We start from the raw sequence: 114,608 nt of genomic DNA on the forward strand, positions 1-114,608 counted from the left end.
AACGGACGAATGCGCCAAACAGCATCCCGTCCAGCTTGATGTCATCGACGTAGTTGCCCTTGCCTTGGGTAAAGCGCACATCCTCGACGCGCTTTCGGGCGCAGCCCATCCCTTTGAGATTGGCGGCGCGTTCTTCGGGGGTCATGGTTTGATCGTTCATTCCGCGGCCTCCGTCTGAGCGTTCAGCATTTCAGCCGAGGCCGAGATCGCCTTGACGATATTCTGATACCCGGTGCATCGACACAGGTTGCCCGCCATACCAAAGCGGATTTCTTCCTCGGTCGGGTTCGGATTTTCCTGCAGCAGGCGATGCGCCCGGGTGATCATCCCCGGCGTGCAGAAACCGCACTGCAGCCCGTGATGTTCGCGGAACATTTCCTGCAGAACACCAAGGCTACCATCGTCATTAGTGAGGCCCTCGACGGTAGTGATATCGGCGCCGTTCACCTGCGCCACAAATGTGGTGCAGGATTTGACGGACTTGCCATCGATATCCACGGTGCAGGCGCCGCAATGACTAGTCTCGCACCCGATATGAGGACCGGTGATTTTCAGATCTTCCCGCAGGAAGTGGATCAGCAGCGTGCGCGGCTCGGCCAGACCTTCGACCTGCTTGCCGTTCACGGTGAGTTTGACGTGCATTTTCGACATAAGTGTTCCTCCCTCAGCCCGCGCGGCTTTGCGCACGGTCGATGGCGCGGCGCAGCATCACGGCGGCCACGTGTTTCTTGAATTCGATGGGGCCGCGATTGTCAGCCACTGGATCAATCGCTTCGAGCATTGCTGCGACGCAGCCGTCGAAGTCGCCGCCGGCCAACGCTGAACTGGCCGTCTCAGACCAGATGGGCGTATCCGCCAGATTGGTCATAGCGACCGAGGCTTGACCGTTGCCAACCATCACCGCAGCCGCAGCGGTCGCGTAATCGCCGATCTTGCGCTTTTGCTTTTCATAAGCCTGTCCGACGCCCACCCCCGGTACCGGGATCGAAATCCGGGTCAGGATTTCCTCATCCTCGCGTGCAGTAAAATACGCGGCCTCATAGAAATCCCGTGCCGCCACACTGCGGGTGCCGTCAGGGCCCGATAGTTCAAACGAGGCGTTCAGGCACTGCATCAGGCCCGGCATGTCGTTGCCCGGATCACCGTTGGCGACGTTGCCGCCAACGGTACCCATATAACGCACCTGAGGATCAGCGATCTGCAACGCGGCCTCGCGGATCAAGGGAACGGCCGATGCCAGACCGTCATGCGTGATCAACTCATGCTGAGTGACCATCGCGCCCAGCGAGACGGTATCAGCCCCGATCTCGATGCCTTTCAGTTCATCAATGGCCTGCAGATCAACCAGATGGCCCATTTCGGCCATGCGAAGCTTCATCATCGGGATCAGGCTGTGGCCGCCTGCGATCACACGCGCCTCATCTCCGTGTTCCTGTAAGATGCCAATGGCCGAGGCGATGTCGCCTGGCCGGTGATACTCAAAACCGGCTGGTATCATGTTTTTCCTCCCTGGGTCCGAGCGGTATGCCTTGGGGGACCTGCGGGGAAGGAAAGAACACTGGGGGCAGCCATTCCAGCGGGTGGAAACGGGGCGCGCAGCTTGTTTCACGAAACGCGAATTAGCTGCACGAGTTGCGACTAAAGGCCCAGCGCCTCGCGAATGTCCGTCAGGCGGGATCGGCTGACCGGAACCTTGGCCAACGCGTCAACCCCGTCGAAGTAGCAGGTGCCGTTGTCCTTGTGCCTCTCAAAGCTTGAGACATGTTCGGGATTGACAAGATAGCTACGATGCGCCCGCAGGAAACCATCTGGTTTTAGCCGGCTTTCGGCCTCGGTAATCGACCAGGGGCAGAAAAGCTTATCGGCATCCATATACAGCACGGTGTAATGCCCCTCGGCCCGGATTGCGGCTATTTTTCCGGGTTGGGCAAAGAAGGTTTGGCCGTCCCGCTCGTACGGAACACCTGCACGCGGTACGACCGGCGCCGGTTCCGGTTCGGGTTCCACAGAAGGCGCAGCGCCGGTGGCCGTCTCGGGGCCGACAAACGAAATGCCGGTCAGCAGAAAGGCACCACAAATCAGAAACACCGAAACAGTCACACCCATCGCCAGGACCTGATTGTTCAGGGCCGGTCCGGCTCCGCCTGCGTTGTCCGTCGCGACAAAGTCGGTCAGGCCGGTTGCCACGAAGTGCATCGTGAATACAGCCAGGCCAAAACAGGCCGTGCCCAGCAGGATATTGCGCTGGGTTCGATTGTCGTACGCAACCCAAATGGCGGCAACGGAGAGCACAACCGACGCAAGCGTTGCAATTGCCACATCCCAAGCATTGTAGACTGGGCGGCAAAGCTGCATCCCTGACATGCCCACGTAATGCATTACCACAATTCCAAGGCCGACGATGACACCGGCGCCGATCATTGTTTGCACTGTCCGGGGACGGAAATGCAAAAGCAGCAGGGCCAGACCGACCATCAGAATTGCCACCAAAGCTGAAATCAATGTGATCAGCGCGTCGTAATAAAACAGAATTGGCAGTTGCAAACCCAGCATTGCGACGAAATGCATGGACCAGATGCCGCCACCCAGTATGATCGCAGCCAGAGCGACGATGAACTTGCGTCTTTGGTCGTTCAGCTTTGAGGCTCCATGCGTCAGATAGAGCCCGGTAAAACCGGCCATCAATGCCACGGCAAGCGATGCCGCCACAAGCCAGCCGTTATGCAAATAGTCCAACATGTAGGTACATGCGCCCTCCCTGGCGCGGGGACGACGTTAACAAACCTGTTTTATTGGCACAATCGGCTCGTATGATCCATCAGTTAAATCTTTTTGGACACTGTGACTAAGACGGAATTCAACGAAAACGTTCTGTTTCGTGCTGGCCGGTTACTTCGACGTTTGGCGACCGCCATTAATGGCACCTCACATTTCCAGAACTTCACAACCAAAGCACCATATCAAATCTAAAGTCACTGGAGATCACTGTCTTTTCCAAAGCAACCAACCGAGGCCCGCAGAACGTATCGATTGACACAGATCAATGCACTTGCAACCTTCATATAGTGAAATGCGAATATTAATCATGATCTACGTTCACTGACCTGTCCCCAAGCAAACATGACAGTGAGCGGAATTTGAATAGCGTGCACGTTCCACACGGGGGCTCGGCAGGAGTGGTGGCGAGCCCCCTCTTTGTTCACAGGCCGCCAAAGAGCCTGAACGTTGAGACGCAAGGAATACGGCGCGAATTTGATCGCACGACCTGGCCGCACTGCCAAATGCGGACAGTGGCAACAACGACACCGCTGGCGACGTGCCAGCAAGACATTCGGTATAAACTCTGATGAGCACCGTTGAACCAGCAGAACAGAAACTCAAACGCGCCCTTACAGCACCGTTGCTGACGCTTTATGGCCTGGGCGTAACGGTCGGAGCAGGAATTTATGTTCTCGTCGGCGCGACGGCGGACATAGCCGGCCCGTATGCCGCGTTTTCGTTTGTCGTGGCTGCACTCGTCGTCTCACTGACCGCACTTTCATATGCAGAACTCGCAACACGTTTTCCGGTCAGCGCGGGCGAGGCAGCCTATGTCGAAGCGGGATTTCAGAAAAACTGGATGGCAATGCTGGTCGGTCTGGCGGTTGCGGCCTCGGGCGTTATCTCGGCCTCTGCCGTCGCGATAGGCGCAGCCTCCTATCTTCACGCATTAACGGGTCTGGCAATACCATTTCTGACTGTCAGCGTTGTGTTGATTATGGGGCTTATTGCCCTGTGGGGGATCACGGAATCGGTACTGGTTGCTGCGGCCATCACGATCATCGAGATTGCAGGGCTTCTATTTGTGATCGGCTGGGGCATGTCGGTTCAGGACCCGCAGGGATATAATGTCAGCTCCACGCTCCCTCCACTTGAGATTGAAGCGTGGCGAGGCATCTTCGCTGCATCGCTTCTCGCGTTTTTTGCATTTGTTGGTTTTGAGGACATGGCAAATGTCGCCGAAGAAGTCATTGACCCTGTTCGCACCATCCCGAAAGCAATCTTGCTGACGCTCATACTGGCGACAGTATTGTATCTTGGGACATCGCTGACGGTGCTGCTGGTTGTCCCGATCGATGTTTTATCAGCGTCTGCTGCGCCGCTCGCACTAGTTTTTGCTAATGCCCCCGAGGTGATCAAACAGGGATTTTCTGCAGTTGCGATCGTGGCGACGGTTAATGGTGTCCTGATCCAGATGATCATGGCATCGCGGGTGATCTATGGGCTGGCTGACAGGGACCACCTGCCAAAAGCCCTGGCCATTGTGCCTAAAGCAACCCAGACGCCTGTGGTTGCCACACTGCTCGTTGTCGCAACAATCCTTCTTCTGACCCAAACCGTACCGATTGGGATCTTGGCGGAGCGTACATCACAGATTGTTCTGGGGGTCTTTGTCCTCGTCAATATCTCGCTGATCCTTCTGAAGGTGAAACCGAACGGGTCTGAAGAACACTTCCGGGTGCCTCTTTTCGTTCCGATCCTTGGCGTGATCACCAGTGCATTGCTTTTCGGAGCTGGATTTCTCTAACTAAATGCAAAGGCAAACGGGCCATCAGCAATTCCAGGTTGGCATATGACCACTGACCGATCTTCGACAGGAACGCGGCTTTCAGATTGGTGGCACAGAACCTTTGTGGATCTGGCTCAGCAGTTGCAATGGTCCTATCTGCCGCCTTTGATGGTCTACTTCGCGGCTGGCGTCTCCGGTTTGACCTCGGTTGTCGGTGCTTTTTTTCTGAAGGATTACCTCGATTTATCAGCGTCTTTTGTCGCAGGTCTGGCATTTTGGGCCGGTCTTCCCTGGATTCTCAAAATGCCGCTGGGCCACATCGTGGATCTGTTCTGGCGCTGGAAATCCCTGTTGATCCTGTTTGGCGCGTCCCTGATTACCCTGTCCCTGCTCACAATGTACGGGCTTGTGACCGCGCCTGTTCGGATGGCCGGCGTGATGCCTCTGGAAGACTGGTATGTTGTCGCCCTGCTTCTGGCGCCTTCCGGCTATGCCATTCAGGATGTCGTCGCCGACGCCATGACGGTCGAGGCCGTTCCCAAGGTCGATCAGGACGGCCTTGCGTTTACGCCTGAAGAAACCCGCGCCCAGCACACGACAATGCAGACCTTGGGCAGAGTTTCGATCATCTCAGGGTTTGCAGCGGTTGCGGCCGTCAACATCTGGATATTCTCAGGAACGGAAGATCTGCAAAAGTCTGACCGGCTTGCTCTCTACGGCCAGGTTTACCTGATTGCGTTGATCATCCCTGTGCTGTCCGTCAGCGGTGTGGTGCTGCACTCACTGATACAACGTCAGCGGCTTCGTCAGGGTCACCCACTGCATACCCCGGATGAGGTGACCGAGGTCAAATGGTCCATATTGCTGGGTGGCCTCGCGTTTGTTGTGTTCAGCATTGTGTTGGGAACCGCGGAATTCGAGTTCGCACAAGAGGTGGTCTTTGCCGTGTCCCTCACGGTGATCCTGTACCTCATGTCCCGTCTTCTGAAAGAACTGGAACCCGCCCAGGCGAAAGCCCTGGTCGGTACGGCAATAATCATTTTCGTGTTCCGTGCAGTTCCGCTGCCGGGGCCGGGACTGACGTGGTTTGAAATTGACGAATTGGGGTTCGACGAGCAGTTTTTGGCAATCCTGGCTCTGCTGACGTCCTTGCTGGCATTACTTGGATTGATCGTCCTGCGGCCATTCATGGCCAAACGCTCAATCGCCCACGTGGTGGTGGTGCTTACGATCGCAGCTGGTCTGCTCTCTCTTCCAAACCTTGCCCTTTACTACGGCGTTCATGAATGGACGGCAGCGCACACAGGCGGAGTCGTCGACGCCAGGTTCATTGCCATTCTCGACACAGCTGTTGAATCGCCTCTTGGGCAAATTGCCATGGTCCCGTTGCTGGCCTGGATCGCACGCAACGCCCCGGTCCAACTGAAAGCGACCTTTTTTGCGGTGATGGCATCGTTCACCAACATGGCGTTGTCGGCGGCCAGTCTCGGAACAAAATACCTGAACCAAACATTCGTCGTTACACGCGCGGTGACCAATCCGGAAACGGGTGTCGTTACCTCGACTGCCGACTACAGCCAACTCGGGTATCTGCTGATTGCAGCCGCCGCCATCACTGTCACGGTCCCGCTGGCGGCGGTTTTCCTTGTACAGAAGTCCCGCTTCCGAACAAGCGACTGACTACAGGCCTTCTGCCTCGCTCAACAGTTCTTTGAGGTGCGCAACCGGAACGCCAATGTTGGAGCCACCAAACTCAGGCAGGATCGCGGCGTTGATGGCGACTACCTCGCCTCGCCGGTTCAAGGCGGGTCCTCCGCTTCCGCCGGTTGTGGTTTCGGCGTCGTAAACTATGGAACCCGGGCTTGCTCTGGCAACGATCCCCCGGCTGGCCAGCGGATGAATCTTGCTTTGCTCGGACAATCGGGACGCTACGGACCAGAAATTGACCGAACCTTCCTTCTCCAGCGTTTGAAGAAAGCCCGGCCCCGCCTGCGCAATCAGCGCCTTCAGGCCTGTCGGGTATCCCAACAGGTAGACTTCTTCGCCAGCGTTTGGCGGTTCATCCGCCAATGGCACGCCCAGCCCCTGAACCCGATCAGGAGCTACTGACAAAAGCGCGACATCGGCCGTTTCGCTGAACTTCTCCAACTTGGCCTCAATCGGATCCGGTTGACCTGGCAAATAGGCCAGCAGCCTCAGCATTTCCGCTTCCAACCCCGCACTTTTCAAAGCGTCCACCCGATCGCGGGACGTCCACGGCAAGGCAACATGGCGATTGGTGGCCATAAGCGGAACACCTTCCAGCAGAAAACCGGTTCCCGTGAACTGGAATTCAGCTGGTTCGCCCGTGCCGTCCGGTTCGATCCAGGGCTGCCCAAACGGGGTTTTCAGGTTTTCTCCGTCCGGCCCCAACATGTGCCGCAAGAGCTTCCCGCTTTCCAGATGACGCAACCCGTAGGCACCCTGAATGAATGCGACAGACTTAGATGAGGCGGTAATTACCCGTGTCGACGCGCCTGCTCGCTGTTCAAGGGTTCCGAGACGCTGCTCGGTCGACGTGACTTGGTTTTCAAAGGCATCCCGCAACGTGGCCAGGTCATCCGGGGTCAGCGCATCTTCACGTGTCTGTGCAAGCATCACCGCAACCGCTTCGATCTTGCGGGATTCCTGTTGGATACTGTCCGCCAACCTTTGATCGTTTTGATAAAGCAGAAACACAAGGCCCGCGATCAGAAGAAGTGCGGCGACGACCGTGATCCTGAACAGAACTGTCGTCTGAGACGCTAGCCGACGACTGCTGTCGCGCAGCGCGCCGGACATCCTTTTGGCAAACGGCCGCCGGCTTGTTCGGGCGTAAGCGTAGGCGTCACTTAGGATTTCTTCGACCGTATGACGCGCCGGGTAGGTTTTGCTACATAACCTGTACCGGGACATTGGGCCCTTTTCGCCGAACTCGATCATGTCGCCGTGCCCGAGACTCGCGGACGATATTTTGCGCCCATTCACCCAGACATTACGCCCAGACGACGCAGTTATTGAATAGACACCGTCCGCCCACTGAAGAGTAGCGATATCGTTGTCGTGCGGAGGCATGTCGTCTTTGGGGCGAAGACTCAACGCCCGGCTTTCACCAACCGAAACAGTAAGGGCATTGTCGGCCAGCCAGCTCACGTTCCCGCGCGACGGTCCGGTCAAATTTTCAAGGAGGGCACGCACGCCCCCCTCGTCGGGGCACGGCGATGAGCTTGTGTCAGCCGCGTCTGAGTTCCGCATTTTAGCCCCCTTTTCAAAGGCCACGCAGAGGTACTTTAGCACACGGCTGTACAAAACCTATTGCTTCGTTTTGGGTGCTAGGAAGGATTGGGTTTCTCTGTCAGTTTAGCATCAAATCCGTGCCAGCAGGTTCACCAAACCGCACACTCCTTGGATTGGAAATCAAAGAAGGCCGACCGATGATCGGCCTTCAGTTTCAAGCCCAAGCCGAAATGCCACCTATTTGGATGAAACCTTGATCTTGCGGCTGGGATCCCGAGGTTCGGTTTTCGGCATGTTGATGCTCAAAACACCCTTGTCGAAGGTGGCCGAAATACTCTCGACATCAACAGTGTCCGGCAGCGTCATTGCCCGTGAAAAGCTGCCATAGCTTCTTTCGCTGACACGCAGGTCGCCCGTCTCATCATGTGTGATCTTCTTCTGGCCTCGCAGGGTGAGGCGGCGATCCTTGATTTCGATTTCAACATCGTCCTCTTCCAGACCGGGCAATTCCGCCGTCAGAACGATTGCCGTATCCGTCTCCTGAACATCAATGGCCGGGGAAATTGCGCCGGACATATCAAGAGATGGCAGACCCGTGCGCTGCGCAGCCGTTTCCAGCGGTAAAAACGGAGAGCCGCCTCCTAAGAACCGCGACATCAGGGTTTCCATTTCACGTCGAAAGTTGTCGGAGAGCGGATGCGTTCCGGTGAAAAGTTGCGGGGACTTTTTGTCTTCAAGCATTTCTGAACCTCCTCCTTTTGTCCGGCTATACGGACGCCGCATTATCGCAGAAACCCCGGTCAAGGACCTTGATCTTGCGCAAGGGAATGCTCGCATCTTTTTCCCGCCTGGCCGTTCGGACCGGCCAGTCTTCTGCCACCATTTCGGAACATGACAGCACTCCAACAGGCATAGCCTTCCGGACGGGAAAACACCCGATCACAGGAAGCTTGATCGCCAACCGGGGCTCGCCTAGCCTAGCCCCTTAAGACAGCGGGAATGGCCCAACTCTGGCGCAGTGGAGCAAAACCATATGAAATGGCCCTATCTGGCGCTGATCTATGTTCTGCTGATCTTGGCGCCGTTGGGCTTTTCCTGGTCACTTGGCTGGCCACCGCGATCTTTTCACCAAGAACTCGCATCCGGGCTGGGAATGATTGGATTTTCGATCATTCTGGTAGAGTTCCTGCTCTCCGGGCGCTTCAGGTTCATTTCGTCCGGTGTGGGCATGGATGTGACCATGCGCATGCATCAGCTGATGGCGCGCGCGGCACTCGTTTTTGCGTTGATACACCCGCTACTTTACCAGGGCACGCCTTCTGGCGGACACCGCCCGTGGGACGTATCGCGCCAACTGACGATTACGACAGACTTTCCGGCGCTGGCCTCGGGCGTCGCTGCCTATTTCCTAGTCGTCGTTCTGGTCGCCTCGGCGGTCGCCCGAAAAAGCCTTGAATACAAATATGAAACATGGCGTCTCTTGCACGGTCTCGGTGCTCTGGCATTGGCCGGTTTGCTACTTCATCACACAATCCATGCAGGTCGCTACGGTGGGCATCCGTCACTCACATTTCTGTGGTTCACAATGACCGGCATTGCCGTTGGTACTCTGCTTTATGTCTATCTTGTCCGCCCCTTGTTTAAGATGCGGAAACCGTGGCGTGTTTCCTCGGTCACTCGTCTGACATCGAAGCAATGGGAATTGCGCCTCAAACCGGTCGGTCACCAGGGCCTCAGCTTTGAAGCGGGCCAGTTTGCCTGGCTCAATGTGGGGCACAACGTCTTTTCACAGCGTGAAAATCCGTTTTCGATTAGCTCGGCACCGGGTGAAGGTCCTGAAGTTTCATTCGTGATAAAAGAGCTTGGGGATTTCACAGGCAGTCTCGGGCAGATCGCGCCGGATACGCTGGCCTATCTCGATGGCCCCCACGGGAACCTTTCGGTCGGCAAATGCGCTGAACAAGGCATTGTTCTGATCGCAGGTGGTGTCGGCGTCGCCCCATTGCTCAGCATACTGCGCCAAATTCGCCTGAGCGCAGAGCAACGCGATATCAAGTTCATCTATGGAAACCGGATCGAGGAGCAGATTGTTTATCGGGAAGAACTGACCAGGGACGATACTGTATTTGTTCTATCCGAGCCCCCGAAAAACTGGAGCGGTGAAACAGGTTGGATCGACGGCGCCCTCTTGGACCGAACGCTTTCTTCAGAACATTATGACAACTGGCTTTTCGTACTCTGCGGCCCCACTGCCATGATGGACACTGTCGAAGATCACCTTGTTGCCCGGGGAACACCTTCGCATCGGGTTCTGTCTGAAAGGTTTGACTATGATTGATCCGTTTAGAAACCTGTCCGCGCGCCGACGGGTCAAACTGGCAGCGTGGTCCGTCAATGTTACTGTTTGCGTCGCAACCTTGTTATTTGCCCTGAGATAGCGTGGACGTCCACTGGGTAGTGTAGAGAAGACCGGCCATCACAGCAGAAATTCTTCCCCGCGTAAGGCGTCGTCATGCAAATTTCAGAAACACGTTCAATGTATTGGAATCGCCAGCCTCAACTTGCGCCTTTGATTAAGATCAAGGGCGAACTCACGCCAATTCATAATACTTGAAACGCTTCTCAGACCGATTTGTGGGAGGATCGGAATGACAGTACTTATCGTCTTTGCCACTGTTGAGGGCCAGACGGCCAAAATTGCGCATTTTATCAGCAATGTCGCGAAGAAATCCGGCTTTGACACAAGACTGATCAATACCGATCAACTTCCCGGTCAGGTAAAACTGGACGATGTGGATCGGGTTGTTCTGTTGGCTCCTGTTCACGAACGTCGACACCCTGCCTCATTCGAAGCTTTCATCGCGTCGTTTAAAGACGAGTTGGTGAAACGAAAAACACTCGTGCTTTCTGTGGGTCTAAAAGCGGCCTTTGCATCGGGGCGCGAGGAAGCCCGCGACTATCTCACTGAGATGTTGTTGCGAACGAGTTTCGAACCAGATGCGTCAGCATTGGTCGCAGGCGCGGTGAGACCCGACAGCTACGGATATTTTGAGAAAGAGATCGTTAAACACGTCGTCTTGTTGGGTCGGAAAATCGATCCGAGAGATGGCGTGCGGGAATTCACAGACTGGGACGAACTCACGTCGATTGTGAAGGGTTTTCTGGAAGGAAACTACCGGACAATATCAGACAATTCCTAACTCAATACACTGAACCCATTCTTTCATAGTGTTTGGACCTGACCGTCGAACCCAGCCAAACACTGGACGTCCACTTGCGTCAGTCAGTGCGCAAATAGAACCGGAAGACCGGTTTGTTCCAGCATGGCCCTTGTAGTTCCACCAAAAATCGACTCGCGCAAGTATGAGTGCCCGTAAGCGCCCATAACAATAAGGTCAGAGCCGGCCTCCTTAGCACGTTCCTGTATGCACTGTTCGATCGGCAGACCGCCGCTCGGGAAATGCGCTACGGTCACGCTACAGCCGTGGTGTCTGAGCCATGCAGCGATGTCCGTACCGGGGTCCTGACTTTCCGGGTCATGTGCTAACGGCGGATCGAAACAACCAATCACAACTTCCTTGGCTTCCAGAAAATAGGGTAAAGCCAAATGGGCCGCTCTGGATGCAGCAAGACTATCGTTCCACGCCAGAAATATGCGCTCGCGTTGGGTATATGGGTCTCCGTTGATCATCATGGCGACTGGCGAATGAAACAAGACGCCATGGCAAACCTCGTGAAACACTTCGGGGTCATTGCGCAGTTCCGGGTCCAGGTATGCGACATCACAGCAGTACGATTGGCGCGCCGCCAGAGTCTTAAAGTCCGCACCGGAACCCATGAAAACCGTGACGCTCGCCGATGCGCCCGAGCGCGCAAGCAGTGCTTCAACTTCACGCGCACGGGACTTTAAGGTCGCCTTTTTCTCTTCCAATTGATCCAACCAGTTTGCGGGCAAACCCGCCTCGACGAATTTGCTGGATCCGTACTTCAAGTAAGGCAGGTTCGGTAGCGCCGCGATCAGAAGGCAAGTCAAATGGCCGCGCTGACGTTGGGCAGCATCGGCGCATTCAAGTATCGATACATCGCTAGTATCCGCGCCAATGAAATACGTCGAAGTTCTGCGTTGCATTCCGGATCTCCCTCCAGGATGTCACTGCGGGCAGGAAACTCGTCGAGCGCACAAATCTAACAAAAGCAGCCACTTAGATGACGTTTGTTCTTCCTACTTCGGCAACATGAAGAACTCTTCCATTACGATCTTGCCTTCTGCCACCGAATAGACGGCGATCTCGCGCAGCGTCATACGTTTTCCTGTGGCCTTCTGGGTTACTTCGGCACTAAATCGCACTGCAAAGCGGTTGGGTGGATGCACATAGGGTCCGTCTACATCGAGTTCGTGGAATTCATGCGTTGCCAGCCAATCCTCTCTCTTTCCCCTGATGGCGTCCCGGCCCTTTGTGATACGAAACTGCCGAACCGGCGGCACAACCGCCTCAATCGACTGGGCGTTTTCGGCGTACATTTCGTCAACGCTTATAAGCCCCCTGCGATCACGCATGGCCTGAACGAATGCTCTTCCAATTTGGACTAAGTCTTCCATGGGAACCCCCTTTGTTATCGCCGATTGTATCACTTCTGACCCTTGCCAATATTGACAAAGATCAATGAGGTCAGAGACCCGGCTCGCCAGCATTTCCTGCGGTCGGCTTTTATGAAAGGGGCAAGGCACACCCAGCTATTTCGTGATTTTCAGCTGCGGTTCATCGATCCAGATAGTGGTTTCAAACTGGATTCATGCAAATACCGCGTTTCCATTTTTTTATTTTATTAACAGGATCTTGTACGCAAAACAGAACGCAGACTAGACCGGGCCAAAGTTCGTCCAGGCCAATTGTAAAATCATTGAGTGAGGCTACGAAAGACCCCGACCCTTCTAAGAAAAATCATGACGAGACCGTCACATAAACCCTAGTGCCGCCTACGCACGCTTGTAGGACGATCAGGAAGGGCGAGACGGCTATCGTTACGTTGCTTTTTGGAAACCACATTTCCCTTTGAGATCACCACCAACCGGTCAGGTCTCAGGCGGACAGCTTCAATGGGGTCCCCGGCGTCCAGAACCAAAAGCGAGGCCATGGCGCCCTCGTAAAGGCCATAGTCTTCAAGTCCGAGGATTGCAGCATTTTCAACCGTGACCATGTCAAAACACCGCCTCATATCTTCTGGAGACGACATCTGAGCGACGTGCAACCCCATGAAAGCAACGTCAAGCATGTCTGCGGTTCCCAGCGAATACCAGGGGTCGCGCACACAATCCTGCCCCCAGCCAACTCGGATACCTTCAGCCTGCATTTCCTTCACCCGGGTCAGCCCGCGCCGTTTCGGGAAAGTGTCATGCCGACCCTGAAGCATAATGTTGATCAGTGGGTTCGGAATGGCGCTGATTTCGGCCTCGGCGATCAGAGGAAGCAGCTTTGAGACATAGTAGTTGTCCATGGAATGCATTGAGGTCAGGTGAGACCCTGCCACCCGCCCCTGCAATCCCAGTCGCGTCGTTTCATAGGCCAATGTTTCGATATGCCGAGAATGAGGATCGTCGGTTTCGTCACAATGCATGTCGACCGGAAGGCCCCGTTCAGCGGCGATTTCGCACAAGATGCGGACCGAGGCAGCGCCATCCGCCATGGTCCTCTCAAAATGTGGGATACCGCCGACGACATCGACACCCATGTCGAGCGCCCGCAATGTATTGGCATGGGCAGTGGGGTCACGCAGCAGACCGTCTTGCGGAAAGGCGACAAGCTGAAGATCCAGGTAAGGCCGAACGACTTCGCGCACATGCAACATCGCCTCGACGCCCTTCAGGCTGTCATCGCAGGTGTCCACATGGCTCCGGATCGCAAGCAGGCCCATAGAGACCGCCCAGTCGCAGTATGAAAGCGCACGGTCGACCATTTCATCGACCGTTGTCACCTGCTTGAGTTCGCCCCAAAGGCCGATCCCCTCCAGCAGCGTACCCGACGCGTTTATCCGAGGGATGCCATAGCTAAGCGTTGCATCCAAATGAAAATGGGGGTCAACAAAGGGCGGCGAAACCAGGTCGCCGGTCGCGTCGATGACCGTACCAGCCTCGGCACCGTCCAACTGCCCCATTGCCGTGATACGGTCGCCTGTTATTCCGATATCGGCGACGTTTCCGTCGGGCAGGTTCCCGCCCTTCACAAGAATATCGAAGCTTGCCATCAGCGTTCTCCGCGGTTGTAGGGTATCATCAGCGCCGCTGGCACTTCGGCACGACGCGACATCAGGATCAATGCCAGGATCGACAGGATGTAAGGGATCATCAAGAAGATCTGGTAGGGAACGAGGGCCCCCAGCCCCGTCTGCTGCAGGCGGATTTGCAGGGCATCGAAGGCAGCGAAAAGTAGCGCACCCAACAAAGCCTTGCCTGGCCGCCAAGCGCCGAAAACCACCAACGCGATACAGATCCAGCCGCGCCCGTTGACCATCTCGAAGAAAAAGCTGTCAAAGGCCGACATGGTGAGGAACGCGCCCCCGACAGCCATCAGACCAGACCCGATGATGACCGCCCCCATTCTAAGCGCGGTAACGGAAAGGCCCTGAGCCTCTACAGCAGACGGGTTTTCTCCGGCTGCCCGAAGGGCCAGTCCCAGCGGCGTCCGGTACAGTACGAAGGCAGTTACGCCAACGATCACAAAGGCCAGATAGGTTAACGGGGTTTGGTTGAACAGCGCCTGCCCCAGAACGGGTATCTTCGACAGTATCGGAACCTCAAGTGGTTGAAAGGGTTTGATCCGCGGGGGGCTTGAGACTTCCGGCAGGGCCAGACGGTACGCATAATAAGCGGCTGATGTCGCCAGAAGCGTGATCCCAAGCCCCACGACATGCTGCGACAGCCCAAACGGTACCGTGAGCGTCGCATGCAAAAGCCCGAAAAGCATACCTGCCAGCATCGCAATGAAAACACCGGCCCACAGTCCGGTGCCGGCATAGACCGCCATCCAACCGGCAAAGGCGCCGGCCACCATGATCCCTTCGATCCCAAGGTTCAGAACCCCCGCGCGTTCGCAGATCAACTCTCCCATCGTCGCAAAGATCAACGGAGAAGCAATGCGCACAGCAGCTGCCCAAAAACTGGCAGAGAGGAGGATTTCGAAGATCTCCATCAGCCCCTCACGATCCTGAACCGCGTCAGCAAGATGGCGAGGACCATGAACAAAAGTGCGGTCGCCAATAGAAGGTCTGCGATATAGGTGGGAACGCTCGCGGCGCGGCTCATACCGTCGGCACCGACGAATACGCCCGCTACGAAAATCGCCGAAAGAACGACGCCAAGAGGGTGAAGTAGCGCAAGCATGGCGACGACAATGCCTGTGTAGCCAAAGCCCGGACTCAGATCCAGCGTAAGGGACCCCTTGAGCCCCGCGACTTCCGAAAAACCTGCCAGAGCCGCAAGCCCGCCCGAAAGAAACGCGGTTTTCAAGAGCACAAGATTTACAGGGATACCCGCAAAACGGGCAGCCGTCGGGTTCTGACCCACAGCCCGGATTTCGTAGCCAAGCGTGGTCCGGGTCTCAATCACCCAGACGACCACGGCACAGATCAGTGCCAGCGCAAAGCCCCAGTGCAGACGAAGCCCTTCGACAATTCGAGGAAGGCGCGCTTCTGCATCCAGCCTGGGCGATTTCGGCCACCCCATCCCCATGGGATCCTTGAGCGGTCCCTCCAGCAGAAGCGAGATGAAAAGAAGCACGATGAAGTTGAGCAGCAATGTCGTCACCACTTCATCAACGCCGAAACGCGTCTTGAGAATGACCGGGCCCAGCAGCATCAGCGCCCCTCCCAGCATCGAGGCGAGACCGACCAGTATCAGTGGTTGCGGCCCCGGCAGGCCCAACGCCGACGTCCCGAAGAGGACTGTCACAAGCGCGCCAATGTAAAGCTGTGCTTCCGCCCCGATGTTCCACAGCTTTGCGCGGAAGGCGACGGCTACCGCCAGACCTGTGAAGATCAAAGGTGTTGCCCGGTTCAGGGTCTCAAGCGCGGCGAACTTCGAACCTGCGGCTCCTTTCAGTATCAGTCCCAACGTGGCGAAAGGATTGGCCCCTGCAAGTAGAACGAGAAACGATACCATAACGATCGAAAGCCCCAATGCCACCGCTGGAAATCCCACGGATCGGGCGAGGGACGGGTTGGAAATCGGTTCAAGCCGCACGTTCAAACCCCTCCCCGGCCATCCACCGCCCAAGCTCGGCGGGGGTTATCGTTCCACGGGGGAACACAGGCGAGAGCCGGCCGTCGGACATCACCCGGATCACGTCCGCAAGCCCCATGATTTCGTCCAAGTCTTCCGATATCAGCAGGATCGCCGCGCCCGCATCTCTGGCTGCTATCAGACGCTCCTGAACGTAGGTTACGGCCCCAATATCAAGCCCTCTCACGGGCTGGTTGGCGAGGATGATTTCCGGATCGGATTCAAGAACCCGCCCGAGGATGAGTTTCTGCATATTGCCGCCCGAAAGCAGACGAATTCGCGTATCCGGACCGGGACAACGCACATCGTATCGCGCGATCACCTTCTGCGCGAAGGCTTGTGCCGCAGCCCAGCGCATCCAACCTGCTCGGCTGATCCCCGGATTCCTGTAGCTTTCGAGGATGGCATTTTCGGTCAACGAGAAATCTGCAATGCTGCCGGTGCTGTGGCGATCCTCGGGAATGCGCCCGATCCGGGCCGCAAGGGACGCGCGAGGTGACCAGGGTGGCGCCTTTTCCTGACCAAGCCACATCTCTCCGCTTTCTGGCCTGGCCTCGCCCGACAGCAAATCGGCCAGTGCGCCCTGCCCGTTTCCGGACACACCGGCAAGGCCCATTATTTGGCCTGCACGCAGATCCAGATCGATGTTTCGAAGGCCGGTTCGGTGCCCAGGCGGATGCGCAGAGACACCGCGCAAGCTTAGGAGAACGGCACCAGGCTTGGCCTCGGATGGAACGGGTTGGGTAATCTCTTCCCCGACCATAAGCTCAGCAAGGGCATGAGGTGTCGTTTCGTCTGTACGCGTTTCCCCGACCAGCTTGCCATGGCGCAGCACAAGAACCCGGTCCGAGATTTCCATAACCTCGTGCAGCTTATGGGAAATAAAGATGACGGAAAGGCCCTGATCGACGGCGCGGCGCAGCGTCTCGAACAGAGCGTCAGCTTCCTGTGGTGTCAGCACCGCCGTCGGCTCATCCAAAATCAAGATGCGGGCATCGCGATACAGTGCCTTCAGGATTTCCACGCGCTGCCGCTCGCCGACCGACAACTGCCCTGTCCTGGCCGATGGGTCGACGGCCAGCCCGAATTCTTCGGCCAGTTTCATCACGCGTGACTGCGCCTTCTGGCGGCCACGACCAATGGACCAAAGGGAAGAAGTGCCCAGAAGGATGTTTTCGAGAACAGTAAGGTTATTGGCAAGCGTGAAATGCTGGTGCACCATGCCGACACCGGCCCGCAGCGCTGCACCGGTTGTACCGGCAGGCAAGACTTGACCAAACACCTCTACGGTTCCTTCGTCCGCAGTGTAGTGCCCGAACAGGATGTTCATGAGCGTCGTCTTGCCAGCGCCGTTCTCACCAAGAAGCGCGATGACCTCGCCCCGGTGAAGCGTCACGTCAACCGAGTCATTGGCCGTTAAATTGCCAAATCGCTTGGTGATGCCATTGAGGCGCAGGACAACCTCCTGCGCCGAACTATCGTTGGACATCAGGAGGACACAGGCTCTGAATCGTCCACTTCCACAACATAAGTACCCGCCCGAATTGCAGCCTCTCGTTCAGCAACAAGCGCCATCGTATCGGCAGGCACCTTGCCTTCGAATGTGCCCAGAGGCGCGAGCGAGCAGCCGCCTTCCTTCATGTAGGAATAAAGCCCGTAATTGGCCGCCGTAAAGCTGCCGTCGGCGACCGCCGCAAGAGCCGCTTGCATCGTAGGCTCAAAATGCCAGAGCGCCGAGGCAACCACCGTATCCGGATAGTCCGCCTGAGTGTCGATGACATTGCCGATTGCCAGAACGCCGCGCTCCTGCGCCGCGTCGGAAACGCCGAAGCGTTCGGCATACATCACGTCTGCACCGTTTTCGATCATCGCAAAAGCCGTCTCTTTCGCTTTGGGCGGATCGAACCACGAGCCAATGAACGAAACCTGGAAGGTCGCGTCGGGTTTCATTTCGCGCACGCCAGCCATGAACGCGTGCATGAGCCGGTTGACCTCTGGTATCGGGAAACCGCCAACCATTCCGATATTGCCCGACTCGCTCATGGCGCCGGCGATGATACCAGTAAGATAGGCAGCGTCCTGAATATAGTTGTCGAAAACGGCCAGATTGGGATGGGCCGGATCTTCAAGGAAAGACGAACCCAACAGGAACGCGGTATCGGGGTAATCCAGAACCACTTCCCGTGCTTCTGCCTCGACCCCGAAAATCTCGCCCACGATCAGCTTGGCGCCGCCTTCGGCGTATTCCCGCATGACCCGGGTATAGTCGGTATTGGCCGTGTTCTCGGTGAAGGCATAAGTTATCTGGCCCGCATCTTTCGCCGCTTCCGCCGCAATGTGGATGCGGCTGACCCATTGCTGTTCAACTGGAACGGTGTAAATGCCCGCAACGCTCAAAGGCTCTTGCGCAATGAGGCGTTTGGGAAATGTCGCGAGGCTGGCTGCGGCGCTCGCGCCCAAAAGCAGGCTCCGACGATCAATTCCAGAGTAAAGCAGTTCGGCGCGTTTCATGACATATTCCCCCTATCGACTTTGTTGTCAGCCGACAGTAGCAAGAACGTCGTGTAACGCAAAGAAAACGTGCCGAATAATGGGCGGACGAACTCGGCACTGGTCTTGAATCAAGCAAATGCGCTGGGTTTGATCATTGAACGAGGTGGTCAAAGACACCCGCCCTCCGCAGATCAAGGCCTTCAGAAAAGGCCCTGCTGACTATCCGTCTTTTTCGTAGACAATGAATGGCGTTCGTTTTGCCACTTTGTCGTATAGCATTCGGCCCTTGTAGTTGAACTCCTGAGTGGTCCAGTAAGTGGTTGGAACACCATGTTGCTTTGCGGTTTGAAAAACGGCTTCGATCAGAGCGCGACCGACACCCTTTCCACGGACCTCGGGGTCTGCAAACAGATCCATCAGATAGCAGGTATCCTCGAACGACCACATAAACCTGTGAAACAGGTAGTGTGCCAATCCAACCGGTTGTCCGTCCAGTTCAGCAATGAGGCAGCTGTATTCACCTGCATCTTTTGACAACAGCCTGCTGAAAGAGACCTCGTAGACTTCTTCCGGGACCGAGGTCTCGTAGAACTCCAGATAGGCAGTCCACAAGCGGCGCCACTCTTCCTTGTCTTTCGACTCAAGCGGGCGGATAACCAGACCATCTGGCATGACAGATTTCTCCTGCATTCTAAGGTGTTTATCGAGGTGACCGCACCGAGCGGTCAAATGAGTTGTTGCCCGACATCGACACGATCGTGTTTGAGCGGGACGTCCACATCCACGGAACTATCCAATTCCTGGGCGTATCTATGCCCGGCATAGACTGCCGCCGCGATAATCGCGGGCGCATCGCAATCGCCAATGCGGCAGAGGCTGAATGGCAATTCCGCAGTTTTTGTCCGACTGCTCAATTCCCGATACAAGCCGTCATTTGGTTTCCGGGCTGTCACCATCACAATGTTGGCAACGGGCAAGGTCTTACCTGATCCGCCGTAGAGACAATCCAAATGCGCCATTTCGCCATCGAACTGACTGAGGGTCTTTGACGGCATGATCTCGATCCCCAGGCGAAGCAAATGCGTTCGGATCCGCCAACGCTCGGACGTTTTTCCAGCCCAATCAGCCACACTGTCGGACGGTGTGACAAACGTTACGGCGTGACCTCGCGCCCTAATTTTCTCGGCAATGATGCTGGCCATGTAGTAGCCATCACTGTCAAAAACGAGAGTTGGCCCGTCGGGAAACTTTCCATCCATGATGTCATCGGGGGTGTATACGCGGTTCAAGGCGGCTCCTTCCGCGACCGGGACGAAACGTTCCTCATCATGGTAATCATTTCGCCAGGTCGCGCCCGTGGCGATTGCAACGTGGTCAGTCTCAACCGCGAAGATATCGTCAGCCGTCAGCGGGCTTTCCAGGTAAATTTCAACATTGGGCATTTCGATCAATTGCTGCTCGCGATAGTCCCTGACGCGAATGTACTCGCTCATGCCCGGAAGTGCCGCTTCGCGCACAACCCGACCGCCTATTTCACGAGAAGCCTCTGCCAGCAGGACATCATACCCACGCGCCCCAAGCGCCCGCGCGGCTTCAAGCCCGGCAGCCCCTGCCCCGACAATCAGAACGCGTGCATCTGAAGCTTTCTTTCGAATGATTTCGGGATGCCAGTCCTTGCGCCATTCCTCTCCCATTGTCGGGTTTTGCGTGCACCGAATTGGCACGCCAATCGTGTCGCTGGCATAGCAGACATTGCACCCGATGCATTCGCGGATCGCAGACAGGCGTCCTTCTTCGATTTTCCTGGGAAGGTAAGGATCAGCGATTGACGGGCGCGCGGCACCGATAAAATCCGTAATTCCGCGCCTGACCTGCGAGACCATTGTATCGGGTGACGTGAAGCGACCCACAGTCACGACGGGCTTATCCGTCACGGACTTGACCCAATGCATGTAGGGTTCAAGAGCTGCCTCTTTGGTAAAACGGGAAACGCCCATCTCGACCGAGTAATCTGCGATGTTGATATCCCACAAATCCGGAAGATCAGACAGCATCTCGAACATCTCGCGACGCTCACCATAGATGGGCTGGCCATCCTCGCCGATCTCTTCGTCTGCCGAGAAACGGACCGCCACGGCGCACCGGTCCCCAACGGCGTCCTTGGTTTCCTGAATCAGTTCACGGGTCAGGCGCACCCTGTTTTCCAGGCTGCCGCCATACTCGTCGCTGCGCGTGTTCACGTGCGGATGTAGAAAGTTCGAGATAAGGTATCCGTGCGTCGCGTAAACATAGACAATGTCAAAGCCCGCGTCTCGCGCCCGCAAGGCGGCCTTGCGGTGCCACCGGCGCAAATCCCGGATGTCCTGCTTGTCCATTGCACGGGTTTGATAGGGATGCCCTTTAACGTTGGGCAGGCTGTCGACGTCCATGCTCGGCAACCGGGAAAACAGGTTGTTCGAGTTGGCGCCTCCGTACCATAGCTCAGCACCCGCAAGGCTGCCATATTCGTGCACCGCGTCCGTCATCAAAGCGTGCGCCCGAACATCGCTGTCATCCCAAAGGGACGCATAGGGATGGGGCAGGTCGTCAGATGATGGATGGATCGAGTTGTATTCCGTACATATGACCCCCCATCCACCTTGCGCTTTCACCTTGCGCATGGCCGCAAGGGTACGGGGGTATTGCCAGCCCATGCCTGTGCAGTGCGGAACCTGATAGAACCGGTTTGGCGCAGTGACTGGTCCGATTTGTATTGATTCGAAAAGGATGTCGTAGCGAGGATCCCTGCTCATTCGTTTGCCTTTTGTTTGCTGCGCTGTGCGCAAGCCCGTCTTGTTTGTAAAACCGGAAATTTGACCCGCACTGTCTCAACTGTCGCACTTGAACTCTGGCATTCGAAAATGATCCGGGTAGACCTTGGACAGGAAGGCGACGATGTGATCCCGGGCTTCGGTACGTCGAAAGTTCTCCGGGTAGGTCAAAAGCTCCAACCAGATTCCGTCGTACAGAGCCTCCAGGATATTGGCGACTTGCCTTGGCGGCATGTCGTCATACCCGCCATCCTCAGCAATTTCCGAACACAAGCGCAGCGCGATTCTGTAACGCTCCAGATCGATGTCATTGATCAGCTTGCGGTAAACTTTGCGCCGCCCCGCCTCTCCAAAAAACGCAAACCAGACGGCCAGTTTCTTCGGCGAGCAAATCCGCGGGTGAAAATGCGCATCGACGATGGCCAACAGCTTTTCGGGCGCCGACAAACCTGCATTGTCAAAAGCGTCCAACCACTGTTCATGGTGTTCCTTTGCAAGAAACAACAGCGTTTCTTCCAGCAAGTTCTGTTTGCTCTTGAAGTGGAAGTTGACGATGCCCAGCGACAAGCCGGCTATCTCGGTCACGGTGGACATGGTTGTTCCACCAATTCCGTTTTGTGCGATCGAGTCGATTGTGGCGTTGATCAGCTGTTGGCGCCGCACCTCCTTGGACTCGGTACGCCGGCGCCCTGTCGGTTTTGTGTTATCGCCTGGCGTCTGACCCACTCGCACACCTCCCATCTTCTCAGGTACTTCAATCTTGCCCGCGCTCACTGCCAAGCCGTACCGGCGAGAGGCTGATTGACATTCGCAAAGTTTATGCCATTGATTGAATAATCATTCAATGACGAAGATAAATGATGTGAAAACAATACGAATGTTCGCAACCATGGATCTAGAGCTCCGACCAAAAGGTGAAAACCGGGTTGTGCACCATAGAAATGACACTGCGATGCAATTCTCCCAGTGGCTCAATGCGATCCTCGATGGCGGACCAAGCCGCGTCGGCCTGCATTTGATCCCTGAACTCGATCACAGCCATAAGCGAATGGTCACGTTGTTCGTCAGTATCGTAACCGCTTGCTGGAATGCGTTTACACAAAGGCGTCCCGTTCGTTGCCAGACCCGTCGTGACCAAATGTCCGACAAACGCGTTCCAAGCCTGTTCGAACGCGTCGAGGTCGACGGCCGGTTTCAGTTCGAATTGGTTCAAAAGTCTCGGCATTCTTCACATACTGTCCGGAAAGGCGTCACCAGCCAAACCTATGCAATCCCCCCCGCAAGGCAAGCGCGCGAGGCCAATAAATGATCCGCAACGAAAACCCCGTTATTGCAAACAGCCTGTGGTCAGCAACGGCAGCCTATTCAACCGAATACCCGCAACTCACTGGCGAGCGACAATCAGACGTGACAGTGATTGGTGCCGGATTCACTGGCCTTTCGGCAGCGCTTCACCTGGCTGAGGAAGGCATCAAAGTTGTTCTGATCGACGCCCAACACCCGGGCTGGGGCGCGTCTGGGCGCAACGGTGGGCAGATCAATGTAGGCCTCAAGGACGGGCCAACCGGCATCAAGGCAAAGTTTGGAGATTTCTGGGGAAACAGAATGATCCGAATGGCCGGTGACGCGGCCGATCTTGTTTTCGATTTGATCGCTCGGCACGGTATTATGTGCGATGCAAACCGCCCGGGATGGCTGCGCGCGGCGCATACGACCAAAACACTCAACGAATTGCACAAACTTGCTGAGGATTGGGACAATCACGGCGGCGGCATGGTTCAGCTTGATCAAGGCGAAATGCAGCGTCTGACCGGGACAGAAGCCTATCTGGGTGGAGTTCTGGACCGACGCAGCGGAGTTTTGCACCCACTGAACTATGCACTTGGACTGGCCGAAGCAGCCCGTCGCATTGGCGTGGAAATCTTCGGAGAAACGCCCGCCAACCGGCTCTCGTCAGAGGGCAGCCGCTTTCGGGTTGAGACACCTAACGGAGCTGTCTTTTCGGACAAGGTCCTTATTTGCACAAACGCCTATTCTGGTGATCTGCATCCGCGCCTGGCGCAATCCGTCCTGCCCGTTCGGTCAGTTCAGGTGGCGACGGCGCCATTGTCCGACAATATCCGCCAAACAATTCTGCCAGAAGGCAACGCCTTGTCCGACGCAAGACGCCTTCTTTTGTACTTCAGGCAAGATGCAGGCGGCCGGTTCCTGATGGGCGGTCGCGGCACCTACTATGACAATTCCACCATCAAACAAATTGAGCGACTGAAACGCATTTCCGTTGAACTTTTCCCCCAATTGTCCGGAGTTCAGTGGGAATATGAGTGGGGCGGGTATGTGGCGCTGACGAGGGATCACTATCCCCACCTGCATGAACTCACCCCGGGCGTAATGACAGGTCTGGGTTACAACGGTCGCGGCGTTGCCATCGCCACCGCAATGGGGCGGGTCCTGGCCCGGTGGGCGGCCGGGATCAAAGTCGATGAGCTTGAGTTTCCGGTTACCCCCCTCAAACCTCTACCTTTTTCGTTTGCCCGAGAGACCCTTGTCGAAGCAGAAATCCTGCGCCTGAAACTCCTGGACAAGTTGGGTCTTTGAGACAGAAAACCGCGCTGGTTAACGGTTTTTGGAGAAGAAGCGATAGGTCAATGCGATCGCGGCCAGTGAGAGGCCCGTGCCGTACCCAATCCAAACACCGTTGGGTCCGAACCCGAGCCAAAAGCCCAATCCATATCCAAGCGGCAAAGCAACGATCCAATAGGCAATCAGGGTAATGGCAACCGGAACATGATTGTCCATCATGCCCCGAAATGCGCCCAGCATTGTCCCCTGAACGCCATCTGCGATCTGCATTGCGGCGATCACAAGGAACATCGAAATCGCGAGAGAAACGACATTCGGATCATCTGACAAGCTGTTCGCCAGAGGAATACGGCCAACCAAAATACCCAGGATAACGACTGTCATCCAACTCACAACGACCAGAAGCGACGCTAATACAATTGGCTTCAGCCTGTCCTTATCACCGGCACCGATTGCCTGAGCCACGCGTATTGAGATTGCAATCGAAACGCCCAACGGCACCATGTAAATAACGTCGCTGACCGCAGAAACGATTTGATGTGCTGCAAGCGCGGCGGCGCTGAACCACCCAAGCATCAGGCCTGCTACGGCGTAAGCGGCCCCCTCCCCCAGGTAACCGACGGAGATGACGATCCCTTCTTTGATCTGCGCCTTGAACTCAGACCAGTCAAAACCTTCGGTCCTCAGAAGGTCCCATTTCCGTTTCCTTGCGCCCAAAATCACAAATGCCGCAATCAAAGGCACCGTCTGAGACAACAGACTTGCGATCCCTGCCCCAACAAGACCCAGACCAGGCCAGCCAGCAACACCGTGGATCAACACATAATTCGAAGGAATGTTGAAACCGACCGCAAGAAACGCAAGCCCAACGCCAATCCAAGGTTGGTTCATGGCGTCAAACAGAGCTTTTAACGCGTAGAAGACAGTGAATGGAACCAAAAGAAGGCTCATCGCGTTCCAGTAGCCGCCAAGCAAGCCTACGACTTCCGGGGGCTGTCCGATCCAGGAAAGAGCCGGTTTCAGGCAGATCATTACGCTCGCACCGACAACCCCGACGAGCAGAGAAACCAAAAGCCCGGCAGTTGTGGCCGAAGCAAGCCCTTCCTCGCTGGACTTGCCGAAGGCTTCCGCCATTCGCACGCCAATTGCGGACACAAAGCCATAAAGCGCAGAGTAAAAGATGATCAGTACCGAGGCCGTGATCGACACTGCTGCCAGGGGAAGCGTTCCTAATGGGGCCACCATCACGGTATCCACAACGCCGATCAAAGCAGCGGCAGCAAGGGAAATGACAATTGGCAAGGCAAGTCGCGCAAGATCACGCGCTTCTTGCACAATCGCAGCCCTGGGCGGCAGCGCCTGTTGTGAGATCCGCACTCGCGTCATGACATCGGGGCCTCTCAGCCGAAAGTGGCTATGGCGTTTCAGTCAGCAGGCCCGGAACCAGGCGCACGAGGCATCCCCACGCAGCTTGTTCCGCTTGCCCTCGGCTCAGGTTTTCCGGCGCAAGATGCAGGCGCTGCCAATAACCATCCGTCAACGTCTCCATCCATTCCGTCATTTGATCCGGAGAGGCAACATCATCCTCGGCCAACAATTCTTGCCAGATCGCATACAAAGTTTCGCGCCGCCGCGCTTCAAAGTGTTCCGCAACCTCATCATAGTGCTGCTGAAACCTGAGTTCCCCCCAAAACGCATACCATAAAGGCAGGACGTTCGGACCACATGCATCAGGGTGGAAGTCCGCTTTGATTAGTGCCCTTATCTTTTCCGCTGGCTTATCCCCTGCCTGTTCCAAAGAGGCCGTCCAGTGCTCCTCATAGCGTCGGTACAAGTCGCGAAGCGCTTCGGTCAGAAGGCCTCCCTTTGATTTGAAATAAAAGGCTGCAACGCCCTGAGACAGCTCGGCTTCGGACGCGACCGTCGCAAGTGTCGTTTTCGCCAATCCATGCGCCAGTATGGAACGGCACGCCGCGTCCAGCAGCTGCCTGCGGCGGCGATCTGCGTTTTCCTTCCGCTCTTTGCGGGGACGTTTCCGCTCTGCGTCGACCAATTGCCGCTCCTCCTAGAATTACCGCCATCTACAGTGCGCGAAAAACACGCGTCAATGGTCTAAAATTTATTTGAGCGCTCAAATAAACTTTACGGAATCATGTCCGGTCTGTAAACGGAGAGGAAAGGGATGAAAAATTTGACGACTGAGAACAGATACGACGTGATTGTGGCCGGTGCCGGTCATAACGGATTGACAGCGGCCGCTTATTTGTCCCGTGCGGGCATGCGTGTTTTGGTCGTCGAAAAAAATGACTGGATTGGTGGCGCAGCAGTCAGCCGTTCGCTGCACGAAGGCTGGACTTACTCGAACTGCTCTTATGTCTGCTCTCTTTTGCGGCGCGAAATCGCCAGAGACCTCGAACTCCCGAAATACGGGCTTCAGGTTATCCCCTACGAAGGTGGTGCGAGCTTCACACGCGACGGAGATTACTTCGCCTATTACTCCGATCACAACGCCCTGAAGCGCGAGATGGCGCGCCATTCTGCACGTGATGCAGACGCCTATCGTCGCTATTCGCAATCCATTATGCGCCAATGCCGTTTTATCCGCCCGTTTTTGCTTCGAGACGCACCGGACCCTGCTTCGCTCCGCCCACGTGACCTGGGTGAAATGGCGTACCTAGTCAAAAAGGCCCACGGACTGGGAAGTCGCGAACTTGGAGAAATGCTGAAATTCTGGACGATGTCCATTGGCGACTTTCTGGATGAGCATTTCGAAAACGACCTGATTAAGGCACATTTGGCTGGATCGGGTATTATCGGCACTGGTCTTGGGGTGTATTCGCCCGGAACCGCCTATGTTCTGCTGCACCACTACATGGGCGATATCGATGGTGGCATCGGAGCCTGGGGTTTCGCCCGCGGCGGCATGGGCGCGATTTCAAATGCCATTGCGGCCTCTTTCAAAGATCACGGCGGTACGATCCATACGGGTGCAGGGGTTGAGAGAATCCTGAGCAAAGATGGACGCGTGGAAGGCGTGGCGCTTGAAGACGGCAAGGTTTTCCATGCCCCAGTCGTCGCATCCAACATGGATATCAAGCGCACCATTTTACACCACGTTGATGCCGCCGATCTGCCGGATGACTTCTCCAAAGCGGTGCGGAACTTCAAAATTCGCGGGTCTTCGGCGAAACTCAACATCGCGCTTGATCGCTTTCCAAATTTCCCTGCTGCACCCGAGAACACCAGTTTCCTAAGGGGCGATTTGCATGTGTCGCAGAGCCTCTTTGAACTTGAGAAAGCTTATGATGATTGGAAGGTAGGCCGCTGGTCCGATAAGCCCTATATAGACATGCTGATCCCCAGCCAGATCGACCCAACGATGGCTCCGACAGGTGCGCATATGATGACGGTGTTTGTTCAGTACGCCCCATATGATCTGGAAGTCGGCGGCGTCCGGTCGGCTGAAAACTGGGACGACCTGCAGCGCAAGGCAATGGCTGAAACTGTGCTGGACCAGATGGCTGTGGCTTGCCCTGACATTCGCGAGCGCGTTGTGCACATGGAAGTCCGTTCGCCGCTGGAAATTGAACGCGAGGTCGGTCTGACCGAAGGCAACATTTTCCAAGGCGAACTGACCTTTGACCAGCTTTTCTTCAATCGCCCGGTCCCGGGGTGGTCGCAGTACAGCCTACCAATCAAGGGGCTGTATCTGTGCGGTTCCTCCGCACATCCGGGCGGTGGAGTTATGGGCGCGCCCGGCGCCAACGCGGCCCGCGCAATCCTGAGGAACGAAACACGGCATGGCCGAATGAAGGGGTATGCCGCATGAACCATTTTGATGCAATTGTCGTGGGTGGCGGCGTCAACGGGTTGATTGCCGGAACACTTCTCGGTCGGCGCGGAAAGAATGTCTGTATCGTTGAAAAATCTGACAGTTTTGGCGGAATGGCGTCCCATTCCGTGGACGGGGGGCCAACACTGGCCCACGCGCTTTACAATCTCAGCCCGCACGCCCTGAGTGACATCGGTTTGGACCTGCAACACCCTGTTTTGGCCGGGAAACCGAATTCCACGGTCTCATTGGCTGAAGATGGTCGGCACATCGTCTTCAGTGACGAAGGCGTCTGCTGGAGTGACGGGACAGCGCACCCGGACTCCAATGCCTGGTCCGAATTGACGCGGCAGTTGATTACGTATGGCGGCTTGTTGCGCCAACTTGCCGAAGCCCCACCACCCGGCGGTCACAAAGCTGTGCTTTCGCGGGGCGGGTTGGCTGAGGTTCTGCGCCTGGCAAAACTGGGCATCGGACTGAAAAAGCTGGGTAAATCGGATATGCGGCGTTTCCTGCAGGTCGTTCTGTCCAATGTCTACGACATTGTCCTTGATGACTTGCCGGACGGACCGGTGGCTGGGGTGCTTGCTGCTGATGCAATCTGGGGGGCAGCCGCCGGTCCAAGATCTCCGGGAACCGTGTTCAACTTGATCTACCGGATGGGTCACGGGGGCACCATCACACAACCTGCGGGCGGAATGCCTGCGCTGACAGATTTAATCGTTGAAGCAGCGCAAAAGGCGGGATGCGTACTGATGCCGGGAACCGAGGTTTCCCGCGTTCTTGTGGACAAGGATGCCGTCTCTGGCGTCATAACCACTGGTGGGCAAACTTTGACCGCACCTCTCGTGCTGAGCAACCTCGCACCTAAACCAACAAGCCGTATGACCGGGCCATCTGTTTTCGACATCGAAACGATGCGGCGCATTCGCAACATCCGGGCCCGGGGAACTGCGGCCAAGGTCAACCTAAAACTAAAGGACAACACGCCCCTGCCCGGCTTGCCTGAGGGGTTGGAAAATAGCCGTCTGATCTATGCCCCCTCTGCAGAGTACGTAGAAGCTGCGTTCAATGCAGCCAAGTACCGACAAATGTCCAAGGCCCCGGTGGTCGAAGCCTTCAAGATGCAGACAGCCGATGGATCAGGCTGGTTGTCGACCATAGTGCAATACGCGCCATCCGACCTTGAAGGCGGCTGGACTGAAGCCGCGAAAGATCAGCTTGCGCAAATCACCGTAGATACACTGGGCCGCGCCCTGCCCGGCCTGAAGGATCACATCGCAGGCAGACAAGTCATAACACCGGATCAAATCGAAAGCGCAACCGGAGCACCCGGGGGCCACTGGCACCATGCGGAAATGTCCCTGGACCAGCTTCTGACACTTCGTCCCGCAAACGGAATGTGCCGCTATTCCATGGGTCCCAAGGGGCTGTACCTGTGCGGCGCTGGAACCCACCCCGGAGGCGATGTCATGGGCCTCGCCGGTCGCAATGCGGCCCTGGCGGCGCTGGAGGAGCAGCCATGAGCATCTTCACCGACCCGAAACTTGGCTTAATCCCCGCCGCCTTTCACAAGAAGCTCGAAGAGCAGAATCGCGCAAAAAGCTGGTATGACTGGGCGGGTTACGCTGCCCCCGGAGTTCTCGACAGTGTCGAGTTCGAGTATTTCGCGCTGCGCAATCAGGCCTCTGTGTTCGATATCTCACCGATGCACAAATACAGGCTGACAGGTCCTGACACGACCGCAATGCTCAATCGCCTGGTCACGCGTGATGTCCGCAAGATCGCAGCGGGCCGCGTTGGATACGCAACCTGGTGCGATGAAGAGGGCATGGTCATCGATGACGGGACTCTTTTCCATCTCGGCGACAACGATTGGCGCTTGTGCTGTCAGGAACCGATGCTGACGTGGTTGCTGGACGCGGCATGGGGTTTCGATGTTGCGGTTCGGGATGAAACTCACAGCGTTGCCGGCCTTTCGTTGCAAGGTCCGACATCCTATGCGGTGTTGGAGGCTGCGGGACTAGATGTTGGCGCGCTGAAACCATTCGATCTGGTCCAGATCGAACCTGACCTCATGATTTCACGGACGGGCTTTACCGGTGACCTCGGCTATGAGCTTTGGTGCGACTGGGACAAGGCTGAAGATCTCTGGGACAGAATTTGGAAAGGTGGCTTGCATCAGGGACTGCGCGCCATTGGGTACGAAGCTGTCAATATCGCACGCATCGAGGCGGGATTTCTGACCGCGGGGGTGGACTTTCAGCCCGTTCATGCGACCGAGCGGTTGCACCGGGGCCAAACGCCATTCGAACTCGGCCTGGGACGGCTGGTCGACTTCGAGAAAGACCACTTCAATGGTCGCCGTGCGTTGCTGTCGAAACGCGATGCTCCCAGAAGCCTCCTCATGCGTTTCGATGTCGAAGGCTTCAAACCCTCGGAAGGGTCTTTGATCTACAACCGACGCAAAAAAGAGGTTGGGCATGTGACCTCCGGAATTTGGTCCCCGACCGCCAAACGTAACATCGCGCTGGCGCATGTTCGTATGCCGGATGCACGCCGGTCATCCAGTTTGATGGCGGAAATCTACACCCTGCAAGAAGGCAAATGGGATACCAGAATGGCGCGTCTCACCCCCGTCACCAAAGCCTTTTTCGCACCGCCGCGCGCTCGTGCGACGCCGCCCGCCCGCACCTGAAGGAGAAGCAGACGTGAACAACCTAGGCAACACTCCGACCGATGGCGATCTTGTCACCTGGGATCGCGACCATCATCTACACCCTTGGGCCGGGACCGAAGGCTTTGGTTCCGATGAGTACATGCGGGTCAACACAGCGGATGGTATCTACCTTTGGGATGCTGCCGGAAAGCGCTATATCGATGGCCCGGGCGGTATGTGGTGCACACAGATCGGTTACGGCCGCCGGGAGATGGCCGACGCCATTTCGCAGCAAGTCATGACGATGCCCTACGCATCGCCATGGTCATTTACGACTGAGCCCGCGGCCGTTTTGGCCCGTATGATCGCAGAACGCACTCCAGGCGACCTGAATACAGTGCACTTTACAACCGGCGGGTCCACGGCCGTCGATACCGCACTTAGAACCGCGCTTTTCATGAACAAGCGGCTTGGCAGGCCAGAAAAGAAAATCGTGATCGGCCGGGAGAAAGGCTATCACGGGTCGACTTTTCTGGCTGCAACGGTCACCGGGAAAGAACGCTTCGAAACAAGCTTTGAAAAGGCGCAGGATTTGGTGCGTTTCCTACCCGACGTGAACCCTTATCACCGGCCCGAGGGAATGAGTGTCGATGCCTGGTGCGACGCCAAGGTCGCCGACCTTGAAAACCTGATTGCCGAGGTAGGTGCCGACCGTATTGCCGCATTTATCGCCGAACCGATCCTGTGTTCTGGCGGCGTGATTGTGCCGCCTCCGGGCTACCACAAGCGCACACTCGAAGTATGCCGTGCAAACGACATTCTGTACATCTCGGATGAGGTCGTAACCGGCTTTGGCAGGCTGGGCCATTGGTTCGCATCAGAAGACGTTTTTGGCATCGTTCCAGACATAATAACCTGCGCAAAAGGCCTGACCTCCGGGTATCTGCCACTTGGCGCTTGCATCATCTCGGACGCAGTAATGCAACGCATCTCTGACGCTCCGGGCGGCGATGTTTTCTACAATGGCTATACCTATTCAGGGCACCCGGTGAGCTGTGTTGCAGCAATCAAAAACATCGAGATCATGGAGCGGGAGGATATTCTTGGGCACGTTCAACGCGTAACACCGCAATTTCAAGAACGCCTGCGCCAGATCAAGGAAAAGTTCCCGATCGTCGGGGACGTGCGCGGCGAGGGCCTTCTGGGATGTATCGAATGCCGCCCCGGGCTGAAGGTCGAAAGCTATGAAGCACATGTCAAGTTTGGGCAGAAACTGGACGACGCGTGCGAAGAGTTGGGTTTGCTATTGCGACCATTCGGAAACATGGCCGTGTTCTCTCCTCCTCTGATCATCACCCCTTCCCAGATCGACGACATGTTCGACATCATGGAGGCAGGAATGGCGCGGGTCAGCAAGGACTACGGAGAATAGCGGCGACGTAGCCACGACTTGGCGCCAGCCAGATCATGTTGGCTTTCGGCCTCGGATGTGATGCGGGCAGTGCTCTCCGGATTTCAGCACAGGCTGCATCGCGTGCCAGATCTCGATCTGGTGTTCGATAAACTCAGCACCATGCCGGGCTTCCCAGCCAGCGCGGTTCGGCCCGGTCAAATCCGCAAGTTCCCCAGCAGAAACTTCCGCATACCAGGGATTGCGGTTGACCAATTCCACGCCTTCGAAGCCGGCCGCCTCCATTGCGACGCGATACTTGGAAGGTGACGCCATTTGAAACTCCAAAGCTTCCATCTTCACATAATGCGCCATCTCAGGTGACATGTCCCCGTCATGATTGGTCAGCCAGTCAGAAGCGGCAAACCGACCACCCGGCTTCAACACCCGAAAGGCCTCGGCAGCCATCGCGGCTTTGTCGGGAATGTGGATGATCGAGTCTTTTGAGAACACGACGTCAAAAGTACCATCTTCGAAAGGCATTGGGCCCGGAGTGACCTGAAGGATTTCCACCCTTTCTTCCAACCCGGCCCGCTTCACTCGCTCTCTCGCCGCCGCGCAGACGGGAGCCTCCACATCAATGCCTGTCACTTTCCCCGCACCGAACTTCTGCGCCATCAGCACTGCAATTGCCCCTGATCCACACCCAATATCAAGGATATGCTTGCCTTTGAGATCGATCCCCTCAACAACCCGAGCAACTTCCTCGGGGCCTCCTGGCGAAAGGAACCCCTCCCCCCAAAGCTCTTCCAGGAAGTTGATCACCTGACGGTCGTAAAGGATATCGTCTGACATAAGCTTCCCCCGCATCTGATTGCCAGTTCACCGCCACAGTGAAGCCTGATCGCGCTGCCCTGACAAGCCTTTTCCAGATAGGAAGGCGATGCTCAAAATCAACTATTGAATGATCATTCAGTCAGTAGACATTGAACGCCATGACTGATATGCGAGAAAATGAACGCCCAGAAAGGACATTCTCGCCATGGCTGACACCCTGCCGACGCACGCCCGGACCGTCATCATCGGGGGAGGTTCCATTGGCGCGAATACGGCCTATCACCTGACCAAGCTTGGCCATACCGATGTTGTGGTTCTTGAGCAGGGGCAACTGACATCCGGAACGACTTGGCACGCCGCGGGCCTTATCGTGGCCGGCCTGCTCAAGTCGGAAGCGGAATGCGCAATCTACACGCATGGACGCGATCTATACGCCAACCTTGAGAAAGAAACCGGTATTTCCACTGGTTTTCGGGACGTTGGATATCTGCAGATTGCGACCAACAAAGAACGCCTGCATGAAATGCGCCGTGTCGCAGCCTTCATGCGCCGTTTCGGGATAAACAATCACGAAGTTTCAGTAAAAGAAGCGCAGGATTTGTTCCCTATTGGTGACCTGTCGGACGTCGTTGGTGCGTTCCTGATACCCGAGGACGGGCGCGCCAACCCGGTGGACGTGACAATGTCGCTGGCAAAGGGGGCCAGAAGCAGAGGCACCCGCTTCTTCGAAGGTGTTCGGGTCGACGAGATTTTGGTCGAGAACGGCACCGCGACTGGAATCCGCACTGCGAACGGTCACGCCATCACGGCTGAAAACGTTGTGATATGCGGTGGCATGTGGTCCCGCCAGTTAGGGGCCAAGCATGGCGTCAACCTGCCCCTTCAAGCGGCTGAGCACTACTACCTGATTACCGAGAGCATCCCGGGCTTGCCCCGCGATCTGCCCGTTCTCGAAGACCCTTCCACGTACACTTATTACCGCGAAGAAGTTGGGGGGATGATGTTGGGTCTTTTCGAACCAGGTGCTGCGGCGTGGAAGCTGGGTGGTATCCCCGACGAATGGCAATTCGGAGAGATCGAGCCAGACTGGGAACGTGTTGGCCCCGACCTTGAAAAAGCCTATTCGCGCGTGCCTGACACGATGAATTATGGCGTCAAGAAACTGTTCTGCGGACCGGAGAGCTTTACGCCCGATCTTGCACCGCTTGTTGGCCCGACACCGGAACTTCGCAACCTCTGGGTTGCATGCGGGATGAACTCTTTGGGCATCCTCAATGGCGCCGGTACCGGTATGGTTCTGGCCCATTGGATTGTGGATGGCTTGCCCCCAATCGATGTCACGGGCATCAACGTCAATCGCTTTTCGCGTGAAATGGCCACACCGGCGTTCCGGCGCGACAGAACGCCGGAGCTGCTGGGCAAGCTCTTTGGCCAGCATTACCACAATGAGAATTACAAGACGGCCAGAAACGTAAAGCGTTCCGTGCTGTATGACCGCCTGAAGGATGCAGGGGCGTTTTTCGGCGAAGGAAGTGGTTGGGAACAACCTGATTGGTTTGCCCCGACACCGGAACAGGCCAAGGTCGAGAAATACAGTTGGTATCGCCAAAACTGGTTTGAATGGCACGCCGAAGAACACAAGGCAGCGCGCGAGGATGTCATCGTCATGGACATGACATCAATGGCGTGTTTCAGCGTCGAAGGTCCAGATGCATGCGCCCTTCTCTCGCGCCTTTCCTGCAATGAGGTTGATGTTGAACCTGGCCACGTGGTCTACACTGCCTGGGTGAATGAACAAGGTGGGTTTGAGGCCGACCTTACGGTTACTCGACTGTCCGAGCGGAAGTACTGGGTTATTGTCGGCGAAAACTCGGCAGGTCATACCGAAATGCGCATGCGGCGGCACATTCTGGACGAAGAGAATGTGGTCATTACAGACGTCACTGCTGCGCGCTGCCAAATCAACGTTCACGGCCCAAAGTCACGCGAACTTCTGAGCAGAATATCCGGCGCTGATTTGTCGGACCAAGGTTTCCCATTCATGACGGCCCGAGAGATTGACATCGGGTATGCCGTTGTTCTGGCCTATCGCGTGACCTTTATCGGGGAACTGGGCTGGGAGCTTCATGTACCTGCCACTCAGGCCGTTCAGACATACGATCTGATAATGGAAACGGGTCGTGACTTGGGGGTTCGAAACGCGGGCATGCAAACCCTAAACTCCCTGCGACTCGAAAAGGCCTACCGTGATTTCGGAATTGATGTGGACAACACGGACAACCCCATTGAGGCCGGGCTTGGTTTTGCCATCAAACTGGACAAACCCGGAGGCTTCATCGGCAGGGAAGCGCTGGCTGCGATAAAAGCAAAAGGCACACCCAAAAACCGAATGCTGCAGTTTCTGCTGAAAGACGCTGAGCCCCTGATGTATGGCAACGAGATGATTTATCTGAACGGCAAGGAAGTCGGGTACATTCAGGTTGGCGGGTATGGGCACACGCTTGGCGCGGCTGTCGGGATTGGTTTTGCAGAAACCGAAAAACCTCTGACGGCAGACATCGTCGCAGAGGGACACTGGCAGATCGAAATTGCCGACGAGAAATTCGACGCCAGTGCTTCGCTAAAGCCGCTCTACGACCCCCAAATGAAGAAGATAAAGTGCTGAAGCACAATTACAGGGTATTGCGGCTTAAACCGGAAAGTGTTTTGGAAAGAACCGCGACAGCGAAAGCAGGCAAACATCCCTGAACTCTCGCCGGTCAGCCACCTTGGGATACAACATCAGGCTGAGCCAGGCGCCGTCAGACATTGCCTCAACAGCTCGAGCTGTTTTTTCGGCCTCAAGATCGTCGTAATCGCCGTCGGCGATCAACTCTCCACATAGACGCAGAATTCTATCGTATCTCTCGTTGTCAAATTTATTGTGAATCTTCAGGTAATTAGGACGGTACTTTGCTTGCCCCCAGAACGCAAACCAAACCGCTAGGCGCTTGTGCGTGCAGATGCTTTTGTCAAAATCCGCGCGGATAATGGCCGCAAGCCGATGTGCGGCCGTGGGTTCCGCGTCGTCATAATACCTTAGCCAGTTTTCGTAGTGCTCTTGTGCCAGAAAACCCAGCGCGGCGTCATACAATGCTTCCTTGCTGTCGAAATGGTAATTCACAACCCCATGCGACAGATTGGCAGCTTCGGTCACGTGTTTCAGCGTTGTGTCAGAAAACCCGCGCCTCGAAATCGAGTCTATGGCCGCCATTATCAACTGTAGGCGGCGAACTTCCGGAGGTTCGGTGCGTCGTTTTTTCTGAAGCTCGTGCGACTCCAATTTATCCTTCCTCTCGTTCAGCCATTTGTCTGTCCAGCAGATCCGCCCTCTGTTGCCGGAACATAACGATAGCAGCGACAGCGACGCAAATGGCGATCACGAGGATCATTATAGTCGCAAGCGCATTGATATCCGGCCTGAGGCCCAGTCGAATGCGCGAAAAGATCAGGATTGGCAAGGTATTTGCACCCGGACCTGTAACAAAACTGGCTATGACCAGGTCATCAAGAGACAGAGTAAACGCCAGCAGCCAACCTGAAATAAGGGCCGGTGTCAGCTGAGGAATGGTGATTGCAGTCAAGACTTTAAAAGGCTTGGCACCAAGATCAGCAGCAGCTTCTTCCAGAGTTTGCCCCACGCCGGTCAATCGCGCCTGAATTGTCACTGCGACATAGGCCATCGAAAAAGTAATATGCGCGATCGTAATCGTCGCGAACCCGCGCTCGGCGGGCCATCCTATTAGTTGGTTCAAAGAAATAAAGAAAACCAGCAAGGACAATCCGGTTATCACCTCGGGCATCACCAACGGCGCGACCAACATGCCACCAAACAAAGTCCGGCCTTTGAACCGGCCAAATCGCACCATCGCAAGTCCTGCCAGGGTGCCAAGCGCTGTTGCAAAGGTTGCATTTACAACGGCGATCTGAAGGCTAAGGGAAACCGCGCTCCAGACTTCTGCAGATTGAAAAAGTTCCTTGTACCATCGTAAGGACCACCCCCCCCAGACCGGAACCAGCTTGGAGTAGTTGAACGAATAAATGATCAGCAAAATCATCGGGATATAGAAAAATGCCAACCCCAGCGTCAGCATGATCGTCAGGAAACGGGAGCGTTTGCTGTACATCTATTGCTCCTCCGACGCTTTGCCCTGGTAGTGTTGGAACACCATGATGGGCAGCACCAGAATAACCAGCAGAACAATTGCAACCGCAGCAGCAACCGGCCAATCACTGTTTCTGGAGAACTCGTTGAAGAGAACGCGGCCAATCATTTGCACGTTTCCACCCCCTAAAAGATCGGGAATAACGTACTCCCCGGTCGCAGGAATGAAGACCAGCAATGAGCCCGCGATGATGCCGGGCATCGTCAAAGGCAACGTGATTTTGAAGAACGTGTTCGTTGGCCGGGATCCGAGGTCCGCTGCGGCTTCATTCAGGCTGTCATCCAGCTTTTCCATGTTCGCGTAGAGCGGCAGGATCATGAAGGGCATGTAGGTGTAGACGATACCAATATAGACAGCGAATTCCGTGTACAGCATCCGGATCGGTTCGTCGATTATACCGATTGCGATCAACAGGTTATTGATCGTACCTTGATCTGCAAGCAATCCCATCCACGCGTAGACGCGCAGCAGGAAGGACGTCCAGAACGGCAGGATTATTGCGAAAAGCAACAGCGGCTTGGCGACAGGGCCTGATCGAACGATTGCATAGGCAATGGGGTAGCCAAACAACAGGCACAGGAAAGTCGAAGTTACCGAAATCTTGAGCGAGTTGACGTAGGTGTCAAAATAAAGGCTGTCTTCCCAAATGTAGATGAAGTTGTCGAACACCAGACGGATCGTCATGATCCCGCTGTCCGACCACTCGATCAAACTGGTGAACGGTGGGCTTGCAATGGCAAGTTCAGCCAAGCTGATTTTGGCGACAATAAAGAACGGTGCCAGGAAGAAAACCAGAAGCCAGAAGAACGGTATGACGGTAACGATCTGTCGCCACTTGCTTTGCAAGCGCCGCATAAAGAGACCAAGCATCGGCTGTCGTTCAACCTGTAACGGTTCAGGCCTATCTCCCGTGAAGTCCGTCATGAGTGGAGCAACATGGCACTGGACGGATCCCAGCTGATATTCACCTTGTCCTCCCACGTAATGCGCTGGGTGGCATGCGTTGGGCGTGACTGGTTGGGCCTGGTGACATCAAATATCTCCCCATTGGGAAGCCTCACCTTGTAGATCGACGTCTCTCCTAAATAACCCACGTCGTCGATGATGGCTGATGTCTGGTTGGGGCCTGGAGCAACTTCATCGGATTTCGAAAGACGGATTTTTTCGGGCCTCAAAGCCACCCAGATCTTGCTGCCAACTTTCACGGAGTGACCGTGATCTATGAAAACCTCGCAGAATTCAGTCTTGACCCGAACATGATCTGCACCTTCCTCGGTTACCCTGCCCTCAAAAATATTCGCTGACCCGATGAAGTCGGCGACAAAGCGAGACGCGGGAAACTCGTATATTTCTGTCGGCGTTCCAATTTGCTTGAACCGCCCGGCGTCCATGACCGCCATTCGCGACGACAACGTCATCGCTTCTTCCTGATCGTGGGTCACCACAATAAACGTGACACCGACCTTGTCCTGAATATTGGCAAGCTCAAACTGCGTTTGCTTGCGCAGTTTCTTGTCAAGCGCAGCCAGAGGCTCATCCAAAAGCAGCAGCTTTGGGCGTTTGACCAACGCACGAGCCAGCGCAACGCGCTGGCGTTGCCCGCCTGACAATTGCTTGGGTTTTCTCTTTTTGAAGTCTTCCAGTTCAACAAGCTTGAGGATGTCGTGCACCCTGTCGGCTATGTCAAATTTTGGGACATGGTCTTGTTCCAACCCGAAAGATACGTTCTTTTCGACAGACATATGCGGAAACAGCGCATAGCTTTGGAACATCATGTTGGTGGGGCGTTCGTAGGCAGGAACGTCAGCCATATCGACGCCATCAATGATGATTGAGCCGGCGTTCAAATCCTCAAATCCCGCGAGCATTCGCAGCAGAGTGGACTTTCCGCACCCTGATCCGCCCAGAAGACAGAACAACTCACCCTTGTAGATATCCAGATCGACGTTATCGACGGCCGTCACTTCACCGTACTTCTTTGTCACACCTCTGATCTGAACCAATGGTTGTTGTTCTGTTTGGTCTAGCCAAGGTGCTGCGCTGACAGCTTTGGAAACGGTCAATTTGTGCCTCGCGGTCTGCCTGAATGGATCCGAAGTGCAGTAGCGATCCAAATAGGTTCGCTACTGCACTTGCCGGTGTGAGTGGATTAGTTACCGGCTTTGAAGTCAGTCCAGGTACGGGTCTGCAAACGCTCGACCTTGGGAGGAAGAACCGCAGTTGTGTACATCTTGGCAACCTGATCAGACGTCGGGAATGCGGCCGGGCTGGATGTGACGGCTTCGTCAACCATTGGCTTGGCTGACAGGTTGGCAGTCGCATACCAGGTGAAGTTACTGTCATTGGCCGCAACTTCTGGGCGCATCATGTAGTTCAAGAACAGATGCGCGTCTTCCTTGTTGGCTGCGTCTTCCGGGATCAGCCAACCATCAATCCACAACTGCGCGGTGCGTTCGCCTTCAGGCAGGAAGAAGTCCAGCACAACCCCAGTGTCGGCTTCGGCTGCCCCGGACATCGCAAGAAGTCCATCCGGTCCCCAAGTGGTTGAGACGCAGAACTCTTTCTGAGGCATTCTTTGGTACGCGTAGTTGTCGAAGGTTTTGATATACGGGCGGACTGCGGCCAGCATTTCTCCGACCTTTTCGTAGTCTTCCGCGTTCGTGGAATTCGGATCCAACCCCATGTGCGCCAAAGCCATCGGTATGATGTCGCCCGGAGAATCCAGGAAAGAAACACCGCACTTGGACAGCTCTTTCATGTGCACGGGATCAAACACCATGTCCATCGAACCGATGGGCGCGTCCGGATACGTCTCTTTCACCAATTCTTCGTTATAAGTGACCCCGTGCGTTCCCCACATATACGGAATGAAATGCTTGTTGCCCGGGTCCCACTCACTGGCCAGTTGCTCCATGATAGCCGGATCAATGTGCTGAACGTTGTCCAGCTTCGACATATCAAGCTCCGCGACGATACCGGCCTTAATCAGCCGCGCCGTATCACTGCCTGCATGGCTGACCACATCATAGCCGCTGTTTCCTGCCAGCAGCTTGGCGTCGATTGCTTCAGCCGAGTCGTACGGATCGTAAATTACCTTGATGCCGTACTCTTTCTCGAAGTTCTCGATCGTGTCTTCAGCGATGTATTCCCCCCAGTTTGTGACTTTCAATACACGCTCTTGTGCAAGTACCGATCCGGAAATTGCAGTAGCCGTTACTGCGAGAACGGTAACCCCGGCGACTTTCCTGATTGAGTTCATAATTTCGCTTCCTCTCCCTGAGTGGTGGCTGCAGCAATTTTGCTTACTTTGTCTGCTGAACACTGTTTGTATGAGCACCCTCTTTTGACAGGTTTGCTCATCTTGCACCCCATTCCCCTCCAATCATCATGAATTTATCTGACTGGCCATTCAAAACGGTAGTCTGATGAAATCGCCGCTGTCAAGCAAAGCTGATCCAATTTTGATCAAAAGCCGACAAGTCGCTTAATTGACAGAAAACTTTCTAACTTTCCGCGCGCGCATCAACCTCAATTGGGTCGCAGGGACCCATCTGGGATCTATTTTTGAATGACTATTCAGTCAGAATTGATTGACGAACAGACCAAATTCGGCAAAATCTACAATCAATCGAACGATGGCTGATCCTACTGAAAACCAAGATCGCAGGCTTGGATTGGCTGGGCTGGCCAAAACACTGACGGATCAAGTCAAAACAACGCGGATTGAACTGATGCATGACGAACCCCGGAACATCGAAGTTCCAGCCAATTGGGACAGACGTGGACTGCCAGGCTGGTGCTATCACAGCACCGCTCTTCTGGACCTTGAAAAGAGCAATCTGTTCAAAACCCATTGGCAAATAGCATGTCACGTTTCGGACGTTCCGGAACCCGGCAGCTTTCTTTGTTTCGACATGTGCGGCGAGCGTGCACTGATCGTACGAGACAACAACTCGGACATTCGAGCGTTTCTCAATGTTTGCCGTCATCGCGGATCACGGCTCGTTCCCAAAGATCAAGGAAAGTGTGAAAACGCCTTGGTTTGCCCATTTCATGGCTGGGTTTACAATCTTGATGGAACGCTGCGTGGTGCCGCCCGGCCAGAGTCCTTTCCGGACCTGGACAAGCAAAGGTTTGGCCTGAAAGAACTTGAAATGGAGATCTGGCACGGTCTTGTGTTTATCCGCTTCAAACCGGGCCCCCAGCCATCTGTGGCGGAACTTCTGGAACCGATTGAACAGGAAATCTCAGCCTATAAAATGGCCGATCATGTTCCGACAGATGGGATTTGGACGGAGGAGACGCCGGTCAATTGGAAATCAATCAGAGACGTGGACAACGAAGGATACCACGTTCCGCTTGCGCACCCTGCCCTGCAGGATTTGTACGGTTCAACCTATTCAGACGAACCTTATGTCGATGGTGTCTCACGCTCTGATGCAAGTTTCACACCGACGAAAGGGCGTAGATGGGCTGTTCGCAACTACAAGAAGTTCACAAAGCCCCAACCCCACCTGCCCGAACACTTGCACAAAACCTGGCTTTACTATGGCATTTTCCCAAACGCGGTGATTGCTGTCACTCCCGAGACAATGTTGTTTTATCAGGAGTTTCCAATCACGACGAAAAAGTCCGTGCTGCGGAGCGCAACATATCGAAATCCGTACGAAGATCGCCAACAAAGGGCAGCCCGGTATCTCGCCGCCCGGATTGATCGCGAAACCGTGGAGGAAGATATTCAACTGACGATCTGGTCGAACGAATCCATGGCTTCGGAATCGTTCGAGGGTTTCTACCTTTCGGACCTCGAATATGGTGTCCGGTCACATCACGACCACCTCCGCAAAATACTGCCCGTCTACAATTCAGAAACCGCGCCACGTGAAGATGAGGTTGTGTCGCTCAATACCGCCATGTCGGCTGCGCCCAAGACGTGAACAAGGGCGCGTTCTATGTCGGAAGCAGAACTTCAAAAGCAACTTCTTGTGACGGAAGTCGGAATCCAAGGCTCCGGCGCCACAAGGTATGCGGCCGCAATGTACTTTTTTCAGAACGGCAGAATCTCTGCCGAGATGCTGGAAATCTACCGGAGGTGCAGCAAATTTGACGCCGAAGACCCGCTTGATCTGGCCAGCTACGAGGGGGTTTCAGTGCCAGAATTGGTTGGTTTTTCAAATGAATGCACAGAGGCATGATAACGCCTGCGATTAGGATCACACCTCAGAAAGCTTCTGATGATTGTTGGGCGTCGCGACGGCGAACAATCGAAGTGCAATCTTTGAATTCACCCTACAAGCCACTCAATGCGCCGGAGGAAACAAAGTGAACGCGTATGACTATGACGTCGTTGTTGTGGGTGCTGGCGCAGCGGGAATCGCAGCGACCCGGGCTCTTATGTCGGCAGGTCTGTCAGTTATCTGTGTCGAGGCATCGAACCGCGTCGGGGGGCGCACCCACACGGATACCGAAATCTTTGGCGTCCCTTTCGACGTGGGGGCGCATTGGATGCACGCCGAACATGCCAACGCTCTGAAAGCGCCGGGTCTTGCGCTTGGCCTTGACCTTTACGCGGCCCCAGATAACGCAATGACATACGGGCTGAAAAATGATGCCGTCCTTTGGAACGAAGTGGAGGACATCCACAAAGACATAGCTGAAGCGGCGCGCATCGATGCGGAAATTGAAACAAGTACCGGAGTTCCAACCGACCGGTCTTTGGCTGACATCTGGGAAGACAAGGGGCCTTGGTCATTTACGGCAGCCATGACATTTGCGCTGTCGCTTGCCAGGGACTTGCCGGACACATCCCTGCGAGACATCATTGCCTGGGAGGGGGGCGACGACTGGTTTTGCCGTGAAGGTTTCGGGCACCTCATCGCGTGCACGGCGCAGGGTCTTCCGATCAAACTGTCCAGTCCGGTCACAGAAATCGAAGCCCTGAGTGACGGTGTGCAGGTAACCACGGCGACTGGCAAAACCAAAGCGCGCACCGTCGTCGTAACAGTATCCGTCGGGGTGCTGGCCGAAGACGTCATCCGTTTTGATCCTCCCCTTGAATCCGACCGGCGCGCAGCGCTCGAACTCATTACAATGGGAGACTACAATCACGCAGGCCTTCTTTTTCACCCCGGTGCCTTACCCGTGCAACCCGACACATGGCTGACCTACCACTTGGAACCCGACGCGTCCGGAGTGGCCCGCGGTGGCGGCTTTCTTTGCAACATCTCAAGCACCGGCCTCACCAGCTTTGAAAGTTCCGGAAGCCTTTCCAGAGACTTGCAGAACGCAGGACCTGAAAGCGCCATCGAACATGCACTTGAGACGCTGGTTGGTTTCTTCGGCTCGGCCATCAGAGAAAAATTCATAAAGGGACACGCAACCGCCTGGCGACATGAACCATACGTGCTTGGGTCTTACGCAGGATCCCAGCCGGGGGGCTATGGCCAACGTGCCGTTTTGCGACAACCCCATGCAGAATGGGTCCACTTTGCTGGCGAAGCGACACATCCCAACCAACAATGTTCTGTCAGTGGCGCCCATCTGGAAGGTTTGCGAGCGGCGGAAGATGTGGTGGCTCAGTTGCTTTGACAAACCGGGGACCATTCTGGTCCAGCAAGCGCAATAGTTATGCCTGCCAAACATTCTACCGCAGGGAACAGTTTCTGGAAAGCGCCAAACGGCACGTCACTGAAGGCTTCACTTTTCCTCCGGCCCCAACAGCGCGTCGATGAACCGCGAAAACAACTCTCCCTGAGACCGGATTCTAAGCTTGGAGTATATGTTCCGGCGGTGAATACGAACCGTTCCCGGAGAAATACCCAGTATTCGGCCAACGGCGTCAGCGGAATGGCCTTTGAGAGTAAACTCGACAACCTCCTTTTCGCGAGGCGTCAGAAGGCCTTCGTCAAACTTTTCAAACGCCTCGTCCACATTCAGCACCCGCCCCCTGCGGCGGGCATTTGCCGGTTTCTGCCCAAACTCTCCGGCCAATCCGTTCCAGTGATGCCTGCAGGTTTCACTGACCACCGGCCAGGCCTTTCCAAGTTCCCGGAAGTCCTTGGCGCTAAATGCCTTTTCTGCCCGCATCAACGAAACACAAACGGTTGCCTCGTCAGGCAGGTCAACTACATAGCAAATCTCTTCGGCCAAACCGGTCTGAACATAGTAATTTCGAAAGTACTCACCCTGATAAAACCGATCTGGTGCCAGATCACGTAACCGGTACAGACCTGGATCAATGGAATTTGCGCTGGCCAGGTAAAACGGATCCAGAAGATATGGACCCTCCTGATAATCCTCAACCATGATCTTCCGCTTCGATTTTGGGAAATCGTCAAACAGGTCGATCGGGCGCGCTGATCCAAGATACCCAAATATAACAGTATAGTCGAACCCACTGATTTCCTGCAGAGATTTCGAAAGCGTCTGGGAGAAATCGTCTGTTCCGATAGCAGCTATTACTGCGCCTGCTTCGGTCAACCAATCTGTCACAGCCGCCTCCTACTCAAATTTGAATACCACATTCGTGATATATACAAGAATCGACAAATTTTTTACCGTTTACCTGAAACAAGTGGTATTTCAAAAATGAGGATATGTCCCGAAAAAATGCCAAACGGTGAATATACCCAACAATCGGACAGATCGACAGGAAGCACTATCGCCGAGCTTCGCGGCGTGTCCAAAAGGTTTGGGGACGTGTTGGCGGCCAATGATCTAAACCTTAAAATCGCAGAAGGAGAGTTTCTGTCGTTTCTAGGTCCGTCCGGGTGCGGCAAGACAACGGCTCTTAGAATGCTGGCAGGTTTTGAAAGCCCGTCGGAAGGCGATGTTTTGCTGGACGGAGAGGTGGTGAACTCGCTGGATGCCCATCTGCGTCCGGTCAACATGGTGTTTCAGCATTACGCACTGTTCCCGCACCTGACCGTCGCACAGAATATTGGATACGGTCTGAAACAGCGGCGCCCGAAGCTGCCCAAAGCGACGATCGCGCAAAAGGTCAGCAAGGCATTGGAAATTGTTCGGCTCGAAGGGTACGAAGCGCGCCGAATTTGGGAAATGTCCGGTGGACAGCAACAACGCGTAGCACTTGCCCGAGCTATCGTGAACGAACCCAAGCTGCTGCTGCTTGATGAACCGCTGGCGGCGCTGGACAGAAAATTGCGCAAGGAAATGCAGATCGAGCTGCAAAACATCCAGCGCCGTCTGGGCATTACCTTTGTCCTAGTAACCCACGATCAGGAAGAAGCGCTGTCGATGAGTGACAGGATCTGCATCATGCGCGACGGCCGGATCGAGCAGGTCGGCAGCCCACAGGACCTGTATGACCGGCCAGCAAACCGATATGTGGCTGGTTTTGTTGGCACGACCAACATTTTCAACGGTTCGATCACTGAAACAAGTAACCAAAATGCCGATGTGCAGCTGGTTACCGGGCAAACCGTCACGGGACAGAACCCGTTCAATCTGAATGTGGGAGAAGCCGTCGGCCTGAGCGTTCGGCCTGAACAAATCCATCTCAGCAGGACATCAAAGGCAGAAACCGACATTGGGGTCACAGTCCTCAATCGCATCTTTCTGGGGGAACATACCGAATACCTGGTCAGGCATGACACACTGGGAGAGTTCCTGGTGTTGTCGCCACGCCAGTCAGAATTGAACGAGGGATCGTTCAAAGTGGATGAGCCGCTCTTTGCGTCCTGGAACGCCAGCAGAGCGCTCATCCTTTCCGGAGACTAACCTAACGGATCCAGCCAACAGGGGAAAACTCATGACAAAAACACCGGATCACATCTCGAAGCAGAAATTCATGGAAGAGCTGTACCGCTACAAGCGCGGTTCGGTCACACGCCGGCACTTTCTCGGTGTGACGGGTCTGGGGGCGGCGACGGCTGTGCTTGGCTCGGCCGTGCCGGGTCTTCGGCCAGGTCCCGCATGGGCATCCGGCGATATTGGGGATCGCGTGGTTCTCGCCACTTGGCCGAACTACCACGACACCGCCAATTTCGACGCCTTTGCCGAAGCGACCGGTGCCAATGTTCAGGTCAACGTCTTTGGGTCGAACGAAGAGATGTTGGCCAAGCTTCAGGCCGGGGCAACCGGCTGGGACGTGTACGTCCCGACCAATTACACCATCACCACCTATGTCAGTGAAGACCTGATCGAACCGCTCGATACATCGCGGCTGCCGAACTACGACGCGTCCGCCTATGACCCGCGCTATGCCGAGGCTGGCTCGGTCGATGGCAAGCTCTACGCCGTGCCCAAAAACTGGGGCTCGACCGGTTTTGTCGCCAATACCAGCCAACTCAACGGCGCGCCCACGCCGTCGAGCTGGAAAGAATTCTTTGATTTGACGATGGGAGATCTGTCTGGCGGTGCAATCGTACATGACTATCAGCTGACTACGATCGGGAACGCGCTCAAGTACTTTGGCTATTCCTTCAACTCGGTCGACGAGAAGGAACTGGCCGACGCCGAGAAACTGCTCATTGACGCAAAGCCACACCTGTTTGCAATTTCATCAGACATCCAGCCGTCCATGCGCAGCGGAGACGCGACACTGGCGATGGCCTGGTCTGGTGACGGCAAACAGCTTAACACCGACATGCCCGAGATCATGTACATCCTCGGCAAGGAAGGCGGCGAGTTGTGGAGCGATTACTACGCCATTCCGAAAGGGGCGCCCCACATGGATGCAGCCTATGCGCTGATCAACTACCTGCTGGATCCCGCCGTGAACGTCAAAGAGGTGCTGGCGCACGGCTACCCGACAGCAGATGCGAAATCGATCGCGATGTTGCCGGAGGAGTTGCAGAATGACCCGATCCTTTATCCGGCTCAGGAACTTCTGGACGCGCTTGAATTCGGTGCGGCGGTAACGCTGACCGATCCGAACCGCGCTGAACTTATGGCCCGGTTCAAATCTGCCTAAAGTCCGCAAACCGGAGATAAGAACGACATGAATGCGAGAACGCGCAACTGGCTCTTGCTGGCCCCGGCCGGGACCTGGTTCCTGGTGATGCTTGTGCTGCCGCTGACGGTCGTTCTTATCTTCAGCTTTGGGGAACGCGGCCCGGCTGGCGGCTATGTGCCGGCTTTCACGCTGGAACAATACGCCAACCTTCCGGCACGTTGGACGGCGTTCAAAAACACGATGGTGCTGGCCCCGGTCGGCACCATTGCCGCCTTGTTCATAGCCTATCCGCTGGCGTATTTTCTGGCCGTCAGGGCTGATCCTAAATGGAAAACCGTCCTGCTGGTTCTGGTGATCGTTCCGTTCTGGACCTCGATCCTGATCCGCAGCTATGCGTGGATATTCCTGCTGGGCGGGCGCGGTATTCCAGAACTGATCGACTTTATCGGGTTCGCAAAGCCACGTCTTATCAATACACCTTTCGCGGTCCTGATTGGCATCATCTATGGCTACCTTCCGCTGATGGTGTTTCCGATCTTCGTCAGTCTCGACCGGCTGGACAAGCGTCTGCTCGAAGCCTCTTCAGACCTTGGTGCCACACCTGTGCGGACCTTCCTGCAAGTGACTTTGCCGCTGTCGGTACCCGGCGTCGCCACGGGCTGTCTGCTCGTATTTATCCTCCTGATGGGGGAATTCCTGATCCCGGCGCTGCTGGGCGGAGGCAAAGTGTTCTTTGTTGGCAACGCGCTGGTCGATCTGTTCCTGCAATCGCGCAACTGGGCTTATGGATCGGCGGTGGCGGCAACGCTGGTATTCATCATGCTGATCTCGGTCACGATCTACATGCGCCTGATCTCGCGACTGGGGACCCAGCGCGAAGACGTATCGTTGATGTAGGGGGATAAGATGCGACTGTATGCTCTGTGCGTTTATTTGTTTCTCTACATCCCGATCGGGGTCATAGCGCTGTTCAGTTTTAATGCCGGACGCCATGCCAGCCAGCTGCAGGGTTTGTCCACGCAATGGTACGGCAAGGCGCTGAACAACCCGTTCGTCATGGATGCGTTGGAAACCAGCCTTATCGTGGCACTTGTATCGGCCACTCTGGCCTCTTTGTTCGGAACAATGGCGGCTGTGGGTTTGCAAGGTATCCGCGGGCCGATGCGCACGGCCTTCGACGGTTTGATCTACGTGGCCATCATGATCCCCGGCATCGTCATCGGAATTGCGACCCTGATCGCACTTGTCACCGTGTTCAACTTCGTGAACCCGGGTATTGCAGCGCTCTGGCCGGAAGGGGCTGAGCCCCCAAAGCTCAACATGGGTATGGGCTCTCTCATTGCGGCGCACACCATGTTCACGATGGCACTGGTCGTGATCATTGTTCGCGCAAGACTTTCCGGCATGGACGCCACCCTGACCGAGGCGTCGTCGGACCTCTATGCGACGCCATTTGGCACCTTCAGACAGGTCACCTTGCCATTAATCTTTCCAGCGATATTGGCCGGGTTTCTATTAAGCTTCACCTTCAGCTTTGACGATTTCATCATCGCATTCTTTGTCGCCGGGTCCGAGACAACGCTTCCAATCTACGTGTTTTCGTCAATCCGCCGCGGTGTCACGCCAGAGATCAACGCCATAGGCACAATGGTTCTGGCCGCGTCATTGGTCCTATTGATCACAGCCCAGGTCCTTCTGCGGAGGGGAGACAAGAAGAAATGACAGCTGTTAAGCTCATGAAGACACGTTCTGAAAAGATCTCTCTCGACGGTCGCATTGCCTTTGTGACCGGGGCAGGATCCGGTATCGGAAGGGCCAGTGCCATCTCGATGGCTGAGTGTGGAGCGCACGTTGTCGTAACCGATCTTGTCGGTGAACTGGCCGAAGCGACCGCCCAAAAAATCATGGAAAATGGCGGCAGTGCCGACAGCATTGCGCTGGACATGACGGATGACAGCGCCGTTGTTGGCTCACTCCGGACGACAATCGAAAAACTAGGCCGACTGGACATACTGCATTCGCACGCAGGTATTCAGGTCGAGGGCACGTTGGAACAGGTCAGCCCCGAAGGCATGGATGAAAGCTGGAGGTTAAACGTAAGGGCGCATTTCATTGCGGCACGGGCGGTGGTCGGGCAGATGCGTACTCAGGGCGGCGGCAGCGTCATTATCACTTCTTCCAATTCTGGGGTGCAGTACGACCGCGAAATGATTGCCTATGCGACCACGAAGCACGCAGTTGTGGCGATGGTGCGCCAGATGGCTGCGGACTATGCCAAGGACAATATCAGGTTCAATGCGCTGTGCCCCGGTTGGGTCGACACACCATTCAACGCTGGCTTTGAAACCCAGATGGGCGGGCGGCCGGCTCTGGAAAGCTATATCGCGAACAGCATTCCGATGGGACGTTGGGCGCAGGCCGATGAAATCGCCGATGCGGTGGTGTTCTTGGCCTCTGACATGTCCACCTTCATGACGGGCCACGCGTTGGTGATCGACGGGGGTGAGTGTATCTGAAAAAAGGGAGGGACTGATGGTTCAGCGGGCCAGACTGGAAGGAAAAACGGCCGTCATCACCGGCGGAGCAACAGGGATGGGGCGTGCTACGGCCCTGTTGTTCGCGCAGGAAGGCGCAACTGTTTCGGTCTTCGATATCAACGATGACGAGGGTCAGAAAACAGCTCAGATGATCCGTGATCAGGGCGGCCAAGCTAAGTTCTTTCACTGCGACGTCACCAGCGCCCGTGATATCGACACCGCATTTGATGCCTGCGTCGCCGAGTTCGGGGCATACGATGTGCTGTTCAATCATGCAGGCTCGATCATCGTAAAATCCCTGCATGAGACATCGGAAGAAGAATACGATTGGTTGATGGACCTGAACGTGAAATCTGCTTTTCTTGTTTGCAGACGCGCGGTGAAAGAGATGGCCGAGAACGGCGGTGGTTCGATCGTCATCACTTCGTCGATCGCAGCCGAGTTGGGGTACGCGTTGGAGTCCGTCTACTGCATGTCCAAGGCCGCCGTCCTGCAGCTGTCCCGCACGATCTCGACCGAGTATCGGGACGCCGGAATACGCTGCAACGCGATCTGTCCCGGATTTGTTGAAACAGCGCATGGGCTGAAGGAAATTGCTGAACTGGACGCCGCAGGCCAAGAATGGGAGGACAGCGGCATGGCCGCAACGCAGGGGCGCATTTGCTACCCTGAAGAAGTGGCCAGAACCGTGGTTTTCCTCGCCTCGGATGATGCGAGTTTCGTCAATGGAACAGCCACCTATGTCGACAACGGCTGGCACGCGAAGGGTTGAAGACTGGAGAGCGGGTGGAAACTGATTTCCGAAGGCTTGGCATTCCCAGAAGGACGGCCGCCCTGCCCGCGTCTGGCTGCCTAAATCTACATCTCGTGGGAATTTCGACTTTCGGGCAATCTCCATACGTCGAAAACCGGAACACTATTGTTGCCGATGTTTGCCTGCTCGGCGCGCATCCCAAAAAGGGTGGAGCAAAAGCTCCACCCCCTTGATCATCAGGCACCGATAATGTTGTGACCCGGTCCGTATGGGAAACCGGTGATGTTTTCGGCCCCGTCTTCACCCACCACCAGAATATCGTGTTCCCGGTAACCGCCCGCACCGGGCTGGCCTTCGGGAATCCACAGCATCGGCTCGATCGATACGACCATTCCGGGTTCCAGCACAGTGTCGATGTCCTCACGCAATTCCAGACCGGCCTCACGACCATAGTAATGACTCAGAACACCAAAAGAGTGGCCATAGCCGAAAGAACGATACTGAAGCAGGCCTTCGTCGGCAAAGAACCGGTTGATCTCAGCAGTGATGCCGGAACAGGTGGCGCCTGGCTTGATCAGGCTGAGGCCAAGTTCGTGCGCGGCCACGTTTGCCTTCCAAAGGCGCAGGCTGTCGGCATCCGGCTCGCCCAGAAACAGGGTCCGTTCCAGTGCGGTATAATAGCCCGAGATCATCGGGAAGGTGTTCAGGGACAGGATATCGCCCTTTTGCAGCGCGCGTTTTGTCACCGGGTTATGTGCGCCATCGGTGTTCAGACCAGATTGGAACCAAACCCAGGTGTCGCGGTATTCGGCATCCGGATAGGCACGCGCGATTTCCTCTTCCATCGCGTCTCGACCCGCCATTGCAACTTCGATCTCGGTTACGCCTTCGCGGATGGCCGCGTGAATGGCCGCACCGCCAACATCCGCAGTGCGCGCGCCGCCCTTGATCAGTTCAATTTCCTCTGCGGATTTGACCATACGAGCCGCCATCGTATCGGGCGCGACATCGACCAACTCGGGGGAGCCCAGCATGTGCAGGGCAGTTTCACGCGCCGCAATTGTCATGTGGTCGCTTTCGATCCCGACCCGCTTGGCGTTTCCGATCAGACTTGCAACGGCACGCCAGTAGTTGTCGCGCTTCCAGTCGGTGTAGATCACGTTGTCTTCAACCGACCGGCGCCACGGTTGCCCGGCATCGATATTGGCGGACACGGTGGTGCAGTTGTCTTGGGTCACAACGCAGCCATACGGGCGACCGAAGGAACAATACAGAAAGCCCGAGTAGTAGGCGATGTTCTGCATCGACGTCAGCAGCACGACGGGGATATCCCGCTTGGCCATGATGGCGCGCAGCTTGCCAAGACGGCGGTCATACTCGGCCTTGCTGAACGGCAACGGGGCCTTGTCACCATTGTGGCAGGTGAAGAACTCGGGGCGGTTTGAAATGTCAGTCATCTTTGGTCTCTCATCCTTGCCGGGTGTGCAATCCCCGGCCACATGTCCCGGCGTTCAGGACAGGCGGTCTCGGGGTCCGAGAGCCGATCACCTCCTTAGACGCCGCGACGCCATCGCGGCGGAGATGAACAGGTGAATCGATAGATCAGACTGTTTGCTACGTCAAGCGGGCGAAAGACCCCGCAACCGTTCGGAACGGCGCCGCAACAGTTCGACCGTGGTCAACAGGGCAATCGACAAGACCACCAGGATTGTCGCAACCGCCAGAATGGTCGGGCTGATCTGCTCACGCAGGCCGGTGAACATCTGCCACGGCAAGGTCTTCTGGCTGGCGGAACCGACAAACAGTACCACGACCACTTCGTCGAATGACGTGATGAAGGCAAACAGACCACCCGAGATGACGCCGGGCAGGATCAGCGGCATCTGGATCTTGAAGAAGGTCCGCACCGGCCCCGCGCCCATATTGGCCGCAGCCCGGGTCAGGGACCGGTCAAAACCGACCAGAGTCGCCGTCACGGTTATGATCACAAAGGGAATACCCAGCACGGCGTGGGCCAAAATCACTTTCAGATAGCCCACGAAGTTCTTGTTCATGCCCAGCGTGCCTTCAAGGAACCGTCCGATATCGCTGTAGAAAAAGAACATGCCCGTCGCCGAGATGATCAGCGGGACAATCATCGGAGAAATCAGAATTCCCATGATCGCGCGGCGCCCGGGAACGTGGGACTGGCTAAGACCAATGGCGGCCAGAGTTCCCAGCGATACCGAAATAACCGTCGCAATCGGCGCAATGATGAGCGAGTTCTTGAAGCTGCGCTGCCATTCGTTGTTGGTGAAGAAGTCCCGATAGTGCTTGAGCGAATAGCCTTCCGGGTCCAGACGCAGCATCTCGGGCGTAAAGGTGAAGAAGTCCTGCGCGTTGAACGACAGCGGCAGCACCACAAGGATCGGCGTGATCAGGAAGACGAAGATCGCACCACAGATCACGCGAAACAGATAGTGGTAAAATACCTGTTGCGCTGTCAGGTACGGCAACAGCTTGCGCCGATAGCGCCCCTCGTACAGCCAGTAGATAAACCAGACGAAAAACCAGCCGCCGAGCAAACCCAACACGCCGCCCATCAGGCCGGCCACCAAAAAACCTATGACGCCGAATCCGACGATGTTGATCCACCGTGCCAGTTTTTCATTCTTAACAAGATTTATGTAGACCCAGGCCAGCCCCGTGATCAGGACAGCTCCGCCCAGAATGCCAAGAAAAACCGAGCCATTTCCGGCGCCGACAAAGATGCCGGCAAAAGCCCCCGCCAGTGCGACACTGGGCAGAACCATGGACATGGGTTTGCGGGATATCGGTGTCAGTGCAGCCATCTTGATTATCCCAACTTCACGTTATCGATGCCCACGATCTTGTCGTAGACCCAGTAGAGCAGCAGCACGACCCCCAGAAGGATCGTACCCAAGGCCGCGGCAAGCCCCCAGTTCAATGAGGACGAGATGTGATAGGCGATCCGGTTCGAAATAAAGACGCCTTTGGTCCCGCCCACGATCTCGGGCGTGATGTAGTAACCGATCGCCAGAATGAACACGAGGATCGACCCGGCGCCGATCCCCGGAATGGATTGCGGGAAGTAGATACGCCAGAAAGTCGTCCAGTTCGTCGCACCCATGGATTTGGCCGCGCGCGTGTAAGTGGCCGGAATGGTCTGCATCACTGAATACATTGGCAGGATCATAAACGGCAGCAAGATATGCGTCATCGCGACGATTGTGCCGATCTGGTTGTTGATGATGATCAGTCGAGAGTCGTCCGCTACCAGCCCCAACCAAACAAGTGTATCGTTTATGACCCCCTGTTGTTGCAACATGACTTTCCAGGCCGATGTCCGAACCAGAAGGGATGTCCAGAATGGCAGCAGCACCAGGATCATCAACAGGTTCGACACCCGCATCGGAAGCGTCGCCAATAGATAGCTGACAGGGTACGCAAGCAAGATACAGGCACCCGTAATGACGAGCGACATGAACAGCGTGCGTCCGAAAAGCTTGATGAGGATCTGCTTGTCTTCCGGTTGGGCCTGCGCCCCTTCCGGCGTTCTGCGCATATCGACGGCATTCAGGAAGTAACCGTTGGTGATCGTCGGTGAATGGGTTTTCATCACCCGCCAGGTTTGCGGATCCCCCCAGCCGTCGTGGATCTCGATCAACTTCTCCTTGAACGGCCCGTCCGTTTCAGGATCCAGTTTTTTGATCTGACGCCCGGATTTGCGGAACATCGAGGACATACCAGTCTCTTCATAGTTCAAACGCGTGCCGAGCTTTGTGTGCTCTTTGTTGTCAATCGCAACAATCATGTCGCGCACGAATGCGTCATACACATCCTCGCCCGGCAACTCTCCTGATTGTTCGTCCCAGTTGTTCAGGGCCTCAACAGTCAATGGAAGAGTGTCGGACACGATGCTGTTTTCAACCGACCGGAACAGCATCGATGCAATGGGAACAAGGAATGAAAACAGGACAAACAGAAGAAGCGGCGCAACCAACATCAACGCCCGGAGCTTTTGCCGTCGTAGCGAACGCGCCAGCGACTGCTTAAGCGGTGTTCCATCAGCGGCCAGCATGGGGCCCGCGTTTTGGGTTGCGTCAGTCATTGTTGTCCCTTGGCTTTTTCTGGGTCAGGGGCAGGAATCCGCCCCTGACAGTGTCACCAATTCAACGGCTGCTTATTGCGCCAGCCACGCCTGGAATTTGGCGTCGATATCGTCGCGGTAGTCAGCCCAGAACTCGTAGTTGTAAAGGAACGTGTTCTTGGCGTTCTCCGGATCGGTCGGCATGTGCGGTGCCATGTCGATACCCAGATCGGCGTGCTGACCAACCAACGGAGCCGACGAAGCGCGTGCCGGGCCGTACGAGATGTACTTGGCCTGATCCGCCAGACGCTGCGTATCGGTCGCGAACATAATGTAGTCCAGCGCACGCTGCTGACGCTCTTCGCTCAGGCCGGCCGGGATGATCCAGCCGTCCAGATCGAACACCTGCGCGTCCCAAAGCATGGCGACGGGCTGCTTCTGCTCTTCGATCACGCTGAACAAACGGCCGTTATAGGTCGAACCCATCACAACCTCGCCATCGGCCAGCAACTGCGGTGTGTCCGCACCGGCGGACCACCAGACAACGCTGTCTTTGATGGTGTCCAGCTTGGCCAGCGCCTGGTCCTGACCCTCGGCAGTGGCCAAGACGTCATAGACGTCATCCTTGGCCACGCCATCACAAAGCAGCGCCCATTCCATATTGTTGATGGGGCGTTTTTCCAGCGAACGCTTGCCGGGATAGGTTTCCAGATCGAACACGGCGCAGATGTCGGTCGGTGGCGTATCGCCCACCAGATCGGTGCGGTAACCGAAGGTGGTGGAGTAGACGATCTGCGGGATAAAGCAGTCGCTGACCAGCAGGTCGCCGAAATCCTCGGAGGCCGGTGTGCCATCGGGGGCCGGAGCGAGTTGGGTGTCAAAGTCGATTTCAAGCGCAAGCCCTTCATCGCACAGACGAATTGCATCCGCAGCGACCACGTCAACCACATCCCAGGTGATGTTGCCCGCTTCGTTCATCGCACGTAGCTTGGCCACAGCTTCGTTCGAGCTGTCATCGTTCAGGATGGTCACCCCGGTCTTCTCGGAATAGGGCTCGTGATAGGCCTTCAGCTGCGACTTGGAATAGGCCCCACCCCAGGAAACGATGGTCATTTCCTGTGCGAAGGCACCGCCAGCAACCACCCCGAGTGCCGCTGCTGTCAACAATGTTTTGGTTGTTTTCATGTATAACTCCCAGTTCTTCCCGTTTATGTGTGTGGTCGGCTGATGCACGGGTATTCACCAGCCAGTCCCTCAGTGAGGTCGCGCTTGTTCCGCGCGACTTGGTCTATGCGTCGAGCGCACGACAATCCTGAGCCAGCCAGCCAATCTCGATCTCCTGCCCCGGGGACAGGCGGATTGCGTCTGGTGCGTTCCGGGTTTTGACGATGAAGTCATCGTTCCCTGCGACGGACATCCGGAACCGGAAAACGTCGCCCATATAAATGAACTCTTCGACGGTTGCCTTCAAAGTATGCGCATCCGCGTGCAGGCGATTCTTGTTGAATTCTACCCGCTCAGGCCGGATCGACACCTTGGTCCGTTCACCCGGTTTGTGAACATTGATCGGAACCGCGTCGATTTCAGAGCCATCATCCAGTTGGACAACACATGTGCCACCACCAATCGATTTAACGACACCTTCCAAGGTGTTGTTTTCCCCGATGAATTGCGCAACAAAGCTGTTTTCCGGTTCTTCGTATAGCTGATCAGGCGGCGCAAGCTGCTGAATGCGGCCATCGTCAAACACGGCAACACGATCTGACATGGTCAGGGCCTCGGTCTGGTCGTGGGTAACGTAGACCGTGGTGATTCCCAGTTCATGCGCAAGGCGCGTGATTTCGAACTGCATATGCTCACGCAGCTGTTTGTCCAATGCGCCCAGGGGTTCGTCCATCAAAACCAGTTCGGGTTCGAAAACCAGGGCACGCGCCAACGCGATCCGCTGTTGTTGGCCACCGGACAACTGAGCCGGACGTCGGCCTCCAAATTGGCCCATCTGAACCATGTCCAAAGCGCGCTGAACCTTTTCCTCCCGCTCGGACTTGCCCAGCTTGCGGACCTCCAACGGGAACGACAGGTTTTCGGCCACTGTCATGTGCGGAAACAGAGCATAGTTCTGGAAAACCATACCGATTCCGCGCTTGTGCGGTGGAATATTGTTGATGGGCTTGCCATCAAGCAGGATTTCACCGTGGGTGGCGGTTTCAAACCCTGCGAGCATCATAAGACATGTCGTCTTACCCGAACCTGACGGCCCGAGCATTGTCAGAAACTCACCCTTGGGCATCGCAAGATTTAGATCTTTAACGACGAGGTTCTCGCCATCATAAGACTTCTGAACGCGTTGGAATTCGACAAACGCGGCGTCGTTCATTGTACCGGTCACAAGACCCCCTGTTTCGTCAAATGATTATCCGAGAGTTTCGGATTTCATTGATCTGTAAGCAGCAGTTAAGACCATGCAGTAGGCACTTGGCAACAATATATAGCGCATTTCCGCATTTTGAATTTAACTTTACCGCTCAGTGAACACCGTTGAGGCGACGCATATGCCATGCAAGGCTTTGATTACTCGAAAGAACCGGCTTGCCGATCCGCTCACGAATCTCGGGGATAGCTTCAAGGGTGCGAAGGTTCGTGCAGCTAAGGAAGACGGCTTCAACCGACGGATCAGATCCCAGTTCAGTTGCGGCTTCAACCACGGATTGGACCGAAATCCGCGCAACCTTTGCCTCTTCGGCCTGCCCGAAGGTTCCAAATACATCCATGGTTATTCCGTTTTCCGAGAACGCGTTTCGCAGCGGTGCGTTGACCTCCTCGATGTAAGGGGAAAGCAGCGCGAACTTCGAAACACCCAGGTCCGCTGCGCAGGCCGTGGCGGCACGCAATGGGTTTGTCACTTCGTCGGTATTGCACGCCTGCTTTACAAGCTCTGCCACACGCTCTGATCCAATGACCGAACTGGCCGACGTGCAGCCATATCCAACCACCCGAAAAGGCCGCGCGCCTGGCAACAACCTCGCCGCCGCCGGCAGGGCTTTCTCCATTTCCGCGAGGCTTTCGGTTGTTACCTCGATTCCACTGGGTATTCGCGTTATGTAAAGCGGGTTCTTCCGGTCTGAGAAATACGCACTGAATTCCGGCTCAATCGTTTCGTCGACTTGCAGAACAATCAACCCAAGCGGCGAAGCCTGCGGGTCGTCTTCGTCAAGTGTGTAGGGAACGTGGGTCATAGTTCGATCATCTCCGGCCCGATGCGCGGGCTGATAAACCGCGGGGCGTCGGCAGTTACAACGATGTTTTCTTCGTGAACCAAAATTTTGTCACCAACCGCAATACCCGGCTCCAACGTCAGCACCATACCAGGTTCAAGAACGGTTTGGTCCATCGGGATAAGAGACGGCCATTCGGTCAGCGACATCCCCAACCCGTGCCCCAGTCGCCCTGCATCCGTGCCTTCAGAGTCCTTGGTCAGCACCGTATTCATGGCATGAAACAAGTCCGCCGCGGTCGCACCGGGTCGCGCGATTTCGAACGCGGCGTCCGACGCTTCAATCAACCTGGCGTAGGCAGATTTCACATCCGGACTTGCAGGGCCCACAGACCAGTTGCGGTCGAAGTCGCTGAAATACCCGTCCCAGACCAGGCCGGTGTCAAGCATCAGTACATCGCCAATCGCCAAAGGCGACGAAGAGGCAGGCGAAATCACGTCGGAGTAACCGCCCTGCTCTGCCCCACCAGCGAGATACGGCACCCAGTCGGCACCTTCCTCCAGACAGAGTATCTGGAAACGACGAAAAACCTCATCCAAAGGCACGCCGACCCGGGCAATCTCGGGAACTCGAGCGAATGCCCGACCGGCTATGCCGCATGCGGTTTCGATTTTGGTGATCTCTGCCTGGGATTTGATCATGCGCAGTTGGCGTAAAATACCGTGGTCTCCTGTGACACGGCGCGAGCCAAGACTGATACGCAGACGTTCAATATCCAACATGGGCATACGCGCGTGGGTCTCGTGACCATCGGGCATTCCGATACGACCGTCGGCTGGCGTCAACTCCATCAGGGTATCGGCCAGAAGCGAGATGCCGTCGTCCTGCAGGTCGGGTGAACTCCACGTTCGGATATCATCAATCCAGGTCTGCCCCATCAGCGAAGCACCGATTGAGGGGATAACGGCGACAGGTTTACCGGCTGCAGGCAAGATCAGGAACCAGGGGCGGGTCGGGCTTTCCCAGAACCTGGTCAGGTATCCGGTAAAGTACCGCACGTCAGTTTCCGTGGTAAGCAACAGCGCGGACAATCCTGCGTCATCCATCAACGCCTGCGCGCGTTTGGTACGATTCGCGAATTCTGTTGGCTCGAACCCCCTCATTCGGCGACCTCAGTGCTGGCGCCCCACATGCAGGCCGAAACGTTGGAACGATACGGCACAGATAGCGCATTTCTTCGGTCCAATCGGTGTGGATTGATATCGGTCTTCATGCCCCCCCCAATTTTGGTTCGTTGACGTGAGCCGATCGGTAGGGTTCTGTCAACCAAAGTCTGTTGCTAACTGGAGACGCCTATGACCCATTCCGATCCAGCCTTCAGTCAGGCCGAGTATGATCGCCGTCTTGCCAAGACCCGAGAGGCGATGGTTGCAAAGGGAATAGACTGCCTATTTGTCGAAGATCCCTCGAACATCGGGTGGCTCACCGGGTACGAGGGTTGGTCTTTTTACGTTCACCAGGGCGTCCTGATTTTTCTGGACGCGGACCCGATCTGGTGGGGACGCCGTCAGGACACAAACGGCGCGCTGCGCACAGTGTGGATGGGGGACGATCGGGTTTTCGGATACGCGGATCATTTCGTGCAATCGACCACACGGCATCCGATGCAGGATTTGGCGCAGCTGATTGTCAGATGCGGGCATGGCGCTAGCCGAATTGGGGTGGAACTGGACAACTACTACTACTCGGCCAAAGCCCATATTGCGCTGACGTCTGAATTGCCTGAGGCAACAGTGATTGATGCAACGGCTTTGGTAAACTGGCAACGAGCCGTGAAATCCGACGAAGAAATCACCCTGATGCGCAAGGCGGCCCGAATATCGGAATTTGTTACTGACGGCGTCCTTGAACGCGTTGAACCCGGGTTGCGAAAGAATGAACTGGTCGCGCAGATATACCATGATGCGATAACGGGCGTAGGTGATGATTGGGGGGACTACGCCGCCATCGTGCCACTTCTGCCGTCAGGGTCCGACGCCGCCGCGCCGCATCTGACTTGGAATGGTGATGTTTTCAAGTCGGGTGAATGCACGTTCTTTGAGCTTTCAGGGTGCTATCGCCGCTATCACGCGCCTTTCTGTCGATCGGTATTTCTGGGTCAGCCACCTGATCACCTCAAAAGAGCCGAGGAAGCTTTGGTTGAAGGGCTGGAAGCAGGTCTGGAGGCCGCAAGGCCCGGCAATCGTGCAAGTGATATCGCCAAGGCGCTGGCCGCACCGCTCGAACGCGCCGGGATCGAACGCGGTGCTCGCTGCGGCTATCCCATCGGCCTCAGCTATCCTCCGGATTGGGGTGAACGCACGATTTCGCTGCGGGACGAAGACAATACGATCCTCGAAGCTGGCATGACGTTTCATTTTATGCCGGGACTTTGGATGGATGATTGGGGTCTTGCGATTACCGAGTCGATCCTGATCAGGGAAAGCGGGCCTGCAGAGTGTTTGTGCCAACGACCACGAAAAATGATTGTGAAACCCTGAAAACGGCACGGACTATTAAATGTCGATGCCTGATCAATCGCTAATCTGTTCAAGCAACCAGTCATGAAACAACACGGCTGCGGGATTGGAGGTATCGGCGGAAAGGTAATATCCTTCGTTGCATTCGACAGAGCAGCTATGCGCGCGTTCGACCAGACCGGACGCAATCGCGTGTTTCGCCAGCAATTCGCTGACCAGAGCGACCCCGCTGCCATGAACGGCCAGTTGTAGCGCCATGCCGAATGTATCGACAAAAACGGTTGGCTGACGCCGCACGTCCTGCTTTTCGAACCATGTATTCCAACCGCTTGACGTACCGACTGCCTCAATCAGGGGAAGGTCAAACGGGTCTCCGGCAAGTGTCGGCGCCTTGAACGCAACCAGGCCGTCCGGCCTTAAGCGCTCGGACCCCTGCCCCACTTGTTTTTCTGACCCAAACCGGACCTGAACGTCAGCCTGGGACGCGTGAAAATCGTCAGGCCAGATTGCGCTTAACAGCCGTACGCTAATTTCGGGATGGCGCGTGGCGAAGTCCGAAAGATGTGGGGCGATGACCCATTGTGCGATGCTGACAGATGTCGCCACCGTCAAAACATTGCCCGGTGCGCTGGCATCGGCCCTTCCGGCGGCGGCAGCCAGGACTTCAAGCGCGCTGCCAACTTCGGGCAACAGTTTTCGCCCGGCATCTGTCAGGGCCAGACTGCGCGGATGCCGGAAAAAAAGTGCGGTCCCCAATCGCATCTCAAGAGATTTCACCTGCTGACTAACTGCCGATTGTGTCAGCCCGATTTCTTCTGCAGCCGCCGTAAAGCTCAGGGTGCGCGCCGCGGCCTCAAAGGATCGGAACCAGGTCAGAGGTGGAAGTGATTTTCCCATTGGTCAAGCTGGCCATTAGTCTTTTTAATGTGAAAGCACATAATTCAATCATTTGTCAAAATCCACGCTCGTTTCTAACCTCTGCCGGCGCGACAGGAGGGGTAAGATGCAGCCAGAGATACGCAAAATTGTAACCTACGATGAGGAGGTTCTTGTCGAAGGATTTCGCCCCGTGGAAACCCCGTGGCGCATGTTTGCCGTGGCCGCAATAGTCACCAATCCATGGGCCGGTCGGTACATCGAAGACCTTAAACCTGAAATCCAGGCCTATGGCCCCGTTCTTGGCAAGATGATGACAGACCGCATGATTGCGTTGGCCGGGAGTGGTGACGCAATCGAAGCCTATGGCAAGGCAGCCGTCGTCGGGCTGAATGGCGAGGTCGAGCATGCTTCGGGCCTTATTCATACTCTGCGGTTCGGCAATCATTACCGGCAGGCGGTTGCCGCTAAATCCTATCTGGCGTTTACAAACACACGTGGCCCGGCGAATGCGCCGATCATGGTGCCATTGATGGACAAGAACGATGCCGGTCGGCGTTCTCACTACCTGACCATTCAATTCTCGATCCCGGACGCGCCGCGCGACGACGAGATTGTCGTTGTACTGGGCGCGGCAACCTCGGGCAGACCGCATCACCGCATCGGCGACCGCTATCAGGACCTTAAGGACTTGGGCCATGACGTGGACAACCCGGCCGCGGTCTGAGGTCGGCGGGCTGGCCGCAATTCAAGCTGGCTCAGGACCGGACGTTCTGTTGCTGCATGGCGTTGGCCTGCGGGCTGAAGCCTGGGGCGCTCAGTTGGACGCACTTGCCTCTGCGAAGCACCTGACCGCTCCGGATATGCCCGGTCACGGAGAAAGCCCGCTTGGTGATTCAGGCGGCGAGCTGTCGGACTACATCATTGCGGCATTGAGTGTTCTGGGTTGTCTGAAAGGGCCGGTCGTTTTAGTGGGCCACTCGATGGGCGCCATGATCGCGCTGGAACTTGCCGCCAAAGCACCGGATCAGGTCCGTGGTGTCGTGGCTTTGAACGCCATTTTTGAACGCACTGCAAAAGCAGCGCAGGCGGTACAGGATCGGGCCTCGGAACTGGACGGCGAAACACGTGCCGATCCGACGGGCACGTTGCGCCGGTGGTTCGGCGATGCCGCCTCACCTGAACGCGATGCCTGTCGTGAGTGGCTGATGGCCATGGATCCAGCAGCCTACAAGTTGGCCTATACGGTTTTTGCCCAAAGCCAAAGTCCGCGGCGCGACGAGTTGGAGAAACTCGCCTGCCCCGCGCTTTTTCTGACCGGCAGTCTGGAGCCGAACTCCACCCCCGACATGTCCCGCGACATGGCAGATGCCACTCCGAACGGGCGGGCGCAGGTCATTGACGGGGCGGCACATATGATGCCGATGACACATGCAATTCAGGTCAACGCCGCCATTTCCAGCTTTCTGAGCGAGGTGCAACCATGACCAAACTCGACCCCCGTGAACTCCGGCGCGCTTTTGGCAGCTTCATGACCGGCGTGACAGTCGTTACCACACGAAATGCCTCTGGCGCTGCCGTGGGCTTCACGGCAAATTCCTTCACATCGGTTTCGCTTGACCCGCCGCTAATCTTGGTCTGCCCCGGAAAAAGCCTGTCTTCATACAACGAGTTCTCAGCCTGCAACTATTTTGCGGTGAATATTCTGGCCGAAGGGCAGGAAGAAGTGTCCAACACATTCGCCGGCTTCAAAGGTGATCGTTTTGCCAAAGCTGGCCACACCCTCGACGCGCGCGGCATTCCACTGATCGACGGCGCGGTCGCGACGTTCTCCTGCCGGACCCATCAGGTAGTCGAGGCAGGCGACCATTGCGTTTTGATCGGGCAGGTCGAGGCGTATTCCCACAACGAAATCCCAGCGCTTGGCTTTGCGAACGGACGGTATTTCAGTCTCGGTCTGGAACGCGGTGCGCTTGAACCCAAAGGGCGAAAGGTCGTCTGCGGCGCAATCATCGAACATGAAGGGCATGTGTTGCTGGAGAAAAACGATGCTGGTTTCAGACCGCCCCAGGTCACGCTTTCAGACCGGAGCCAATTGCGAAACGGCCTTCGGCAAGACCTGCACGCTCGTGGAATAGACGCGCGTCTGGGCGTTGCCTACTCGGTCTATGACGATGCCACGACGCACCATGTCTACATACTTGCCAATGCGGCGGAACTTCCACGGCACGGCAATCTCGAGGCGGTCGCAATCAAGGATTTGGCGACCCTTTCTTACGCGACGCCTCCAATCGCCACCATGATGTCTCGTTATGCACTGGAAAGCCGAACCCGCGACTTCTCACTTTACCTCGGCAGCGCGCAACAGGGCGACACGCACAGCCTCTCGGAAAGGACCTGAATGATGGAGTTTTCTCTATTTGCACACATGGAGCGGCTGAGCCCCGATCAGCCCCATGAGAAGCTGTATGAAGAGTTCATTGAGCTGTGCAAGATGGCCGATGAGGCCGGAATGCGCGCTGTCTGGACTGGCGAGCACCATGGCATGGACTTCACCATCGCGCCCAACCCGCTGATGTCACTGGTGGATATTGCACATCACACCAAAAACGTGCGGCTTGGCACCGGTACAGTGATTGCGCCATTCTGGCATCCGATAAAGCTGGCCGGCGAAGCGGCAGCGGCCGACCTTATGACGGGCGGTCGAATTGAGCTGGGCATCGCGCGCGGTGCCTATTCCTACGAGTATGAACGGATGATGCCCGGCATGGATGCGTGGGAAGCCGGCCAGCGTATGCGCGAAATCGCCCCCCTTCTGCCCAAGCTTTGGGACGGTGACTGTGCGCATGACGGAGCGTTCTTTCAATTCCCAGCCACAACCTCGGCCCCCAAGCCCGTACAACCCGGCGGACCGCCCATCTGGATCGCGGCGCGGGATCCGAACAGTCATGAATTCGGCGTACAGAACGGCTTTAATATCCAGGTTACGCCGCTGTGGCAGGGCATGGAGGAAATAGAAACGCTGATGGGTCGCTTTGAAGACGCCTGCGCAAATTACGAAGGCCCGCGCCCCAAGATCATGCTGCTGCACCACACCTATGTTGGCCGCGACGATGCTGACCTGGGCCGGGCCGCTCAGGATTTGTCCCGCTTCTACAATTACTTCGGGGCCTGGTTCCAAAACAAGCGGCCAGTCCAACAGGGCTTGATCCAGGAATTAACGGACGAAGAGATGGCGGCCAACGCTATGATGGCCCCGGAAAACCTGGCTCGTGATCTGACCGTCGGTACCGCGGATGGGGTCACGGATCGTCTGAAACGCTATGAAGACCTTGGCTATGATGAGTATTCGTACTGGATCGACAGCGGCATGAGCTTCGAGCGCAAGCGCGCGTCGCTGGCGCGTTTCATCGACGACGTAATGCCAAAGTTTCAGTGAGGCTCGATCATGAACCAGAAACCACATTTTCAACTCTATATTGACGGCGAATGGACCGAAGGATCGCGCGGACAGGTGATGAGTTCGCAAAACCCCGCAACGGGTGAGGGATGGTCCAGTTTCGCCTGCGCTTCTAAAGATGACGTGGACCGCGCCATTTCTGCGGCGCGCCGGTCCCTTGATGACCCAGCGTGGCGCGACATGACGCAAACCGGACGCGGCAAACTCCTGTACAGGCTTGCGGACCTGATCGAACAGAACGCCAAACTCCTGGGCGAGCTCGAGACAAAGGACAGCGGAAAGCTACTGACCGAAACCGCAAGCCAGACAGCCTATGTCGGTGATTATTATCGATACTATGCAGGGCTCGCAGACAAGATCGAAGGTGCGGTCCTGCCGATCGACAAACCGGATATGCATGTCTTTACCAGGCGCGAACCCATTGGCGTAGTGGTCGCGATCGTGCCCTGGAATGCACAAATGTTCCTGACCGCAACCAAGCTTGGACCGGCTCTCGCGGCAGGGTGTTCGGTCGTGCTGAAGGCATCAGAAATTGCACCCGCTCCGATGCTGGAGTTTGCGCGGCTGATCGATGAAGCGGGTTTTCCGCCCGGTGTTGTTTCCGTCATTACAGGCGACGCCGAGAATTGTTCGATCCCCCTCACCCGGCATCCCGAGGTCGACCGGATCGCGTTCACTGGCGGACCGCAGACAGCACGCCACGTGGTACGCAACTCGGCTGAAAACTTTGCGGTAACCACGTTGGAGTTGGGCGGCAAGTCTCCGATCATAGTTTTTGATGATGCCAACCTGGATGGCGCGGCAAACGGCCTGATTGCAGGAAACTTTGGTGCCTCAGGCCAAAGCTGCGTGGCTGGGTCACGCGGGCTGATACATCGTCCGGTGCTGGATGCCCTGGCCGAAAAGATCGAAGAGAAGATGAAGGGCGTCGTTATCGGGGATCCTTTGGAACAAGCCACCCATATCGGCCCGCTTTGTACCGACGCCCAGATTGCCAGAATTCAGGCGACTTTGGCAAAGGCCACAGAACAAGGCGCGCGCATCCGTTTTGGTGGTACGCCACTGGACCGGCCAGGAAACTACATGGCCCCGACGCTGGTTGAATGCACAAGTGCCGAGACAGAGACCCTGAAGGTCGAAATGTTCGGTCCTGTGATGTCCCTTTTGCCTTTCGAAACGGAAGATGAAGCCATCGCATTGGCCAACGACTCGCAGTTTGGGCTTGGGTCCGGCGTTTTCACCGAAAATGTCGCCCGTGCCCATCGTGTGTCATCGCGATTGAAATCGGGAATCTGCTGGATCAACACCTACCGCGCCGTATCCCCAATCGCGCCCTTCGGTGGCTATAATCAATCCGGTTATGGCAGGGAGGCGGGCGTCGAGGCTATTCACGACTATACCCGGACCAAAACTGTCTGGCTCAATACGTCAGACCAGCCAATGTCGAACCCATTTGTCATGCGCTGACCAGACTCTGCTTCACGTTTTGGTCGAAGGGATCCTTCTTTTTGCTTTTCCTGCGCACCGAGTACTCAGAGGGCCGTTTGATATGACGCGAAGCCGAACGATCTTGGGACCGGCGTTGAGGCACATGAATGGTGACTTCCAAATCATCGATAGAGGCTACGAAAGACCCCACCCCCAGAGCAAACAAAACAATAAGAAGGATTCGCAGAGCAATTCCGAGTTATAACCTGTTCTGGTGGCGGAGCTGTCAGACGAATTCGAACGCGACTCTGATAAGCCGGTGACACTGTCTTTTATCTCGCGCCAATTTCGCGCCACTCGGCCAGAGCGGCGGCGCGCGTCAGCATGAAGGTGTCACGGCTGGCTGGCGATTTTTCCGGGTTGAAGTGGTTATAGATGCAGGAGTGGACGGAGGCGCATTTCTGTAAGCTTCGCATGCGCCTGAAACGTTGCATGGCGCGTTCGCGTCGTTGAAACGGGAGAAGTGATTTCTCGACGCAGTTGTTGGGCCACCTGCCCGTCCTTTGTTTTTGAGAGCACCCAATTGTCTGAGCGCAGCCTAATAGGGTGCAAAACAGTCGGTCACGATCTCATCGACACAACTATGGCGCTTCAATAACTTCTTGAGGAATATCAATGCTGCAGCTTTGTTTCGGCGTTTGGTGAAAGCGGCTTCCAGCACCTTGCCTTCGTGATAAACGGCCCGCCAAAGGTTGTGTCTCTTGCCATTCACCTTCACAAAGACCTCATCCACGTGCTGCTTCTGTTTCGAGAATGCGAGCAGTTGCTGGGCTCGCTCTTGCCTGGTCTCGGAGGCAAACATCGGGCCGAACTTGTTCCACTAAAATCGGACGGTTTCGTGGCTCACCTCAATTCCCTGTACACGCACTAGATCTTTCACGTTTTGAAGCGGCAATGGGAACCGAACGTATAGCATTACAGCCAAACGAATGACCTCTGGACTGGTCTTGAAGTAATTGAATGGCGACTGTTTAATCATGCGCGAAAGCTACGAGAGCACCCTACCCACCACAACCCAAGTTATTCTGACAAGACGCTAGGAGCTTCTCGACAAGGGCCGGTATAACCTTCTGCTATACTGTGTCTTTCGTGGTTTGCCGCAAAACCAAGCGCGTTGAAGTGCGCTTGTGCCGCGCTGGCGCGACTCCATCCTGCAGCCACAGCAAAACAGTGTCCGCGACTTTTTCTCCAAACTCGGATACGCCGCAACGTACTGTAGATAAAGCTGGCCAGCATTCTGATGCTTCCTTGATGTCGTCGAAACCGACAATCTGAAACTCCGTGCCAATCTTCACCTGAGCTTCATGGCAGGCATTAATCATCCCAAAAGCAACAAGATCATTGAAACAAACTGCGGCATCGCACGCCGGTTGCTCCTTGAAGAGGCTGACTGTTGCCTTATGTCCAAATGATCGGCTGGATTCCCCTGTTTTAACAACAGGCTGCAAGTGGTTGTCTTTCATTGCTCTGATATAGCCGGACAGTCTTTCCTGAGTGACTTCGGCGCCATCCAGACCACCGATGAAGGCGATGTTCCGCGCGCCCGATTCGATCAGGTACTGTGTTGCCGCGCGCCCACCCTCTGCGTAATCAGGGGCGATAAAGGGAAATCTGCCCGTTTCGCTTTCAACCTGTCGCAAGACCTGCATCAAAGGGATGCCAGCTCGCTCGACCGCGGAAAGGGTGTTTGAGACATCGCCGTAAGCAGGCGATAGGATCAAGGCGGAAACCCCATGCTCCAGCATCGCGCCCACCACCTGATCCTGAAGCTCGGGGTCTTCGTTTGTATTAGCCACAACAACCGCATAGCCTCGGGACCCCAGTGCCATCTGCAAGGAAGTCGCAAACTCAGTAAAAAATGGGTTGTTCAGGTCGTTGATAACCAAGCCTATGAGCGCCGTTCCCGTGGATCGCAGATTTGCCGCCGACCGGTTGTAGACATACCCAATCTCTTTCATGGCGGCATGAACCAGCTTGCGTGTCTCTGGCTTCACCTGCGGACTGCCCTGCAAAACAAGGCTGACCGTCGACTTGGAAACGCCCGCCGAGTTGGCGACATCTATGATCGTGGGTCTGCGCATTTAGGCTATTGTTCAACTCCATGCAGGTTGAGAAGCGTGGTCATCCGTGCTTTAGCCAGTTCCGGATCCGAGAGCAAACCGGCCTGATCCGCCAGCCTGAAGACCTGCGCGTAGTGGCAGATGTCGCGGCTGGATTGGAAGCCACCCGGCATGATGAAATGGGACTGCGACCCGTTCAGCCACGCCAAGTACGTAATACCGGCCTTGTAGAACCGGGTTGGTGCGCGGAAAATCTCACGGCTGAGTGGCACCGTCGGCGCGAACAGAGCACTGTAGCGATCCATGTCATTCATCGCAAGCGCCTCAAGCGCTTGGCTGGCGGCTGGAGCGATAGCAGCGAAAATCCCAAGAAGAGCATGGGAAAAATGTGTTCCATCCCCGACAATTAGGTCCGCATAGTTAAAATCGTCCCCGGTATAAAGGCGTACGCCTTCCGGTAGCCGAGCGCGGAAGGCTTCTTCGTGCGCTTGGTCCAGCAAAGAGATCTTGATTCCGTCAACTTTGGCAGGGTTTTCCTTGATCAAGGACAGCACAAAATCACTGGCCGTATCAACATCCGCACTGCCCCAATAGCCCTTGAGCGCAGGATCGAACATGTCCCCCAACCAATGGAGAATTATGGGTACCGCAGCCCCATCGATCAGCGTGCGATAAACATCATGGTAGGTGTCCGGACCCGCATCGATAGCTGGGAAGGCGCGTGACGCCATAAGGATCAATTGCCCTCCAACGGCTTCAATCGCCTCGGCCTGATGCTCGTAGGCTGACAGGATTTCACCCGCTGTGTTCAACGCGCTCAGCGGCAAGTGATCGGTCCCTGCCCCACAAGCCACCCGAGGCGACAACGGGTGTGCCTGCGCAGCCTTCATCGTGCGTTGGATCAATTCCAACGCGGTCTCCCAATCGACCCCCATACCGCGTTGTGCGGTATCCATCGCCTCGGCCAGGCCCAGCCCCTGATCCCAAAGCCCCTGACGAAAACGCAAGGTCGCGTCCCAGTCAACGGCCGGGCGTCCATCCCAAGGGCTACGTTCTGCCAGCGGGTCTGAAACCACATGTGCTGCTGCAAAGGCCGTCCGCGTCAGAGGCACTTGCGGCGCACGCGGCACCAATGGCGTCCCAGTCAGCGCATAGGGTTCAAGCTTCCCTTCGGGATTTGGCAAAATCAGTTTCATTGTTTCAAACCTCCAAATCCAGAACCAGAATACCGTCGATACCGCCCACGGCGTTCTCGACAAGTTGCGCGCCCAACGCCTTGTGCGTTTCGTTGTTTTGATAGGTCTCCAGCGCGGCCCAATCGTCGAAATCGATTACGAACCCATGCATGTATCCGCGTTCGATCTGCTCGGGACTTTTACTGCGCCCCCCGGTGAACCCGCTGGCGCCGGGAAGGGCCTCAGATACTTCTGCGAGGCCCTTGTAGATGACTCCGATGGTCTTTTCGGTCACGTCGGGGCGAAATTTGGTCAGTACGATGTGGCGGATCATTTTCAGAAGCCTTGATCTTTTTTGATCATGTCAGCAGCCTTTTCGCCGATCATGATTGTCGGTGCGTTGGTATTCGATGAATTGACCGTCGGCATGATCGACGCGTCCGCGACGCGCAGCCTTTCGATCCCGTTGAAGCGCAGACGCGGATCCAGCACCGCTTCGGCATCACTGCCCATTCGGCAGGTTCCAGCGCAGTGGTGCGATGTTTTGGAATGCACGCAGATAAAGTCGAAATACTCCTGCTTGGTCTTCACATCCGGACCCGGCAAGCGTTCGGCCAAGATGTACGGCTTCAGCGCATCCTGTGCGAGGATGTTCTGCACCAGCTTTAGACCCCGAATGGACATCTCGCGATCATAAGAATCCGCCAGATAGTTGGGATCGATCAGCGGCATGACCGCGGGGTCTGAGCTTTGCAACCGGACGGTTCCGCGTGACCTTGGGCGCAGGAAACAGGCGTTCAGGGTAACTCCACCATTGGGCATCGCCTCGACCCCTGCCTCGATTCCGGTGCCAAGCCCCAGATGCATTTGAAGGTCAGGTGAGCGCGCATCCGGATCGGCGTACCAGAACCCACCCGTTTCAAACAGACTGGACGCGACCGGTCCCTTGCGGGTGAAAAGATATTGCAGGCCTGCGAAGGCTGAAAGGTGCAGCTTAGCGTAACGGTCGTAGGTGTGCGGGCCGGTCACTTCGCAGATCGAGTACAAGTCCAAATGGTCTTGCAGGTTCGCGCCGACCTGAGGTTGATGATAAACCGCGTCGATACCAAGACTGTCCAAATGATCCGCTGGCCCAATGCCCGATAGTTGCAACAAGCGCGGTGAACCGATGGCACCCGAGGAAAGAATGACTTCTTTCGCGGCGGAGATCTTGTCCCCGTTCACCATCTCGACTCCAGTCGCCCTGCCCTTGTCCACAATGATGCGGCGGACTTGTGCGCCGGTGCGCACCGTCAGGTTCGGGCGGCTGCGGTTGGGCGCAATAAACGCCATCGCGGTAGATGAGCGCCGCGCGTTGCGCTGGGTCAACTGATAGTACCCCGCGCCATCCTGTTTCGCGCCATTCACATCGCGTGTTTCAGGAATCCCCAATTCCCCGGCGGCCTTAATATAGGCGTCGCAGATTGGCAGAGGTGCTGCGGGCATGGACACGCCCAGCGGTCCGCCCTTGCCGTGGAATTCGTCTTCATAAGTGTCATTGTCTTCGGACTTTTTGAAATAGGGCAGCACGTCAGCATAGCTCCACCCCTCGCACCCCATCTGTCGCCAGTCATCGTAGTCCTGCGCCGCGCCTCGTGTGTAGATCTGCGCGTTAATTGCCGACCCGCCGCCAATCACCTTGGCCTGCGTGTAGGTGAAAACCTTGTTCTGCATATGCTTTTGCGGAACCGTGGACCAACCCCAGCTGCCGATGCCCTTGGTCATTTTTGCAAACCCGGCGGGCAGGTGAAAGAACGGGTGGCGGTCGGTTGAGCCGGCCTCTATCAACAGCACTTTCGCCGACGGTTCTTCGGAAAGGCGCGCGGCGATAACCGAACCTGCCGAGCCGCCTCCGACAACAATGAAATCAAATCCTTCAGACATTCTGATGTGCCCTGCGTTAAAGACGTGAGATCGACAGACCGCCGTCCACCGGGATGGCGGCGCCGTTGGCAAAATGCATCTGCCCCTGAACCAGCGGGACAACGACGGCCCCGATGTCCTCGGGCATACCCCAGCGTGCTGCGGGAACAAGACCGCCTTCGATACGGTCGGTGTACTTGTCGCGCACGCCCGCCGTCATCTCAGTCGCGATGATGCCCGGTCGCAGTTCAAAAACGCCGATGCCATGGGGGGCCATGCGCACCGCGAATAGCTGGGCCATCATCGCCGCGGCCGCTTTGGACACGCAGTACTCGGCCCGTTCAATCGACACCATCGTGGCACTGACTGAGGTTACAAAGGTTATCGAACGATAGGTGGCTTGCGGCTGCTCCAACATGCGCCGGGCCACATCCTGCGCCAGAAAGAACGCGCCGCGCAGGTTGATATTTTGCACGAAGTCCCAGTTTTCAGGCGTCAGATCCAGCATGTCGCCACGTACCGGTGCCCCGACACCAGCATTGTTGATCAGGGCTGTGATCGGCCCCAACTCGGCTTCGATCTGGTCCAGCAACACCGGTACGTGATCAATGTCAGACACGTCGTGCTGCACATAAATCGCGTTTGGGCCAAGCTCGGCCAAAGCCGCCTGCACAGCCGGTTTTTCAGGTGCCGATCTAGAGGCCACCGCGACCCTGTACCCCGCCGCAATCAAAGCGCGGGCCACCCCAAGGCCAATACCCTGCTGTCCTCCGGTCACCAATGCTGTTCCGGTCATACGGAAAACTCCGTTTCAATAATGTGACGACCCGCCCTGAGCGCCAGCGCGGCTATCGTAAGGGCCGGGTTAACCGCAGCAGACGTCGGAAGGACAGAAGCGTCGACAATGAATAGGTTCTTGTGGTCGTGGCTTCGGCAAAACGTGTCGACGACACTGCTGTCCGGGTCGTTGCCCATCCGGGCCGTGCCGCATTGATGCGACGGTGTGCGCCGATCAAATGGTCGAGAAAGTATCACAGGAAACCCTGCCTGTTTCAGATGCGCCTTTAACCGTGCGACAAGGGCCTCGTGCGCTGCCCAATTCGAGCGTTTCCAGTCCAGTGTGATCTGGTCTCCTTCGACCGTAACCCGGCTGTCCGGGTTCGGCAGGTCCTCGGACATGGCATAGAAATCAAAACTGCGATCGGCGATTAGCGCTGCAATCGGCCCCGGTAGGTGAGATTGCGACGAAAGGATCGGCCCGGTGATCTTTCCCAGCATCTGAATATTGCCCAATGGCAAACCACCCTGCCCGTCGCTGTTGTAATAATCGTTAAACATCAACGTTTTCTGATAGACTGCTCTGTTTCGACGCAACGGATGAAGGGCCAGCACCGCCGAACAATTGTGGTTCATAAAATTCCGCCCGACTTGATCGGACCGATTGGCAAGACCGGTTGGGCAATTGTCATTCGCGGACTGCAGCAACAGGACCGAGGACTGAACCGCGCCTGCTGCAAGCGCGATGACCGGCGCGCGCAGGGTACCGTGGCCGTCAACCTCGACACTCGTAACGCGACCATCGTCACCAACCGTTAGTTTTCGGACACGCGCACCAGTCAACAGTTCGACATTCCCGTGCTTCATTGCCTTGGCGATCGCACAGGTTTCGGCATCCATTTTGCCACTGCATGTATTGGGAAACGCATCCCAAGTCGTTTGCCCGGCCTGCAACCAGGTATCGATATCCACGCCCAACGGTACTGAGGATGGCGTCAGGCCTGCGTGGCTTAGCCGGTTTCTCAGGTCTGCAATATCAACCTCATCCGGCACAGGTGGGTGCGGGTAACCCCTACTGTGCGGCGGTTCGGTGGGGTCTTCTTTAGTGGTGCCACGCGCGTCGTAAAGCTGTTCTGCGGTGGAGTAATCCGTCTCCAGCACTTCGTAGGAAATGGGCCAGCCGAGCGAATGCCCCCCCATGTGCTGACGCGGCGCAAAATCCTCTTTCCGATAGCGGATCAAAGCTGCGCCGTAGAACTTGGAATTGCCACCAACGCAGTAGTAGTTTCCGGGGTTGAAAGGCTTGCCTGCTCCATCCAGCCATGTTTCATCGGGGCGGAAGTGCCCATTGGCAAAGATCGCCCTTGGGTCTCGATCCTGAGGTGAGGGCTGCAACCGCTCTCCCCTTTCCAGGATCAGAATACGACGGCCAGACGGAGCCAACGCCGCAGCCAGCGTTGCCCCCCCGATACCCGACCCAATGATTATAACGTCAGCCCTTTTCATGGAAGGATCCGCATCTCGCTTTCCGGATCAAAGGCCACTGCCTTTTCCATGTTCACCGCAAAGTTGAAATCCTGTCCCGGTGCAACCTCGGCATCCGAGCGCATACGCGCAATTACATCTCGTCCGCCCAATTGCATCGAGACGAAGGTGTCCGATCCGGCAGGTTCTGTCACCACGATACGGTTGGTCATCTGCGCGATGTTCGACGACTTTCTGTCCGCACCATCCATGTCAGTGATCGTCTCAGGCCGGATGCCCAGCAGGATATCACGACCGTCCCAAGCGGCCAGATTGTCCTGACTGAACGGCAATTGCGCCATAGATCCGTCGTGAACGGCGACCTCTGCGTGAGGGCGACCATTCAATACTAATACTTTGGCCGGCATCACGTTCATTGCGGGCGAGCCCATGAACGTCGCGACGAAGATATTCGCGGGCGTGTCATAGATTTCCTGCGGCGTGCCCAGTTGCTGCACGTAGCCGCCGTTCATCACAGCGATGCGGCTTGAAAGAGTCATCGCCTCGATCTGGTCGTGGGTCACGTAGACGATGGTGGTCCCGAGGTTCTGATGCAGCTTCTTGATCTCGGTTCGCATGTCGACCCGAAGCTTGGCATCGAGGTTCGAGAGCGGCTCATCGAACAGGAAGACATCAGGGTTTCGCACCAGCGCGCGACCCATTGCAACCCGCTGACGCTGACCACCCGACAACTGCCCGGGCTTGCGATCCAGCAATTGCTCGATTTGCAACAGCTTGGCGACTTCTTGCATCGCTTTCTCGCGCTCAGGCTTGGGCACCCCGTGCATCTCAAGCCCGAAGGTGATGTTTTGCCCCACAGTCATGTTGGGGTAAAGCGCATAGCTTTGGAAAACCATAGCGATGTTGCGGTTCGACGGGTGCACCCCGTTCATAACTTGATCTTTGATGCGGATTTCTCCGCTGGTGATTTCTTCCAGCCCCGCGATCATGTTCAGCAGGGTCGACTTGCCGCAGCCCGACGGACCGACCAGCACCAGGAACTCACCCTCCTGCACCGAAATATCGACCTTGTGCAGAACCTCGACCGCCCCGTAGGATTTGGTCGCGTTGTCTATGTCCAGAAATCCCATGGGACTTTATCCTTTCACCGAACCCGCCATCAGGCCGCGGACGAAGTACCGTCCGGCCACGATGTAGACGAGCAGAGTTGGCATGGCGGCCAGAATGGCGCCTGCAAAATGAACGTTGTATTCCTTCACACCGGTGGAAGACTGCACGAGGTTGTTCAGCGCAACGGTCATCGGTTGGCTGTTGGCATCGGCAAAGGATGCACCGAACAGGAAGTCATTCCAGATGTTGGTGAACTGCCAGATGATCGACACCACTGCGATCGGCCCGGAACTGGGCAGAAGGATGCGCCAGAAGATCTGGAAGAACCCGGCCCCATCAATCTGGGCAGCCCGGATAAGCTCGGTCGGGAACACGGCGTAGTAGTTGCGGAAATACAGCGTGGTGAAGCCAATCCCATAGACCACGTGCACCAGTGCCAGACCCCAAGTGGTACCCGCCAGCCCGATGATACCCAGCATCCGCGCCATCGGGATCAGCACGATCTGGAACGGAATGAAGCAGGCAAACAGCATCAGACCGAATAGGATGGTGTCATATTTGAAGCGCCACTTGGTCAGTACATAGCCGTTCAGCGCGCCAAGGATGGTCGAAACGATCACCGCCGGAACAACCATCTTGATCGAGTTCCAGAAGTAGGGCTTCAACCCCGTAGGATCGACACCGATCTGAGCCGAGGACCATGCCTTGAACCAAGGCTCCAACGTGAACACCTGTGGCAGGTTCATCATGCCACCGCCGGTGATCTCCTCTAGCGGTTTCACCGAGTTTACCAGCATGACGTAAAGCGGCAGCAGGTAGAACAGACCGAACAGCAGCAGCACCAGATAGATCAAGGTGCGCGTGACGCGGCCAGTGCGGATTGCGGTATCCTGAGTTGCTTGGGACATCAGCGTTTCTCCCGCAATTCGGCATAAAGATAGGGGATCATGATCGCCGCGATGGTCATCAGCATGATCGTGGCCGAGGCCGCGCCGATCCCCATCTGGTTCCGCGTAAAGGTGTAGGAATACATAAAGGTCGCGGGCAGTTCGGTCGCACGGCCCGGTCCGCCTCCCGTCAACGCAATCACAAGGTCAAAGGTCTTGATCGCCAGGTGGCTGAGGATCACGAAGGCTGACAGGAATGCAGGGCGCAGTTGCGGGATGATGATCCGGCGATAGAGGTTCCAGTTCGAGGCCCCATCCATCTGCGCGGCCCGAAGGATTTCATTGTCGATCCCACGCAGGCCGGCCAGAAACATCGCCATCACGAAACCGCTGGTCTGCCATACGGCCGCCAGAACAACCGTGTAGATTGCGTAATCCCGGTTCTTGATCCAGTCGAACTCGAAGCTGGTCCAACCCCAGGTGTGCATCACATTCTCAAGGCCTATACCCGGGTCAAGAAACCATTTCCAGGCGGTACCCGTGACAATGAAACTTAGCGCCATCGGATACAGGTAGATCGGGCGCAACAGCCCCTCGCCGCGGATTTTCTGATCAAGGAAGATTGCCAAACCCAGCCCGAGGCAGGTGCAGATCACGATATACAGGCTGGCGTAGATGCCCATATTGATCAGCGATGTTTCCCAGTGGCTGAGCCGCCACAGCTTATCGTAGTTTTCCCACCCGACCCAACCAAAGGTCGGCAGAATGCGGCTGTCAGTAAAGGACAGGTAGACCGAAAACAGAATGAAACCGTAGACAAAGACCGTCATCATCGCAATCGATGGGGACAGGACCAGCTTGGGAATCCAGTTCTGAAGGCGTGTCTTGAAATCCGCGTCGGCTGAACCAGCCATGGCGCGCCCTCCTCGTTCGGGTAGTTGTAGGTCGGAGCGTTAGCGCCCGCTTGGTGACAGGGCGGCCAACCTGCCGCCCCATCGGGAGGATCACGATTAGATCACTTGGCGATCGAAACTGCGTCGACCAGTTCAACCACTGCAGTCTCGCTGTCATACTCGCCGTTGAAATGGGCTGTGACGACGTCATAGACCGCATTCTTCACTGATGCCGGCGCGGCATGGCCGTGCGCCATCGAACCAAACAAGTTGCCCGACGAAGCCGCTGCTGCCAGATCCTTCATGCCCTGTTGGCCGCAAGCATCCAGATCACTGCCATCCACGTCAGTACGAGCCGGGACAGAGCCCTTCACCTTGTTGAAAGCAATCTGGAAGGATGGTGAAAGGATCGCGCTGGCCAGCGCGGCCTGTTCGGCCGACACCGAACCGCCCTGATCGAACATCATGAACTGGTCAGCATTGAAGGTGACCTGATCCTGAGTACCCGGGAAGCGGAAGCACAAAAAGTCCTCACCCGGCACTTTGCCCGCGTTCAGGAATTCGCCTTTGGCCCAGTCACCCATCATCTGGAAACCGGCTTCACCGTTGATGACCATTGCAGTCGCCAGGTTCCAGTCGCGGCCCGAGAAATTCTCATCCACGTTGTCGCGAATGAACGCCATACGGTCGAACGCTTCCTTCATGGCGTCGCCACCAAGTGTTTCCTCGTCCAGGTCAACGAAGGCTGCTTTGTAGCCATCGGGCCCAAGTGTCGACATCGCTACAGCATCGAAGATGGTCGCATCCTGCCAGGCCTGACCACCATGCGCGATCGGTGTGACACCGGCAGCTTTCAACGCCTCAACCGCCGCGACGAATTCGTCCCAATTGGTGGGCTGTGCAATACCGTTAGCGTCCAGCACCGCTTTGTTCGCCCAGACCCAGTTGGTCGAGTGCACATTGACTGGTGCCGAGACCCATTTGCCGTCATGCTTGGCAAAGGCCTTCAAAGCATCCGGGACGACATCATCCCATCCTTCTTTCGCTGCGACCTCATTCAGATCAGCCAGCGCGCCCTGATTGGCCCAGTCCAGAATGTCGAAGCCCAAAGCCTGAACAGCAGTCGGCGCGTTACCGGCAGTCACACGAGCCCTCAGAACGGTCATCGCCTGTTCGCCACCACCACCCGCAACGGGCATATCGGTCCAACCGATTCCCTGCCCGGACAGGTCTTCCTTGAGAACATTCAACGCTGCGGCCTCGCCACCTGAAGTCCACCAGTGCAGAACTTCCACGTCTTCCGCGTGCGCAAGGCTGGTCGTGCAGAGCAGACCGGCCACAAACAGCGATTTTGTCTTCAGCAGTTTACACATTCTTGTTTCCTCCCTTAATGCGTTCTTCTTATTCGGGACCAATCCGGTGCCCGGTCTTAATCTTGCGGAACCCATGGCGCTCGGCTGTTGCCGATGCGCATGACTACTGATTTCACTTCGAAGAATTCCTCGAACCCGTAACGTCCGATTTCCCGCCCCTGCCCAGATTGTTTGAACCCACCGAAGGCGACCTCCGGGAATCCGTCCATCCAGGTGTTGGTCCAGACCGTTCCCGTTTCTGCACGACGGGCGAACTCAAGGCAGGTGTGAACGTTTTCGCTCCAGACCCCTGCCGACAGACCGTAAGCGCTATCATTGGTTAGCGCGATTGCTTCGTCCAGTGTTTTGAAGGTCAAAACGGACAGAACCGGTCCAAATACCTCATCGCGGGCGATGGGCATTTCTGGCGAGACGCCAGAAATCACTGTCGGCTGGTAGAACTGATCACCCAGGCCATCGACCTCTAGCGGCTTACCACCCAAGTCTATAGTCGCGCCGCACGCTTTCGCTTGTTTGACATAAGCGTCTATCTTTGAGTTGTGCTCGGGCGTTACGATAGCTCCGACTTGCGTCGTCGGGTCCAATGGATCGCCAAATTTGACCTTGCGCGACAAGGCAACGACACGCCCTCGGAAATCGTCGGCGATGTCTTCGTGCACAATGATGCGACTGCTTGAATTGCAGCACTGGCCGACATTGAAATAGATGCCAAACACAACGGCATCCGCCGCTGCATCCAGATCGGCATCGGGAAAGATGACCTGCGGGTTTTTGCCCCCAAGCTCAAGCGCGACCTTTTTGAGCGTACCAGACGCAACTGCGCTGATCGTCTTGCCCACGGCTGTCGAGCCGGTAAAGCTGACCATATCCACGCTCTTGTGACCGGACATCAAGCTCCCGACGGGAACGCCATAACCAAGCACGATATTGCAGACACCGGCGGGCAATCCTGCTTCGACCAGCAACTCGCCGAGCATCAAGGTCGTCGACGGCGTCATCTCGGATGGCTTCACGACGACAGTACAGCCTGCGGCCAGTGCAAATGGCAGTTTCTGGCTGAGGATCCAGAACGGAAAGTTCCAAGGTGTGATGATCGACACGACACCGATGGGTTCTTTCAACACGACACCCATCATGTCCATGCCAAGAGTATTGTGACTGTCGCCGTGGGTGCTGCGTGCCAATGAGGCCGCATAGCGCCACAGATCTGCGGCACCGCCAACTTCGCCCTTGGATTGACTGATCGGCTTGCCGCTTTCCAGTGTTTCGATCAGGGCAATCCGGTCAACGTTCTGCTCGATCAAATCGGCGACTTTCAGCAAGACGGAGGCGCGTTCCTTGCCCGAAGCACGGCTCCAGGCACCGCTGTCGAACGCCTTGCGCGCCGCCTGGATCGCGGCCTGGGTCTCAACCTCTCCCCCCATGGCCGAACGGCTGACGATGTGGCCGTGCGAAGGAGAGCGGCGCTCGAACGTCTCACCCGAGGCGCTGTCCTGCCATATGCCATTGATGAGGTGCCGGCCTTCAAACAGAGGCGGCAGCTCGAACGGGATGGCAGGGTTGATTGCGATGTCTTTCATAATTTCAAAGGCCCGAAAATGTTGGGTTTCGTTTTTCCATGAACGCCGCGACGCCTTCTTCGCGGTCCGCCGAGGCGGCAATTGCTGCACTGCCGAGGGCTTCGACCGCAGCATGGCTGTCCTCACCGACCGCAGCGTGGATCATGTTTTTCGAGATTTCGGTGGCGCGGGGCGACAGGTCGCTAAGATCGGCGGTGATCTCAAGCGCGCGCGCCAGAACCTCGTCAATCACCTCGGTCGCATAGCCTAAAGCCAGCGCACGGTCGGCACCAATACGGCGCCCGAAGAGTGCCATCTCCTTCACCGCAGACTCGGGGATCAGCCGGGTCAACCGTTGCGTCCCGGACCAGCCCGGCACGATTCCAACCTTGGCTTCGGGCAAGGCCAGCGTGGCGCGCGGGGTCATCAGACGCAGATCACAACAACTGGCCAGCTCCAGCCCGCCGCCAAAGGCGTGGCCATTGATCGCAGCAATCGTCGGTTTGCCGATCCGTGCCAGACGGTCAAAGATCCGATGGCCGTCACGGACCCAATGGCGCGCGAATTCGGCGGGACTCAGACCACCCCATGCGCCAATATCGGCCCCGCAACAGAACGCTTTTTCCCCTGCACCGGTCAGAACAAGCGCACGAATGGATGCGTCACGCTCGACCTCTTGCAGACGAGCCTCCAGCGCCTTCAGCATGTCCACCGTCAGAGCATTGAGCTTGGACACGTTGTCCAATGTCAGCACAGCGGTCGCACCCTCGATATGAAACCCAAGCTTGCTCACAGCGTCATCCCCATCGGGCCAACTGCGAACAGAGATTTGGACATCTGAACCGCGTTCTCCGCGACTTTGACGCGACCGCCCGAAGCTTCGACAATGTCGCGTTGCGCCTCAATTCCGGGCATGATTTCCGTCGCAACCAGACCTTGATCTGACAGGCGAATAACGCAGCGCTCGGTTACATACAGCACGTCCTGACCGGTTTCCCGGGCACGGCGGCCGGAGAATGTGACATGCTCGACCTGATCCACCATCTTGGTGAATTTTCCGGGGGCCTTCACACGGATACCGTCATCCGCCAGATCAATCTTGGCGCCGGCTTCGAACCAGCCCGAGAACACGATCTTCTTGGCGCGCGCGGTAATATCGACAAAGCCACCGCACCCTGCAGTCAGATAGGGCTTCTTACCAAGTTTGGAGACGTTCACATTGCCTTCGACATCGACCTCAAGGAAAGAAAGGAACGACATGTCGAAGCCGCCGCCCTGGAAATAGATGAATTGCTGTGGGGACGGCACGAAAGCATGTGCATTGGACGCGCAGCCAAAGGCAAAGCCGGTCAATGGGACGCCTCCAACGGCCCCTTGCTCGATCGCCCATGTCACAGCCTGAGGATGCCCCTCTTCCAACAAGACACGCGGGACCATGGCGCTGATTCCAAAGCCCAGATTGGCGCTCATGCCTGTGCGCAGCTCTTGCGCGGCGCGGCGGGCGATGACCTTTTCGACGCCATGCTCGGCCAGTGAAAAGCTGTCCCAAGGGCGCATAATCTGGCCAGAGATCGCAGGGTCGTACGACGTTTCCGTCGTTTGCATCTGCTTCGGGTCTTCAACGATCAGATCGACCAGATGCCCCGGCACGCGCACGTCATGGGGGCGCAAGCTTCCGGCGGCAGTCACACGTTGAACCTGTGCGATCACGATCCCACCGTGGTTGCGTACACAGATCGCTTGCTCCAGCCCGCCCAGATAAGCACCTTCGTGTTCATAGGTCAGGTTGCCGAACTCATCCGCCGTTGTTGCGCGCAAAACACATACGTTCGGGTTGATGTTCGGAAAGTGCAGCCAGGTCTGACCGTCGAACTCTCTCCGGTTCACGATAGGCGCAGCCGCGCCACGCGCGTTCATCGCGCACCCCTGGCGCACCGGATCCACGAAAGTCTCAAGCCCGACCTGCGTCAGAACACCGGGCCGATGCGCTGCGGCCTCGCGATGCATGTCGAACAGAATTCCCGAAGGCACGTTATATGCGGCGACCCGATCCTCGACGATCATTTTCCAGATTTCCGGCATCTCAAGGCTGGAAGGGCCCGACGGGTATGATCCGGCGAGAACGCGGTTTAGCAATCCATCCTGCGCCAGATAATCCATGCCCTTCACGCCATACATATCCCCGGCGGCGATAGGGTGCAGCGTTGTAATGTTGCGCGGATGCCCCTCCGCGCAAAACCGCTCTCCAAGTGCCTTCAGCACAAGGTCAGGGCACCCCAATGCCGAGGACGACGAAACGGTTACCACCGCATTGTCAGGAATGCGAGAAACGGCCTCGGAAACGGAAACGAGCTTGGTCATCAGAAGCCACCATAGTCTACGTTGATGCGCTTACCTGACGCTGCGGCCTCACGAACGCTCAGCGCGACGGACAGCGATTTCACTCCATCAGTTCCATCCGCAGCTGGACGGCCCTGACCCGCTGTTGCGGCGACAAATTCGGAAACGCCCTGAATGTAGAGCGAATGCTCCGAAAACGGGATTTCTTCGCTTCCGGCTTCTGTCACCAGTTTTATTGCCCCAACTGGGCGCTGCGTCATGACGCCATCCGCAAAAATCGAACCCTTGGTCCCGTGCACTTGCAGGCCCGAACCTGCAAATGGGTGCGTAAAACTTTCATGTGTCATGACCATCGCGCCTGAAGGCATCGTCCAGACGGACATGCACGAGTCTTCGACCCCCTGCCCCATCCCAGAGCTGGCCATTTGCGCAACGACAGACACCGGGTCCTCATTAAGCAGGAACCGCGTGACATCCGCATCATGAACGACGATGTCGGGGATCACGCCGCCGCCGGCATCTGCTGAGTTGATACGCCACCCTTGTAGGTTTCCCGGCAAATGTACCGCGTGATGTATACGCAGCGAAAGAACGTCGCCGACGCGCCCGTCTGCAATGAGGTCACGAATGGCACGATGGCTGCCAGAGCATCGCAGGTGGTGATTTGTACCAAAAGTTACGCCAGCCGCTTCGGCTGCGCGCACCATTTCGACACCTTCCTCCTGCGTCATCCCAAGCGGCTTTTCACATAGAACATGCTTACCAGCCAAAATGGCTGCCATGGCCTGACCGTGGTGCTTCTCATTGGTCGAGGAAACATAAACAGCCTGAATGTTCTCGTCAGAAAGCGCAGCGTCCACGTCCGTCGTTGCGTTGGGAATTCCGTGTTCCTTGGCCCAGGTCTGAACCCGATCTGGAGAATGACTGACGACCCAGGTCACGTTGTTGCCTGCCTGCCGGCGCACCGCGTCCAACATGTATTGCGAAGCTATTGTGCTCGCTCCGACAAATGCCCAATTCATCCTCTTACTCCGCAATTGGAACGTTCCAAAATATTTAATGGAACGTTCCAATTGTGACAAGGGAAAATTTGACAGGCATTATATGCACAAGAAAATAAACAGAAATTTCGATACCGATCGCCCTTTTTTTAAATAGTGCACCGGGAATCGAGGGGGGGGTGTTACAGCGTCGTCGCGCCCAAACTGAGTCGCAGAGGTCCGCCTTGTGCCACTTGCCTCACGGCTTCAAGGCAATCCCTTCAACCGTCACCCGGTGCATAAGGCGTCGAAAACCGTGGTAGTCGTTGATTGCCTTGTGCCACGTGGCTCGGTTATCCCAAATGGCGATATCCCCTGCCTGCCAACGGAGGCGGCATTGGAATTCGGGCTGCTTGCAATGATCATAGAGCATCCCAAGCACGGCCGCAGACTCATCTGCGCTCAACCCCTTGATTTCGGTGGTGAACACAGGATTGACGAACAGCCCACGCCTGCCACTAAGCGGATGCGTGATGACAACGGGGTGCAAGGCGTCTTGCGTGGCAGCTTCGGCATTACCCAGCCTGCCGCTTTTTGCGGCCTCTGATTCCATGTTGCTGGAGCCAAAGACATGGCGAGAGGAATGCACCGCCCACAGGCCATTCAGAAAACCACGCATCGTGGGCGACAGAGCCTCATAGGCAGCAGCCATTGACACAAACAGCGTGTCGCCGCCGTGCGGCGGGACTTCCAAGGCGTGCAGAATTGAGCCCATGGCCGGTTCCTGATCATAGGAGTGGTCGGTATGCCAGCCCTCTCCCACAGCCTCTTTCTGATCTTTCTCTTTCAAAACTGTGGCGATCTCGGGATAGCCGTCGACAGGTTTGAAAAAGCGGTTCACGTTAATCGGGCCGAACCTTCGCGCAAAGGACAGATGCTCTTGCGGTCTAACGTTTTGGCCCCTCAGTACGACTACGGAATACTTTGCGAAGGCTGACTTAATCGCGTCGAATTGATCTTCATGCCGGATGTCCGCCCCGACGATTTCAGCACCCAATCCACCGGTGAGAGGTTTTACTTCCATGCGCATTCCTCCCTGCTTTGCTCAGCCTAAAGAACGGGAAACATCACTTCAACGCAGTCGGCGCGGCTTCATACAATTCCAAAGGAAGATCGTCCGGATCACTGAAAAAGGTAAAACGGCGTCCGGTATATTCATCGACACGGATGTCTTCGACGGGAACACCCTTCTGTTCCAATCTGTCTTTCAACTTCTCGATATCGTCTACAACAAACGCAAGATGCCGCAGACCCAGCGCCTCGGGGCGGGACGTGCGTTTGGGCGGGTTGGGAAAGGAAAACAACTCAATCTGAGTACCATCCGGCAAAGCCAAGTCCAGCTTCCAAGATTGCCGCTCGGCCCGGAAATTTTCCGCAACTATCTCCAACCCAAGCGTTTCTGAATAAAATGCCTTGGACTGCTCATAGTCCGAACAAATGACCGCAGCATGGTGGATTGCTTTCAAACTACCCACAGACTCATTCCCTCATATTATTAGGTGGTTCGATCCAACTCCTGAGGTAATTCTTCGCTCCACTTTCGAAGCTCTTCGAGAAAACCAAGAGCTGTCTGGCCAAATTCGGTAACCGAATATTGCACGGAAACAGGAGCGGTATCCATTACCTGCCGGCGAACCAGACCCTGCCCCTCAAGTTGACGTAGTCTTTCAGTGATCATCTTCTTGCTGGCACCGCCGATCATGCGCGACAGATCGTTGAAGCGCACTGGGCCATCTCTAAGGTGCCACAAGATCGACCCCGTCCACTTTCCGCCAATAATCCGCATACCGCGTTCGATTGCACATGGTTCCTGACAGGCCTCTGAGACCTTTCGGCGCCCTTTGGCATCCTCATCAATTCGCGCCCGCATCGTCGTCCCTTCGCTCAGACATCTAGGTTACCAAAAGTATACTAGTTGAATTATCACACCATCGCAATCAAATGCTCTCTGAACCCGCTGAAAGTCAAGGGTTCAGAGATAGTACATATAGGATATGGACATGAGCAAAATCCTGATCGTCAACGGCACCCAGCCCTACGAATTCGCCCCCGGACAGTTGAACGCCAGCCTCGCCAAACGCGCACGTGACACGCTGACCGCAATGGGTCACGACGTGCGTGTGACCACCGTCGCCGACGGCTATGATGCAAATGCTGAGGTCGAGACGCATCTGTGGGCCGATACAGTCATCATGCAGTTCCCGGTGAACTGGATGGGGGTACCGTGGATATTCAAAAAATACATGGATGAGGTATATACGGCTGGCATGGATGGCCGCATGTGCGCAGGTGACGGTCGAACGACCGACGCGCCCAAAGCCAATTACGGTACCGGGGGCACACTAAACGGTAAGAAATACATGCTGTCGGTTACGTTCAACGCCCCAAAAGAAGCGTTCGATGATGCGTCCGAGCCTTTCTTTGCGGGCTCCAGCGTCGACGACCTGTTAGCGCCGATGCACCTGAACGCAAAGTTCTTTGCCATGCAACCCCTTCCGACTTTTGCTGCATTCGATGTTATGAAGGACCCGGAAATCGAGGCCGATTTCGCTCGATTTGACGCGCATCTAAAAACCACATTTGCCGAGCTTGAACATGTCCCAGCCTGATATCCATCTCTACACCGCTGGAACGATGAACGGGTACAAGCCGGTTATCTTCCTGGAGGAGGCAGGCGTCCCCTACGACCTGACACATATCAATTTTTCCAAGCAGGAACAGAAGGCGCCGGATTATCTGGCGCTGAACCCAAATGGAAAGATCCCGACAATCGAGGATCGTTCGGAGAGGCGCGCCATCTTCGAATCCGGTGCGATCCTGTGGCATCTCGCCGAAAAATACGGAAAATTCCTGCCTTGGGATCCGGTCAAACGGTCAGAGGTCATGCAGTGGATGTTCTTTCAGGTCGGCCATATAGGCCCAATGATGGGACAGGCGATGTACTTCCAGCACATCGCCGCACCAAACGGCCACGAAGAGCCGTTCTCAATCCGCCGCTACGTGGACGAAAGCCGCCGCTTGATGGAAGTGATGAACACGCGCCTGGATGGGCGTGAATGGATCGCCGCGGACGAATACACCATCGCTGACATGATGCTGTACCCATGGGCACGCGCTTATGTCTGGGCGCGGGTAGGAGTGTCGGACTTGCCGCATCTGAATTCGTGGTTCCACCGTATTGATGCCCGGCCCGCCGTGCAGCGCGCGCTGACGATACCCAAGGCAAACCCGCAGTTCTGGGATGCCGACGCGGATGCCAGCGCCTTTGCAAAGGAAAACGCGGCGCGGTTCTCCAGTGATGTGAAAGGAACCTGAACCGGTAAGAGACGTTGTCAGACAATTTCGAACCAGTCTCAGCTGGGTCAGTAGAACTGCTCTTTACACTGCGCCAGGTTCGCGCCACTCAGCGAGAGCGGTAACCGATGTACAGCATCACAGCAAGGCGGATGATCTCGGGGCTGGTTTTGAAATACTGGGGGATCATCTTTGCATGAGTAAAAGCTACGAAAGCTCCCTGACCCGCTCAAGCAAAGCTCTTCTGACAAGAACGATTAAACAATTCCCTGTTCCCACAAGAAAATCCCCTGCTCCAACATCCAGGGATGTGTGCGACATAAGCCGCTGAAAAACATACAATTCTGACACGAAAAATGCCTGTATTCGAACCCATCTCACGATAATTCCCCGTAAACTGATGGTTATCAGGGAAATCCGGCCCAAAGAGACCCCGACAAAATGCGGCACTTAGACTGAGGCCTGAATTCTGCTCTAAGTGTAACGTTTGCTCCATCTCAGATTGAAAGCGCAAGCGCCAACGCGGGAACTGCGGCACAATTCCGGGTCAGAAAATACAACTGGATTGAGACGGGTATGAGTGGCGGGGAGACAGGGATTCGAACCCTGGGGACGCTCTCACGCCCAACGGTTTTCAAGACCGCCGCATTCGACCACTCTGCCACCTCCCCGTCGAAAGCAGGGTCTAAGGCCAAGTTGAAACGGTGGCAAGTCAAAAGAGGGAAATCTTGCCGAAGCCCAAGCAGTGGTCTTTCCATGGCATCACGCGCGGGTTATGATCTGCTTGAAAGACCAAATAATGCCAGCAAAACAGAACTGGCAGATCGGCGTCGGGGCACGGCGAACCAAGCCCCTTCAGGCAAGGGAATACGCGATGAATCGAGCGATTGGGACACGCGCAAAACCGCTGGGATTTGCGGTTCTGGCTGTGACTTTGGGGTTACTGTCCGGCTGTGACGAGGCGTTGTTAAATTCCGGCGCTTCGCCGGATGGGGGCACAAGCGCATCGAATAACGATGGGAAAGTCGAACTGCTACCGCAGGTTGCAAGCGGCTCGCAACGCGATGTCGAAGCCCCGGATGTCTTTGAAGTGACCGAAGCGGGTCTTTGGGATGGTCGTCCGTCACTGGGTGGAATATGGGTCGCACACCCAGACGCTGCACAACCTGAACGCGTTGTGATCAAGAACAAATCTAACAATAAGTCAGTGACAGGCGCCCTGTTTCGCCGCGAGCGCGATTTGCCGGGCCCAGCCCTGCAGGTTTCATCGGCGGCCGCTGAAAAACTTGGCCTTCTGGCTGGCGCGCCTACCAGCATCTACGTAGTGGCGCTGCGGCGCGAAACAGTTGAAGAAGCGCCCGCGGAAACGGACGAGGCACCGGCAGAGGCTGCCTCGGAAGATCAGGTTGTCGCTGACGCGACCGAGGCTTCGGAAGAAGCCCAGGAAGTTTCGGAAACCGCGGAAACGCAATCCGAAAAACCGGCAAAACGGAAGTGGTGGCAAAAGAAGGCCCCTGCCGCAGCCGCCACTGCCGGAGCAGCCGCGGCTGTCGCAACAGCCGAAACCGGGTCTGACGTTGCCGCCGAAGCTACAGAAAGCACGGCGGATGCAGCGGTTCAGGCGGCTTCGACCCCCGGACTGTCCGACGCTCCGGTGCAGGCACCCACTGAAAAGCCCGCCAAGCGAAAATGGTGGCAAAAGAAAGATCCTGACGAAATAACACAGACGCCTCTGGATCCGATTGCCGGTGCAGAAGCAGCGATTGATGCGGCGGAACCTACTCCGGTGGCCGCGACAACCGGCACTGCGAAGGTTTCGTCCTTGACCAAACCCTACATCCAGATCGGCACGTACAGCGTTGAAAAGAACGCCAACAGTGCGGCAGAAAAAATCCGGCGGAACGGAATGGCAGCCGAAGTTCGGGAACTGAAAACCGCTGAAAACACGGTTTGGCGCGTCCTGGTTGGCCCTGCCATGACCCGGTCGGAACGCAAAGCCCTGCATGGCGATGTCCGGGACTTGGGGTTCACCGACGCGTTCACCACAAGCAACTAGAATCAAGGAGGGCCCCTACGTGCTATCCTCTCTGCGAACATCTGTCTTAACGCTTGGGCTTGCCGTACTGGCCCTGCCTGCAAGCGCCTATGATACGACCGCGCGCGCCGCTTATGTCATCGACCAGACGACAGGCACGGTTTTGCTTTCCAAGGAAGCTGACCTGCCGCTGCCACCGGCATCGATGTCCAAGCTGATGACGCTCTATGTTGCGTTTGAGGCGCTGCGGGACGGGCGCCTGACACTGGATGAAAAACTGCCGGTGTCGGAACACGCGATGAGCTATGGCGGCTCGACCATGTTCCTGAATACGCAGGACCGCGTGCGGGTCGAAGATCTGCTGCGCGGTATCATCGTTCTTTCTGGCAACGATGCTTGCGTCGTCATCGCCGAAGCGCTCAGCCCGGATGGAACCGAAGCCGGATTTGCCCGCTACATGACCCAACGCGCCAAGCAGATGGGCATGAACACGTCGAACTTCGCCAATTCCAACGGCTGGCCCGCTGCCGGACATATGATGTCGGTACACGACCTTGCCGTTCTTGCGGACCGCCTCATTGCCGATTTTCCGGAATACTATCCTTTGTTCGCCGAAGAGGAATTTGAATTCGACGGCCGCGCACCCTCGAATGCGCGCAACCGCAACCCGCTTCTGAAACTGGATATTGGCGCGGACGGGTTGAAAACCGGGCACACTCAGGAGGCGGGCTATGGTCTGGTCGGTTCGGCCAAGCAGGGTGATCGGCGTGTGATCTTTGTTCTGTCCGGCCTCGACAGCACGGCCCGCCGCGCAGAGGAGGCTGAGGCCGTGGTTAACTGGTCGTTTCGAAATTTTGTCGAGAGGACAGTTGCCAACCCGGAAACGCCGATAGCCGAAGCCAAATTGTGGATGGGTGCACAGAAGACGGTGGGATTGGTCCCCGAGGGCGATCTGACCCTGCTGTTCCCAGTTTTGGGCGATCAGGACGTGCAGGCCGAAGTGGTTTATGAAGGCCCGATCAATGCGCCCGTCGCAAAGGGGCAGCAACTGGCGGAACTGGTGATCAAACCTGAAGGTCTGCCGGAAATCCGCCGCCCGCTGGTTGCATCCGAAAACGTGCCGCTCGGTGGCTTTGTGGTTCGCATGATGACAGTGGGCGGAATTGTTCTGAAGGACGTGATCAACGGCCCGCTGGGTGCAATGTGACGCGGCGCGGATTGTTTGTCACTTTTGAAGGGATTGACGGATCAGGCAAATCGACTCAGGCGCGCAAGCTTGCGGAACGCCTGCGCGAAGCTGGTCATGAGGTTGTCCTGACCCGCGAACCCGGCGGCTCAGCCGGGGCGGAAGAAATCCGGAAACTGGTGCTTGAAGGGGACCCCGATCGATGGTCGGCCGAAACTGAAATCCTGCTGTTCACAGCGGCTCGGCGCGATCATCTTGAGCGCACCATCGAACCCGCCTTGGCTGCGGGAAAGGTGGTGATCTGCGACCGTTTTGCCGACAGCACGCGCATGTATCAGGGCCTGTCCCGTGGCGATCTGCGGGGCCTGGTAGACCAACTGCACAGCTTGATGATCGGGCGCGAGCCGGATCTGACACTGCTGATCGACATGGACCCCAATACCGGCCTGTCTCGCGCCAAAGGGCGGCAGGGCACCGAAGAGCGGTTCGAAGATTTTGGCCCGGCCCTGCAACAACAGATGCGCGCAGGTTTTCTTGCGCTGGCGGATGAATATGCCACCCGGTTTCGCGTCGTGGATGGTAACCGAAACATGGACAGTGTCGCGCAGGATGTGACAGAAATCGTCATGCAAGCCTTGCCATAGACGAACGATGAGCGACGACATCACTTTACCGGATCAGGCGCCCGGTGCACCGCACCCGCGCGAAACAGCCCGCCTTTTTGGTCAGGATGAGGCTGAACAGGCCTTTCTGTCTGCCTATACTTCTGATCGTTTGCACCATGGCTGGTTGCTGACCGGTCCGCGTGGGGTTGGTAAGGCAACACTGGCGTGGCGTATCGCCCGGTTTTTGCTTGCAACACCGCAAGCAGATGATGGCGGGTTGTTTGGCGCCCCCCCTGCCCCGCAAACGCTGGATATCGACCCCGAACATCCTGTCGCGCATCGCATGCTGGCCGGAGCGGAACCCGGCCTTGCGACAATCACCCGGTCGCTGAACGATCAGGGTCGGCTGCGCAATGAGATCGTGGTCGACGACATCCGCAAACTCGGTCGGTTCTTTGGCCTGTCCTCTGCGGATGGCGGTCGGCGCGTGGTGATTGTGGATTCGGCGGATGAAATGAATGTCAGCGCGGCAAACGCGTTGCTGAAAATGCTGGAAGAGCCTCCGGCGCGGACAACGTTGCTGCTGGTTTCCCATCAGCCCTCGCGGCTGCTGCCGACGATCCGGTCCCGATGCCGAACATTGCGCCTGTCTCCGTTGGGACCCGAAGACATGCAGGCGGCGCTGACACAGACCGGGGCTGAACTGCCGGCACAACCCGACCATCTGGCGGCGCTGTCCGCAGGGTCGGTCGGGGATGCGGTCCGCCTGATCAATCTGGGCGGGCTGGAGATCTATTCCGAACTGATCGGCATTCTGGGCACACTGCCCAGGCTTGACCGGCAGCGCGCCCTTGCTTTGGCCGAAGCCGCCGCACAACGGGGTGCGGCAGACCGGTTCGATCTGTTGCTGACCCTGATTGATTTGGCCCTGTCCCGACTGGCGCTGACCGGCGCAAAAGGCGAACCGCCAAGTCCCGAAGCCGCCCCGAATGAGGCGCAAACACTGTCGCGATTGTCAGGATCACCGCATCAGGCGCGGCAATGGTCCGAAGCCGCGGCAATGATCACGGCACGCGCACGTCATGGACAGGCGGTGAACCTTGACCCTGCCGCTCTGGTCCTAGATACGGTGTTCAAGATACAGGAAACCGCCGGTCAGAGCAGATGAGCACCCTCCCTACGATCACCGACAGCCATTGCCATCTGGATTTCCCCGATTTCGACGGGCAACTTGACGAAATCATCTCACGCGCTGCCGAAGCGGGCGTGACCCGTATGGTTACGATCTGTACCCGGCTGCGAAACGAGGCCACCGTGCGCGCGATTGCCGAAGCACACGCTCCGGTGTTTTACGCTGCAGGAACGCACCCCATGAGTGCGGCGGACGAACCTCTGGCAAGTGTCGACCAACTTGTCGCCCTCTCGCACCATCCGAAATTCGTTGGCATCGGCGAAACCGGGCTCGATTATCATTACACCGCCGAAAGCGCCGAGGTTCAGAAGAAGTCACTGCGTATTCATATCGAAGCCGCGCAGCGCACCAATCTGCCCCTGATCATCCACGCGCGCGCCGCAGATGACGACATGGCCCGGATCTTGTCCGAGGAATACCGCAATGCGCCCTATTCCTGCGTGATGCATTGCTTTTCTTCGTCCGCCGAACTGGCCAAGGCGGCGCTGGATCTGGGGTTCTATCTGTCGATGTCCGGCATCGCGGCATTTCCCAAAAGCCAGGAGTTGCGTGACATTTTCGCCGGCGCCCCGGTCGACCGTATTCTGGTCGAAACCGATGCGCCCTATCTCGCTCCGCCGCCGTACCGGGGCAGGCGCAATGAACCGGCCTATACCGCCCACACCGCCCGCAAAGGTGCCGAGGTTTTCGGCATGGATTACACCGAGTTCGCGGCGCGCACGCAGGCCAATTTTGACCGTCTGTTCACAAAGGCGGCGACATCACAGGCGGCTGCATGACCGAGTTGCGCTGCACCATCCTGGGCTGCGGATCGTCGGGCGGTGTGCCCCGGCTGGGCGGGCATTGGGGTGATTGCGACCCTGAAAACCCCAAGAATGTTCGCCGCCGCTGTTCCATGCTGGTCGAACGGGACGGCCCCGAGGGTACGACTTCGGTCCTGATCGATACTTCGCCGGATATGCGCAGCCAGTTGTTGGATTCAGGAACCGGGCGGCTGGATGGCGTGGTCTATACCCATTCACACGCCGATCATGTGCATGGCATCGATGATTTGCGGATGATCGTGTTCAACATGCGCACCCGGGTTCCGGTCTGGGCGGATGGCGACACGCAGAACGCCCTGCTGGGCCGGTTCGGGTATGCGTTCATTCAGCCCGAAGGCTCTCCTTACCCGCCTATTCTGGACCTCAAATCAATAGATGGCCCGTTCGAGGTGGACGGCCCCGGCGGCCCGATCCCGTTTCATCCGTTCAAGGTCAATCACGGCTCGATCGACTCGCTGGGGTTTCGATTGGGCAAACTGGCCTATCTACCTGATGTCGCCGAGATTTACGACGATGCATGGACCGACATGCTGGGTCTTGATTGCCTTGTTATCGACGCCTTGCGCCGGTCGCCGCATCCGACACATGCCCACCTGGAAAAGACCCTGGGCTGGATCAAAAAGCTGCAACCACAGCGCGCCATTCTGACCAACATGCATATCGATCTGGATTATGAAACGGTTGATACGGAAACCCCCGATCACATTACGCCTGCTTTTGACGGCATGGTGATCCGGCAGGCGCTCTGACCCTGTTACCGGCGCCTGCGATATCGCCCTTCGGGCCATCCCCGATCTCGCAGGCGGGGCGCTAGCATGCTGCAAAGCCTGATCAACGTCATTCTGCCGGTCTTTCTGGTGATTGGTGCAGGCTATGCGTCGACCCGATTGGGTTACTTCAAGGAAATCCACATCGACGGGTTGATGAAGTTCACCCAAGGGTTTGCCATCCCCTGCCTGCTGTTTCTGGCAATTGCCCACCTTGACCTGAGCGCCAGCTTTGATCCCCGGTTGTTGGTCAGTTTCTATACCGCCGCCGCTTTGTGCTTTACGGCCGGACTTTTTGGCGCACGCCTGATCTTTGGCCGCGAGTGGGAGGATTGCGTCGCCATCGGGTTTTGCTGTCTGTTTTCGAACTCGGTGCTGTTGGGCCTGCCAATCACCGAGCGCGCATATGGCCCCGAGAACCTGACTGGCAACTACGCCATCATCGCGTTTCATTCGCCCTTCTGTTACGGGGTTGGCATCACGGTCATGGAGATCATTCGCAACCGTGGGAACGGTGGTGCGCATATGGCCCGGTCCGTTCTCACGGCCATGTTCCGCAACGCGCTGATTCTTGGGATTGCACTTGGCTTTGTGGTTAATCTGTCCGGGCTTGCAGTTCCGGCGGTCGTGGACGAAGCTTTGGGGCTGATCACCCGCGCCGCGCTGCCCGGCGCGCTTTTCGCTTTGGGCGGGGTGCTGGTAAAATACAAACCCGAAGGTGACTTTCGTACAATCGGATTTGTGTGCTGCATTTCTCTGGCCCTGCATCCGGGGCTTGTCTGGCTGTTCGGCTCAGCGGTTGGCCTGCCGCAGGATCTGTTCCGCTCGGGCGTTCTGAATGCTGCGATGGCACCGGGCTTCAACGCGTATATCTTTGCAAATATGTATGGTCGCGCCAAACGCGTTGCCGCGTCGTCGGTTCTGATTGGCACGGCGGTTTCGATCCTGACAGTCTGGATGTGGCTGACCCTTTTAGGGTGATCCGGCATTGACAATCTGCACCCGGAAAACACCTATCGCGATATCACACAGGAGACCCGGCAATGCCTCATGCTCTTATCGTCGCTCATGGCCAGCCATCGGACCCGGCCCCGGCCGAGGCCGCGCTGGCGGCGTTTGCTGATCAGGTCGACAGGCTGGCGCAGGACGTCACGGTCCGATCGGCGACATTGGCTGCTCCGGGAGCATTCGAGTCGCAGTTGGACGAGCTGCCCGCAGATGTCGCGATTTACCCCCTGTTCATGGCCAAAGGCTGGTTTGTTACCAGTGCCCTGCCGAAGCGGATCGGCGAGCGCGGTGCCCGTATTCTGGACCCTCTGGGCATTGATCCGGACTTGCCCGAACTGACCGCCCGGTCGCTGCTTGCGACGATGTCAAGGAAGAACTGGGAAACCGGCGCGACGGACTTGGTGATTGCAGCCCATGGTTCCGGACGCAGCCGTAACCCTTCTGCCGTGACAGCTAGTTTTGCAGATCAGTTGAGGGCGCATTTGCCCTTCCGCTCTGTCCGTGTCGGATTTGTCGAGGAACCGCCATCCATTGCCGAAGCCGCAGCAGGGTTGGGCGAACGTGCGCTGTGCCTTCCGTTTTTCGCCTGCACGGGTGGTCATGTTCTGCAGGACGTTCCGGAACAATTGCAGCAAGCCGGTTTCCAAGGTGTTACATTGCCCGTGATCGGAGAGCTGCCTGAAATTCAGTCTCATATCGCGGATGTTCTGACCCGCGAATGCATAGCTTAACAGGACTTTCACACAAAAAAAAATCTGCACCGTTTCCGTCTCAACGCACATTTGCCGAACAACTGCTGTCCGACGCACAGCCAAAGAAGCTGAGTCTAAGCTCAGCTATCGTGGTTTAACCATGTGCTTGCGCTGGACCGAGCTGGCAATGTCGGAAAAAAGGTGGTGACGGGACCTGCCGTTTCGCTTGGCCTCGTACAAGGCCAGGTCGGCGGCATGCAGTATTTCGGCGGGTTTGAGGATGTCAAACTGTGTGGAAATCGCCGTTCCAATGCTGGCTGAAATCCGACAGGGATTCTGATCGAAATTCATCGGCTCGCGAAGCCTGCCGATTAAACGGCCCGCAATCGCCGACAGCTTCTTTTCATCCGTCAGGTTCCTGAAAACAATAACAAACTCATCCCCACCCATTCTGACGACTGCATCATCGCTGCGGGTCTCTTCGACCATAATCCGCGCGGCCTCTTGCAGAACAAAGTCACCGGCCGCGTGACCCAGCCTGTCATTCACCGATTTGAAGAAGTCCAGATCAAGGTGCATCAGGGCAAAATCGGTTTGCGTCGATGCCATCTGGCCTAGTATGTGATCCATCGCGCGACGGTTTTTCAGGCCGGTCAACGTATCGGTAAAGGCCTGTTCTTCCGCCGCCACCCTGGCGTCCTGCAGACGCTGGTTCAATGATCGCGATGCCTCCATCGCTGCGGATTTGGCCTCGACCAGATAAAGAAGCTCAATCGCAAGGTCAGCACCGGAAAAATCTGCGCTGGTCAGCGCGTAGTCGCGAACAGCATCTAGGATCGAAATACCAAACGAAAGGTTGATCACCGCGCCACCTTGATCCGGCAGCGGGGTTATCAGCCCTTTCAAAGCCGTGCGTGGTTCATCATGAAACCGCAGGTGCAGCTTTGCACCCGCCATGGACATCAGAACGGGAACGGTCGACACAGTCCGGGGGCGGACCAGTTGAAACAAGTCCAGAAAATTCTGCCCGGCCATTGCGCGTTCCGGCCTCAGTTTTTGCAGCGTCGGTCCGACCTGAACAATCCGCCCGTCATTGTCCAACAACAAGAACATCGGGCAAAGAGATTCAAGCAAGACGCCCAGACCCCGCACATCCATCATGGTCTTCGCGCCCCAAGTTCAAATTGACGCCCTTCGGCAAAGGAACTCTCCACCAGGGCAATTGTAACGACATCAGCGTCCCCCTGTACGCCGTCATGGGACAGCATCACCAAAGCGCCGTAGTCATCCGCCATGGCTCGCAAAACTCCGACCATGACACTGGAGTATCCCGGCAAGCCCGGAAAACAGTGCAACTGGTATTCAGCACCGGACAGTTCACGCAATTCAAGCGCGGGCAGAGACAGGTCGGATACCGCCAGCCTGACCCGGTCGGACAAGTCGTCCAGGGAATGCAGAAACTCAACATAAGTCACGCCGCCAAAACGCAGCAAACGCCGCAACCCTTCGGTATTCGGATGCGAGACAAGATATGTCCCAAGGTCTTCAAGCATTTCGGTGCGCGCCCGGTTCCGGTCTGCACATAGCGCATCCAAAACCCGCAACGAGGTGTCCGCATCATAGACAAGCATCGCTTCGAACTCGACAAACCCGAGTTCAGCCGCCGCGGCAACGCGCAGCCAGCATGCCTGCCCATAGGTCGCGCATACGAAGGACTGTACCGCCCGGTTGATCAGACCATGCATCAATTGCCCCGGATTGATTTCGCGTTCAATCTGGCCGGACAATCCTTAACAAATACCCAATACCCGCTGCGAAACCGGAAATATTGCAGCCATTCGAATTCCTAGAAATCCGTGGGCGCGCCACCTTCCGATTTGCGCCGCGCGACAAAGTCGGCCAATTCTTCGCGAATGCCCTCATCCAATGCAGGCGGTTCAAAGCTTGTGATGATTTCCTTGAACATGTGATGCGCGCGCTCGGCTGTCCAGATGCCTCCGGCCGCCGCCCAGCCTTCATAGTTCTTCCAGTCACTCAGAAACGGCTGGTAGAACGCGGTCGAGTACCGGTCCTGTGTGTGCTGGATACCAAAGAAATGCCCGTCGTTACCAACCGCTCTGATCGCATCCAGCGCGATCTCGTCCGGCCCTGTGGCGCAGATTTCTGGCTGCATATATCTTTGGATTTGCTGCAGAATCTCGCAATCCATGATGAATTTTTCAGGGCTCGCGATAAGGCCGCCCTCAAGCCAGCCTGCTGCATGGTAGACCATGTTCGTTCCCGACTGCACCGCTGCCCACAGCGAGTTCGATGTCTCCCATATCGCCTGCCCATCCGGGACGTTTGCAGCACAAACACCTGATGAGCGCATCGGCAGTCCGTAGAAACGTGCCATCTGCCCGGTCATTTGCGTCGACCGCATGTACTCCGGCGTCCCGAAGGCCGGAGCGCCGGACTTCATGTCTACATTTGAGGTGAAGGTTCCGATCACACAGGGAATACCAGGACGTACATACTGAAACAACGCAATGGCACACAGTGCTTCGGCCAGCGACTGCGCGACTGCCCCGGCCATGGTCACGGGCGCCATGGCCCCGGCCAGGGTAAATGGCGTCACCACAATCGCCTGCCCCCGACGGGCCAGTCGCAGACAGCCATCAATCATCGGGAAATCGTGCTTGAGAGGTGATGTCGAGTTGATGTTGGTGTACATCCGCGGCTTCGACTCGAACTCTTCATGGCTGAGGCCGCTGGCGATGCGCACCATTTCCATGACATCTTCCACGCGCTCCTTACCCAGCGAATAGGCGTGCATGGCCTTGTCGGTCAGGGTCAGCTTGTCATACAGCACGTCCAGATGTCGCACACTGGCGTGAATATCCACCGGCTCGACCGGATAGCCGCCAGCAAAATGGATACAGTTGAAGTACTGCGTCAGCTTCAGCAGGTTCCGGCACATCTCGCGATTCCCCGAAACCTTGGTGCCGATCTCCATATCCCAGTAGTTCGGCGGCGAAGAGACGTTCCCGAACAGCATGGTCTTGCCGCCGACTTCGATCGTTTTGTCCGGGTTTCTAGGCGTGATGGTAAAGCTTGACGGCGCTTTGGCGATCATTTCCATGACAAAGTCGCGCCCCATGCGCACATTGTCGCCGTTGATGGTACATCCTGCTTCGCGCAGAATGTCCAGCGCCTCTTTGTTGTAGAACTCGATACCGATCTCTTCGAGAATTCGCATCGCACCCTCGTGGATCGCCTCGATCCCGGCCTGATCCAGCGGCTCGGTGGGTCTGTCGATATTGACGGGTGGGTTCCACGGCATCTGATCGATGACTGCGCTGCCCCGGCGAGCTGCGGCTCCCGAACGTCCACCACTTCTGCGTCTGCGCGTATTGCTGTCGGCCATTTGTTCCTCCGAGGCTTTTTATCAAAAAGCCCCGAAGTCTGGAACATGGCCGCTCTGTCTGCGACAGGTTGTGTCGGTTTCTTATTCCAAACCGCCGAAATCCGCTCAGATCGACCGATTTTCCGCCAGCCAAGCAGGAATATGTCCGATATCCGGCAATACAACATCGGCCATCGGCGCGAGCGTTTCAGGGCCTGCAAGACCGGTCAAAACCCCGATGGTGGTCATGCCGGCGGCGCGGCCTGCCTGCAGGTCATGCAGGCTGTCGCCAACCATGACCACATTCGCCGGGTCCACACACACTTGTGCGGCAAAAGCCAGCAACTGGCCCGGTCCCGGTTTGCAGCCGTGGCCGCTGTCATATCCCGCGACAAAGTCGAAATGATCCCGGATTCCAACGGATGACAGATGCTCCAGCGCGGGTCTTTCACTGTCATTGGTGGCAACGCCCAGCTTGAAGCCGGCTTCCCGTAGCTGTTCCAGAAAAGGCACAAGCGGAACGGCCGGCGCCTGTGGGGCCGCGGCGGATTCCTCGTCGATCAACTCGATCAGGGCCTCGCAGGTCATCTCGGGTAAATAGGGAAGAAGCGCTTCTGCAATTTCCACAACGCTTGCGGCAATTACGATGCTGTCATTCGAATATGTCCCCTTCTCGGGATCAAACCCGATCACCAGCGCAAGTTCCTGCGCCTTTGCCTGGTCACCCGATGACAGACGCAACAGCAGCCTGCGCCCAAACGTGCCCCAGGTGTTTGCAAAGTCAAACAAGGTACCGTCCTTGTCGAACACGATGGCGTTTATTGGCATTGGGGCTCCTGCAAAAAAGTCGTCTCAGGTCCAGTGAACATCGGCTTCGCCGGACAACGCGGCGCGCGCCTGACCCGGCAAGTCATAAGGGACCGAATTGGCATCACAAAAAGCGATCACCCACGAATCGTCAAGCATCAGAAACTCAAGAACCGACGCCATGAAATCCGGCTCGCCAGCGCGGGCGCGCAGATCGCCGACCGATGCACCGGTCGAACCCAGAAACACCGGTAGAAGTTCCTCGTTACCGACAAGCCAGGTCAGCACATTCAGCGCCAGAGTTTCCGCCGAATTGCCGGAGATTGCCATATTCAAGCCTCGGATCAGAACTTGGAAAGGGTTTGTTAACCAGACTCATAAACACTTTGGCAGCACATGCAATCAACGGTGAACGAATATGTCCGTGCAAGGAACGATCCTTGTCCTAGACGGGGCCTCGACCAATCGCATCATGCTGAAGGTTCAGCTGACTGCGGCGTGGTATCACGTCGTTCAGGGTGAGAAGCTTGAGGGCCTGACACCCCTATTGCGCCGTGTGCGGCCGGATCTGGTGCTGACGGCGCTCGCGCTGGCAGATGGAACCGCCGCAGATGTAAAGCGGTTGATTCAGAAAATTCCGGATCTTGGAGACATCCCCGTGGTTGCCATCGCCCCGCAGAATGACAAGGCGGCCCGACTTGAGGCGCTGTCTGCCGGGCTGGACGACGTACTAGCCCATCCGTTCAAGGACAATTTTCTGATGGCGCGGGTTCGCAGCCTGCTGCGCATGCGCGCGGACGTGCAGGACCTTCAGTTCAAGGAAGATACGCTTCCCATCGGCTTTGCCGAACCTCCCGCCACATTGATCGCACCAACCGCGCCATCGCGGGTCGCAATTCTGGCCCCGTCCCACCGCATAGGTGCGTCGTGGTGCCGGGCTCTGCAGCAGCAGACGCATCATTGCCTTTCCAAACACACCCAATCCAACCTGAAAGACATCCTGTCAGGGCCTGTTCCGGATGCAATTGTCGTGGACCTGAACACCGCGCCCTCTTCCCTCAACGTTCTGGCAGACCTGAGATCGCGCAGCGCCACACGACACACCGTCCTGATCGGCGTTCTGGACAAAGAACACGCGCCCAATGCAGCCGAAGCGCTGGATCGTGGGGCCGACGCAGTTTGCCTGGGCGACTTCTGCGCACGTGAGATTGCGCTGCGACTGGACAGTCTGATTGCCCGCAAGTCCCGCACCGATCAGATGCGCGCCTCATTGCGTCGCGGACTTGCTGACTCATGGGTCGACCCGCTGACAGGTCTAAACAACCGCCGGTTTGCGATGCAGGCCGTAGGCCATATCGTCCGGCAATCCCGGCACACCGGCCGTGGGTGCGCTCTGATGCTGGCCGACCTTGATCACTTTAAGGCAATCAATGACCGGTATGGTCATGCCGCCGGAGACCATGTTTTGACCGAAGCGGCCAGACGCATGCGAAACGCGCTTGGCCCCCGCGGTTTTGTCGCCCGTTTCGGAGGTGAGGAGTTTTTGATCGGGGTGCCTGACGCGACCAATGCGCAGGCATTGAAACTGGCAGATGCGATGTGCAGATCGATCCGCGAAAGGCCCTTTTCGCTGCCGGACCAGAACGGGTTCACCCAAGTCACGACCAGCATAGGCCTGAACGTGTTTCGGCCCCCTTACCCGCAATATCAAACCGAACACGCGCTTCTGGACAGTTTGATCAAATCCGCAGACAAAGCTCTTTATGCTGCGAAAAAAGCCGGTCGCAACCAGATCAGCACCCGGCAAAGCGCGGCGTAACACCGGTTTCAGCGCGCTTTAGTCCTTTTTCTTGTGCCAATGCCCACCGCGTTTTGTCACCTCGTCCAGCCGGTCGGCATACACTGCCCGTTCTGCATCGCTCATTGCGATGACACGCGCCAGCCACTGCCCTTGCAGAGCACCCTGCAATTCCGCCGAAGCCCGCGCCTGCTGCGTCAGCAAAACCTCGACGGCGGCCGGATCGAATGGCACGGTTCGCAAGGCCTGGCTGAGAGCTGCGAAATCCTTTGACCTATGCCGCGATCCCTCTTTGCGCAAACCGGACAGGTCCGACCGCATCGCAGTTCGCTCTGATTTGGGCAATGCCCGGTAAAGGGCCGATCCGAACCCCGGCGGCGCCTTGGCATGATCGCTACCCTTGACCCTCATGAAAGTCCCCAAAGCGACACCGACAATCAGCAAGTTAAGGGCCAGGGACGCAGCCAGAAGTATCGGCATCCAACGGCGTTTTGGCTTGGGTGTTTCGGTCATTCCGTATCCTCCAGGAACACTGCATCCAGGTCCGCCACTTCATAGGTTGCGTCCTGCGAGAACAGATACGTCGCCGGGTCCGGCAGAAAGGCCGGAGCCGAGAACCCGATCCAGACACCCGCCGCACTGGCCGCGACCAGCCCGCCAAGGCCCTGCCAACCACCGATACCGTCCAGAAGGCGTTGCCACGTGCTGCGCCCCGGCGAGACAGGTTTGGCAAGCCGATCCAGTCGAACTTGTTCTGCGTCCGTCATAATCCGAACCGCCAGATCGTCCGGCAGGTATCGACGCCCGGCTCTGGCCTGCGCAAACAGTTGATTCAGCTCGGTATCATCATCAGCCATCGTCATACCCCAGTTCGTCCCGGCGCCCGGCAAGATATCCCGCCAAGGCGCGTTTTCCGCGTGCCGTCAGGCTTTCGACCGCTTCTACAGATATGCCCATGATCCCGGCAATCTCGGGGTTGGGCAGCTCTTCGATATGCCGCAATACAACTGCCTGTCGCTGCCGTTCGGGCAGATGAGACAGGGCGGATTGGAGCGCGTCTTTTCGGGCCTCGTCCTGCATGCGTTCAACCACGCTTGCGCTGTCATCCTCGGGATCGACACCTTCGGCCAGCCTGTCAGGCTGTTTCTTGCGGCGCAAGTCAACGCACAGGTTCAGCACAACGCGATACAGCCAAGTTGAAACCTTGGCCTGCCCCGGCATCCAATCCGGCGCCATCTGCCAAAGGCGCATCATCGCGTCCTGCGTGACATCTTCGGCTTCGGCTCGGTTGCCCAGCATCCGCAGGGCGACGGAAAAACAGCGCGGGCCAAGCCGGTCAGTCAAAACACGCGCCGCCGCCGCGTCGCCGGCGGCAAACCGCTCCAGCAACGCATCGTCGCCGATTGCGTCCGCGGCGCAAGTCCCGCCGCGAACGTCTTGCGTTGAGGAGGTCAGATCCTCCATCCCGCATCAGCTGTCGTCAGAGTCTGCCTTGCCACGTTTCTTGTGGTGCCGACCCATTCTGTCTTTTGCATCCGCAAATTCCTGCTCCGAGATCGTTCCGTCATCATTCGCATCGATCCGGTCAAACATCTTGTCAGCCCGGCGCGGTTTCGGCAACTCATCCGTGGTCAGGAAACCATCGTTATTGGCGTCGTGTTCTTCAAACATACTTGCAATACGGTCGCTGGCCTTTTTCTGCGCTGCCGCCTGCATCTCTTCGACGCTCAACTGGCCGTCCCCGTTGGCATCCGCATCGGTAAATCGCTGATTGCGATGGGCCAGCATTTCGTCTTTCGTAACCTGCCCGTCGCCATTCGCATCCAGTTCCTGAAACGACACCGGTTCCCCGTTTTTCGACCCTGCGGCCAAAGCCGTCGTGCCTGTAATCGCAACTGCCGCAACAACAATTGCCGAAATGAACTTTGCGCTGTGCATGTCGTGTTTCCTTTTTTCGCGCGACCCCATTGCCGCTGCTTATGGTGTTAAAACGGGACAACCGCAGATTTCCGTCGCAGGAAACCAAATTTTTTTTTGACCATTTTTCGCCGGATGCGGTCATTGCGACGCACCCCCCTTTCAAGCAGACCCAAAGATGCGCAATATATGCGACATTCGAATGCGCGAGTTTTCATCATGACGGATCATACGATCGACACCACAACTCCTCAGGATCGTGAGACCTGGCCCGCACTGGTCAGAGGCTTTCGTTGCCGTTGCCCGAAATGCGGACAAGGCAAGCTGCTGCACAGCTACCTCAAGGTCAACGACAGCTGCAGCAATTGCGGGCAGGAACTGCACCACCACCGGGCGGATGATGGCCCTGCATACCTGACCATTCTGATTGTAGGCCACTTGCTCGCGCCCGCGCTGCACGTCTCATATGTGCACTGGCGCCCTGATCCGCTGACGATGGCCCTGGTTTTCGCCATTGGCTGTACGGTTCTGACCCTTGCCTTGCTGCCCAGGATGAAGGGGGCCGTCGTGGCCTATCAGTGGGCGCGGCGGATGCATGGGTTCGAACGAGCCCGGTGACGGACAGGCATGACCACAGACAAAACTGCAATTCGCAACGCCGCAACCGTAATTGTCCTGCGGGACAGAATGACCGAGCCATCAATTCTGATGGGCCAGCGCGGGGCCAAAGCGGCTTTCATGCCGAACAAGTTCGTTTTTCCTGGCGGTGCAGTCGATGCCGCGGATGGTGATGTTCCGCTTGCCACGCCGCTGACTTCAAAGTGCCACGGCCGTCTGGCCGAGCGGGCAGAGACAAATTTGCAGAATGCGCTGGCTTCGGCCGCGATCCGCGAGCTGTGGGAAGAAACCGGCCTGATCCTGGGGCAACCGGGCACCTGGCCCGGAGACATCCCTGAAGACTGGCAGGGCTTTGCCGAGATGGGTTTTCGGCCCTCTGCGCAAGGCCTGCAGTTCGTGTTTCGCGCACTGACGCCGCCGGGCCGCCCCCGTCGCTTTGATGCGCGGTTCTTTCTGGTTGATGCCGATGAGGTACAAGGCGATCTGGACGATTTCAGCCATGCCTCGGACGAGCTGTCGCACCTGCAATGGGTCAGGCTGGATCAGGCGCGTGATTTTGACCTGCCCTTCATCACCGAAGTTGTTCTGGCCGAGATCGCTGCACGGGTCGCGGACACATCACCCCCGGCCTCTGTGCCGTTTTTCCTGAACAACGAAGAGGCCAGCCTGTTTCTGCGTCTCAAGGGCTATCCCATGCCCGAAGCAGACTGACCCGTCCGCTTATTTCATCCGGCTGATGACAACGGTAACTTCGGGCTTTTTCCCGATCTCAGTTTTTGTGCTCTGACGCACAATCCGTCGCATCGCTTCTTCCAGCTTGTCATCATCGCGCAGGGTTTTGGCCTCGGCCCGCATCAGGAACTGGTTCAGATCCTCCTCCAGCACCTCGACCAGCGCCGCGCGTGACGACCCAAGCTCCGGCAGGCCCATGGTGTCACACCAGGGCTCGCCCAGCGGTTCATCTTCATCCAGAATAACCGTCACAGTCACGTGGCCATTCAGCGCCATGCGAATCCGGTCTCGCACAACCCCATCCAGCGCGCCAATCTTGACGGTTCCGTCCAGATAGGTTCGACCGGTTTCCACGTAGTCCGCAACCTCGGGCGTATCCCCGGTCAAGTCCAGCATGGTCCCGTTCACGGCCAGCATACCGGTTCGGCCGCCCGCCTCGGCCAGTTTCGCATGTTCGCGCAGATGCCGGTGTTCACCGTGCATCGGGATGACCATCTTTGGGTTCATCAACTCGTGCACCCGCTCAAGGTCAGGGCGGTTGGCGTGGCCTGAAACGTGATACAGACCCGAACTGTCGTCCACCACGTCCACGCCCTTTTCGCTCAGCTGGTTCATGATGAAAATCACGCCCCGCTCGTTGCCGGGAATGGTTTTGGAGGAAAACAGAAACAGGTCGCCGTCTTTCAACTCAAGTCCGCGATACTTGCCACGCGCCAGCTGTGCGCTTGCGGCGCGGCGTTCACCCTGGCTGCCGGTCACGATCAGCATGAGGTTCTGACGTGGCATATCCACCGCCTCTTCGGCGCTGACGACGCGGGGGAAGTCCGAAAGGATGCCGGTTTCCGTCGCGGCCTCGATCATGCGGCGCATGGCGCGCCCCAACAGAACAACAGACCGCCCGGCCCGTTGACCGGCCTCGGCCAGGGTTTTGACCCGCGCGACGTTTGAGGCGAATGTGGTCGCGACGACCATTCCGTCGGCCTCTTCGACCAGTCGTGTGATTTCGGGCCCGACTTCACTTTCCGAGCGTCCGGGATGGGCAGAGAATACGTTTGTACTGTCACAGACCAGCGCCTTGACGCCGGGATTGGCTACTTCGGCCCACAGATCGGGATCGAAGGCTTCGCCGACAACAGGGTTGGCATCCAGTTTGAAATCGCCCGTATGCACGATCCGGCCAGCCGGGGTGTCGATCACCAGCGCCGCACTTTCGGGGATGGAGTGTGAGACCGGCAAAAATCCGACCGTAAACGGACCCACCTGAATCTGTTCAGGCCAGGCAGACGCTGTGCGCACCGCGTCCTCCGGATGGCCGTATTCCTCCATCTTGCGGCGCGCGATATTGGCGGTGAAGGCCCGCGCATAGATCGGCGCGTTCAGCGCGTCATAACAATGCGCAACCGCACCAACATGGTCTTCGTGCGCGTGGGTCACGAATACCGCGTCCAGCCGGTCCGCACGTTCCCGCAGCCATGAGATATCGGCATGGATCAGGTCAACGCCCGGGGTGGTATCCATATCCGGAAACGTCACGCCCAGATCCACAAGGATCAGCCGTTCCTCTCCCGGTTTGCCATACCCGTAGACATAGGCGTTCATGCCAATCTCACCCGCGCCGCCCAGCGGCAAATATATCAATCTTTCGCTGCTCATGCCGAGCCGTTTTCCTTGTTGTAGCGATGTATCACGGTCAGACCGTGCATCGTCAGATCATCCTCGATTGCGTCGAACCCCACGTCGGCCTGATCGAACAGAGGTGCAAGCCCACCGGTTCCAACGACTTTCATCGGCATTCCGTATTCAGCCTTGATCCGGGAAATCAACCCTTCGATCAGCCCGGAATAGCCCCAATACACGCCGGACTGGATACAGCCAACCGTATTTGTCCCGATCACTTTTTCCGGGCGGGTTATGTCGATATGCGGCAATGCCGCCGCGCCCTGATGCAATGCCTCAAGACTCAGGTTCACGCCGGGGGCGATGATGCCGCCGACATAGGCACCATCTGCGGCCACAACGTCGAAGTTGGTCGCAGTGCCGAAGTCCACCACCACGACATTGCCGCCATGCCGATCAAAGGCACCGACGGCATTCGCCAGCCTGTCCGGCCCCGGAACCGTCCCCTCATCCACGCGTGGGGGCACGGGCAGCAGACAGTCCGGCCGGCCCACGACCAGCGGGCGGCAGTCAAAGAAACGGTCCGCAAAAACCCGCAGGTTGAACACCACACGCGGTACGGTCGAAGCGATGATGACATCGGTGATTTCCGCTTCGATCCCATAGTGTTTCACCAAGGTCGAGTACCAGGTGAAATACGCATCAGCCGTACGGGCGTGATGGGTCGATGTGCGCAGGGTGCACAGGAACTTCTCGCCATCCCAGATCGAGAAAACGGTATTCGTGTTGCCGCAGTCGATAGCCAGAAGCATGTACGCCTCCCTCAGAAAAACACATCGGCCGCAGGAATGCTCACCCGGCCTTTCGCGGTGTTTAAGACAAGGTTTCCTGTCGCGTCTACAGTTTCGAAGGTTCCAACCGTTTCTGACGCTGCGGTCCGGGCGGTAATAACCTCGCCCAACCGGGCCGCACGGGACAACCATGCCTTTCGGATCGGATCAAACCCAAATGTGACAAACTGCGTTTCGTACCGCGCATAGGCCGCGGCCATTTCCGTCAGGAAATCTTCGGGCGACACCTGCGCCCCTGTTTCCGACAACAACGATACGGGCCGAACAGCGCCCGGTTCGACCATATCCGCTCCCGGAGCTTCGGTCAGGTTGACGCCGATGCCGATCGCCAGATGCGACACCTCGCGCCCGTGGCCGGTGCTTTCCAGCAATATGCCGGCCAGTTTACCGCCGTTCAGCAGAACGTCATTGGGCCATTTCAACGACAAACCGATCGCCCGGCCTGAAACAGCGACGCATGCATCGAACAGGGCCAGAGCAGCCACAAAGCTCCGCAGGGCGGATTGTTCCGGGTTGCCCTGTGGGCGCATCAGCAAGGTCGCCGCCAGATTACCTTTCGGATTGGCCCAAACCCGTCCCCGTCTGCCCCGCGCCGCCGTCTGGCGATGGGCCATGATCCAGACAGGCCCCTGCGCAGTCGGAGCAATCCGGGCCGCTTCGTTCAGGGTGCTGTCCACCTCCTGCACAACATGCAGGCCGTATCCGGTGGGCCACCCGCTCATGTCAAAAAGGCCCGGTCACAAGACCGAGCCTCCTGAATGTTGCGAAAGGGAAGATCAGTTGACAAGTGTCGCCGCCGCAGCCGCAGCCGCCCCCTCGATCCCGAACTGGTAGAACACGCCAATCAGCATGAGTGCCGCCGACCCCATCAGAGCGACCCACAGAACCGGTGTGGAATGTGTCTCGATCGGTTCTTCGTTCTCTTCACCGAAGTACATGTAGAACACGATCCGCAGATAATAGAAGGCACCAATGACCGAAGCGATGGCCGACACAATGACCAACCCGGTCAACCCCGCGCCGACACCGGCCTGCCAGACGCCGAACTTTGCGAAGAAGCCCAGCATCGGCGGCACCCCGGCCAGGCTGAACATGAGGATCAGAACGGCCAGTGCCTTGCCCGGATCGCGCTTGGAGTATTGGCGCAGAGCGTCAATGTCGGTGACCGGTTTGCCGTCACGCTCCATCATCAGGATGAAGGCAAACGTGCCGATGTTCATGGTCACATAGATTGCCAGATACATCAGCATCGCCTTGACGCCCATTTCCGTGCCTGCAGCCAGGCCGATCATCGCGTAACCCATATGAGCGATTGATGAAAACGCCATCAGTCGCTTGATGTTGCGTTGTCCAATCGCGGCAACCGCACCCAGCAGCATCGACAGAACCGAAAGCAGCACAATCACCTGCTGCCAGTCTTTTACCACGCCACCAAAGGCGTCATGCATCAGTCGGGCAAACAGCGCCATAGCGGCCACTTTCGGAGCGGTGGCAAAGAAGGCCGTAATCGGCGTGGGCGACCCTTCGTAAACGTCCGGTGTCCACATGTGGAACGGCACGGCCGACACTTTGAACGCAAGCCCAGAGATCAGGAAGATCAGACCAAACAGAAGGCCAATCGAGACATCGCCGTGGTGAACCGTCTGGATAATGCCCGAGAACAGCGTGGTGCCGGTGAAACCATAGACCAGCGACGCACCGTAGAGCAGCAAGCCCGAACTCAGCGCGCCCAGAACGAAGTATTTCAGACCGGCTTCGGTCGACTTTGCACTGTCACGACGCAGGGCGGCCACCACATAAAGCGACAGCGATTGCAGTTCCAATCCCATGTAAAGGGACATCAGGTCGCCGGCACTGACCATCATCATCATGCCAACAGCGGCCAGGGCCACCAGCAAGGGGTATTCAAACCGCAGCAGACCGCGGCGGGTCATGTAATCCTGGCTCATCACCAGAACGGCAGCGGCCGACAACAGGATTGCAACCTTGGCAAAGCGCGAGAACCCGTCATCCACGAACATGCCGTTGAACGCGACATTGGTGCCGTCGCCATTTGTGGCAATCCAGAAGGACAGCAGCGCCATCAGACCTGCCGTCGCCCAGACCAGAACCGGCGCCAGCCCGTCTTTCGTCGTATAGACAGCCCCGATCAGAGCAGCCATCGCATACACGGCCAGAACGATTTCCGGCAGGATTATTGTCAGATCAGCCTGGATCATGTCTCCAAAGCTCCCTTAATGCGAGGCGGCCGTCTGGGTCGCGGCCTCAGCCGCGGCCAGAGCCGTGTCATAGTTCGAAATCAATGCAGCGGTCGATTGGCCGATCACATCTGTCACCAGCGACGGGTAGACACCCAGCAGGATGGTCATCACGATCAGCGGCGCAAAGATCAGCCGCTCGCGCGAGCTCATGTCTGTCATTGCCTTCAGGCTTTCCTTGATCAGGTCGCCAAAGACAACACGGCGATACAGCCACAGCGCATATCCGGCCGAGAAGATTACACCGCTTGCGGCGACCGCAGTCACCCAGGTGTTGACTTGGAATGCACCCATCAGGGTCAGGAATTCGCCAATGAACCCAGAGGTACCCGGCAAGCCGACATTGGCCATGGTGAACAGCATGAAGACCAGCGCATAGGCGGGCATCCGGATCACCAGACCTCCGTACGCTTCGATGTCGCGGGTGTGCATCCGGTCATAGATTACTCCAACGCAAAGGAAGAGCGCCGCCGAGATGAACCCGTGGCTGAGCATCTGGAAGATCGCGCCGTCAATACCCTGCTGGTTCGCCGCGAAAATCCCCATAGTCACAAAGCCCATGTGCGCAACGGATGAATAGGCGATCAGCTTCTTCATATCCTCCTGCACCAGCGCAACCAGCGAGGTGTAGACAACCGCGATGGCCGACATCCACAGCACCAGATCGGTCATCACCGCCGAGCCCACGGGGAACATCGGCAGGCTGAACCGCAGGAAACCGTAGCCGCCCATCTTCAGCAGGATCGCCGCCAGCACGACCGAGCCCGCAGTCGGGGCCTGCACGTGCGCGTCCGGCAGCCAGGTGTGGACCGGCCACATCGGCATCTTCACGGCAAATGATGCAAAGAACGCCAGAAACATCAGCGTCTGCATACCGCCGACAATGTAGATGCCCAGAACGCTGAACCCTTCGGACGAGAACTGATGCGTCATCAGCGCCTCGATATCCGTGGTTCCCGCGTCCGAATACATCGCGACCATCGCCACCAGCATCAGTACAGAGCCGAGGAAGGTGTAGAGGAAGAATTTGAAGCTGGCGTAGATGCGATCCTTGCCGCCCCAGATGCCGATGATCAGGAACATCGGGATCAGACCCGCCTCGAAGAACAGGTAGAACAACACCAGATCCAGCGCCATGAACACGCCCAGCATCAGGGTTTCCAGCATCAGGAAGGCAACCATGTATTCTTTGACGCGGGTCGTCACATTCCAGCTGGCCAGAATGGTCAGCGGCATGATGAAGGTGGTCAGCAGCACGAACAACACGCTGATGCCATCCACGCCCATCTTGTATTTCAGGCCCATCAGCCATTCACCCTCTTCCACCATCTGGAAGCCGGTGTTGGACGGATCAAAGCCGGTATAGATGCCGATCGACACCAGGAAGGTGACAGTGGTCGCCAGCAGTGCGATCCATTTCGCATTGCGCTGTGCCGCGGCATCATCGCCTTGCAGGAACAGTGCCAGAATACCGGCCGCCGCTGCGGGGATGAAGGTCACGATGGAGAGGATATTATCCATTAGTGTGCGCCCCCGCCAATCGACATCCAGGTGATCAGGGCTGCGATGCCCAGTACCATCCAGAAGGCGTAAGTAAAGATGTACCCCGTCTGCGCCTTGCCTGCGAGGCGGGTAAAGAAGGGAACTACGCCCATGGCAACCCCATTCAGGAAGCCGTCAATCGTGTTGCCGTCACCGCGTTTCCACAGGAACCGCCCCAAAGCCACGGTGGGTTTGACGAAGATCGCGTCGTAGATCTCGTCAAAGTACCATTTGTTCAGCAGGAACAGGTACAGCGGACGCTGGTTCGCCGCCAGCCGCGCCGGCAGCGAGGTGTTCACGATGTAGAACCAGTAGGCGACGACAAAGCCCAGCAACATCGCAACGAAGGGCGAAACCTTGACCCATTTCGGCGCCGCATGTGCATCGTCTAGAACGTGATTGTCCGGTGCGATATACAAGGCGCCCTCACCTGGTTCTCCGGCAAAGACATAGTGGTGGTCGCCGCCTTTTGCGTCCTTGTCACCATGAGCGGCATCTTCGCCATGCGCTTCATCCGCGTGCGCTGTATCCGCATGAGCTTCTTCAGCTTCGTCACCGTGATGCGCATCGGCAGTGCCATCAGCCACATGCTCGGAATGCGTTTCGGCGTCGTGACCTTCCGCATGCTCCGAGGCTTCGGCCACGGGGATGCCGTAGAACTTGCCGACCTTGTCGGTATGCCCAAAGAAGGGGCTGTACCAGAGCATCCCGGCAAAAACCGCGCCAAGTGACAGAACCCCAAGCGGCACCAGCATTGTCATCGGGCTTTCATGCGCGTGATCATGAGTATGCTTGTCGCCGCGCGGGTCGCCATAGAAGGTCAGGAAGATCAAACGCCAGCTGTAGAACGAGGTGAACATCGCCGCTATGACCAGCATCCAGAAGGCATAACCCGTGCCGCCCGCATAGGCGCTTTCGATGATGGCGTCCTTGGACAGGAAGCCGGCAAAGCCGAATGTCGTCAGCGGGATGCCCACGCCGGTAATGGCCAGCGTACCGATCATCATCGCCCAGAAGGTATAGGGGATCTTTTTCCGCAGACCGCCGTATTCCGTCATCTCCTGCTCGTGATGCATCGCGTGGATCACCGAACCCGCCCCAAGGAACAGCAGCGCCTTGAAGAACGCGTGCGTCAGCAGGTGGAACATGGCCGCCGAGTACATGCCGACACCAGCGGCCACGAACATGTATCCCAACTGAGAACATGTCGAATAGGCGATAACGCGTTTGATGTCAGTCTGCACCAGACCCACGGTCGCCGCGAAGAATGCGGTCGAGGCCCCAAGGAAGGTGATAAACCCGGTCGCACCCGGCGCGAACTCCATCAGCGGCGACATGCGGCAGACCAGGAACACACCCGCCGTCACCATGGTCGCGGCATGGATCAGCGCCGACACAGGCGTCGGGCCTTCCATCGCGTCCGGCAACCAGGTGTGCAGGATCAACTGCGCCGACTTGCCCATCGCGCCGATGAACAGCAGGACACAGATCACTTCGATCGCAGTCCACTCACCCCACAGGAAATGCAGCTTTTCTTCGGCCAAAGCCGGAGCTGATGCAAAGATGTCCGAGAAGTTGATGCTGTCCGTCAGGAAAAACAGCGCGAAAATCCCCAGCGCAAAGCCAAAGTCACCCACTCGGTTGACGATAAAGGCTTTCATCGCGGCCGCATTGGCGCTGGATTTGCGATAATAGAACCCGATCAGCAGATAGGATGCGACGCCCACGCCTTCCCAGCCAAAGAACATCTGAACCAGATTGTCCGCTGTCACCAGCATCAGCATGGCGAAGGTGAAGAAGGACAGATAGGCAAAAAAGCGCGGCTTATAGCTCTCGCCCTCGCGCCATTGCGGATCGTGATCCATGTAGCCGAAGGAATAGAGGTGAACCAGCGCCGAGACCGTCGTCACCACAATCAGCATGATCGCGGTCAGGCGGTCCAGACGTATGGCCCAGCTTGTCGACAGCGAACCGCTCTCGATCCAGCGCATGATCTCGATCTGCTGAGTCACACCGTCAAAGGTGAAGAAAACAATCCACGACAGCAGACAGGCCAGAAACAGCAGGCCCGTCGCGGTCCACATGGCGGCCTTCTCGCCAATGAACTTCCAGCCGAACCCGCAGAGCAGCGCGCCCACCAGCGGGGCAAAGAGGATGGTGGTTTCCATGTTCTCTTACCCCTTCATCATATTGACGTCTTCAACCGCGATGGTGCCGCGGTTGCGGAAGAAGCAGACCAGAATGGCCAGCCCGATCGCCGCCTCAGCCGCCGCCACGGTCAGCACAAACAACGTAAACACCTGCCCGACCAGATCGCCGAGGAAGCTGGAAAACGCCACGAGGTTGATATTCACCGCCAACAGCATCAGTTCGATGCTCATCAGCAGGATGATGACGTTCTTGCGGTTCAGGAAGAGACCGAAGATGCCGATGACGAACAGCGTCGCCGCGACCGTAAGATAGTGTTCAAGTCCGATCATCGTCTCAAAGTCCCTGCCCCGGTTTCACGTCCTTCAACTCCATCGCCTGGGCTGGGTCGCGCATCATCTGGCCGACGATGTCCTGACGCTTGATGTCCTGACGGTGGCGCAGGGTCAGCACGATGGCGCCGATCATGGCCACAAGCAGGATCAGGCCCGCCAGTTGGAACAGAAGGAAGTATTGATCGTATAGAATGACGCCCAGCGCCTCGGTGTTGTGGCGGTCTGCCGGAACCGGCTGTGCCAGATTGGCCTCAACGCCTTGCGCGCTGTCCCATGCTCCGAACGCCATGACGAACTGCATCAGAATGACCAGACCGATCAGCAGGGCCAGCGGCATATAGCGCGCCATCTCGGCCTTCAGCTCGGCAAAGTCTACGTCCAGCATCATTACCACGAACAGGAACAGCACCGCCACCGCGCCCACATAGACGATAATCAGCAGCATCGCCACGAACTCGGCCCCCAGCAGCACGAACAGCCCCGCCGAGGACAGAAAGGACAGGATCAGCCACAGCACCGAGTGCACCGGCTGGCGGCTGATCACCGTGAACAGCCCGCCGGTAATGGCGCTGATGGCAAAAAGATAGAAGGCAAAGACGGTCATTGATCCTCATCCTCGTTGTCGCCCATGACCTCTTGCGCCAGATCCAGCGCGCGGGTCATGGCCGGGATGCCGGCAAAGACCGACATCTGACCGATCGTTTCCACGATCTCTTGTTTCTTGGCGCCGGCTTCCAGAGCATGACGCACGGTCTGGCGCACGGCCGAATCCGCTTGCGCACCCTGACAGGTCAGCCCGGCCAGCGTCAGCAGCAGACGGGTTTTGGCATCCAGACCGTCCTTGTTGACGGCATTGCCGAACATCATCTCCATGACTTCTTTGGGCATGGTCGGCCACAGCGCCTCGAATCCCTTGGGCGAGAAACTCTCCATCGCCGGGTTCATCGCCTTGGCCATGTCCTGAGCCTGCTTCATCATCAGCTCGAAGGGATTTGTCGGGCTGTCACTCATCGGTACGGCGCGTCCATTTCCAGATTGCGGGCAATCTCGGCTTCCCAGCGCTCGCCGTTATCCAGCAGTTTTTCCTTGTCATAGAACAGCTCTTCCCGGGTTTCGGTGGCAAATTCGAAGTTCGGGCCTTCGACGATTGCATCGACCGGGCAGGCCTCTTGGCAGAAGCCGCAATAGATGCACTTGGTCATATCGATGTCATAGCGCGTGGTGCGGCGGCTGCCGTCCTCGCGCGGTTCGGCATCGATGGTGATGGCTTGCGCCGGACAAATCGCCTCGCACAGTTTGCAGGCGATGCAGCGTTCCTCGCCATTCGGATAACGGCGCAGGGCATGCTCACCGCGGAAACGTGGGGACAGAGGGCCCTTTTCATGCGGGTAATTCAGGGTGGCCTTGGGCGCGAAGAAGTACTTCAGCCCCAGTTTCATACCGACCCAGAAGTCCTGCAGCAGGAAATACTTGGCAGCGCGGGTGTAGTCGATGTTTGCCATATCAGCCTCCTACGCTCCAACGGGCGAATGCACCCCAGAACCAGTCGAATTTCGCCGCAAAAGCCACGAAGACCACCCAGGCCAGCGAGAACGGCAGGAACACTTTCCAGCCCAACCGCATCAGCTGGTCATAGCGGTAGCGGGGCGTGATCGCCTTGACCATTGCGAAGATGAAGAAGAAGAACGCCATCTTGGCGACCATCCACAACACGCCGTCCGGCAGGCCCGGGATCGGGGACAGCCAGCCGCCGAAGAACAGCAGCGAAGTCAATGCGCACATCAGGAAGATGGCGATGTACTCTCCCGCCATGAACAGCAGGAAGGGCGTTGCCGAATATTCGACCTGATAGCCGGCAACCAGTTCCGATTCCGCCTCGGGCAGGTCGAAGGGCGGGCGGTTGGTTTCGGCCAGCGCCGAGATAAAGAACAGGAACACCATCGGGAAATGCGGCAGCCAGTACCAGCTGAAGAAGCCGAACGAGCCATCCTGCGCCCGAACGATATCACCGAAATTCATCGAACCGGTCGAAATGATGATGCCGATAATTATCAGGCCGATCGAGACCTCATAGGAGATCATCTGCGCGGCGGACCGCAGCGAGCCCAGGAACGGGTACTTTGAGTTCGACGCCCAACCGCCCATGATCACGCCATAAACTTCCAACGAAGACACGGCGAAGACATAGAGGATGGCGACGTTGATATCCGACAGAACCCAGCCATCGTTGAACGGGATCACCGCCCAGGCGATCATCGCCAGAACGAAGGACGTCAGCGGCGCAAGGATGAAAACCGTGCGGTCAGCGCCCGCCGGGATCACGACCTCTTTCACCACATATTTCAGCGCATCCGCCACCGATTGCAAAAGGCCATAGACGCCGACCACGTTGGGGCCGCGGCGCATCTGGACAGCAGCCCAGATCTTGCGGTCGCCGTAGACAAGGAACAACAGCGAAATCATCACAAAGGCAACGACTGCAAGCACTTGCGCCAGAATGATGATGGCTATTCCGCCTGGGGTGTTAAAGAAATCAGCCATTGGTCCTCACACCGTGGGTATTCCGTTTTCCGCGAACGATGCAAAGGCCACGTGCCTGCGCAAACTGCGGCTGGGTCGGCGCGTTGGTGTAAACAGCATCCGCCGCCCATGC

At 56.9% G+C, this 114,608-nt stretch carries 109 protein-coding genes, 1 tRNA gene and 1 pseudogene (1 of these 111 cut by a window edge); 38 read left to right on the plus strand and 73 right to left on the minus strand.

What is annotated here, in order from left to right:
- From ACR1XU_RS11780 to ACR1XU_RS11795, 4 genes are all read right to left on the minus strand, one after another.
- Window positions 1-160: the beginning of an aerobic carbon-monoxide dehydrogenase large subunit gene (locus tag ACR1XU_RS11780; protein WP_480905040.1), read on the minus strand. Its footprint begins 2,258 nt before the window's first position; 160 of the gene's 2,418 nt are visible here — the first part of the coding sequence; its start codon is at window positions 158-160; its stop codon lies beyond the left edge, outside the window.
- Window positions 157-651: a (2Fe-2S)-binding protein gene (locus ACR1XU_RS11785; RefSeq protein WP_480905043.1), complete on the minus strand. Its 495-nt coding sequence runs from the start codon at window positions 649-651 to the stop codon at window positions 157-159. Before ACR1XU_RS11785 ends, ACR1XU_RS11780 begins: the two co-directional genes overlap by 4 nt.
- Before the next feature lie 13 nt (window positions 652-664).
- Window positions 665-1,498: an FAD binding domain-containing protein gene (locus ACR1XU_RS11790; protein ID WP_480905045.1), complete on the minus strand. Its 834-nt coding sequence runs from the start codon at window positions 1,496-1,498 to the stop codon at window positions 665-667.
- Between the two features lie 140 nt (window positions 1,499-1,638).
- Window positions 1,639-2,739, minus strand: a complete 1,101-nt coding sequence (locus tag ACR1XU_RS11795) for an MHYT domain-containing protein (protein ID WP_480905048.1) — start codon at window positions 2,737-2,739, stop codon at window positions 1,639-1,641.
- Window positions 2,740-3,346: 607 nt separating this feature from the next.
- On the opposite strand from ACR1XU_RS11795, the gene ACR1XU_RS11800 reads away from it, so the two are divergent.
- Together ACR1XU_RS11800 and ACR1XU_RS11805 are read left to right on the plus strand one after the other, a co-directional pair.
- On the plus strand, window positions 3,347-4,567 hold the full coding sequence (locus ACR1XU_RS11800; protein WP_480905051.1) for an APC family permease: 1,221 nt from the start codon (window positions 3,347-3,349) through the stop codon (window positions 4,565-4,567).
- Between the two features lie 45 nt (window positions 4,568-4,612).
- Entirely contained in the window at window positions 4,613-6,229 is a 1,617-nt protein-coding gene (locus ACR1XU_RS11805; protein WP_480905053.1) for an MFS transporter, read from the plus strand.
- On the opposite strand, the gene ACR1XU_RS11810 is transcribed toward ACR1XU_RS11805, so the two are convergent.
- Both ACR1XU_RS11810 and ACR1XU_RS11815 read right to left on the minus strand, forming a co-directional pair.
- A complete protein-coding gene (locus ACR1XU_RS11810) occupies window positions 6,230-7,765 on the minus strand; it encodes a trypsin-like peptidase domain-containing protein (RefSeq protein ID WP_480905056.1) in 1,536 nt (511 codons plus the stop codon).
- 276 nt (window positions 7,766-8,041) lie between these two features.
- Window positions 8,042-8,545 (minus strand): Hsp20/alpha crystallin family protein, encoded by a 504-nt coding sequence (locus tag ACR1XU_RS11815; protein WP_321253913.1) that lies wholly within the window; start codon window positions 8,543-8,545, stop codon window positions 8,042-8,044.
- A 292-nt stretch (window positions 8,546-8,837) separates the two neighbouring features.
- On the opposite strand from ACR1XU_RS11815, the gene ACR1XU_RS11820 reads away from it, so the two are divergent.
- Window positions 8,838-10,142 (plus strand): ferredoxin reductase family protein, encoded by a 1,305-nt coding sequence (locus ACR1XU_RS11820; RefSeq protein ID WP_480905059.1) that lies wholly within the window; start codon window positions 8,838-8,840, stop codon window positions 10,140-10,142.
- 310 nt (window positions 10,143-10,452) lie between these two features.
- The gene (locus ACR1XU_RS11825) at window positions 10,453-11,004 is read left to right on the plus strand and encodes a flavodoxin domain-containing protein (protein WP_480905062.1); all 552 of its coding nucleotides are present in this window, start codon (window positions 10,453-10,455) and stop codon (window positions 11,002-11,004) included.
- 83 nt (window positions 11,005-11,087) lie between these two features.
- On the opposite strand, the gene ACR1XU_RS11830 is transcribed toward ACR1XU_RS11825, so the two are convergent.
- The 11 genes from ACR1XU_RS11830 to ACR1XU_RS11880 form a co-directional block, all read right to left on the minus strand.
- Complete coding sequence (locus ACR1XU_RS11830) at window positions 11,088-11,933, minus strand: universal stress protein (RefSeq protein WP_480905065.1); 846 nt, start codon at window positions 11,931-11,933, stop codon at window positions 11,088-11,090.
- A 93-nt stretch (window positions 11,934-12,026) separates the two neighbouring features.
- Window positions 12,027-12,404: a SnoaL-like domain-containing protein gene (locus ACR1XU_RS11835; RefSeq protein ID WP_480905068.1), complete on the minus strand. Its 378-nt coding sequence runs from the start codon at window positions 12,402-12,404 to the stop codon at window positions 12,027-12,029.
- Between the two features lie 368 nt (window positions 12,405-12,772).
- On the minus strand, window positions 12,773-14,047 hold the full coding sequence (locus ACR1XU_RS11840; RefSeq protein ID WP_480905071.1) for an amidohydrolase family protein: 1,275 nt from the start codon (window positions 14,045-14,047) through the stop codon (window positions 12,773-12,775).
- Window positions 14,047-14,991, minus strand: a complete 945-nt coding sequence (locus tag ACR1XU_RS11845; protein WP_480905074.1) for an ABC transporter permease — start codon at window positions 14,989-14,991, stop codon at window positions 14,047-14,049. Before ACR1XU_RS11845 ends, ACR1XU_RS11840 begins: the two co-directional genes overlap by 1 nt.
- On the minus strand, window positions 14,991-16,040 hold the full coding sequence (locus tag ACR1XU_RS11850; RefSeq protein ID WP_480905077.1) for an ABC transporter permease: 1,050 nt from the start codon (window positions 16,038-16,040) through the stop codon (window positions 14,991-14,993). The genes ACR1XU_RS11845 and ACR1XU_RS11850 overlap by 1 nt, the downstream gene beginning before the upstream one ends.
- Window positions 16,030-17,568, minus strand: a complete 1,539-nt coding sequence (locus ACR1XU_RS11855; protein ID WP_480905079.1) for an ABC transporter ATP-binding protein — start codon at window positions 17,566-17,568, stop codon at window positions 16,030-16,032. Before ACR1XU_RS11855 ends, ACR1XU_RS11850 begins: the two co-directional genes overlap by 11 nt.
- The gene (locus tag ACR1XU_RS11860) at window positions 17,568-18,590 is read right to left on the minus strand and encodes a BMP family protein (protein ID WP_480905083.1); all 1,023 of its coding nucleotides are present in this window, start codon (window positions 18,588-18,590) and stop codon (window positions 17,568-17,570) included. The genes ACR1XU_RS11855 and ACR1XU_RS11860 overlap by 1 nt, the downstream gene beginning before the upstream one ends.
- Window positions 18,591-18,791: 201 nt before the next feature.
- Window positions 18,792-19,244 (minus strand): N-acetyltransferase family protein, encoded by a 453-nt coding sequence (locus tag ACR1XU_RS11865; protein ID WP_480905086.1) that lies wholly within the window; start codon window positions 19,242-19,244, stop codon window positions 18,792-18,794.
- A 53-nt stretch (window positions 19,245-19,297) separates the two neighbouring features.
- On the minus strand, window positions 19,298-21,364 hold the full coding sequence (locus ACR1XU_RS11870; RefSeq protein WP_480905089.1) for an oxidoreductase: 2,067 nt from the start codon (window positions 21,362-21,364) through the stop codon (window positions 19,298-19,300).
- A 75-nt stretch (window positions 21,365-21,439) separates the two neighbouring features.
- Window positions 21,440-22,108, minus strand: a complete 669-nt coding sequence (locus tag ACR1XU_RS11875; RefSeq protein ID WP_480905092.1) for a TetR family transcriptional regulator C-terminal domain-containing protein — start codon at window positions 22,106-22,108, stop codon at window positions 21,440-21,442.
- Between the two features lie 169 nt (window positions 22,109-22,277).
- The gene (locus ACR1XU_RS11880) at window positions 22,278-22,607 is read right to left on the minus strand and encodes a DUF6614 family protein (RefSeq protein WP_480905095.1); all 330 of its coding nucleotides are present in this window, start codon (window positions 22,605-22,607) and stop codon (window positions 22,278-22,280) included.
- A gap of 80 nt (window positions 22,608-22,687) precedes the next feature.
- Between ACR1XU_RS11880 and ACR1XU_RS11885 the strand changes: the two genes are divergently transcribed.
- The gene (locus ACR1XU_RS11885) at window positions 22,688-23,980 is read left to right on the plus strand and encodes an NAD(P)/FAD-dependent oxidoreductase (RefSeq protein WP_480905099.1); all 1,293 of its coding nucleotides are present in this window, start codon (window positions 22,688-22,690) and stop codon (window positions 23,978-23,980) included.
- A gap of 18 nt (window positions 23,981-23,998) precedes the next feature.
- On the opposite strand, the gene ACR1XU_RS11890 is transcribed toward ACR1XU_RS11885, so the two are convergent.
- Window positions 23,999-25,351, minus strand: coding sequence for an MATE family efflux transporter (locus ACR1XU_RS11890; protein WP_480905102.1), 1,353 nt, complete (start codon window positions 25,349-25,351; stop codon window positions 23,999-24,001).
- Window positions 25,352-25,379: 28 nt separating this feature from the next.
- Complete coding sequence (locus ACR1XU_RS11895) at window positions 25,380-26,018, minus strand: TetR family transcriptional regulator C-terminal domain-containing protein (RefSeq protein ID WP_480905105.1); 639 nt, start codon at window positions 26,016-26,018, stop codon at window positions 25,380-25,382.
- Window positions 26,019-26,147: 129 nt separating this feature from the next.
- On the opposite strand from ACR1XU_RS11895, the gene ACR1XU_RS11900 reads away from it, so the two are divergent.
- From ACR1XU_RS11900 to ACR1XU_RS11915, 4 genes are read left to right on the plus strand one after another with little or no spacing between them, the layout of a single operon-like run.
- Window positions 26,148-27,794, plus strand: coding sequence for a phytoene desaturase family protein (locus ACR1XU_RS11900; RefSeq protein ID WP_480905108.1), 1,647 nt, complete (start codon window positions 26,148-26,150; stop codon window positions 27,792-27,794).
- Window positions 27,791-29,323: a phytoene desaturase family protein gene (locus ACR1XU_RS11905; protein WP_480905111.1), complete on the plus strand. Its 1,533-nt coding sequence runs from the start codon at window positions 27,791-27,793 to the stop codon at window positions 29,321-29,323. Before ACR1XU_RS11900 ends, ACR1XU_RS11905 begins: the two co-directional genes overlap by 4 nt.
- Window positions 29,320-30,495, plus strand: coding sequence for an aminomethyl transferase family protein (locus ACR1XU_RS11910; protein ID WP_480905114.1), 1,176 nt, complete (start codon window positions 29,320-29,322; stop codon window positions 30,493-30,495). Before ACR1XU_RS11905 ends, ACR1XU_RS11910 begins: the two co-directional genes overlap by 4 nt.
- 13 nt (window positions 30,496-30,508) lie before the next feature.
- Window positions 30,509-31,888, plus strand: coding sequence for an aminotransferase (locus tag ACR1XU_RS11915; RefSeq protein WP_480905117.1), 1,380 nt, complete (start codon window positions 30,509-30,511; stop codon window positions 31,886-31,888).
- A 33-nt stretch (window positions 31,889-31,921) separates the two neighbouring features.
- On the opposite strand, the gene ACR1XU_RS11920 is transcribed toward ACR1XU_RS11915, so the two are convergent.
- On the minus strand, window positions 31,922-32,701 hold the full coding sequence (locus ACR1XU_RS11920) for a class I SAM-dependent methyltransferase (protein ID WP_480905120.1): 780 nt from the start codon (window positions 32,699-32,701) through the stop codon (window positions 31,922-31,924).
- A gap of 187 nt (window positions 32,702-32,888) precedes the next feature.
- On the opposite strand from ACR1XU_RS11920, the gene ACR1XU_RS11925 reads away from it, so the two are divergent.
- Window positions 32,889-35,348 carry a GcvT family protein gene (locus ACR1XU_RS11925; protein WP_480905123.1) on the plus strand — a complete coding sequence of 820 codons (2,460 nt, stop codon included), beginning with the start codon at window positions 32,889-32,891 and terminating at the stop codon, window positions 35,346-35,348.
- Between the two features lie 24 nt (window positions 35,349-35,372).
- Here ACR1XU_RS11925 and ACR1XU_RS11930 read toward each other — a convergent pair whose 3' ends face one another.
- From ACR1XU_RS11930 to ACR1XU_RS11950, 5 genes are all read right to left on the minus strand, one after another.
- On the minus strand, window positions 35,373-35,936 hold the full coding sequence (locus ACR1XU_RS11930) for a TetR/AcrR family transcriptional regulator (protein WP_170619664.1): 564 nt from the start codon (window positions 35,934-35,936) through the stop codon (window positions 35,373-35,375).
- 70 nt (window positions 35,937-36,006) lie between these two features.
- Window positions 36,007-36,849: an ABC transporter permease subunit gene (locus tag ACR1XU_RS11935; RefSeq protein ID WP_170824829.1), complete on the minus strand. Its 843-nt coding sequence runs from the start codon at window positions 36,847-36,849 to the stop codon at window positions 36,007-36,009.
- Window positions 36,850-37,758 carry an ABC transporter permease subunit gene (locus ACR1XU_RS11940; protein ID WP_480905125.1) on the minus strand — a complete coding sequence of 303 codons (909 nt, stop codon included), beginning with the start codon at window positions 37,756-37,758 and terminating at the stop codon, window positions 36,850-36,852.
- Between the two features lie 50 nt (window positions 37,759-37,808).
- Window positions 37,809-38,873 (minus strand): ABC transporter ATP-binding protein, encoded by a 1,065-nt coding sequence (locus tag ACR1XU_RS11945; RefSeq protein WP_480905128.1) that lies wholly within the window; start codon window positions 38,871-38,873, stop codon window positions 37,809-37,811.
- Between the two features lie 164 nt (window positions 38,874-39,037).
- Window positions 39,038-40,147, minus strand: coding sequence for an extracellular solute-binding protein (locus ACR1XU_RS11950; protein WP_170614535.1), 1,110 nt, complete (start codon window positions 40,145-40,147; stop codon window positions 39,038-39,040).
- A gap of 376 nt (window positions 40,148-40,523) precedes the next feature.
- Here ACR1XU_RS11950 and ACR1XU_RS11955 point away from each other — a divergent pair, with 376 nt between their 5' ends.
- The 3 genes from ACR1XU_RS11955 (at window position 40,524) to ACR1XU_RS11965 (ending at window position 43,476) form a co-directional block, all read left to right on the plus strand.
- Complete coding sequence (locus tag ACR1XU_RS11955; RefSeq protein WP_480905131.1) at window positions 40,524-41,825, plus strand: aromatic ring-hydroxylating oxygenase subunit alpha; 1,302 nt, start codon at window positions 40,524-40,526, stop codon at window positions 41,823-41,825.
- 15 nt (window positions 41,826-41,840) lie between these two features.
- Complete coding sequence (locus ACR1XU_RS11960) at window positions 41,841-42,083, plus strand: hypothetical protein (RefSeq protein WP_480905135.1); 243 nt, start codon at window positions 41,841-41,843, stop codon at window positions 42,081-42,083.
- A gap of 127 nt (window positions 42,084-42,210) precedes the next feature.
- Window positions 42,211-43,476 carry a flavin monoamine oxidase family protein gene (locus ACR1XU_RS11965; RefSeq protein ID WP_480905138.1) on the plus strand — a complete coding sequence of 422 codons (1,266 nt, stop codon included), beginning with the start codon at window positions 42,211-42,213 and terminating at the stop codon, window positions 43,474-43,476.
- Between the two features lie 108 nt (window positions 43,477-43,584).
- On the opposite strand, the gene ACR1XU_RS11970 is transcribed toward ACR1XU_RS11965, so the two are convergent.
- Window positions 43,585-44,379 carry a helix-turn-helix transcriptional regulator gene (locus ACR1XU_RS11970; RefSeq protein ID WP_480905140.1) on the minus strand — a complete coding sequence of 265 codons (795 nt, stop codon included), beginning with the start codon at window positions 44,377-44,379 and terminating at the stop codon, window positions 43,585-43,587.
- Window positions 44,380-44,496: 117 nt separating this feature from the next.
- Here ACR1XU_RS11970 and ACR1XU_RS11975 point away from each other — a divergent pair, with 117 nt between their 5' ends.
- The 6 genes from ACR1XU_RS11975 to ACR1XU_RS12000 are packed head-to-tail and all read left to right on the plus strand — an operon-like array spanning window position 44,497 to window position 50,113.
- Window positions 44,497-45,627 carry an ABC transporter ATP-binding protein gene (locus ACR1XU_RS11975; protein ID WP_170806494.1) on the plus strand — a complete coding sequence of 377 codons (1,131 nt, stop codon included), beginning with the start codon at window positions 44,497-44,499 and terminating at the stop codon, window positions 45,625-45,627.
- 31 nt (window positions 45,628-45,658) lie between these two features.
- Complete coding sequence (locus ACR1XU_RS11980) at window positions 45,659-46,822, plus strand: polyamine ABC transporter substrate-binding protein (protein WP_170806495.1); 1,164 nt, start codon at window positions 45,659-45,661, stop codon at window positions 46,820-46,822.
- Between the two features lie 27 nt (window positions 46,823-46,849).
- A complete protein-coding gene (locus tag ACR1XU_RS11985; RefSeq protein ID WP_321253960.1) occupies window positions 46,850-47,701 on the plus strand; it encodes an ABC transporter permease in 852 nt (283 codons plus the stop codon).
- 9 nt (window positions 47,702-47,710) lie between these two features.
- Window positions 47,711-48,526, plus strand: coding sequence for an ABC transporter permease (locus ACR1XU_RS11990; protein ID WP_170614528.1), 816 nt, complete (start codon window positions 47,711-47,713; stop codon window positions 48,524-48,526).
- Window positions 48,527-48,561: 35 nt separating this feature from the next.
- Window positions 48,562-49,320: an SDR family NAD(P)-dependent oxidoreductase gene (locus ACR1XU_RS11995; protein ID WP_480905255.1), complete on the plus strand. Its 759-nt coding sequence runs from the start codon at window positions 48,562-48,564 to the stop codon at window positions 49,318-49,320.
- 16 nt (window positions 49,321-49,336) lie between these two features.
- Window positions 49,337-50,113 carry an SDR family NAD(P)-dependent oxidoreductase gene (locus ACR1XU_RS12000; RefSeq protein WP_480905145.1) on the plus strand — a complete coding sequence of 259 codons (777 nt, stop codon included), beginning with the start codon at window positions 49,337-49,339 and terminating at the stop codon, window positions 50,111-50,113.
- Window positions 50,114-50,331: 218 nt separating this feature from the next.
- Here ACR1XU_RS12000 and ACR1XU_RS12005 read toward each other — a convergent pair whose 3' ends face one another.
- From ACR1XU_RS12005 to ACR1XU_RS12035, 7 genes are all read right to left on the minus strand, one after another.
- On the minus strand, window positions 50,332-51,552 hold the full coding sequence (locus ACR1XU_RS12005) for an aminopeptidase P family protein (protein ID WP_480905148.1): 1,221 nt from the start codon (window positions 51,550-51,552) through the stop codon (window positions 50,332-50,334).
- A 162-nt stretch (window positions 51,553-51,714) separates the two neighbouring features.
- Window positions 51,715-52,926 (minus strand): ABC transporter permease, encoded by a 1,212-nt coding sequence (locus tag ACR1XU_RS12010; protein WP_170614525.1) that lies wholly within the window; start codon window positions 52,924-52,926, stop codon window positions 51,715-51,717.
- A 5-nt stretch (window positions 52,927-52,931) separates the two neighbouring features.
- The gene (locus ACR1XU_RS12015; RefSeq protein ID WP_170614524.1) at window positions 52,932-54,206 is read right to left on the minus strand and encodes an ABC transporter permease; all 1,275 of its coding nucleotides are present in this window, start codon (window positions 54,204-54,206) and stop codon (window positions 52,932-52,934) included.
- A gap of 72 nt (window positions 54,207-54,278) precedes the next feature.
- A complete protein-coding gene (locus ACR1XU_RS12020) occupies window positions 54,279-55,370 on the minus strand; it encodes an extracellular solute-binding protein (protein WP_321253967.1) in 1,092 nt (363 codons plus the stop codon).
- Between the two features lie 103 nt (window positions 55,371-55,473).
- On the minus strand, window positions 55,474-56,562 hold the full coding sequence (locus tag ACR1XU_RS12025; RefSeq protein ID WP_170680565.1) for an ABC transporter ATP-binding protein: 1,089 nt from the start codon (window positions 56,560-56,562) through the stop codon (window positions 55,474-55,476).
- Between the two features lie 148 nt (window positions 56,563-56,710).
- Window positions 56,711-57,421 carry an aspartate racemase/maleate isomerase family protein gene (locus ACR1XU_RS12030; protein WP_170680568.1) on the minus strand — a complete coding sequence of 237 codons (711 nt, stop codon included), beginning with the start codon at window positions 57,419-57,421 and terminating at the stop codon, window positions 56,711-56,713.
- Window positions 57,418-58,563, minus strand: a complete 1,146-nt coding sequence (locus ACR1XU_RS12035; protein ID WP_480905153.1) for a M24 family metallopeptidase — start codon at window positions 58,561-58,563, stop codon at window positions 57,418-57,420. Before ACR1XU_RS12035 ends, ACR1XU_RS12030 begins: the two co-directional genes overlap by 4 nt.
- A 192-nt stretch (window positions 58,564-58,755) precedes the next feature.
- Here ACR1XU_RS12035 and ACR1XU_RS12040 point away from each other — a divergent pair, with 192 nt between their 5' ends.
- Window positions 58,756-59,940, plus strand: coding sequence for a M24 family metallopeptidase (locus tag ACR1XU_RS12040; protein ID WP_480905156.1), 1,185 nt, complete (start codon window positions 58,756-58,758; stop codon window positions 59,938-59,940).
- A 33-nt stretch (window positions 59,941-59,973) separates the two neighbouring features.
- Here the strand turns inward: ACR1XU_RS12040 and ACR1XU_RS12045 are convergent, their stop codons facing one another.
- Window positions 59,974-60,816, minus strand: coding sequence for a LysR family transcriptional regulator (locus ACR1XU_RS12045; protein WP_480905158.1), 843 nt, complete (start codon window positions 60,814-60,816; stop codon window positions 59,974-59,976).
- Window positions 60,817-60,922: 106 nt separating this feature from the next.
- Between ACR1XU_RS12045 and ACR1XU_RS12050 the strand changes: the two genes are divergently transcribed.
- From ACR1XU_RS12050 to ACR1XU_RS12070, 5 genes are read left to right on the plus strand one after another with little or no spacing between them, the layout of a single operon-like run.
- Window positions 60,923-61,522: an amino acid synthesis family protein gene (locus ACR1XU_RS12050; protein ID WP_480905161.1), complete on the plus strand. Its 600-nt coding sequence runs from the start codon at window positions 60,923-60,925 to the stop codon at window positions 61,520-61,522.
- Window positions 61,494-62,282: an alpha/beta fold hydrolase gene (locus ACR1XU_RS12055; protein WP_480905164.1), complete on the plus strand. Its 789-nt coding sequence runs from the start codon at window positions 61,494-61,496 to the stop codon at window positions 62,280-62,282. Before ACR1XU_RS12050 ends, ACR1XU_RS12055 begins: the two co-directional genes overlap by 29 nt.
- Window positions 62,279-63,196 carry a flavin reductase family protein gene (locus tag ACR1XU_RS12060; protein WP_480905167.1) on the plus strand — a complete coding sequence of 306 codons (918 nt, stop codon included), beginning with the start codon at window positions 62,279-62,281 and terminating at the stop codon, window positions 63,194-63,196. The genes ACR1XU_RS12055 and ACR1XU_RS12060 overlap by 4 nt, the downstream gene beginning before the upstream one ends.
- 3 nt (window positions 63,197-63,199) lie before the next feature.
- Window positions 63,200-64,234, plus strand: coding sequence for an LLM class flavin-dependent oxidoreductase (locus tag ACR1XU_RS12065; protein ID WP_480905258.1), 1,035 nt, complete (start codon window positions 63,200-63,202; stop codon window positions 64,232-64,234).
- 9 nt (window positions 64,235-64,243) lie between these two features.
- Entirely contained in the window at window positions 64,244-65,722 is a 1,479-nt protein-coding gene (locus tag ACR1XU_RS12070) for an aldehyde dehydrogenase (protein ID WP_480905169.1), read from the plus strand.
- Between the two features lie 293 nt (window positions 65,723-66,015).
- Here the strand turns inward: ACR1XU_RS12070 and ACR1XU_RS12075 are convergent.
- From ACR1XU_RS12075 to ACR1XU_RS12160, 18 genes and pseudogenes are all read right to left on the minus strand, one after another.
- Window positions 66,016-66,722, minus strand: a pseudogene (locus ACR1XU_RS12075) (IS6 family transposase).
- Between the two features lie 94 nt (window positions 66,723-66,816).
- Window positions 66,817-67,824 (minus strand): LacI family DNA-binding transcriptional regulator, encoded by a 1,008-nt coding sequence (locus ACR1XU_RS12080; RefSeq protein ID WP_480905171.1) that lies wholly within the window; start codon window positions 67,822-67,824, stop codon window positions 66,817-66,819.
- Window positions 67,825-67,829: 5 nt separating this feature from the next.
- Window positions 67,830-68,999: a dihydrodipicolinate synthase family protein gene (locus ACR1XU_RS12085; RefSeq protein ID WP_480905174.1), complete on the minus strand. Its 1,170-nt coding sequence runs from the start codon at window positions 68,997-68,999 to the stop codon at window positions 67,830-67,832.
- Between the two features lie 4 nt (window positions 69,000-69,003).
- Complete coding sequence (locus ACR1XU_RS12090; RefSeq protein WP_480905177.1) at window positions 69,004-69,312, minus strand: Dabb family protein; 309 nt, start codon at window positions 69,310-69,312, stop codon at window positions 69,004-69,006.
- 2 nt (window positions 69,313-69,314) lie between these two features.
- Window positions 69,315-70,901 (minus strand): GMC family oxidoreductase, encoded by a 1,587-nt coding sequence (locus ACR1XU_RS12095; RefSeq protein WP_480905180.1) that lies wholly within the window; start codon window positions 70,899-70,901, stop codon window positions 69,315-69,317.
- 16 nt (window positions 70,902-70,917) lie between these two features.
- Window positions 70,918-71,676, minus strand: a complete 759-nt coding sequence (locus ACR1XU_RS12100; protein WP_480905183.1) for a 3-ketoacyl-ACP reductase — start codon at window positions 71,674-71,676, stop codon at window positions 70,918-70,920.
- Window positions 71,673-73,163, minus strand: a complete 1,491-nt coding sequence (locus ACR1XU_RS12105) for a GMC family oxidoreductase (protein ID WP_170614508.1) — start codon at window positions 73,161-73,163, stop codon at window positions 71,673-71,675. Before ACR1XU_RS12105 ends, ACR1XU_RS12100 begins: the two co-directional genes overlap by 4 nt.
- Window positions 73,160-74,272 carry an ABC transporter ATP-binding protein gene (locus ACR1XU_RS12110; protein ID WP_480905186.1) on the minus strand — a complete coding sequence of 371 codons (1,113 nt, stop codon included), beginning with the start codon at window positions 74,270-74,272 and terminating at the stop codon, window positions 73,160-73,162. Before ACR1XU_RS12110 ends, ACR1XU_RS12105 begins: the two co-directional genes overlap by 4 nt.
- Window positions 74,273-74,278: 6 nt before the next feature.
- Complete coding sequence (locus ACR1XU_RS12115) at window positions 74,279-75,160, minus strand: carbohydrate ABC transporter permease (RefSeq protein ID WP_170614506.1); 882 nt, start codon at window positions 75,158-75,160, stop codon at window positions 74,279-74,281.
- Window positions 75,160-76,053: a carbohydrate ABC transporter permease gene (locus ACR1XU_RS12120; protein WP_170496900.1), complete on the minus strand. Its 894-nt coding sequence runs from the start codon at window positions 76,051-76,053 to the stop codon at window positions 75,160-75,162. The genes ACR1XU_RS12115 and ACR1XU_RS12120 overlap by 1 nt, the downstream gene beginning before the upstream one ends.
- Before the next feature lie 101 nt (window positions 76,054-76,154).
- The gene (locus ACR1XU_RS12125) at window positions 76,155-77,405 is read right to left on the minus strand and encodes an ABC transporter substrate-binding protein (RefSeq protein ID WP_480905189.1); all 1,251 of its coding nucleotides are present in this window, start codon (window positions 77,403-77,405) and stop codon (window positions 76,155-76,157) included.
- 56 nt (window positions 77,406-77,461) lie between these two features.
- A complete protein-coding gene (locus ACR1XU_RS12130; RefSeq protein WP_480905192.1) occupies window positions 77,462-78,985 on the minus strand; it encodes an aldehyde dehydrogenase family protein in 1,524 nt (507 codons plus the stop codon).
- A gap of 4 nt (window positions 78,986-78,989) precedes the next feature.
- Window positions 78,990-79,757, minus strand: a complete 768-nt coding sequence (locus ACR1XU_RS12135) for an enoyl-CoA hydratase/isomerase family protein (protein WP_480905195.1) — start codon at window positions 79,755-79,757, stop codon at window positions 78,990-78,992.
- Window positions 79,754-81,325 (minus strand): CoA-transferase, encoded by a 1,572-nt coding sequence (locus ACR1XU_RS12140; RefSeq protein ID WP_170680592.1) that lies wholly within the window; start codon window positions 81,323-81,325, stop codon window positions 79,754-79,756. Before ACR1XU_RS12140 ends, ACR1XU_RS12135 begins: the two co-directional genes overlap by 4 nt.
- A complete protein-coding gene (locus tag ACR1XU_RS12145; RefSeq protein WP_170614500.1) occupies window positions 81,325-82,326 on the minus strand; it encodes a Gfo/Idh/MocA family protein in 1,002 nt (333 codons plus the stop codon). Before ACR1XU_RS12145 ends, ACR1XU_RS12140 begins: the two co-directional genes overlap by 1 nt.
- A 217-nt stretch (window positions 82,327-82,543) precedes the next feature.
- The gene (locus ACR1XU_RS12150; protein WP_170614499.1) at window positions 82,544-83,368 is read right to left on the minus strand and encodes a TauD/TfdA family dioxygenase; all 825 of its coding nucleotides are present in this window, start codon (window positions 83,366-83,368) and stop codon (window positions 82,544-82,546) included.
- 43 nt (window positions 83,369-83,411) lie between these two features.
- Entirely contained in the window at window positions 83,412-83,819 is a 408-nt protein-coding gene (gloA2, locus tag ACR1XU_RS12155; protein WP_480714203.1) for an SMU1112c/YaeR family gloxylase I-like metalloprotein, read from the minus strand.
- 20 nt (window positions 83,820-83,839) lie between these two features.
- On the minus strand, window positions 83,840-84,214 hold the full coding sequence (locus tag ACR1XU_RS12160) for a winged helix-turn-helix transcriptional regulator (RefSeq protein WP_170614498.1): 375 nt from the start codon (window positions 84,212-84,214) through the stop codon (window positions 83,840-83,842).
- Window positions 84,215-84,344: 130 nt separating this feature from the next.
- Here ACR1XU_RS12160 and ACR1XU_RS12165 point away from each other — a divergent pair, with 130 nt between their 5' ends.
- Window positions 84,345-84,953, plus strand: coding sequence for an NAD(P)H-dependent oxidoreductase (locus ACR1XU_RS12165; protein WP_170680616.1), 609 nt, complete (start codon window positions 84,345-84,347; stop codon window positions 84,951-84,953).
- A complete protein-coding gene (locus ACR1XU_RS12170; RefSeq protein WP_170680619.1) occupies window positions 84,940-85,659 on the plus strand; it encodes a glutathione S-transferase N-terminal domain-containing protein in 720 nt (239 codons plus the stop codon). Before ACR1XU_RS12165 ends, ACR1XU_RS12170 begins: the two co-directional genes overlap by 14 nt.
- Window positions 85,660-86,219: 560 nt before the next feature.
- On the opposite strand, the gene ACR1XU_RS12175 is transcribed toward ACR1XU_RS12170, so the two are convergent.
- Window positions 86,220-86,309, minus strand: a tRNA-Ser gene (locus ACR1XU_RS12175).
- A gap of 203 nt (window positions 86,310-86,512) precedes the next feature.
- Between ACR1XU_RS12175 and ACR1XU_RS12180 the strand changes: the two genes are divergently transcribed.
- The 8 genes from ACR1XU_RS12180 (at window position 86,513) to ACR1XU_RS12215 (ending at window position 93,986) form a co-directional block, all read left to right on the plus strand.
- Window positions 86,513-87,694 (plus strand): SPOR domain-containing protein, encoded by a 1,182-nt coding sequence (locus tag ACR1XU_RS12180; RefSeq protein WP_480905201.1) that lies wholly within the window; start codon window positions 86,513-86,515, stop codon window positions 87,692-87,694.
- Window positions 87,695-87,713: 19 nt separating this feature from the next.
- Complete coding sequence (locus ACR1XU_RS12185; RefSeq protein WP_480905204.1) at window positions 87,714-88,880, plus strand: D-alanyl-D-alanine carboxypeptidase family protein; 1,167 nt, start codon at window positions 87,714-87,716, stop codon at window positions 88,878-88,880.
- Entirely contained in the window at window positions 88,877-89,503 is a 627-nt protein-coding gene (tmk, locus tag ACR1XU_RS12190; protein ID WP_170615423.1) for a dTMP kinase, read from the plus strand. The genes ACR1XU_RS12185 and tmk overlap by 4 nt, the downstream gene beginning before the upstream one ends.
- 7 nt (window positions 89,504-89,510) lie before the next feature.
- Window positions 89,511-90,632, plus strand: a complete 1,122-nt coding sequence (locus tag ACR1XU_RS12195; protein ID WP_480905207.1) for a DNA polymerase III subunit delta' — start codon at window positions 89,511-89,513, stop codon at window positions 90,630-90,632.
- Window positions 90,629-91,435 carry a TatD family hydrolase gene (locus ACR1XU_RS12200; protein ID WP_480905210.1) on the plus strand — a complete coding sequence of 269 codons (807 nt, stop codon included), beginning with the start codon at window positions 90,629-90,631 and terminating at the stop codon, window positions 91,433-91,435. Before ACR1XU_RS12195 ends, ACR1XU_RS12200 begins: the two co-directional genes overlap by 4 nt.
- The gene (locus tag ACR1XU_RS12205) at window positions 91,432-92,229 is read left to right on the plus strand and encodes an MBL fold metallo-hydrolase (protein WP_170615417.1); all 798 of its coding nucleotides are present in this window, start codon (window positions 91,432-91,434) and stop codon (window positions 92,227-92,229) included. Before ACR1XU_RS12200 ends, ACR1XU_RS12205 begins: the two co-directional genes overlap by 4 nt.
- 66 nt (window positions 92,230-92,295) lie before the next feature.
- Window positions 92,296-93,228, plus strand: a complete 933-nt coding sequence (locus tag ACR1XU_RS12210) for an AEC family transporter (protein WP_480812166.1) — start codon at window positions 92,296-92,298, stop codon at window positions 93,226-93,228.
- A gap of 62 nt (window positions 93,229-93,290) precedes the next feature.
- Window positions 93,291-93,986, plus strand: a complete 696-nt coding sequence (locus tag ACR1XU_RS12215) for a sirohydrochlorin chelatase (protein ID WP_480905213.1) — start codon at window positions 93,291-93,293, stop codon at window positions 93,984-93,986.
- A 105-nt stretch (window positions 93,987-94,091) separates the two neighbouring features.
- Here ACR1XU_RS12215 and ACR1XU_RS12220 read toward each other — a convergent pair whose 3' ends face one another.
- The 5 genes from ACR1XU_RS12220 to ACR1XU_RS12240 all read right to left on the minus strand — a co-directional run bounded on the left by ACR1XU_RS12220 (window position 94,092) and on the right by ACR1XU_RS12240 (window position 98,469).
- Window positions 94,092-95,108 (minus strand): GGDEF domain-containing protein, encoded by a 1,017-nt coding sequence (locus ACR1XU_RS12220; RefSeq protein WP_480905216.1) that lies wholly within the window; start codon window positions 95,106-95,108, stop codon window positions 94,092-94,094.
- Window positions 95,105-95,692, minus strand: coding sequence for a heme NO-binding domain-containing protein (locus tag ACR1XU_RS12225; RefSeq protein ID WP_170806526.1), 588 nt, complete (start codon window positions 95,690-95,692; stop codon window positions 95,105-95,107). The genes ACR1XU_RS12220 and ACR1XU_RS12225 overlap by 4 nt, the downstream gene beginning before the upstream one ends.
- A 101-nt stretch (window positions 95,693-95,793) precedes the next feature.
- On the minus strand, window positions 95,794-97,353 hold the full coding sequence (locus tag ACR1XU_RS12230) for a trimethylamine methyltransferase family protein (protein ID WP_480812169.1): 1,560 nt from the start codon (window positions 97,351-97,353) through the stop codon (window positions 95,794-95,796).
- A gap of 105 nt (window positions 97,354-97,458) precedes the next feature.
- Complete coding sequence (locus ACR1XU_RS12235) at window positions 97,459-98,160, minus strand: HAD family hydrolase (RefSeq protein ID WP_480905220.1); 702 nt, start codon at window positions 98,158-98,160, stop codon at window positions 97,459-97,461.
- Window positions 98,161-98,184: 24 nt separating this feature from the next.
- Window positions 98,185-98,469 carry a DUF3572 domain-containing protein gene (locus ACR1XU_RS12240; RefSeq protein WP_170615403.1) on the minus strand — a complete coding sequence of 95 codons (285 nt, stop codon included), beginning with the start codon at window positions 98,467-98,469 and terminating at the stop codon, window positions 98,185-98,187.
- An 88-nt stretch (window positions 98,470-98,557) separates the two neighbouring features.
- Here ACR1XU_RS12240 and ACR1XU_RS12245 point away from each other — a divergent pair, with 88 nt between their 5' ends.
- The gene (locus tag ACR1XU_RS12245) at window positions 98,558-99,958 is read left to right on the plus strand and encodes a diguanylate cyclase (protein WP_480905223.1); all 1,401 of its coding nucleotides are present in this window, start codon (window positions 98,558-98,560) and stop codon (window positions 99,956-99,958) included.
- Window positions 99,959-99,976: 18 nt separating this feature from the next.
- On the opposite strand, the gene ACR1XU_RS12250 is transcribed toward ACR1XU_RS12245, so the two are convergent.
- From ACR1XU_RS12250 to ACR1XU_RS12265, 4 genes are read right to left on the minus strand one after another with little or no spacing between them, the layout of a single operon-like run.
- Entirely contained in the window at window positions 99,977-100,450 is a 474-nt protein-coding gene (locus tag ACR1XU_RS12250; protein ID WP_480905226.1) for a periplasmic heavy metal sensor, read from the minus strand.
- A complete protein-coding gene (locus ACR1XU_RS12255) occupies window positions 100,447-100,794 on the minus strand; it encodes a hypothetical protein (RefSeq protein WP_480905229.1) in 348 nt (115 codons plus the stop codon). The genes ACR1XU_RS12250 and ACR1XU_RS12255 overlap by 4 nt, the downstream gene beginning before the upstream one ends.
- Window positions 100,787-101,401, minus strand: coding sequence for an RNA polymerase sigma factor (locus ACR1XU_RS12260; protein ID WP_480525254.1), 615 nt, complete (start codon window positions 101,399-101,401; stop codon window positions 100,787-100,789). Before ACR1XU_RS12260 ends, ACR1XU_RS12255 begins: the two co-directional genes overlap by 8 nt.
- Before the next feature lie 6 nt (window positions 101,402-101,407).
- Window positions 101,408-101,875 carry an EF-hand domain-containing protein gene (locus tag ACR1XU_RS12265; protein WP_480905232.1) on the minus strand — a complete coding sequence of 156 codons (468 nt, stop codon included), beginning with the start codon at window positions 101,873-101,875 and terminating at the stop codon, window positions 101,408-101,410.
- Window positions 101,876-102,073: 198 nt separating this feature from the next.
- On the opposite strand from ACR1XU_RS12265, the gene ACR1XU_RS12270 reads away from it, so the two are divergent.
- Both ACR1XU_RS12270 and ACR1XU_RS12275 read left to right on the plus strand, forming a co-directional pair.
- The gene (locus ACR1XU_RS12270; protein ID WP_321254036.1) at window positions 102,074-102,472 is read left to right on the plus strand and encodes a DUF983 domain-containing protein; all 399 of its coding nucleotides are present in this window, start codon (window positions 102,074-102,076) and stop codon (window positions 102,470-102,472) included.
- Window positions 102,473-102,481: 9 nt separating this feature from the next.
- The gene (locus ACR1XU_RS12275; protein WP_170615390.1) at window positions 102,482-103,183 is read left to right on the plus strand and encodes an NUDIX hydrolase; all 702 of its coding nucleotides are present in this window, start codon (window positions 102,482-102,484) and stop codon (window positions 103,181-103,183) included.
- Between the two features lie 9 nt (window positions 103,184-103,192).
- On the opposite strand, the gene ACR1XU_RS12280 is transcribed toward ACR1XU_RS12275, so the two are convergent.
- The 11 genes from ACR1XU_RS12280 to nuoH are packed head-to-tail and all read right to left on the minus strand — an operon-like array spanning window position 103,193 to window position 114,496.
- The gene (locus ACR1XU_RS12280; protein ID WP_480905236.1) at window positions 103,193-104,857 is read right to left on the minus strand and encodes a ribonuclease J; all 1,665 of its coding nucleotides are present in this window, start codon (window positions 104,855-104,857) and stop codon (window positions 103,193-103,195) included.
- Window positions 104,854-105,633, minus strand: a complete 780-nt coding sequence (locus ACR1XU_RS12285; RefSeq protein WP_170615386.1) for a type III pantothenate kinase — start codon at window positions 105,631-105,633, stop codon at window positions 104,854-104,856. Before ACR1XU_RS12285 ends, ACR1XU_RS12280 begins: the two co-directional genes overlap by 4 nt.
- 11 nt (window positions 105,634-105,644) lie before the next feature.
- On the minus strand, window positions 105,645-106,394 hold the full coding sequence (locus ACR1XU_RS12290) for a biotin--[acetyl-CoA-carboxylase] ligase (RefSeq protein ID WP_480905239.1): 750 nt from the start codon (window positions 106,392-106,394) through the stop codon (window positions 105,645-105,647).
- Window positions 106,395-106,448: 54 nt separating this feature from the next.
- A complete protein-coding gene (nuoN, locus tag ACR1XU_RS12295) occupies window positions 106,449-107,891 on the minus strand; it encodes an NADH-quinone oxidoreductase subunit NuoN (RefSeq protein ID WP_170677812.1) in 1,443 nt (480 codons plus the stop codon).
- Between the two features lie 15 nt (window positions 107,892-107,906).
- Window positions 107,907-109,451: an NADH-quinone oxidoreductase subunit M gene (locus ACR1XU_RS12300; protein ID WP_170615380.1), complete on the minus strand. Its 1,545-nt coding sequence runs from the start codon at window positions 109,449-109,451 to the stop codon at window positions 107,907-107,909.
- Entirely contained in the window at window positions 109,451-111,640 is a 2,190-nt protein-coding gene (nuoL, locus tag ACR1XU_RS12305) for an NADH-quinone oxidoreductase subunit L (RefSeq protein WP_480915610.1), read from the minus strand. Before nuoL ends, ACR1XU_RS12300 begins: the two co-directional genes overlap by 1 nt.
- Before the next feature lie 6 nt (window positions 111,641-111,646).
- Window positions 111,647-111,952 (minus strand): NADH-quinone oxidoreductase subunit NuoK, encoded by a 306-nt coding sequence (gene nuoK / locus ACR1XU_RS12310; protein ID WP_005984024.1) that lies wholly within the window; start codon window positions 111,950-111,952, stop codon window positions 111,647-111,649.
- Window positions 111,953-111,956: 4 nt separating this feature from the next.
- On the minus strand, window positions 111,957-112,559 hold the full coding sequence (locus tag ACR1XU_RS12315) for an NADH-quinone oxidoreductase subunit J (RefSeq protein ID WP_480908540.1): 603 nt from the start codon (window positions 112,557-112,559) through the stop codon (window positions 111,957-111,959).
- Entirely contained in the window at window positions 112,556-112,966 is a 411-nt protein-coding gene (locus ACR1XU_RS12320) for a carboxymuconolactone decarboxylase family protein (RefSeq protein WP_480908542.1), read from the minus strand. The genes ACR1XU_RS12315 and ACR1XU_RS12320 overlap by 4 nt, the downstream gene beginning before the upstream one ends.
- Window positions 112,963-113,457 (minus strand): NADH-quinone oxidoreductase subunit NuoI, encoded by a 495-nt coding sequence (nuoI, locus tag ACR1XU_RS12325; RefSeq protein WP_480908543.1) that lies wholly within the window; start codon window positions 113,455-113,457, stop codon window positions 112,963-112,965. Before nuoI ends, ACR1XU_RS12320 begins: the two co-directional genes overlap by 4 nt.
- Before the next feature lies 1 nt (window position 113,458).
- Complete coding sequence (gene nuoH / locus ACR1XU_RS12330) at window positions 113,459-114,496, minus strand: NADH-quinone oxidoreductase subunit NuoH (RefSeq protein WP_170615372.1); 1,038 nt, start codon at window positions 114,494-114,496, stop codon at window positions 113,459-113,461.
- Window positions 114,497-114,608 lie beyond the last annotated feature (112 nt).

Source organism: Ruegeria sp. D1(2025) (assembly GCF_056536425.1).

Excerpts from the sequence above, each read along its gene's own strand:
- ACR1XU_RS11785 (WP_480905043.1), bottom strand. The coding sequence starts at position 651 with ATGTCGAAAATGCACGTCAAACTCACCGTGAACGGCAAGCAGGTCGAA.
- ACR1XU_RS11790 (WP_480905045.1), bottom strand. The coding sequence starts at position 1,498 with ATGATACCAGCCGGTTTTGAGTATCACCGGCCAGGCGACATCGCCTCG.
- ACR1XU_RS11795 (WP_480905048.1), bottom strand. The coding sequence starts at position 2,739 with ATGTTGGACTATTTGCATAACGGCTGGCTTGTGGCGGCATCGCTTGCC.
- ACR1XU_RS11800 (WP_480905051.1), top strand. The coding sequence starts at position 3,347 with ATGAGCACCGTTGAACCAGCAGAACAGAAACTCAAACGCGCCCTTACA.
- ACR1XU_RS11805 (WP_480905053.1), top strand. The coding sequence starts at position 4,613 with ATGACCACTGACCGATCTTCGACAGGAACGCGGCTTTCAGATTGGTGG.
- ACR1XU_RS11815 (WP_321253913.1), bottom strand. The coding sequence starts at position 8,545 with ATGCTTGAAGACAAAAAGTCCCCGCAACTTTTCACCGGAACGCATCCG.
- ACR1XU_RS11820 (WP_480905059.1), top strand. The coding sequence starts at position 8,838 with ATGAAATGGCCCTATCTGGCGCTGATCTATGTTCTGCTGATCTTGGCG.
- ACR1XU_RS11825 (WP_480905062.1), top strand. The coding sequence starts at position 10,453 with ATGACAGTACTTATCGTCTTTGCCACTGTTGAGGGCCAGACGGCCAAA.
- ACR1XU_RS11830 (WP_480905065.1), bottom strand. The coding sequence starts at position 11,933 with ATGCAACGCAGAACTTCGACGTATTTCATTGGCGCGGATACTAGCGAT.
- ACR1XU_RS11835 (WP_480905068.1), bottom strand. The coding sequence starts at position 12,404 with ATGGAAGACTTAGTCCAAATTGGAAGAGCATTCGTTCAGGCCATGCGT.
- ACR1XU_RS11840 (WP_480905071.1), bottom strand. The coding sequence starts at position 14,047 with ATGGCAAGCTTCGATATTCTTGTGAAGGGCGGGAACCTGCCCGACGGA.
- ACR1XU_RS11845 (WP_480905074.1), bottom strand. The coding sequence starts at position 14,991 with ATGGAGATCTTCGAAATCCTCCTCTCTGCCAGTTTTTGGGCAGCTGCT.
- ACR1XU_RS11855 (WP_480905079.1), bottom strand. The coding sequence starts at position 17,568 with ATGTCCAACGATAGTTCGGCGCAGGAGGTTGTCCTGCGCCTCAATGGC.
- ACR1XU_RS11860 (WP_480905083.1), bottom strand. The coding sequence starts at position 18,590 with ATGAAACGCGCCGAACTGCTTTACTCTGGAATTGATCGTCGGAGCCTG.
- ACR1XU_RS11865 (WP_480905086.1), bottom strand. The coding sequence starts at position 19,244 with ATGCCAGATGGTCTGGTTATCCGCCCGCTTGAGTCGAAAGACAAGGAA.
- ACR1XU_RS11870 (WP_480905089.1), bottom strand. The coding sequence starts at position 21,364 with ATGAGCAGGGATCCTCGCTACGACATCCTTTTCGAATCAATACAAATC.
- ACR1XU_RS11880 (WP_480905095.1), bottom strand. The coding sequence starts at position 22,607 with ATGCCGAGACTTTTGAACCAATTCGAACTGAAACCGGCCGTCGACCTC.
- ACR1XU_RS11885 (WP_480905099.1), top strand. The coding sequence starts at position 22,688 with ATGATCCGCAACGAAAACCCCGTTATTGCAAACAGCCTGTGGTCAGCA.
- ACR1XU_RS11890 (WP_480905102.1), bottom strand. The coding sequence starts at position 25,351 with ATGACGCGAGTGCGGATCTCACAACAGGCGCTGCCGCCCAGGGCTGCG.
- ACR1XU_RS11900 (WP_480905108.1), top strand. The coding sequence starts at position 26,148 with ATGAAAAATTTGACGACTGAGAACAGATACGACGTGATTGTGGCCGGT.
- ACR1XU_RS11905 (WP_480905111.1), top strand. The coding sequence starts at position 27,791 with ATGAACCATTTTGATGCAATTGTCGTGGGTGGCGGCGTCAACGGGTTG.
- ACR1XU_RS11910 (WP_480905114.1), top strand. The coding sequence starts at position 29,320 with ATGAGCATCTTCACCGACCCGAAACTTGGCTTAATCCCCGCCGCCTTT.
- ACR1XU_RS11920 (WP_480905120.1), bottom strand. The coding sequence starts at position 32,701 with ATGTCAGACGATATCCTTTACGACCGTCAGGTGATCAACTTCCTGGAA.
- ACR1XU_RS11925 (WP_480905123.1), top strand. The coding sequence starts at position 32,889 with ATGGCTGACACCCTGCCGACGCACGCCCGGACCGTCATCATCGGGGGA.
- ACR1XU_RS11930 (WP_170619664.1), bottom strand. The coding sequence starts at position 35,936 with ATGGCGGCCATAGACTCGATTTCGAGGCGCGGGTTTTCTGACACAACG.
- ACR1XU_RS11935 (WP_170824829.1), bottom strand. The coding sequence starts at position 36,849 with ATGTACAGCAAACGCTCCCGTTTCCTGACGATCATGCTGACGCTGGGG.
- ACR1XU_RS11940 (WP_480905125.1), bottom strand. The coding sequence starts at position 37,758 with ATGCTTGGTCTCTTTATGCGGCGCTTGCAAAGCAAGTGGCGACAGATC.
- ACR1XU_RS11950 (WP_170614535.1), bottom strand. The coding sequence starts at position 40,147 with ATGAACTCAATCAGGAAAGTCGCCGGGGTTACCGTTCTCGCAGTAACG.
- ACR1XU_RS11955 (WP_480905131.1), top strand. The coding sequence starts at position 40,524 with ATGGCTGATCCTACTGAAAACCAAGATCGCAGGCTTGGATTGGCTGGG.
- ACR1XU_RS11960 (WP_480905135.1), top strand. The coding sequence starts at position 41,841 with ATGTCGGAAGCAGAACTTCAAAAGCAACTTCTTGTGACGGAAGTCGGA.
- ACR1XU_RS11975 (WP_170806494.1), top strand. The coding sequence starts at position 44,497 with ATGCCAAACGGTGAATATACCCAACAATCGGACAGATCGACAGGAAGC.
- ACR1XU_RS11980 (WP_170806495.1), top strand. The coding sequence starts at position 45,659 with ATGACAAAAACACCGGATCACATCTCGAAGCAGAAATTCATGGAAGAG.
- ACR1XU_RS11985 (WP_321253960.1), top strand. The coding sequence starts at position 46,850 with ATGAATGCGAGAACGCGCAACTGGCTCTTGCTGGCCCCGGCCGGGACC.
- ACR1XU_RS11990 (WP_170614528.1), top strand. The coding sequence starts at position 47,711 with ATGCGACTGTATGCTCTGTGCGTTTATTTGTTTCTCTACATCCCGATC.
- ACR1XU_RS12000 (WP_480905145.1), top strand. The coding sequence starts at position 49,337 with ATGGTTCAGCGGGCCAGACTGGAAGGAAAAACGGCCGTCATCACCGGC.
- ACR1XU_RS12005 (WP_480905148.1), bottom strand. The coding sequence starts at position 51,552 with ATGACTGACATTTCAAACCGCCCCGAGTTCTTCACCTGCCACAATGGT.
- ACR1XU_RS12010 (WP_170614525.1), bottom strand. The coding sequence starts at position 52,926 with ATGGCTGCACTGACACCGATATCCCGCAAACCCATGTCCATGGTTCTG.
- ACR1XU_RS12015 (WP_170614524.1), bottom strand. The coding sequence starts at position 54,206 with ATGACTGACGCAACCCAAAACGCGGGCCCCATGCTGGCCGCTGATGGA.
- ACR1XU_RS12020 (WP_321253967.1), bottom strand. The coding sequence starts at position 55,370 with ATGAAAACAACCAAAACATTGTTGACAGCAGCGGCACTCGGGGTGGTT.
- ACR1XU_RS12025 (WP_170680565.1), bottom strand. The coding sequence starts at position 56,562 with ATGAACGACGCCGCGTTTGTCGAATTCCAACGCGTTCAGAAGTCTTAT.
- ACR1XU_RS12030 (WP_170680568.1), bottom strand. The coding sequence starts at position 57,421 with ATGACCCACGTTCCCTACACACTTGACGAAGACGACCCGCAGGCTTCG.
- ACR1XU_RS12035 (WP_480905153.1), bottom strand. The coding sequence starts at position 58,563 with ATGAGGGGGTTCGAGCCAACAGAATTCGCGAATCGTACCAAACGCGCG.
- ACR1XU_RS12040 (WP_480905156.1), top strand. The coding sequence starts at position 58,756 with ATGACCCATTCCGATCCAGCCTTCAGTCAGGCCGAGTATGATCGCCGT.
- ACR1XU_RS12045 (WP_480905158.1), bottom strand. The coding sequence starts at position 60,816 with ATGGGAAAATCACTTCCACCTCTGACCTGGTTCCGATCCTTTGAGGCC.
- ACR1XU_RS12050 (WP_480905161.1), top strand. The coding sequence starts at position 60,923 with ATGCAGCCAGAGATACGCAAAATTGTAACCTACGATGAGGAGGTTCTT.
- ACR1XU_RS12055 (WP_480905164.1), top strand. The coding sequence starts at position 61,494 with ATGACGTGGACAACCCGGCCGCGGTCTGAGGTCGGCGGGCTGGCCGCA.
- ACR1XU_RS12060 (WP_480905167.1), top strand. The coding sequence starts at position 62,279 with ATGACCAAACTCGACCCCCGTGAACTCCGGCGCGCTTTTGGCAGCTTC.
- ACR1XU_RS12065 (WP_480905258.1), top strand. The coding sequence starts at position 63,200 with ATGGAGTTTTCTCTATTTGCACACATGGAGCGGCTGAGCCCCGATCAG.
- ACR1XU_RS12070 (WP_480905169.1), top strand. The coding sequence starts at position 64,244 with ATGAACCAGAAACCACATTTTCAACTCTATATTGACGGCGAATGGACC.
- ACR1XU_RS12080 (WP_480905171.1), bottom strand. The coding sequence starts at position 67,824 with ATGCGCAGACCCACGATCATAGATGTCGCCAACTCGGCGGGCGTTTCC.
- ACR1XU_RS12085 (WP_480905174.1), bottom strand. The coding sequence starts at position 68,999 with ATGAAACTGATTTTGCCAAATCCCGAAGGGAAGCTTGAACCCTATGCG.
- ACR1XU_RS12090 (WP_480905177.1), bottom strand. The coding sequence starts at position 69,312 with ATGATCCGCCACATCGTACTGACCAAATTTCGCCCCGACGTGACCGAA.
- ACR1XU_RS12095 (WP_480905180.1), bottom strand. The coding sequence starts at position 70,901 with ATGTCTGAAGGATTTGATTTCATTGTTGTCGGAGGCGGCTCGGCAGGT.
- ACR1XU_RS12100 (WP_480905183.1), bottom strand. The coding sequence starts at position 71,676 with ATGACCGGAACAGCATTGGTGACCGGAGGACAGCAGGGTATTGGCCTT.
- ACR1XU_RS12105 (WP_170614508.1), bottom strand. The coding sequence starts at position 73,163 with ATGAAAAGGGCTGACGTTATAATCATTGGGTCGGGTATCGGGGGGGCA.
- ACR1XU_RS12110 (WP_480905186.1), bottom strand. The coding sequence starts at position 74,272 with ATGGGATTTCTGGACATAGACAACGCGACCAAATCCTACGGGGCGGTC.
- ACR1XU_RS12115 (WP_170614506.1), bottom strand. The coding sequence starts at position 75,160 with ATGTCCCAAGCAACTCAGGATACCGCAATCCGCACTGGCCGCGTCACG.
- ACR1XU_RS12120 (WP_170496900.1), bottom strand. The coding sequence starts at position 76,053 with ATGGCTGGTTCAGCCGACGCGGATTTCAAGACACGCCTTCAGAACTGG.
- ACR1XU_RS12125 (WP_480905189.1), bottom strand. The coding sequence starts at position 77,405 with ATGTGTAAACTGCTGAAGACAAAATCGCTGTTTGTGGCCGGTCTGCTC.
- ACR1XU_RS12130 (WP_480905192.1), bottom strand. The coding sequence starts at position 78,985 with ATGAAAGACATCGCAATCAACCCTGCCATCCCGTTCGAGCTGCCGCCT.
- ACR1XU_RS12140 (WP_170680592.1), bottom strand. The coding sequence starts at position 81,325 with ATGACCAAGCTCGTTTCCGTTTCCGAGGCCGTTTCTCGCATTCCTGAC.
- ACR1XU_RS12145 (WP_170614500.1), bottom strand. The coding sequence starts at position 82,326 with ATGAATTGGGCATTTGTCGGAGCGAGCACAATAGCTTCGCAATACATG.
- ACR1XU_RS12150 (WP_170614499.1), bottom strand. The coding sequence starts at position 83,368 with ATGGAAGTAAAACCTCTCACCGGTGGATTGGGTGCTGAAATCGTCGGG.
- ACR1XU_RS12160 (WP_170614498.1), bottom strand. The coding sequence starts at position 84,214 with ATGCGGGCGCGAATTGATGAGGATGCCAAAGGGCGCCGAAAGGTCTCA.
- ACR1XU_RS12165 (WP_170680616.1), top strand. The coding sequence starts at position 84,345 with ATGAGCAAAATCCTGATCGTCAACGGCACCCAGCCCTACGAATTCGCC.
- ACR1XU_RS12170 (WP_170680619.1), top strand. The coding sequence starts at position 84,940 with ATGTCCCAGCCTGATATCCATCTCTACACCGCTGGAACGATGAACGGG.
- ACR1XU_RS12180 (WP_480905201.1), top strand. The coding sequence starts at position 86,513 with ATGAATCGAGCGATTGGGACACGCGCAAAACCGCTGGGATTTGCGGTT.
- ACR1XU_RS12195 (WP_480905207.1), top strand. The coding sequence starts at position 89,511 with ATGAGCGACGACATCACTTTACCGGATCAGGCGCCCGGTGCACCGCAC.
- ACR1XU_RS12200 (WP_480905210.1), top strand. The coding sequence starts at position 90,629 with ATGAGCACCCTCCCTACGATCACCGACAGCCATTGCCATCTGGATTTC.
- ACR1XU_RS12205 (WP_170615417.1), top strand. The coding sequence starts at position 91,432 with ATGACCGAGTTGCGCTGCACCATCCTGGGCTGCGGATCGTCGGGCGGT.
- ACR1XU_RS12210 (WP_480812166.1), top strand. The coding sequence starts at position 92,296 with ATGCTGCAAAGCCTGATCAACGTCATTCTGCCGGTCTTTCTGGTGATT.
- ACR1XU_RS12215 (WP_480905213.1), top strand. The coding sequence starts at position 93,291 with ATGCCTCATGCTCTTATCGTCGCTCATGGCCAGCCATCGGACCCGGCC.
- ACR1XU_RS12220 (WP_480905216.1), bottom strand. The coding sequence starts at position 95,108 with ATGATGGATGTGCGGGGTCTGGGCGTCTTGCTTGAATCTCTTTGCCCG.
- ACR1XU_RS12225 (WP_170806526.1), bottom strand. The coding sequence starts at position 95,692 with ATGCATGGTCTGATCAACCGGGCGGTACAGTCCTTCGTATGCGCGACC.
- ACR1XU_RS12230 (WP_480812169.1), bottom strand. The coding sequence starts at position 97,353 with ATGGCCGACAGCAATACGCGCAGACGCAGAAGTGGTGGACGTTCGGGA.
- ACR1XU_RS12235 (WP_480905220.1), bottom strand. The coding sequence starts at position 98,160 with ATGCCAATAAACGCCATCGTGTTCGACAAGGACGGTACCTTGTTTGAC.
- ACR1XU_RS12240 (WP_170615403.1), bottom strand. The coding sequence starts at position 98,469 with ATGGCAATCTCCGGCAATTCGGCGGAAACTCTGGCGCTGAATGTGCTG.
- ACR1XU_RS12245 (WP_480905223.1), top strand. The coding sequence starts at position 98,558 with ATGTCCGTGCAAGGAACGATCCTTGTCCTAGACGGGGCCTCGACCAAT.
- ACR1XU_RS12250 (WP_480905226.1), bottom strand. The coding sequence starts at position 100,450 with ATGACCGAAACACCCAAGCCAAAACGCCGTTGGATGCCGATACTTCTG.
- ACR1XU_RS12255 (WP_480905229.1), bottom strand. The coding sequence starts at position 100,794 with ATGGCTGATGATGATACCGAGCTGAATCAACTGTTTGCGCAGGCCAGA.
- ACR1XU_RS12260 (WP_480525254.1), bottom strand. The coding sequence starts at position 101,401 with ATGGAGGATCTGACCTCCTCAACGCAAGACGTTCGCGGCGGGACTTGC.
- ACR1XU_RS12265 (WP_480905232.1), bottom strand. The coding sequence starts at position 101,875 with ATGCACAGCGCAAAGTTCATTTCGGCAATTGTTGTTGCGGCAGTTGCG.
- ACR1XU_RS12270 (WP_321254036.1), top strand. The coding sequence starts at position 102,074 with ATGACGGATCATACGATCGACACCACAACTCCTCAGGATCGTGAGACC.
- ACR1XU_RS12275 (WP_170615390.1), top strand. The coding sequence starts at position 102,482 with ATGACCACAGACAAAACTGCAATTCGCAACGCCGCAACCGTAATTGTC.
- ACR1XU_RS12280 (WP_480905236.1), bottom strand. The coding sequence starts at position 104,857 with ATGAGCAGCGAAAGATTGATATATTTGCCGCTGGGCGGCGCGGGTGAG.
- ACR1XU_RS12285 (WP_170615386.1), bottom strand. The coding sequence starts at position 105,633 with ATGCTTCTGGCTATCGACTGCGGCAACACGAATACCGTTTTCTCGATC.
- ACR1XU_RS12290 (WP_480905239.1), bottom strand. The coding sequence starts at position 106,394 with ATGAGCGGGTGGCCCACCGGATACGGCCTGCATGTTGTGCAGGAGGTG.
- nuoN (WP_170677812.1), bottom strand. The coding sequence starts at position 107,891 with ATGATCCAGGCTGATCTGACAATAATCCTGCCGGAAATCGTTCTGGCC.
- ACR1XU_RS12300 (WP_170615380.1), bottom strand. The coding sequence starts at position 109,451 with ATGGATAATATCCTCTCCATCGTGACCTTCATCCCCGCAGCGGCGGCC.
- nuoL (WP_480915610.1), bottom strand. The coding sequence starts at position 111,640 with ATGGAAACCACCATCCTCTTTGCCCCGCTGGTGGGCGCGCTGCTCTGC.
- nuoK (WP_005984024.1), bottom strand. The coding sequence starts at position 111,952 with ATGATCGGACTTGAACACTATCTTACGGTCGCGGCGACGCTGTTCGTC.
- ACR1XU_RS12315 (WP_480908540.1), bottom strand. The coding sequence starts at position 112,559 with ATGACCGTCTTTGCCTTCTATCTTTTTGCCATCAGCGCCATTACCGGC.
- ACR1XU_RS12320 (WP_480908542.1), bottom strand. The coding sequence starts at position 112,966 with ATGAGTGACAGCCCGACAAATCCCTTCGAGCTGATGATGAAGCAGGCT.
- nuoI (WP_480908543.1), bottom strand. The coding sequence starts at position 113,457 with ATGGCAAACATCGACTACACCCGCGCTGCCAAGTATTTCCTGCTGCAG.
- nuoH (WP_170615372.1), bottom strand. The coding sequence starts at position 114,496 with ATGGCTGATTTCTTTAACACCCCAGGCGGAATAGCCATCATCATTCTG.